Source organism: Paraburkholderia sp. BR13439 (assembly GCF_040948805.1).
Lineage (GTDB): Bacteria > Pseudomonadota > Gammaproteobacteria > Burkholderiales > Burkholderiaceae > Paraburkholderia > Paraburkholderia youngii.
Genome location: NZ_JBFPKN010000018.1, coordinates 1 through 111965, shown reverse-complemented (window position 1 = coordinate 111965; position 111965 = coordinate 1). Strand labels below are relative to the sequence as shown.

At 61.7% G+C, this 111965-nt stretch carries 111 protein-coding genes and 4 pseudogenes (1 of these 115 running past the window's edge); 57 read left to right on the top strand and 58 right to left on the bottom strand.

The window, feature by feature from the left end:
• Window positions 1-602 carry the 5' portion of a LysR substrate-binding domain-containing protein gene (locus tag AB3X96_RS30110; RefSeq protein WP_368592570.1) on the bottom strand. Its footprint begins 370 nt before the window's first position, so 602 of the gene's 972 nt are visible here — the first part of the coding sequence; its start codon is at window positions 600-602; its stop codon lies beyond the left edge, outside the window.
• A 133-nt stretch (window positions 603-735) separates the two neighbouring features.
• Between AB3X96_RS30110 and AB3X96_RS30105 the strand changes: the two genes are divergently transcribed.
• From AB3X96_RS30105 to AB3X96_RS30095, 3 genes are read left to right on the top strand one after another with little or no spacing between them, the layout of a single operon-like run.
• Complete coding sequence (locus tag AB3X96_RS30105) at window positions 736-1884, top strand: fructose-1,6-bisphosphatase (RefSeq protein WP_368592569.1); 1149 nt, start codon at window positions 736-738, stop codon at window positions 1882-1884.
• A 12-nt stretch (window positions 1885-1896) separates the two neighbouring features.
• Window positions 1897-2769: a phosphoribulokinase gene (locus AB3X96_RS30100; RefSeq protein ID WP_368592568.1), complete on the top strand. Its 873-nt coding sequence runs from the start codon at window positions 1897-1899 to the stop codon at window positions 2767-2769.
• 44 nt (window positions 2770-2813) lie between these two features.
• A complete protein-coding gene (locus tag AB3X96_RS30095; RefSeq protein WP_368592567.1) occupies window positions 2814-3581 on the top strand; it encodes an HAD-IA family hydrolase in 768 nt (255 codons plus the stop codon).
• Window positions 3582-3641: 60 nt separating this feature from the next.
• Here the strand turns inward: AB3X96_RS30095 and narL are convergent, their stop codons facing one another.
• Both narL and AB3X96_RS30085 read right to left on the bottom strand, forming a co-directional pair.
• Entirely contained in the window at window positions 3642-4295 is a 654-nt protein-coding gene (gene narL / locus AB3X96_RS30090) for a two-component system response regulator NarL (protein ID WP_368592566.1), read from the bottom strand.
• A 369-nt stretch (window positions 4296-4664) separates the two neighbouring features.
• Window positions 4665-6047: a histidine kinase gene (locus AB3X96_RS30085; protein ID WP_368592565.1), complete on the bottom strand. Its 1383-nt coding sequence runs from the start codon at window positions 6045-6047 to the stop codon at window positions 4665-4667.
• Window positions 6048-6546: 499 nt separating this feature from the next.
• Here AB3X96_RS30085 and AB3X96_RS30080 point away from each other — a divergent pair, with 499 nt between their 5' ends.
• Window positions 6547-8430, top strand: coding sequence for a PAS domain-containing protein (locus AB3X96_RS30080; protein WP_368592564.1), 1884 nt, complete (start codon window positions 6547-6549; stop codon window positions 8428-8430).
• A gap of 28 nt (window positions 8431-8458) precedes the next feature.
• Here AB3X96_RS30080 and AB3X96_RS30075 read toward each other — a convergent pair whose 3' ends face one another.
• The 5 genes from AB3X96_RS30075 to AB3X96_RS30055 form a co-directional block, all read right to left on the bottom strand.
• Entirely contained in the window at window positions 8459-8755 is a 297-nt protein-coding gene (locus tag AB3X96_RS30075) for a hypothetical protein (RefSeq protein WP_368592563.1), read from the bottom strand.
• Window positions 8742-9473, bottom strand: a complete 732-nt coding sequence (locus AB3X96_RS30070; RefSeq protein ID WP_368592562.1) for a hypothetical protein — start codon at window positions 9471-9473, stop codon at window positions 8742-8744. Before AB3X96_RS30070 ends, AB3X96_RS30075 begins: the two co-directional genes overlap by 14 nt.
• Complete coding sequence (locus AB3X96_RS30065) at window positions 9470-10864, bottom strand: APC family permease (RefSeq protein WP_176125227.1); 1395 nt, start codon at window positions 10862-10864, stop codon at window positions 9470-9472. Before AB3X96_RS30065 ends, AB3X96_RS30070 begins: the two co-directional genes overlap by 4 nt.
• Window positions 10865-11045: 181 nt before the next feature.
• Window positions 11046-11426, bottom strand: coding sequence for a hypothetical protein (locus tag AB3X96_RS30060; protein WP_368592561.1), 381 nt, complete (start codon window positions 11424-11426; stop codon window positions 11046-11048).
• Window positions 11427-11549: 123 nt separating this feature from the next.
• On the bottom strand, window positions 11550-11885 hold the full coding sequence (locus AB3X96_RS30055; RefSeq protein ID WP_368592560.1) for a hypothetical protein: 336 nt from the start codon (window positions 11883-11885) through the stop codon (window positions 11550-11552).
• A gap of 508 nt (window positions 11886-12393) precedes the next feature.
• Between AB3X96_RS30055 and AB3X96_RS30050 the strand changes: the two genes are divergently transcribed.
• Window positions 12394-13305: a bifunctional 5,10-methylenetetrahydrofolate dehydrogenase/5,10-methenyltetrahydrofolate cyclohydrolase gene (locus tag AB3X96_RS30050; protein ID WP_368592559.1), complete on the top strand. Its 912-nt coding sequence runs from the start codon at window positions 12394-12396 to the stop codon at window positions 13303-13305.
• A gap of 28 nt (window positions 13306-13333) precedes the next feature.
• On the opposite strand, the gene AB3X96_RS30045 is transcribed toward AB3X96_RS30050, so the two are convergent.
• Complete coding sequence (locus AB3X96_RS30045) at window positions 13334-15010, bottom strand: APC family permease (protein ID WP_368592558.1); 1677 nt, start codon at window positions 15008-15010, stop codon at window positions 13334-13336.
• Window positions 15011-15315: 305 nt separating this feature from the next.
• On the opposite strand from AB3X96_RS30045, the pseudogene AB3X96_RS30040 reads away from it, so the two are divergent.
• A pseudogene (locus AB3X96_RS30040) lies at window positions 15316-15644 on the top strand (IS6 family transposase); the annotation flags it as partial.
• Window positions 15645-15801: 157 nt separating this feature from the next.
• Here AB3X96_RS30040 and AB3X96_RS30035 read toward each other — a convergent pair.
• A complete protein-coding gene (locus tag AB3X96_RS30035; RefSeq protein WP_368592557.1) occupies window positions 15802-16710 on the bottom strand; it encodes a LysR family transcriptional regulator in 909 nt (302 codons plus the stop codon).
• A 123-nt stretch (window positions 16711-16833) separates the two neighbouring features.
• Between AB3X96_RS30035 and AB3X96_RS30030 the strand changes: the two genes are divergently transcribed.
• The gene (locus AB3X96_RS30030; protein ID WP_368592556.1) at window positions 16834-17853 is read left to right on the top strand and encodes an NAD(P)-dependent alcohol dehydrogenase; all 1020 of its coding nucleotides are present in this window, start codon (window positions 16834-16836) and stop codon (window positions 17851-17853) included.
• Window positions 17854-18110: 257 nt separating this feature from the next.
• Here the strand turns inward: AB3X96_RS30030 and AB3X96_RS30025 are convergent, their stop codons facing one another.
• Window positions 18111-18236, bottom strand: coding sequence for a hypothetical protein (locus AB3X96_RS30025; protein WP_368592555.1), 126 nt, complete (start codon window positions 18234-18236; stop codon window positions 18111-18113).
• 275 nt (window positions 18237-18511) lie between these two features.
• Here AB3X96_RS30025 and AB3X96_RS30020 point away from each other — a divergent pair, with 275 nt between their 5' ends.
• From AB3X96_RS30020 to hutC, 14 genes are all read left to right on the top strand, one after another.
• Window positions 18512-19618: a type II asparaginase gene (locus tag AB3X96_RS30020; RefSeq protein ID WP_368592554.1), complete on the top strand. Its 1107-nt coding sequence runs from the start codon at window positions 18512-18514 to the stop codon at window positions 19616-19618.
• A gap of 240 nt (window positions 19619-19858) precedes the next feature.
• The gene (locus tag AB3X96_RS30015; RefSeq protein ID WP_368592553.1) at window positions 19859-21214 is read left to right on the top strand and encodes an MFS transporter; all 1356 of its coding nucleotides are present in this window, start codon (window positions 19859-19861) and stop codon (window positions 21212-21214) included.
• A 117-nt stretch (window positions 21215-21331) separates the two neighbouring features.
• Window positions 21332-22315, top strand: a complete 984-nt coding sequence (locus AB3X96_RS30010) for a LysR family transcriptional regulator (RefSeq protein WP_368592552.1) — start codon at window positions 21332-21334, stop codon at window positions 22313-22315.
• Window positions 22308-23720, top strand: coding sequence for an aspartate ammonia-lyase (locus AB3X96_RS30005; RefSeq protein ID WP_368592551.1), 1413 nt, complete (start codon window positions 22308-22310; stop codon window positions 23718-23720). Before AB3X96_RS30010 ends, AB3X96_RS30005 begins: the two co-directional genes overlap by 8 nt.
• A gap of 80 nt (window positions 23721-23800) precedes the next feature.
• Window positions 23801-24304 (top strand): YbaK/EbsC family protein, encoded by a 504-nt coding sequence (locus tag AB3X96_RS30000; protein WP_368592550.1) that lies wholly within the window; start codon window positions 23801-23803, stop codon window positions 24302-24304.
• Window positions 24305-24467: 163 nt separating this feature from the next.
• Window positions 24468-24824, top strand: coding sequence for a signal peptidase II (locus AB3X96_RS29995; RefSeq protein WP_368592549.1), 357 nt, complete (start codon window positions 24468-24470; stop codon window positions 24822-24824).
• 70 nt (window positions 24825-24894) lie between these two features.
• Window positions 24895-25419 (top strand): AAA family ATPase, encoded by a 525-nt coding sequence (locus tag AB3X96_RS29990; protein WP_368592548.1) that lies wholly within the window; start codon window positions 24895-24897, stop codon window positions 25417-25419.
• Window positions 25406-26059, top strand: coding sequence for an SgcJ/EcaC family oxidoreductase (locus AB3X96_RS29985; protein WP_368592547.1), 654 nt, complete (start codon window positions 25406-25408; stop codon window positions 26057-26059). Before AB3X96_RS29990 ends, AB3X96_RS29985 begins: the two co-directional genes overlap by 14 nt.
• A gap of 901 nt (window positions 26060-26960) precedes the next feature.
• The gene (locus tag AB3X96_RS29980) at window positions 26961-27821 is read left to right on the top strand and encodes a transporter substrate-binding domain-containing protein (RefSeq protein ID WP_368592546.1); all 861 of its coding nucleotides are present in this window, start codon (window positions 26961-26963) and stop codon (window positions 27819-27821) included.
• An 86-nt stretch (window positions 27822-27907) separates the two neighbouring features.
• On the top strand, window positions 27908-28630 hold the full coding sequence (locus AB3X96_RS29975; protein WP_368592545.1) for an ABC transporter permease: 723 nt from the start codon (window positions 27908-27910) through the stop codon (window positions 28628-28630).
• Between the two features lie 17 nt (window positions 28631-28647).
• Window positions 28648-29394 carry an ABC transporter permease gene (locus tag AB3X96_RS29970; RefSeq protein WP_129959160.1) on the top strand — a complete coding sequence of 249 codons (747 nt, stop codon included), beginning with the start codon at window positions 28648-28650 and terminating at the stop codon, window positions 29392-29394.
• 25 nt (window positions 29395-29419) lie between these two features.
• The gene (locus AB3X96_RS29965) at window positions 29420-30211 is read left to right on the top strand and encodes an ABC transporter ATP-binding protein (protein ID WP_368592544.1); all 792 of its coding nucleotides are present in this window, start codon (window positions 29420-29422) and stop codon (window positions 30209-30211) included.
• Between the two features lie 19 nt (window positions 30212-30230).
• Window positions 30231-31841: a histidine ammonia-lyase gene (gene hutH / locus AB3X96_RS29960; RefSeq protein ID WP_368592543.1), complete on the top strand. Its 1611-nt coding sequence runs from the start codon at window positions 30231-30233 to the stop codon at window positions 31839-31841.
• A gap of 74 nt (window positions 31842-31915) precedes the next feature.
• Window positions 31916-32653: a histidine utilization repressor gene (gene hutC, locus AB3X96_RS29955; RefSeq protein ID WP_368592542.1), complete on the top strand. Its 738-nt coding sequence runs from the start codon at window positions 31916-31918 to the stop codon at window positions 32651-32653.
• Window positions 32654-32728: 75 nt separating this feature from the next.
• Here the strand turns inward: hutC and AB3X96_RS29950 are convergent, their stop codons facing one another.
• The 5 genes from AB3X96_RS29950 to AB3X96_RS29930 form a co-directional block, all read right to left on the bottom strand.
• Entirely contained in the window at window positions 32729-33130 is a 402-nt protein-coding gene (locus AB3X96_RS29950; RefSeq protein WP_368592541.1) for a hypothetical protein, read from the bottom strand.
• A gap of 54 nt (window positions 33131-33184) precedes the next feature.
• Entirely contained in the window at window positions 33185-34018 is an 834-nt protein-coding gene (locus AB3X96_RS29945) for a carbohydrate ABC transporter permease (RefSeq protein WP_176110901.1), read from the bottom strand.
• 10 nt (window positions 34019-34028) lie between these two features.
• The gene (locus AB3X96_RS29940; RefSeq protein WP_368592540.1) at window positions 34029-34970 is read right to left on the bottom strand and encodes a carbohydrate ABC transporter permease; all 942 of its coding nucleotides are present in this window, start codon (window positions 34968-34970) and stop codon (window positions 34029-34031) included.
• Between the two features lie 76 nt (window positions 34971-35046).
• Window positions 35047-36306 (bottom strand): ABC transporter substrate-binding protein, encoded by a 1260-nt coding sequence (locus AB3X96_RS29935; RefSeq protein ID WP_368592539.1) that lies wholly within the window; start codon window positions 36304-36306, stop codon window positions 35047-35049.
• A gap of 35 nt (window positions 36307-36341) precedes the next feature.
• On the bottom strand, window positions 36342-37490 hold the full coding sequence (locus AB3X96_RS29930) for a mandelate racemase/muconate lactonizing enzyme family protein (protein WP_368592538.1): 1149 nt from the start codon (window positions 37488-37490) through the stop codon (window positions 36342-36344).
• A gap of 125 nt (window positions 37491-37615) precedes the next feature.
• Between AB3X96_RS29930 and AB3X96_RS29925 the strand changes: the two genes are divergently transcribed.
• On the top strand, window positions 37616-38296 hold the full coding sequence (locus AB3X96_RS29925; protein ID WP_176110898.1) for a GntR family transcriptional regulator: 681 nt from the start codon (window positions 37616-37618) through the stop codon (window positions 38294-38296).
• A gap of 256 nt (window positions 38297-38552) precedes the next feature.
• Here the strand turns inward: AB3X96_RS29925 and AB3X96_RS29920 are convergent, their stop codons facing one another.
• Window positions 38553-39182, bottom strand: coding sequence for a glutathione S-transferase (locus AB3X96_RS29920; RefSeq protein WP_368592537.1), 630 nt, complete (start codon window positions 39180-39182; stop codon window positions 38553-38555).
• A 146-nt stretch (window positions 39183-39328) separates the two neighbouring features.
• Between AB3X96_RS29920 and AB3X96_RS29915 the strand changes: the two genes are divergently transcribed.
• The gene (locus AB3X96_RS29915) at window positions 39329-39904 is read left to right on the top strand and encodes a TetR/AcrR family transcriptional regulator (protein ID WP_176110896.1); all 576 of its coding nucleotides are present in this window, start codon (window positions 39329-39331) and stop codon (window positions 39902-39904) included.
• Between the two features lie 194 nt (window positions 39905-40098).
• Entirely contained in the window at window positions 40099-40614 is a 516-nt protein-coding gene (locus tag AB3X96_RS29910) for a DUF2867 domain-containing protein (RefSeq protein WP_368592536.1), read from the top strand.
• Window positions 40615-40821: 207 nt separating this feature from the next.
• Here the strand turns inward: AB3X96_RS29910 and AB3X96_RS29905 are convergent, their stop codons facing one another.
• Window positions 40822-41733 carry an SDR family oxidoreductase gene (locus tag AB3X96_RS29905; RefSeq protein WP_368592535.1) on the bottom strand — a complete coding sequence of 304 codons (912 nt, stop codon included), beginning with the start codon at window positions 41731-41733 and terminating at the stop codon, window positions 40822-40824.
• Window positions 41734-41834: 101 nt separating this feature from the next.
• Here AB3X96_RS29905 and AB3X96_RS29900 point away from each other — a divergent pair, with 101 nt between their 5' ends.
• Window positions 41835-42800 (top strand): AraC family transcriptional regulator, encoded by a 966-nt coding sequence (locus AB3X96_RS29900; protein ID WP_368592534.1) that lies wholly within the window; start codon window positions 41835-41837, stop codon window positions 42798-42800.
• Window positions 42801-42910: 110 nt separating this feature from the next.
• Here AB3X96_RS29900 and AB3X96_RS29895 read toward each other — a convergent pair whose 3' ends face one another.
• The 16 genes from AB3X96_RS29895 to AB3X96_RS29820 all read right to left on the bottom strand — a co-directional run bounded on the left by AB3X96_RS29895 (window position 42911) and on the right by AB3X96_RS29820 (window position 58271).
• Window positions 42911-43648, bottom strand: a complete 738-nt coding sequence (locus AB3X96_RS29895; protein ID WP_246392232.1) for a GntR family transcriptional regulator — start codon at window positions 43646-43648, stop codon at window positions 42911-42913.
• Between the two features lie 83 nt (window positions 43649-43731).
• Complete coding sequence (hpxZ, locus tag AB3X96_RS29890) at window positions 43732-44130, bottom strand: oxalurate catabolism protein HpxZ (protein WP_176121665.1); 399 nt, start codon at window positions 44128-44130, stop codon at window positions 43732-43734.
• A gap of 5 nt (window positions 44131-44135) precedes the next feature.
• Entirely contained in the window at window positions 44136-44798 is a 663-nt protein-coding gene (locus tag AB3X96_RS29885) for a cysteine hydrolase family protein (protein ID WP_184226948.1), read from the bottom strand.
• A gap of 43 nt (window positions 44799-44841) precedes the next feature.
• Window positions 44842-46455: an ABC transporter ATP-binding protein gene (locus AB3X96_RS29880; protein ID WP_368592533.1), complete on the bottom strand. Its 1614-nt coding sequence runs from the start codon at window positions 46453-46455 to the stop codon at window positions 44842-44844.
• Between the two features lie 2 nt (window positions 46456-46457).
• Window positions 46458-47150: a cysteine hydrolase family protein gene (locus AB3X96_RS29875; RefSeq protein WP_368592532.1), complete on the bottom strand. Its 693-nt coding sequence runs from the start codon at window positions 47148-47150 to the stop codon at window positions 46458-46460.
• Between the two features lie 70 nt (window positions 47151-47220).
• Window positions 47221-48147, bottom strand: coding sequence for an ABC transporter permease (locus AB3X96_RS29870; protein WP_368592531.1), 927 nt, complete (start codon window positions 48145-48147; stop codon window positions 47221-47223).
• Complete coding sequence (locus AB3X96_RS29865; protein ID WP_368592530.1) at window positions 48140-49294, bottom strand: ABC transporter permease; 1155 nt, start codon at window positions 49292-49294, stop codon at window positions 48140-48142. The genes AB3X96_RS29870 and AB3X96_RS29865 overlap by 8 nt, the downstream gene beginning before the upstream one ends.
• 30 nt (window positions 49295-49324) lie before the next feature.
• Window positions 49325-50422, bottom strand: coding sequence for a BMP family ABC transporter substrate-binding protein (locus tag AB3X96_RS29860; RefSeq protein ID WP_368592529.1), 1098 nt, complete (start codon window positions 50420-50422; stop codon window positions 49325-49327).
• Between the two features lie 32 nt (window positions 50423-50454).
• On the bottom strand, window positions 50455-52305 hold the full coding sequence (gene atzF, locus AB3X96_RS29855) for an allophanate hydrolase (protein ID WP_368592617.1): 1851 nt from the start codon (window positions 52303-52305) through the stop codon (window positions 50455-50457).
• 670 nt (window positions 52306-52975) lie between these two features.
• A complete protein-coding gene (locus AB3X96_RS29850; protein WP_368592528.1) occupies window positions 52976-54220 on the bottom strand; it encodes a condensation domain-containing protein in 1245 nt (414 codons plus the stop codon).
• A gap of 335 nt (window positions 54221-54555) precedes the next feature.
• Window positions 54556-54705, bottom strand: coding sequence for a hypothetical protein (locus AB3X96_RS29845; protein WP_368592527.1), 150 nt, complete (start codon window positions 54703-54705; stop codon window positions 54556-54558).
• A 55-nt stretch (window positions 54706-54760) separates the two neighbouring features.
• The gene (locus tag AB3X96_RS29840) at window positions 54761-55627 is read right to left on the bottom strand and encodes an MBL fold metallo-hydrolase (protein WP_368592526.1); all 867 of its coding nucleotides are present in this window, start codon (window positions 55625-55627) and stop codon (window positions 54761-54763) included.
• Between the two features lie 19 nt (window positions 55628-55646).
• Window positions 55647-56339, bottom strand: a complete 693-nt coding sequence (locus AB3X96_RS29835; protein ID WP_368592525.1) for a class I SAM-dependent methyltransferase — start codon at window positions 56337-56339, stop codon at window positions 55647-55649.
• Entirely contained in the window at window positions 56320-57846 is a 1527-nt protein-coding gene (mctP, locus tag AB3X96_RS29830; RefSeq protein ID WP_368592524.1) for a monocarboxylate uptake permease MctP, read from the bottom strand. The genes AB3X96_RS29835 and mctP overlap by 20 nt, the downstream gene beginning before the upstream one ends.
• Window positions 57843-58067: a DUF3311 domain-containing protein gene (locus AB3X96_RS29825; protein ID WP_368592523.1), complete on the bottom strand. Its 225-nt coding sequence runs from the start codon at window positions 58065-58067 to the stop codon at window positions 57843-57845. The genes mctP and AB3X96_RS29825 overlap by 4 nt, the downstream gene beginning before the upstream one ends.
• A 15-nt stretch (window positions 58068-58082) precedes the next feature.
• Window positions 58083-58271: a LysR family transcriptional regulator gene (locus tag AB3X96_RS29820; protein WP_368592522.1), complete on the bottom strand. Its 189-nt coding sequence runs from the start codon at window positions 58269-58271 to the stop codon at window positions 58083-58085.
• A 519-nt stretch (window positions 58272-58790) separates the two neighbouring features.
• Between AB3X96_RS29820 and AB3X96_RS29815 the strand changes: the two genes are divergently transcribed.
• The gene (locus AB3X96_RS29815; RefSeq protein WP_368592521.1) at window positions 58791-59444 is read left to right on the top strand and encodes a YeiH family protein; all 654 of its coding nucleotides are present in this window, start codon (window positions 58791-58793) and stop codon (window positions 59442-59444) included.
• Here AB3X96_RS29815 and AB3X96_RS29810 read toward each other — a convergent pair.
• Window positions 59416-59793, bottom strand: a complete 378-nt coding sequence (locus tag AB3X96_RS29810) for a hypothetical protein (RefSeq protein WP_368592520.1) — start codon at window positions 59791-59793, stop codon at window positions 59416-59418. The genes AB3X96_RS29815 and AB3X96_RS29810 overlap by 29 nt on opposite strands.
• Window positions 59794-59940: 147 nt before the next feature.
• Between AB3X96_RS29810 and AB3X96_RS29805 the strand changes: the two genes are divergently transcribed.
• Complete coding sequence (locus AB3X96_RS29805) at window positions 59941-60531, top strand: MBL fold metallo-hydrolase (protein ID WP_368592519.1); 591 nt, start codon at window positions 59941-59943, stop codon at window positions 60529-60531.
• A gap of 93 nt (window positions 60532-60624) precedes the next feature.
• Here AB3X96_RS29805 and AB3X96_RS29800 read toward each other — a convergent pair whose 3' ends face one another.
• A complete protein-coding gene (locus AB3X96_RS29800; RefSeq protein ID WP_368592518.1) occupies window positions 60625-61674 on the bottom strand; it encodes a medium chain dehydrogenase/reductase family protein in 1050 nt (349 codons plus the stop codon).
• 160 nt (window positions 61675-61834) lie between these two features.
• Between AB3X96_RS29800 and AB3X96_RS29795 the strand changes: the two genes are divergently transcribed.
• Window positions 61835-62329, top strand: a complete 495-nt coding sequence (locus tag AB3X96_RS29795) for a VOC family protein (protein ID WP_368592517.1) — start codon at window positions 61835-61837, stop codon at window positions 62327-62329.
• Window positions 62330-62653: 324 nt separating this feature from the next.
• On the opposite strand, the gene AB3X96_RS29790 is transcribed toward AB3X96_RS29795, so the two are convergent.
• From AB3X96_RS29790 to AB3X96_RS29780, 3 genes and pseudogenes are all read right to left on the bottom strand, one after another.
• Window positions 62654-62872: a hypothetical protein gene (locus tag AB3X96_RS29790; RefSeq protein ID WP_368592516.1), complete on the bottom strand. Its 219-nt coding sequence runs from the start codon at window positions 62870-62872 to the stop codon at window positions 62654-62656.
• Between the two features lie 284 nt (window positions 62873-63156).
• Window positions 63157-64026 (bottom strand): annotated as a pseudogene (locus AB3X96_RS29785) (aldehyde dehydrogenase family protein); the annotation flags it as partial.
• A gap of 346 nt (window positions 64027-64372) precedes the next feature.
• Window positions 64373-65467, bottom strand: coding sequence for a LacI family DNA-binding transcriptional regulator (locus AB3X96_RS29780; protein ID WP_368592515.1), 1095 nt, complete (start codon window positions 65465-65467; stop codon window positions 64373-64375).
• A 110-nt stretch (window positions 65468-65577) separates the two neighbouring features.
• Between AB3X96_RS29780 and AB3X96_RS29775 the strand changes: the two genes are divergently transcribed.
• The 9 genes from AB3X96_RS29775 (at window position 65578) to AB3X96_RS29735 (ending at window position 77342) form a co-directional block, all read left to right on the top strand.
• Entirely contained in the window at window positions 65578-67125 is a 1548-nt protein-coding gene (locus AB3X96_RS29775) for a UxaA family hydrolase (protein WP_368592514.1), read from the top strand.
• 57 nt (window positions 67126-67182) lie between these two features.
• A complete protein-coding gene (locus AB3X96_RS29770; protein ID WP_368592513.1) occupies window positions 67183-68517 on the top strand; it encodes an MFS transporter in 1335 nt (444 codons plus the stop codon).
• The gene (gene hpaI / locus AB3X96_RS29765) at window positions 68492-69283 is read left to right on the top strand and encodes a 4-hydroxy-2-oxoheptanedioate aldolase (RefSeq protein WP_368592512.1); all 792 of its coding nucleotides are present in this window, start codon (window positions 68492-68494) and stop codon (window positions 69281-69283) included. The genes AB3X96_RS29770 and hpaI overlap by 26 nt, the downstream gene beginning before the upstream one ends.
• A 64-nt stretch (window positions 69284-69347) precedes the next feature.
• On the top strand, window positions 69348-70640 hold the full coding sequence (locus tag AB3X96_RS29760) for an MFS transporter (protein ID WP_368592511.1): 1293 nt from the start codon (window positions 69348-69350) through the stop codon (window positions 70638-70640).
• A 21-nt stretch (window positions 70641-70661) separates the two neighbouring features.
• Window positions 70662-71714: a cyclase family protein gene (locus AB3X96_RS29755; protein ID WP_368592510.1), complete on the top strand. Its 1053-nt coding sequence runs from the start codon at window positions 70662-70664 to the stop codon at window positions 71712-71714.
• Between the two features lie 64 nt (window positions 71715-71778).
• Entirely contained in the window at window positions 71779-74757 is a 2979-nt protein-coding gene (locus AB3X96_RS29750) for an FAD-binding and (Fe-S)-binding domain-containing protein (RefSeq protein ID WP_368592509.1), read from the top strand.
• Window positions 74758-74797: 40 nt separating this feature from the next.
• The gene (locus tag AB3X96_RS29745) at window positions 74798-76270 is read left to right on the top strand and encodes an NAD-dependent succinate-semialdehyde dehydrogenase (RefSeq protein ID WP_368592508.1); all 1473 of its coding nucleotides are present in this window, start codon (window positions 74798-74800) and stop codon (window positions 76268-76270) included.
• A gap of 439 nt (window positions 76271-76709) precedes the next feature.
• Window positions 76710-77168 carry a hypothetical protein gene (locus AB3X96_RS29740; protein WP_368592507.1) on the top strand — a complete coding sequence of 153 codons (459 nt, stop codon included), beginning with the start codon at window positions 76710-76712 and terminating at the stop codon, window positions 77166-77168.
• Window positions 77169-77189: 21 nt separating this feature from the next.
• On the top strand, window positions 77190-77342 hold the full coding sequence (locus AB3X96_RS29735) for a hypothetical protein (protein WP_368592506.1): 153 nt from the start codon (window positions 77190-77192) through the stop codon (window positions 77340-77342).
• A gap of 210 nt (window positions 77343-77552) precedes the next feature.
• Here the strand turns inward: AB3X96_RS29735 and AB3X96_RS29730 are convergent, their stop codons facing one another.
• The 6 genes from AB3X96_RS29730 to AB3X96_RS29705 all read right to left on the bottom strand — a co-directional run bounded on the left by AB3X96_RS29730 (window position 77553) and on the right by AB3X96_RS29705 (window position 83410).
• Window positions 77553-77726, bottom strand: a complete 174-nt coding sequence (locus tag AB3X96_RS29730; RefSeq protein WP_368592505.1) for a hypothetical protein — start codon at window positions 77724-77726, stop codon at window positions 77553-77555.
• A 430-nt stretch (window positions 77727-78156) separates the two neighbouring features.
• Window positions 78157-79815 carry an electron transfer flavoprotein-ubiquinone oxidoreductase gene (locus tag AB3X96_RS29725; protein WP_368592616.1) on the bottom strand — a complete coding sequence of 553 codons (1659 nt, stop codon included), beginning with the start codon at window positions 79813-79815 and terminating at the stop codon, window positions 78157-78159.
• An 18-nt stretch (window positions 79816-79833) separates the two neighbouring features.
• The gene (locus tag AB3X96_RS29720; protein WP_368592504.1) at window positions 79834-80487 is read right to left on the bottom strand and encodes a HutD family protein; all 654 of its coding nucleotides are present in this window, start codon (window positions 80485-80487) and stop codon (window positions 79834-79836) included.
• Complete coding sequence (locus AB3X96_RS29715) at window positions 80484-81416, bottom strand: electron transfer flavoprotein subunit alpha/FixB family protein (protein ID WP_368592503.1); 933 nt, start codon at window positions 81414-81416, stop codon at window positions 80484-80486. Before AB3X96_RS29715 ends, AB3X96_RS29720 begins: the two co-directional genes overlap by 4 nt.
• Window positions 81413-82201, bottom strand: a complete 789-nt coding sequence (locus AB3X96_RS29710; protein WP_368592615.1) for an electron transfer flavoprotein subunit alpha — start codon at window positions 82199-82201, stop codon at window positions 81413-81415. The genes AB3X96_RS29715 and AB3X96_RS29710 overlap by 4 nt, the downstream gene beginning before the upstream one ends.
• A gap of 21 nt (window positions 82202-82222) precedes the next feature.
• On the bottom strand, window positions 82223-83410 hold the full coding sequence (locus AB3X96_RS29705; protein ID WP_368592502.1) for an NAD(P)/FAD-dependent oxidoreductase: 1188 nt from the start codon (window positions 83408-83410) through the stop codon (window positions 82223-82225).
• A gap of 191 nt (window positions 83411-83601) precedes the next feature.
• On the opposite strand from AB3X96_RS29705, the gene AB3X96_RS29700 reads away from it, so the two are divergent.
• Window positions 83602-84567 (top strand): LysR family transcriptional regulator, encoded by a 966-nt coding sequence (locus tag AB3X96_RS29700; RefSeq protein ID WP_368592501.1) that lies wholly within the window; start codon window positions 83602-83604, stop codon window positions 84565-84567.
• A 26-nt stretch (window positions 84568-84593) separates the two neighbouring features.
• Window positions 84594-85388 carry an N-formylglutamate deformylase gene (gene hutG, locus AB3X96_RS29695; RefSeq protein ID WP_368592500.1) on the top strand — a complete coding sequence of 265 codons (795 nt, stop codon included), beginning with the start codon at window positions 84594-84596 and terminating at the stop codon, window positions 85386-85388.
• Between the two features lie 248 nt (window positions 85389-85636).
• On the opposite strand, the gene AB3X96_RS29690 is transcribed toward hutG, so the two are convergent.
• Window positions 85637-86239 carry a helix-turn-helix domain-containing protein gene (locus AB3X96_RS29690; protein ID WP_368592499.1) on the bottom strand — a complete coding sequence of 201 codons (603 nt, stop codon included), beginning with the start codon at window positions 86237-86239 and terminating at the stop codon, window positions 85637-85639.
• Window positions 86240-86401: 162 nt separating this feature from the next.
• On the opposite strand from AB3X96_RS29690, the gene glnT reads away from it, so the two are divergent.
• The 13 genes from glnT (at window position 86402) to AB3X96_RS29625 (ending at window position 99220) form a co-directional block, all read left to right on the top strand.
• Window positions 86402-87796: a type III glutamate--ammonia ligase gene (gene glnT, locus AB3X96_RS29685; RefSeq protein WP_368592498.1), complete on the top strand. Its 1395-nt coding sequence runs from the start codon at window positions 86402-86404 to the stop codon at window positions 87794-87796.
• An 11-nt stretch (window positions 87797-87807) separates the two neighbouring features.
• Complete coding sequence (locus AB3X96_RS29680; protein WP_368592497.1) at window positions 87808-88716, top strand: amidophosphoribosyltransferase; 909 nt, start codon at window positions 87808-87810, stop codon at window positions 88714-88716.
• On the top strand, window positions 88704-89393 hold the full coding sequence (locus AB3X96_RS29675; protein ID WP_368592496.1) for a protein glxC: 690 nt from the start codon (window positions 88704-88706) through the stop codon (window positions 89391-89393). The genes AB3X96_RS29680 and AB3X96_RS29675 overlap by 13 nt, the downstream gene beginning before the upstream one ends.
• Window positions 89394-89420: 27 nt before the next feature.
• Window positions 89421-90782, top strand: coding sequence for an FMN-binding glutamate synthase family protein (locus tag AB3X96_RS29670; RefSeq protein ID WP_368592495.1), 1362 nt, complete (start codon window positions 89421-89423; stop codon window positions 90780-90782).
• A 26-nt stretch (window positions 90783-90808) separates the two neighbouring features.
• Window positions 90809-92242: an APC family permease gene (locus AB3X96_RS29665; protein ID WP_368592494.1), complete on the top strand. Its 1434-nt coding sequence runs from the start codon at window positions 90809-90811 to the stop codon at window positions 92240-92242.
• The gene (locus AB3X96_RS29660; RefSeq protein WP_368592493.1) at window positions 92239-93981 is read left to right on the top strand and encodes a bifunctional protein-serine/threonine kinase/phosphatase; all 1743 of its coding nucleotides are present in this window, start codon (window positions 92239-92241) and stop codon (window positions 93979-93981) included. The genes AB3X96_RS29665 and AB3X96_RS29660 overlap by 4 nt, the downstream gene beginning before the upstream one ends.
• 190 nt (window positions 93982-94171) lie before the next feature.
• Window positions 94172-95152: an ABC transporter substrate-binding protein gene (locus tag AB3X96_RS29655; RefSeq protein WP_368592614.1), complete on the top strand. Its 981-nt coding sequence runs from the start codon at window positions 94172-94174 to the stop codon at window positions 95150-95152.
• A gap of 49 nt (window positions 95153-95201) precedes the next feature.
• Window positions 95202-96083: an ABC transporter permease gene (locus AB3X96_RS29650; RefSeq protein ID WP_368592492.1), complete on the top strand. Its 882-nt coding sequence runs from the start codon at window positions 95202-95204 to the stop codon at window positions 96081-96083.
• Between the two features lie 4 nt (window positions 96084-96087).
• Window positions 96088-96882 carry an ABC transporter permease gene (locus AB3X96_RS29645; protein WP_368592491.1) on the top strand — a complete coding sequence of 265 codons (795 nt, stop codon included), beginning with the start codon at window positions 96088-96090 and terminating at the stop codon, window positions 96880-96882.
• Between the two features lie 28 nt (window positions 96883-96910).
• Window positions 96911-98011 carry an ABC transporter ATP-binding protein gene (locus tag AB3X96_RS29640; protein WP_368592490.1) on the top strand — a complete coding sequence of 367 codons (1101 nt, stop codon included), beginning with the start codon at window positions 96911-96913 and terminating at the stop codon, window positions 98009-98011.
• Complete coding sequence (locus AB3X96_RS29635) at window positions 98008-98280, top strand: hypothetical protein (RefSeq protein WP_368592489.1); 273 nt, start codon at window positions 98008-98010, stop codon at window positions 98278-98280. The genes AB3X96_RS29640 and AB3X96_RS29635 overlap by 4 nt, the downstream gene beginning before the upstream one ends.
• Window positions 98281-98407: 127 nt before the next feature.
• Window positions 98408-98806, top strand: coding sequence for a hypothetical protein (locus tag AB3X96_RS29630; RefSeq protein WP_368592488.1), 399 nt, complete (start codon window positions 98408-98410; stop codon window positions 98804-98806).
• Window positions 98807-98962: 156 nt separating this feature from the next.
• Window positions 98963-99220, top strand: coding sequence for a hypothetical protein (locus AB3X96_RS29625; protein WP_368592487.1), 258 nt, complete (start codon window positions 98963-98965; stop codon window positions 99218-99220).
• Window positions 99221-99391: 171 nt separating this feature from the next.
• On the opposite strand, the gene AB3X96_RS29620 is transcribed toward AB3X96_RS29625, so the two are convergent.
• Window positions 99392-100006: a YhcG family protein gene (locus tag AB3X96_RS29620; protein WP_368592613.1), complete on the bottom strand. Its 615-nt coding sequence runs from the start codon at window positions 100004-100006 to the stop codon at window positions 99392-99394.
• A 30-nt stretch (window positions 100007-100036) separates the two neighbouring features.
• Window positions 100037-100347, bottom strand: a pseudogene (locus AB3X96_RS29615) (DUF1016 N-terminal domain-containing protein); the annotation flags it as partial.
• Between the two features lie 778 nt (window positions 100348-101125).
• On the opposite strand from AB3X96_RS29615, the gene AB3X96_RS29610 reads away from it, so the two are divergent.
• Complete coding sequence (locus tag AB3X96_RS29610; RefSeq protein ID WP_368592486.1) at window positions 101126-101461, top strand: hypothetical protein; 336 nt, start codon at window positions 101126-101128, stop codon at window positions 101459-101461.
• A 185-nt stretch (window positions 101462-101646) separates the two neighbouring features.
• On the opposite strand, the gene AB3X96_RS29605 is transcribed toward AB3X96_RS29610, so the two are convergent.
• Entirely contained in the window at window positions 101647-102816 is a 1170-nt protein-coding gene (locus AB3X96_RS29605; protein ID WP_176369438.1) for a zinc-dependent alcohol dehydrogenase, read from the bottom strand.
• Window positions 102817-103059: 243 nt separating this feature from the next.
• A complete protein-coding gene (locus AB3X96_RS29600) occupies window positions 103060-103482 on the bottom strand; it encodes a DUF3597 family protein (RefSeq protein ID WP_368592485.1) in 423 nt (140 codons plus the stop codon).
• A 147-nt stretch (window positions 103483-103629) separates the two neighbouring features.
• Between AB3X96_RS29600 and AB3X96_RS29595 the strand changes: the two genes are divergently transcribed.
• A complete protein-coding gene (locus AB3X96_RS29595; protein WP_368592484.1) occupies window positions 103630-103866 on the top strand; it encodes a hypothetical protein in 237 nt (78 codons plus the stop codon).
• Window positions 103867-104121: 255 nt separating this feature from the next.
• Here the strand turns inward: AB3X96_RS29595 and AB3X96_RS29590 are convergent, their stop codons facing one another.
• Window positions 104122-104391, bottom strand: a complete 270-nt coding sequence (locus AB3X96_RS29590; protein ID WP_368592483.1) for a hypothetical protein — start codon at window positions 104389-104391, stop codon at window positions 104122-104124.
• 216 nt (window positions 104392-104607) lie between these two features.
• Window positions 104608-105183 carry a hypothetical protein gene (locus tag AB3X96_RS29585; protein ID WP_368592482.1) on the bottom strand — a complete coding sequence of 192 codons (576 nt, stop codon included), beginning with the start codon at window positions 105181-105183 and terminating at the stop codon, window positions 104608-104610.
• 264 nt (window positions 105184-105447) lie between these two features.
• On the opposite strand from AB3X96_RS29585, the gene AB3X96_RS29580 reads away from it, so the two are divergent.
• Window positions 105448-106155 (top strand): hypothetical protein, encoded by a 708-nt coding sequence (locus AB3X96_RS29580; RefSeq protein WP_368592481.1) that lies wholly within the window; start codon window positions 105448-105450, stop codon window positions 106153-106155.
• Window positions 106156-106740: 585 nt separating this feature from the next.
• On the opposite strand, the gene AB3X96_RS29575 is transcribed toward AB3X96_RS29580, so the two are convergent.
• Together AB3X96_RS29575 and AB3X96_RS29570 are read right to left on the bottom strand one after the other, a co-directional pair.
• Window positions 106741-107460, bottom strand: a complete 720-nt coding sequence (locus AB3X96_RS29575) for a hypothetical protein (protein WP_368592480.1) — start codon at window positions 107458-107460, stop codon at window positions 106741-106743.
• Window positions 107461-107547: 87 nt separating this feature from the next.
• On the bottom strand, window positions 107548-107775 hold the full coding sequence (locus AB3X96_RS29570) for a hypothetical protein (RefSeq protein ID WP_368592479.1): 228 nt from the start codon (window positions 107773-107775) through the stop codon (window positions 107548-107550).
• A gap of 76 nt (window positions 107776-107851) precedes the next feature.
• On the opposite strand from AB3X96_RS29570, the gene AB3X96_RS29565 reads away from it, so the two are divergent.
• The gene (locus tag AB3X96_RS29565) at window positions 107852-108346 is read left to right on the top strand and encodes a hypothetical protein (RefSeq protein ID WP_368592478.1); all 495 of its coding nucleotides are present in this window, start codon (window positions 107852-107854) and stop codon (window positions 108344-108346) included.
• Window positions 108347-108487: 141 nt separating this feature from the next.
• On the opposite strand, the gene AB3X96_RS29560 is transcribed toward AB3X96_RS29565, so the two are convergent.
• The 4 genes and pseudogenes from AB3X96_RS29560 to AB3X96_RS29545 all read right to left on the bottom strand — a co-directional run.
• Window positions 108488-108763: a type II toxin-antitoxin system RelE/ParE family toxin gene (locus AB3X96_RS29560; protein WP_368592477.1), complete on the bottom strand. Its 276-nt coding sequence runs from the start codon at window positions 108761-108763 to the stop codon at window positions 108488-108490.
• The gene (locus AB3X96_RS29555; RefSeq protein WP_368592476.1) at window positions 108750-109208 is read right to left on the bottom strand and encodes a hypothetical protein; all 459 of its coding nucleotides are present in this window, start codon (window positions 109206-109208) and stop codon (window positions 108750-108752) included. Before AB3X96_RS29555 ends, AB3X96_RS29560 begins: the two co-directional genes overlap by 14 nt.
• A gap of 273 nt (window positions 109209-109481) precedes the next feature.
• A complete protein-coding gene (locus tag AB3X96_RS29550; protein ID WP_368592475.1) occupies window positions 109482-109676 on the bottom strand; it encodes a hypothetical protein in 195 nt (64 codons plus the stop codon).
• Window positions 109677-110430: 754 nt separating this feature from the next.
• Window positions 110431-111006: pseudogene (locus AB3X96_RS29545) on the bottom strand (Tn3 family transposase); the annotation flags it as partial.
• Between the two features lie 7 nt (window positions 111007-111013).
• Between AB3X96_RS29545 and AB3X96_RS29540 the strand changes: the two are divergent.
• Window positions 111014-111301 (top strand): aminotransferase class III-fold pyridoxal phosphate-dependent enzyme, encoded by a 288-nt coding sequence (locus tag AB3X96_RS29540; RefSeq protein ID WP_368592474.1) that lies wholly within the window; start codon window positions 111014-111016, stop codon window positions 111299-111301.
• Window positions 111302-111965 lie beyond the last annotated feature (664 nt).

Sequence of the window (111965 nt, the reverse complement as noted above, 5' to 3'; positions counted from 1 at the left end):
TCACGCATCAGAAACGTTTCACTGCGCATTTCGTGCAAGTCGAAGCATGCCGCGTCGATAAAAGGATGATTCGTGCTCGCGACGACGACATGCGGGTTGTACGCGAGCGGCTCGCTGTGCGCATCGAGCTCGACGGGAGGCCGGCCCATGACGGCGAGGTCGATCTCATTGTCCTGTAACTGGCGCAGCAGTACATCACGCTTGCCGATTGAAAAGCTGATATCGACCTTGGGTTGACGTTCCACATAGCGCGCAATCTGGCGAGGAATGAAATAGCGGGCCGTGCTGACGATTCCGATGGAGATATTGCCGCCATCCGCCGATGAAAGGCAACGCATCGCATCTTCGGCATCCTTGATGTCACCGAGAATCCGCTTTGCGTGGTGAGAAAGCGTCGTACCCGCTTCGGTCAGGGCAATGCGCCTGCCGATGCGGTCGAATAGAGGCACTCCAATCGCCTCCTCGAGCTGCTTGATCTGCATTGAGACGGCGGGTTGGGTCAGGTGCAGGGTTTCCGCGGCGCGGGCGAAGCTCTCGTATTGAGAGGCGGCAGAGAAGATCTGCAACTGACGTAGCGTGAGATTGCGAAGGAGATTGAGCATGATCGGCACTCCTGGATGCGACAGATAAGCATCGCTTAAAACGCAAGTAAAAACATTTGAGTTTTCCCCGAGTACGCCCTGGCTTATCGTTCTAGTCAGCAGTCCTGGCGAGCAATGGACGATCGAGGTAGCGATGAATGCACGAATTGAATCAGCTGAGCATGCGCAGGCGGTTGGCGCAGGAAATCGACGCACCGCGGCGATCGTGACCCAACCGACGCTGCCGGTTTTTCTTGCGGCCCACCTCGGCACCGGCCGCGAGCAAGCGCTTGCCGTCGAGCAGGATCCGCATGCCGTCTCGCTGCGTAACGTTCTTCAGGGCATTGCGCAAGCGGCGAAGATCATTGCGGCGCGTATCGCACAGGGTACGATCGTCGATTCGCAGACGCTGAAGGTGGCGAGCGCCTCGCCAGATAGCGGGTCGTGCCGTGATGCCGCGAAGGAAGCCTTCATAGCGTCGAGCGAGTGCAGGACGCAGAAAGCGGGCATTGTGCTGCATTGCGCGCAGGCGCGGCATCCTGCGGTAGCAGGGCCATATGTCCTGTTTGCCAGTCCGCTCGATAGTGTGGCCAATATCGAATCGAACGTTGCGCTCGGAACCGTATTCTCGATACGGCAGACAGAGGCGCGAAGCCATGACGGTGACTGCGAGATCGTCGGCACGAAGCAGATTGCCGCTGGCTACGCTCTCTATGGTCCCTCCACGATGCTGGTGATCACCGTCGGGCGCGGCACTCATGGGTTCACGCTTTGCCGTCAACGGGGCGAATTCATGTTGACGCATCACGCAATGCGCATCCCCGAACAAGGCCCTGTGGTCGCCATCAATTGCAGCAATGAGCGCTCGTGGGAGCGGCCTGTGCAGCGTTATGTAAACGAGTGCCGTGACGGAAGCGCGGGCGTGCGCCAGCGCGATTTCGACACACGCTGGAACGATTCGTTGGCGGCCGATGCGCACCACACGCTGATGCGCGGCGGCCTGTGTCTCTTCCCGTGCGAAAGGCGCCGGGTGCCCAGTGCGACACGTCAACCGTTGTTATATCAGGCGCAGTCGCTCGCCTGGATCCTCAAACAGGCGGGCGGACTTGCCAGCTCGGGGCGTGCACGGATATTCGATGTCGACGCCGATGCGCATGCACTCACGCCGCTATTCGTCGGCAGCCAGGGTGAAGTCGAGCGTATCGAGCGATACCACTGGGAACACGATCGAGGCGAGGACACGCCATTCACGTCACCGCTTTTCAACGAGCGCTCCCTGTTTCGCCCGGAAGCACGCGTGTAGATGGGGGGGAGCATGTCGATCAAACATCCAATCGTTGCGGTAACGGGGTCGAGCGGTGCCGGTACCACGACTGTCATGAACAGTTTTCAGCACATTTTCCGGCGCGAAAAGCTGAACGTGCAGATCGTGGAGGGCGACGCATTTCATCGCTTCGACCGCGCGGGCATGCAGTCTGCAATGAAAGCCGCAGAGGAAAACCGTCACCAGTTCAGCCACTTCGGCCCTGAGGCGAATCTGCTGCAGGAACTCGCCGAGTTGTTTCGTGAGTATTCGGCGACGGGGCGGGGGAGGTTGCGTAAATACCTCCATGACGACGCCCAGGCTGCGCCGTATGGTGTGGACCCCGGTACGTTCTCGCCGTGGACAGACATCGAGCCGCCCACCGATCTGCTTTTCTACGAGGGGCTGCATGGCGGCTTTATCGGCCGTGGCATCGACGTCGCACAACATACGGACCTGCTGGTGGGGGTCGTCCCCATCATCAATCTGGAATGGATACAGAAGCTTCATCGAGACGAGGCGCTGCGCGGCTATTCGCGGGAGGCTGTCATGGATACGATCCTGCGGCGCATGCCGGACTATGCTCACCATATCTGCCCTCAGTTCAGCAGAACGCACGTGAACTTCCAGCGCGTGCCGACCGTGGACACGTCGAATCCGTTTGCAGCCCGCGACATACCAAGCGCCGACGAAAGCTTCGTTGTCATCCGCTTTGCCAATCCGAAGGGCATCGACTTTCCTTATCTACTCACCATGCTGCATGACTCGTTCATGAGCCGGCCCAATGTCATCGTCGTACCGGGCGGCAAGATGGGACTTGCGATGCAATTGATCTTCACCCCTATGATCCTGCAGATGATCGACCGCCAGAAACGGGCATCGTGACCATCCGCGGGAACACTTGTACTCTCCAGACAGGAGACACGAACATGCAGGTCATGCCGCGCAATATGCCGATCGATGCCGTGCTATTCGATCTCGATGGCACGCTGTTGCATACGTCGCCCGATATCGGCAACGCGCTCAACCGGGCACTCGCCGAGAACGGTTTTCCCCTGCTCGCGCCTGGCGTCGCGCAAACGTTGATAGGCGGCGGTTCAGAGATCCTCGTCGATCGCGCGCTGACGCTGCTCGGCATCGATGCGCGCCCCGCCACGCTGGATCTGGTCCTGCGCCGCTATGAGGCGTCCTATCATCAGATCTGCCGCGATAAGAACCAGTTGAGCGAGTTTTACCCGGGCGCGGAAGCGACGCTCGACAGCTTGCGGGAGATGGGTCTCAAGCTGGGCCTCGTCACCGACTCGGAGTCGCGCTTCGTCGATCCGCTGATATGGCGTTTCGGCTTGCATGCATGGTTCGACATGGTGGTCGATGCAAATGCCCGCTTGCCGCGTAAGCCCGATCCCGAGCCACTCCTGCAGGCGTGCGAAGCGCTGGGCGTGGACCCGACCCATACGCTATTCGTTGGCGATTGCGTGACGGATGCGCTAGCGGCACAGGCGGCCAATATGCCGATGGTGTGCGTCAGCTACGGATACAGCCACAATCACCCGGTATCGGAGTTGCCTTGCTTGCGCGTCATTCACCACATCGGCGAGCTGACGGAATTGCTCGGCGGTCTGCACAAGGGGCATAGCGCTGCTCATGCTGATCAGAGAATCCCTATGCGGGCGATGCAAGCGCAGCAGCCGAATTGAGTTCAACGAGGCGCGTGACAGCTCGATGTGCCGGCGCGGGTTTCAAGCCGCGCCGTGCCCTCATGAATAAGAGTGCGCGCGCGCGCCGTGTTCCCGCTGCCAGAGCACGGCCTCGAGCCGCGAGTGAAGATCGAGCTTCCGCAGCACGTGCTTAACATGAACTTTCACGGTGCCGACGCTGATATCGAGTTTGCGCGCGATGGCCTTGTTGCTCAGGCCGGCAACCAGAAAGTCGAAGACCTCGAGCTCGCGCGCGGTCAGCTCGTTCTGTGTGACAGGAAGGCGCTGGCCACCCGACAATGCATGAACCAGCGCGCCCGTCACCGACTCGCTGAGAACGGCAGATCCCCTGAGCGCCTTTTCGAGCGAGAGGCACAAGTCCTCGGGGTCCATGTCCTTTAGCAAATAGCCATGCGCGCCGGCGCGCAACGCGGCCACCACGTCGCGCTCGTTATCCGACACCGTCAGCATGATGAAACGCGCTTCGACGCCGGCTTCGCGCATGCGGTCCAACGTTTCGATCCCGTTCATGCGCGGCATGTTCAGGTCGATCAGGATGACGTCCGGCTTCAGGCGCACGGCCATCTCAACGCCGTCTTCTCCGGAAACCGCTTCGCCCACCACTTCGAAGGCGGGATTCATCTGAATGAGTTGCGCGACGCCCTTTCGAAACAACGCGTGATCGTCGATCAGAAGTACTGTGTTAGTGACCATCGGCTCTTCCTGGGCTCATATGCCAGATCGACCAGCTAGATCGGCCTGGCTCCGTCAACTGCGATGCGCACGGCAGTGCGATCTCGAGTACATTGAGAAGAGGCTTTTATTGTTCAGACTTGATGCCTGAATCATTCTAGCAACATGACGCGATGGGAAAAATAGATTCCTGCCCGATGCTGACGCTTTGCGGGTTTTCCTTAGACCCAACCCCAACGATACGGCGCCATTTAACGCGGTATAGAAAGCACGTCGGCAATACCCTTCGTGGCTGCGGAAGAGGATCGCCTTTTGATGGATCGGTGGAGGTCTCTACCTCCTGGTGAGTAGGCTGAGCTACTCCCGGAGTGTTAGCTTGACGAATTTACGCTAACGGACACCGGCACCACTGATGGCGCGAGCCTTGTGCGCTGCGGGGATGAAGTTCAATACCACGCGCGAGCCGCGTTCAGCGGACTTCAGTTCCAGACGTCCACCGAGGCTGCGGGCTCGCTCGCGCATGATCGCGAGGCCGTAGTGGTGTTCGTCGCCCCGTGAGCGGGTGAGACCTTTGCCATCGTCCTCGATCGTCACCGTCATCGTGAGTCCGTCCGACATGAGTTGCACCTGCGCCGTCGTGGCGCGCGCATGACGGATTACATTTGTCAGCGCTTCACGCACGATCTGCACGACATGCATTTCCTCGTTGACTGAGAGACGCATACGCGGCACACGATTGTCAATCGAGATTTGTACCTCACTGCGCGATCCGAATTCTTCGGCAAGCTCCTCGAGCGTGGACGCAAGACCGTGCGCATGCATCGGCGCGCGGAAGGTCGTGAGCAATTCGCGCAGCTGCCGGTAGGCGCTGTCGATACCCTCGCGAATCGCGCGCGCGATTTCGGCGACATCGCTCTGCGAGAGCTGAGGCGGCAGCACGGCTTGCAGCCGCGCGAGCTGGATCTTCATGTATGAGAGCGATTGCGCGAGCGAGTCATGCAACTCGCGCGCAATGGCATTGCGTTCCTCGAAAAGCGCCATACGCCGGTCGCGCACATCGCGGCTGACATTGGAGATCGCGTGTGCGAGCACGCTGGCGATCGTTTCGAGCAGATACAGATGCCGCTGCTCGAAGCGCGTGTCCGGCTCGCCCTCCGCGATCAGCACCCCATAGGTTGCGAGCGGCACGCGTACCGGGGCGGCGAGCACGGGAGGCGACATCCCGCCGTCATTGAGCAAAGAAAACGTATAGTTGCCCGCAAGCGTCATCAGTTCGTTCGTGACGCGTGCCTTGACGATCTGCGGCACGTCGCCGTTCGGCGCTACGACGGGATCGATATCGAGCAGCTGGGCCGTCGATTCGGTGACCACCAGCGCAATACGTTGGGCGCGCAACACACCGACGAGACGCTGCAACAGCGCCTCGAGTGTGCGGCCCGATGGCTCTTGCTCGGCAAGCTGCGCGCAGATGTGGTGAAGCAGCTCGAGCGATTGGTCCGCAAATGCAATGTAGTCTTCGACGATTCGCTTGAGTTGCGCCGACTCGCTTTGCTCGGTGCGCAGTCGAACGGCAAGTTGCGCCTGAAGCTTTAAAAGCCGGTCGATTTCGTCGTCCCCTTGCGGTATTGTCTGCCCGGATTCCGCGAGCGCCTGCAGCGCCGCGGCTGGTCGCGTGACGAAGGCGCGATGCGCACCCCTTGCGAGCGCAACGATGCCAAGAACCAGAAGGCAAGCGGTTGCGCCCTGCAGCAGCCCGAGCACGGCCTTTTGCACTTGCGCCTGGTAAGCGACTTGCGAACGTAGCGCACGTAGTGCCGAAATTTTTGCATCCGGCCCGCGGGCACTATCTGATGTCGACCCTGCAGTCGCGGCTACGAGTGCGCTAGCGAGTTCTTTCGTCGGAGCGCCACGTTGCCTCCAGTCGTTCAGTAGGGTATCGTTGCTGACAAGCCAATCGGCCTGCTCGGTTAGCGCTTGAGCCTTTCCTGGCGAGCCTGGCTGTGCTTTCGCGGCGGCTGTTCGCAGACGAGCGACTTCGTCGAGAGAAGAGAGGGTCTGCCGGAATCCTTCGTTTCCTTTGGCCTGCATATATCCACTCACATAGAGCAGCGCGATCAAGCCAACGATGCAGGCGAGCAGCGAACAGACCTTCGCAAAGAGCGGATAGTGGTAAGAGGCGTCAGACCGGGCAGTATTCATGGGTGAATGAAGAAATAACGTGCACCGAACCCGGTCACCGAGCTGTAATCGTATTTTTCCGAGCGAAGATGTCATGTCGGTTTATCTGTTCGCCACGATACTTCTTGGTGCGGTCGCCGCGCTAGTGTTGCCCCGACTTGGCTACGGTCCCGGTAATAGTGGTTTATTGTACGTCGCGATTGTACTGTCGGGATGCCTTGCCGCATTTCTGCTGGCAATGGCCTACAGTGCCCGCCGCACGACGCCACGCGTTGCACGCGCGGTCAAGTTGCCCGATCTGCGCGCCTTTGCTGCGAATCTTTCGATGCCCGCCGCGTTACTCGACAACGATGCGCTCGTGTTCGTCAATAGCGCTTTCCTCAAGTACGCGCGTTGGGAACCGTACGCGGATGAAATCGTCGGCATGCCGTTCAGCAACCTCGTTCATCCGCAGTCCTTATTGGATTTGACGGCGCTGCTCACGCAGTCGCGCGACGGGGGCGAGCGCACCTCTGCGTCGCTGCGGATCGCCTACGGCGACGGCAGTTTCCGTTTGCAACCCGTGACGGCACTGAGTGCGCGCGACTCGCGCATGACGCTGCTGCAATTTCCAGCGCCCTACACGAGTACGGACGCTCAGCGCAGCGAGCTGCAAATTCTTCAACATTGCCAGGATGCCGTGCTCCAGCTACCCCAGGCCCTCTTTCGTGTGGATCGGGAGTTGCGTCTGATCTTCTCGAATCCAGCGTGGCGCAGCCTGGTCCGTGCCGTCGGGAGCGACCCGGAGCCCCGACCATTTTCGGGCTTCTTTCATCCAGAGGACGCAGAAACCCTGAATGCCCGGCTCAAAGCGCTGCTCGGCGGACACATGAGCGAAATGGTCGGGGAAGCGCGACTCATTCGTGCCGACAACACAATGGCGCAGGTGGAACTGCGTTGTCATGCAGTGTCCGATCACGAAGGCGCGCTCGTCGGCGCCGTCGGACTTGCGATCGACGTCTCGAATCGCGAACGCCACGAAGAAGCTTTGCGCGCCAGCCGACGCAGCCTGCGCACCCTGTTGTCCAATTTGCGCGCGATGATTTATCGGGGGCAGAACAACCGTGACAGGTCGCTGGCTTTCGTGAGTGAAGGCTGCTTCGAGCTGACTGGCTATGAGGCTTTCGAACTGATCGATGAAAGCCGCCTGACGTTCCGTTCGCTGATCCACCCCGATGATCGCGAATTCGTCTGGAACGAGGTGCAGACGCAGATCGTGGCGCGAAAGCCTTATGAGCTGACTTACCGGATTGTAGACCGCGCTGGGCAAACCAAATGGGTTTGGGATCAGGGATGCGGTGTCTATTCTGCCCGGGACGAACTGATGGGGCTGGAGGGATTCATCGTGGAAGTAGCGCGCAGGCAGATGATCGAAGAAGACGCCCGGCGCAGCCAGACTTTTGAGAATTCCACGGGCCTCATGAGTCTGCCGCTGTTTCTCGGCCGCCTGGAGTTTTCCCTGGCTCTGTCGTCGCGAAACCCACTGCCGTGTGCGATCTTCGCGATCAATGTTGGAGAGCTGGAGCGTGTTGCGACGCGCTTTGGCCAGGATTACGCCGATCGCGTGCTGATCGCCATCGGCAGGAGGCTCGAAGCGATTCAGGGCCAACTGAACTGCGCTGCGTTGCTGGATTCTCACGTATTCGGGGTGTTGCTGGTCGACTTCAGCGCCGAAGGACTTGCCTGCTGTGGCGGCGGTGCGCAACACCTCGCCGAACGAGGGTTGGCAGACACCGACGCGACGCTGGAGGAGCTACGGAACAGCCTGCAGAAACTCCTTGATGATCCCGTTAAGGTAGAAGGCCACGAATTCAAGGTTCCAACGCAGATTGGGTGCAGTTGGATCGAGGCGGGCATGGCCGACACCAGAAAAGTCCTCGACCGCGCACTGTCCGCTTCAGGTTGGGAAGGGGCGAGTGAGCGCAGCAACGGGGAGTGAAAGGTGGTTGGGGAGGCACGGGCGCGGGTTACCCGATGGCGCGCACGCGAAACGCTTCCCACCTGTACCGTGCGATGAAGTAGGCGTCCATCACTGAAATTGCATAGACGAAAATCCCCCCGGCATTTCGCCCAATGAAAGACCGACCGGGCGCTGCAAGCTGCACTGTCACGAACCCTAGCGACAGCATGAAGAACATCATGATCAAGGCACGCGTGGGCATCCGGTTGATCACCTGACCGGCTCCTGGCAGAAGGGCTCCCGCTACCAGCACTAGATAAGGATGCACGGGACGCCGTGCGCGCGACGATTCAGGTTTGTTCATAAACACCTCCTCTGATTACATCTGCACACACCTGCACGGCCTGGTCGAGCAGCGCTTCAACGAGCGTTGTGGAAAGCCTCGCTTCGCGAAACACGGCCCGACGCATTACGAGATACTCACTGCGGTCCGCACCTTGTGCCTGATAGACGATCCGCACGCCATGTGGGGTGACGAGCATCTCCTTCGCACGCGGATCCGCGAAGAATTGCTTAACGTGAGGGTCCAGTACGGAAAGGGGTAACTCGGTGGCAGGTTTGTCGGCTTTGATCGTCGTCTGGCTGGGCCACTCCTGGGGAGGCACGAGGCGTAAAGGCAAGCTGTCGGCAGGGGAGTAGAACTCGGTGTTCTGCGCGCGGGCGAGGAGGTCTACCGCTCCCTTTATCGGCAATTTGCGCTTCACCGTGACGAGCAGCCAAAGCGAGGGCACCTTGCGGAAAGCAGCATCGTCGACGAGGGGGGCGACATGGACCTCGTATCCATCGTAGGACCCCGCCAGCACGGGCCAGGAGACACCGTCCTGGGTCAGGCGATGTTGCTCGAACAGCGCGAGGCATGCGTCGAACAGCCTGCCTCGCTCCGCTCGTAGTACCTTGCTGTTACGCAGGTACATCAGTGCGAGCACAATCAGGAACAGAAACGCAAGGGCAATACCCGTTGAGTGCATATCGGCCGCTCCACGTGGGTTCACGTCGGCTTTGGCAAGGAGAATGTCGATCAATAGTCCTTTGGACGCGGCCAGTCCATCGTGAACTGCTCGCCACGCTTGACGTATTTATAGCGATGCAGCGCAAACCAGATCGACGCCGTGATATAGAAGGCCATGATCGACAGAAGAGAAGTGCCGTACCCGAGATAGGTCGCGAAGTACGTCGCGGAGCAGAGTATGGCCAGCACGATCGACGGAATCGGATGGAACGGGTGAATGTAGCCGCGATTGATGATTCCGAGCGGCCATTTCCGACGGAACCTGACGATGTTGATGGACATGAATGTATAGCCGAGCAGGCCGGAAAGAATCGAGAATGTGATCACCTGGTCGAGCAGGCCCGTGAACGCGAAGGAGATGGCGATCGGCACGAGAAAAATGATCGCTCGGTATGGCGTGCGGTAGCGGGGGTGAACGGCGCCGAACCACATCGGCATATAGCGGTCTCTCGACATGGAAAACCATGCACGCGAGGCATCGTTGATACAGCCATTCGCCGACGCAACGGCCGAGAATAGTGTCCCGACGAACAACAGTACCTGCAACGACTTGCTGCCGGTAAGCCGCGCTGCGTCGTAGAGGGGCGTGACCGCCTGGCCGAGATACTCCCAGGGCATGAGGCCCGTGGCGACATACCATGTCATGGCAGCTGCGACGAGCAGCGTGATCATGCCCGACATCGTCCCGAGCGGAATCGAGCGGCCTGCGGAGCGAACCTCCTCGGCAGCCTGGCAAGTGCCTTCGATGCCGAGGTAATACCACATGCCAAATTGCAGGGCTGCGACGACCCCCAGCCATCCATACGGCAACTGGGTCAGTAACTCGTGATGAAGGAGTGTTTGTCCCGGATGCCAGGGGGCGACGCCAAGGAAGAGCATGACGATCGCGAGGAACGCAATGGCCGTGATGACGAAGTTGACCGTGAGCGTGACGAACACGCCCCTGTAATTGAGCAACGCGAGACAGGCGATCGTGACGAGTGTAAATGGCCGTGAATCGAAATTCGCGTAGCCCGAATCCGTGGCGACTGCTTTGACCAGATCGCCCACCACGAGCGCGTCCGCAGCCTCGAGCATCGTGTAAGCCATCACCAGATAGAGCCCGACGTTGAACGCCATCAGCGGCCCGATGATGTGCTTGGCCTGGGTATATTGCCCGCCCGCTGCCGCGACAGTCGAAGTCACTTCCGAGTCGATCATCGCGACGCATGTGTAGAGCAGACCGATGATCCAGCATGCAATCAGCGATCCGTATGCGCCGCCTTTCGCGACCGAAAAGTTCCAACCCATGAACTCGCCGACCAGCACGATGCCGACGCCAAGCGCCCACACGTGAATTGGGCCCAACACCTTCAGCAAAGCGATGCGCTCGCCTGTCTGTGCTACTCCTGCTGCGTCACTCATGAGTGGCTCCCTGTGGTTTATGCCAACACTGCGTAGCTATTCGTTCCCTTCCGTGGAACTCATCAGGAAGTCATCGTCGTATTCACGGCTAACCCTGAATGCGTCGACGAGAATCCAAGCGAAGATGAGAACGGACAGGCCCCATGCGGCATTGCTCGACCATTGCCAAAGATTCATGACATTACCTCCCAAATTTTTCCGCGATCACCTGACGGTATTGCTTGTCCGATACGCGCAGCACGAACACGAAGTACCCGACAATGACGAGTGCCGTCGCAATCAGCGAGACGGGTTCAATCTGATAGTCGAAACGTTGGGTAATGATCGGCTTCGCTTGTTGCACGTCGAAACCCAGCTTGCGCCATTGCCCTTCCATAGTGGCGTTTTGCCCCAAATCGCGCCACGTTACCTGCTTGCTCTCAGCCTGCGTTGCAGGAGCCTGGTCGGGGGCTTTCAGCAACAGGGGCGCGAGAAGGCTGCAGTACACGAGAACGAGCAGAAAGATGCTATCGATAAGCTGTCCGAATCCTTTCTGCACGGGAGGTACGTAATCGGCTGCCATGATGATTCTCCTCTTCAGGCGGTATTGCGGATTGCGCACGCAGGCAAATACCGTTCGTCACAGTTGTCGACTCGGGCAACTGTGTGACACGGCCGTGCGCAGAAAAAAGTGAAAAAGGCAGTCCTAGTCGACGGCAGGACTGAACGATCCATCGCCGCGTCCCGCCAACTCCGCCTTGGCAGCGCGATTTGCGTCCAGGTGACGGATGTCGAGGCCGTAGATGTGATCTTTGTCTTCCCTGTAGTGGCGAATCATCGCGATGATCGACGCGGAATTGAACACCAGTACGGCACCTGCGCCGATCGATAGTGCGAGCCGAACCGCCGCGTCGGCAGTCTGGGAGGTGACGGCAAAGTACACATAGCCCACGGTCGCCCACAACAGGAGGAGAGCGATTTGCGCCATACATTTGTCGCGGGAAAACATTCGATCAATACGCTTACGGATTGCGGGTTCCATGTCGTCCACTCCTTCCTGGGGTTACGCCGGAGACTCCGGCAAAGATCACTGATCGGGCTATCTTCCTGGTTCTGTGGGGTCAACAGAGTTTCGTGACAATATCTGTGTGTCCGCGTGGCCTTGTCAACAACGGGCAAGGGGTAGCCCGTTTAGTGGTGACTACGCCTACCTTTTTGGAGGTACTCGCGTTTGGTACTGCTCGACGGAGTTCGCGGCCGATGCGCGTGATGGCGAGACGAATCGTGGGGACCTAAAAAAATGTCCCTGAAGTCGTGGTGGGGCGTGACCTTCGACATGCCTGTCTGGGAGACGGCAGCGCTTGTGCGAGTGAGCGGAAATTCGAGGCGATACCCCTTAGGGTGTACTCGTGTTCCCTGACGAGAAAAAAAGGTGATTGGCGTTGACGCTTTGGGCGTGCTTCGCTACTGTTGGTCTCTGCCATTTCTCATTGATTCGCGTGACAGCGCAACGATGATGTTTCTTCATCCACGGACACGGAAAACGGCCAATGAACAGCAACCGAGCGTCTTCTATTGAACAGCCTCACATCATCGATGGCGTAGCCGCGGCCTCGAATGTCGTCGAGTCAATCAAGGCGAAAGTGCAGGCCGAAAAGCTACGGCCCGGTCTGGCCGTGGTTCTCGTGGGAAGAGACCCGGCAAGCAGCGTCTACGTGCGGAACAAAAAACGCCGTGCCGAAGAATGTGGATTTCTGTCCCGTCAGTACGATCTAGCCGAGGCCACCAGCGAGGTCGAACTGCTCGCGCTCATACGGGACCTCAATCAGGATCCCGAGATTCACGGCATCCTGGTGCAGCTGCCCCTTCCACCGCAAATCAATCCCAATGCTGTTATCGAGGCGATTGCCCCAAACAAGGACGTCGATGGATTTCATTATTCAAATGCGGGTCGCTTGGGAACGGGAGACATCGAACAAGCCATTGTTCCTTGCACGCCGCTTGGTTGCCTGCATTTGCTAAAGCAGGTGCTAGGCGATCGTCTACGCGGCAAGCATGCGGTCGTGATAGGGCGCTCCAATATCGTCGGCAAGCCGATGGCGAACCTGCTGATGCACAACGATTGCACGGTCACCATCGTCCACAGTCGTACGGTCGAGCCGCAGAACATTTGCCGTCAGGCTGACATCGTCGTTGCCGCGGTCGGTATCCCGAAGCTCGTGAAAGCGGACTGGATAAAGGAGGGAGCGGTCGCAATCGACGTAGGTATTAACCGGGTCACGAGAACCAATGGCGAATCGGGCCTCGTTGGCGACATCGACTACGACAACGTGTTGCCGCTCACCACCGCAATTACGCCGGTGCCGGGCGGGGTTGGCCCGATGACCATCGCGATGTTGATGCTGAATACGCTGAACGCTGCGGCGCGTTCGAATCAACCAGCCGCAACGTTGACAGTTTGAGTGGGACAGTCTCTGAACGTGTATATCGTCAATAGACCGCGAGACTGCGCGTGACAGCGACCACGAGGACCCCGGCGATGATCGTCCAATAGGGCAGGAGTCCCGCACGCCTGCCCGACTTGCCTTCCTCAGTCCTATGCATGTCCTCCATCATCGTTTCGGGAAAAATCCCTTTATCAGTGACGTAATGGCGATAAAGAAAAACGGGAATAATCAGTGCGGCGAAGGCGAGGCCCGAAATGAGCGTCCCCGAGCCCCAGATGTTCGACCCCATGCCGAGCAGTCCGAGATTGACGAATGAGAATAACGTTCCGAGCGCCAGCAGCCAGTTAGGAGCGCGGAACGGCCGGTGCCAGTCCGGGCGGTCGCGCCGGTGAATCCAGGCAGCGTTCAGATTCAAAAAGATGAAGATGATATAGCCAACGTTGGACATGGCCAGCACGAATACATAGTCCGACATCAAGAGGAGGATCAGGTTGAAGCACAGGTCTGTCCACATCGCCCGGGTCGGAGCTCCGTCTTGATTGACGTATGAGAGGTATTTCGGCAACCAGCCTTCCCGCGAAGCCTGATAGAGCGTCCTGGAGGACCCCGCCATCGCTGTCATGATGGCCTGCACGAGCGCCAGCACCAGCATGACCGCGAGCACGCGTTCTACAAACGGGCCACCGTGGATCATCGGTGCCATTGCCTTCGCGATACCCAAACCGCTATAGATGTCGGGGGCCAGCATGCCGCTATAGACGGCCGGTGTCACCACGTGCCCGGCTGCGTCCTTGACTTCAGGGGTGACCAGGTGGCCCAGCCCGAGCACACCCTGAAAGGACAGAGGCAACACCGTGAATACGAAGATGCACAGCAGGCCAGAATAGAGATTGGCCTTGAACGTATCGATCTTCGGATAACGGAATTCGCGCGTATAGCAGATGGCTGTCTCAAATGCATAGGTCGAATAGCCGGCGATGAAAAGTCCACCCGCCATCAGGGTAATTCCGGCGCGTCCCCATGTGCCATCTACGATCTGTCCGCTCGCGTCTCGCGCGAACGGAAGTAGCGGCAAAAGGTTGTGAAGCGGCAGATCGGCATGCAGAAGGGGCACGGTGCCAACGATGATCAGCGGTATGAGCGCAAGCACGCCGAGCGTCATCTGGATGCGCGCCGTGCGCAGGATGCCGCGATTCTGCATCGCAAAGGTGACAAGCAGAATCGCTGCACCTAGTATGAATGTTGCGTTGATCCGGAGGCTCAATCCGCTTCTCAACCAGTCGAGATTGACGAGTGTGATCTGCCAGGTATTGATTGCGGCTTCCGGCGGGAACATGATTGTCAGGACATAGCCTGCCCCAAGTCCGGATCCAATCGCAATCACCGGCGACCATCCGAACCAGCTGCACCACACAGATAGCGGCGCGAGCAGTTTTGCGTAGCGCACCCATGCGATTGCACCGTAGACCGACGCGCCACCAGACTTGTGCGGGAACAGCCCCGCAATCTCCGCATAGGAAAACGACTGGATAAAGCCCAGACCTATCGAGATCATCCAGACCGCCCACGAGAGCTTGCCGACTGTGGCCGCAATCGAGCCGATCGAGAAAAGGACCAGCGCCGATGCGCCGCTTGCCACCCAGAATGCGCCTGTCCACGTTATGCTTCTTTTTAACGAACCTTGCGGTTCGAGGGCGTGGGGTTCGGGAATCGCGCTCATTGCTGTCTTCCTTTCCGATGGGACACCTCGTGGGATGCCCCTTTCCATTGGTCAATTGAGGGGAAAAAACGGTCGCGCGAGTGCGCTACGGTTCGTGTGCGCCTTATGGCACAGCGAGCGCTTGTCGGTAACCGAATGTAGCACGCATGTGCTGATGGAAAAAATGATGCTTCTACGGCGCGAGCCCATTCCACAGCGATTCAGGCCTTCAGTCACTCTGACTGCCAGACGGACGTTGGCAGGGTCGCCGGAGTGAGTCGTTGATACGGAGGGGCGGATGAGAGGTGGTTCCCCCGCGGCTCAAGATCGTCACCGACCAGTTGCGCAGCTATCCGGCAGCGAAGGCGGATATTCCCGACCTCGCCCACGTCAGGCATGTATTGGTCAAGACGGCCGCGCGCGTGAACAACCGCGCGGAGAACAGTCATCAACCCACCCGCCGACGCGAACGCCAGATGTGCGGCTTTCGCGACCCCAAACGCACCCAGGCATTTCTGTCCAGCTCCGGTCCGATCCGCCAGCACTTCGCGTTGCCCACCGGATGAATGCCTCGCGTCATCGCACCGAACTCAAGGCGCGCTTCACGGCATGGCAACTCTGGAGCGAGGCAGAAGTCCGCACCAACGCTATTTGATTAGGATGCCAATACACTGTTGGCAAGATTCACCCTATAGCGGCTAACTTGACAATGCCCTCCACGCCGCACAAGTCTTTGCGCGTTGCGGATGGGCGAGGACGCGAATTGACACATTTATCGTCGCAACGTTGACAGATTCAATGCGGTCTACGGCTCAGACCCGGGCAAGCACTCGTGGTATCTCGTCTACGAGCGCGTCGATTGCGACGCGTACCTTCGAGGGCAGATGTCGCGATTGCGGGCGGATGACGTGAACCTCGGCGCCCTGCACGCTGTTGCTATCCATCACGAGCGACAGCCGGCCGTCGCGCAGATAGGGCGCCATGAGCCAGCATGGTAACCAGGCGAGGCCTGCGCCCGCAGCCGCTGCGTCGGCGATGGCCTGGAGGTCGTCATAACGCAGGCGCGCGGACAGTCGGCACTCCTGCACCTCGCCGTCTGCGCCGAGCACTCGCCATGGTGTGCTCTGTCCACCGCGGCCGTAAGCGATGCTGACGTGCGAGCCGAGGTCGGCGAGGCCCGACGGCCGCCCGTGTCGATCGAGCCAGGCCGGAGACGCGCAAATGCCCATCCGCTGAACGCCGAGCCGGCGCCCGACAAGGGTTGCATGGTCCGGCAGCGGTCCAATCCGCACGGCGATATCGAAGCCGTCCTCGACCAGGTCCGAAACGCGATCGCTGAACGACATCTCGACGTCGAGCAACGGATGGCGCTCGACCAGCTTCAGCATCACGGGTGCGACGCACTGCCTGCCGAACAGCACCGGCGCGGTGATGCGTAGCCGCCCGGACGGATCGCGGCGGCCCGCCTCCAGTGTCGCCTCGACCGCGCTGAGTTCGGCCATCACGCGTCGGCACTGCTCATAGTACGCATGTCCTTCGTCGGTTAGGCTCAGATGGCGGGTGGTTCGCTGCAGCAGCCTCACTCCGAGACGCTGCTCGAGCCTCGCGACAATCTTCGCGATCGCCGAGCGCGTGACACCAAGGCGTACGCCCGCTGCCGCGAAGGTGCCGGCATCCACGACATCCACAAATTCCGCAATGCCTCTTAGTCGATCGTCCATCGTGCGAGCTCCCGATACCGCGGTTTATGTTTCCTGGAAGGCGACGATAAGTCGTCAAAATCTCGTCAATGCGTCCTTTCCCGCAACACTAACATAGGTGCTTCTACCCGATGAGGAGTTGCTATGAACGCATGGAAACTGAAACCCGGCGCCGGTATCTCCGGCCTGAAGCGCAGCGACGCGACCATGCGATCGCCGGGGCCGACTGAGGTCGTTGTCAAGGTTCACGCGGCGTCGCTGAACTATCGGGACCTGATGTTCGCCCGCGGTGACTATCTCGGCATTGGCGATGCGCCGCTGATCCCGCTGTGCGATGGCGCGGGCGAAGTCGTCGAGACCGGCCGCGACGTGAGCCGCTTCAAATCGGGCGATCGCGTGGTCAACACATATTTCCCCCGTTGGATCGACGGCGCTCCGGCACCGTGGAAAGTCGACAGTTCGCCAGGCGCCAAAGTCAACGGCGTGCTGGCCGAGCGGTTCCTGGTCGACGAAACGGCTCTTGCGGTGATCCCGGCACACCTGGGTTATGAAGAAGCCTCCACGTTGTCGTGCGTCGGCGTCACCGCATGGAACGCGCTATTCGTGGACGGCGACGCGAAACCCGGTTCCACGGTGGTGCTGCTCGGCACAGGCGGGGTGTCGATCTTCGCGCTGCAGCTGGCGCGCGCGGCGGGTCTGCGCACGATCATCACGTCATCGAGCGATGAAAAACTGGAACGCGCGCGGAAACTCGGCGCCGATGAGACGATCAACTACCGCACCAAGCCGGAATGGCAGAACGAGGTTCTCCGGCTGACCGATGGGGTAGGCGCGGATATCGTGCTGGAGATCGGTGGACGGGACACACTGCCGCGCTCGGTGGCCGCGACGAAAATGGGCGGCCTCGTGTCGATCATCGGTGGTGTGAGCGGCTTTAGTGGACCGGAGCTTGGACTCCTGCCGGTGATCGGGGGCATCAAGCGGTTGCATGGAATCATGGTGGGCAGCCGCTCGATGCTCGACGAGGTTGTCAGGCTCGTGTCCGCGCATCAAATCCGGCCGGTGGTCGATCACGTCTTTGGCTTTGACGACGCGCCTGCCGCGTACAGGCATCTTGAGTCCGGACAGCACTTCGGTAAGGTGGTGGTCCGGATAGACGCTTGAACCCTGTACTGATGAGGGTTCGGCGATGTCTGGATACGCGGGCACGAGGCCTGGGGATATTGTCGAACCGCGTGGGCGGCAGTGATCGACTCTCAATGGCCGGTGTGTGGAGCGCTTCGAAAGGCCCAGTACGACCCGAAGCGGCCCGTCGAGCCAAAGACCGTCGGATGGCCGCTGACTGTGGAGCCAGTCGTTCGATACCGTCGGCGAAGACAACTCATCGGTGCATCAGTCCGACACTGCTGGGCGCGCCAACATCAATAACCATCAGATTGCGCGGCCACGACCAATAATGCTCCAGGAACGACGAAGAGCGCGAAGATCGGCCAAGTGAACTTCGCCCAGCCCTCCTGCTGGCCGGGGACTTTTGCCGCCGAGTCCATAGTTCGCGATCGTGTACCTGTCCGACAGTGCAATCAGAATTCACCCGATGTAGCGCGAAGTTTCAGGCGGACGGAATAGCAGTATCAGATTTAGTAATGGTGCTGCCCGATTATTTTGGCGTGTCGCGCGGATTACTACACTTCGCTCATCGGAACCGTACCAGTCGAAGCAAGGCATCCACGCATCCCTTCACCTACCGATTGGGTCCGATTCAATCGACCGCGTCAAGCGATGACGCGCCGGCGATCCTTTACCTTTAATCCGGGAGTACGCTGTGAAAGACGCATGCGCTCAATTGAGCCAGGTGAAACGCCTTGCTTGCACTTTCCTCATCTTTGGCTTTCTTGCGACTGGGCCGTTGAATGCCCAAGCGCAAACTCAAGTCCAGACTCAGCAGCAAAACGCTCTGCCTCATGTTGCTGTACTGGCAACCGGTGGAACAATCGCTGGAACCGCGGCTACCGAAACGCAGACGACGGGCTATAAACCGGGCGTACTCACTGCAGACGCGCTTCTCAAATCGGTTCCATCGCTGGGAAAGGTCGCCCAAGTATCAGGCGAGCAGGTCTCGAACGTTGGAAGCGAAAACATCACCAACGCTATTCTTCTTAAGCTTTCGAAGCGAGTAAACGAACTGTTGGCTCAACCCGATATCGCTGGCGTGGTTATAACTCACGGAACCGATACACTCGAAGAGACCGCCTATTTCCTGAATCTGGTCGTTAAGAGCGACAAGCCGGTCGTCGTGACCGGCTCAATGCGCCCTTCGACGGCTATTAGCGCGGACGGCCCTAGCAACCTGCTTCAGGCGGTGACTGTCGCAGCATCACCGGCGGCGCGCGGACGAGGGGTGATGATTGTTCTCAACGACCGGATCGGCTCCGCGAGATATACGACTAAAACTAACGCTGATAGCCTCGATACGTTCAAGAGCCCGGACGACGGCTACCTTGGTACGTTGGTTGACAACGTGCCGCACTTCGAAACTGCTGTAGTGAAACTTCACACAACGCAGACCCCGTTCGACGTGTCCAACCTCGATTCGCTTCCTGAAGTGGACATTATGTATGGCTATCAGAACGACGGAGGTTATCTCTATGACGGTGCAGTGGCCCACGGCGCGCGTGGCATCGTCGTGGCAGGCGTAGGCGCAGGCAGCGAGTCGCTTCTCGCGCTTCCGTCGATCAAGAAGGCAATCGATAAGGGTGTCATTGTGGTCCGTTCCTCACGAACCGGCAGCGGTTACGTCCCGGAAGATCCCGCTTACGTTGGCCTTCTCGGGGATAACCTCGATCCGCAGAAGGCTCGAATTCTCTTGATGCTCGCGCTCACGATCACAAAAGACCCGGCCCGGATTCAGGAGATGCTTCACCAATTCTGAAACATAGATGTGTGGGACGGAGAACTGCCCGGACGAAGTACCATTGAACGGCCCGGTGCTACGCGCTGGGCTTTTTTACGCCTTTAAAAAGGCGGCGCCCGCTGAGATTAACCTTGCTTCGAGTTAGTATTAGAAACTCTGATACTAGGGCTGGACCTGCTGTTTTACTGAATTTCTCGTCATAGACTGTTTTCAAGATGCCAAGACCACTTAGGCATTACACCGAGACAGGAGACGACAGTGAGCAATCAGGTGTTACTCGAAGACGTACCCCTTCGTCCTTTCCACGTGGGCGTCGCGTTCAGTGGCACGGGCGGGCAATTCAGCGACGGTTTCGTGCTTGGCATCATCGGCATCGCCGTCAGCATGGCAACGGGCCCCCTTCACCTCGACGCGTTCTGGATGGGACTACTCGGAGCGGCGTCGCTTGCGGGCCTCTTCTTCGGCAGCATGTTGGCAGGCCCGTTTGCAGACAAGTTCGGTCGCCGATCGATCTTTGCCTATGACATGCTGCTCTTCGCCGTCGTCTCGGGCGCGCAGTACTTTGTCACCTCGCCTACGCAGCTATTCGTTCTGCGTCTGCTTTTAGGGTTCATTCTCGGCGCTGACTATGTCGTGAGTAAGTCCCTGGTCACTGAGTATTCTCCGCGTCGCTACCGGGGACGCCTGCTCAACGTTCTTGCCGCGGCTTGGGCGGCCGGCTATGTTGGCGCCTACCTTGCCGGGTTCGCAATGCGCGACATTGGCCCGGACGCCTGGCGAATCATGCTCGCGGCGAGCGGCGTTCCCGCCCTGTTGATTCTTCCGTTCCGTCTCATAGTGCCGGAATCGCCGATGTGGCTGATGAAACGCGGACGCGGCGACCAAGCTCTGGCCATCATTCGCCGTAAGTTCGGTCCCGAGGTTACCCTTCCGAAGCCCGCGGCCGATGCAAATCAGCATCGCGGCGGCGCATGGTCCGAGCTGTTCTCGCCGCGTTGGCGCAAAAACACCCTTGTCGGTTGCGTCTTCTACACGTGCCAGGTCATCCCTTACTTCGCATTGGGGACGTTCGCGCCGCGAGTGCTTGAGGCGCTGCACGTCAAAGACAAATTCGTTGGCGGCCTTGTCTACAACGTTCTGTTGTTCGCCGGTGCCATCATCGGGCTCTTGCTGGTCGATCGGCTGTCTCGCCGCACCTTCCTGATCGGGACGTTCTACCTCGCATCGCTTGCTCTGGCGGTGCTTGCGTATGCCAATTTCGGCCCCGTCGGAACGATGATTGCATTCGGCGCATTCGCATGCATTCTCTCGGCAGCAGCAAACCTTGAATTCGTCTATCCGCCCGAACTCTTCCCGACTCATCTGCGTGCATCTGGCGTGGGCCTGGCAGTTGCGTCCAGTCGCTTCGGTTCGGCAATCAGCACGTTCTTGCTTCCGCTGGCGGTCCAACACGTCGGCATTCACGCGGCGTTGGGCGTATGCGTCGCAGTGCTGCTCTTTGGCGGGGCCTTCTGTCACCTGATGGCACCTGAAACGGGCAATGAGAATTTGACCGACGTAAAGGCCGATACCACCGCCCAGGAAGAATCCCTTGCTGCTAAGCGCCATGCCTGACGGCTTACGTCTTCGTGGTGAGTGGCGAGCAGTCGGTTCCTCAAAGCGGAAAAGCATGCGGTTCTCAAGTCATCAAATATGCGACAGTGGGGCCAGGCAACTATCAGGAACCGAGCAATGTCATCGAACAAGCCACTCGACATGCATGCAGTGCAAATCTTTGTGGCCGTTGCCGAAGAAGGAAGCATGTCGGCAGCGGCAGCGAGGATGGGCATCTCACAATCAGGCGTGTCGCAGATAGTCCGGCAGCTTGAGGAAGAGTTAGGCGTCGTGCTGGTCAACCGTACGACACGACCGCTCGCATTAACGCCGTTTGGAATCGCACTTCGGAATCGCGGTGCAGTCTTGAGTGAGGAAATTGCCAACCTGAAGGCGCAGGTCGTCGAGGCAGGTCAAGGAATCAAACCTGATTTGCGTATCGGATTGGTCGACTCCTTCGCATCAACTTGCGGCTCACTCTTCACGAAAAACCTGCTCAGCAGGGTTTCGCAGCTCTCGATACGCACCGGTCTAAGTCCGCAGCAGGGCGAAGCTCTGTTGCGCCGAGACCTGGACCTCATCATAACCAGCGACCCGTTGATGGATGCGAATGACGTTGTTCGCTACAGGCTGTTCTCAGAACGGTACTTCGTTATAACCCCAAAGGAGATGACAAAGCCTGTGCGAACTCTGGACGATCTGCGGTCGCTTTCGAAGAGCTTGCCTATCGTCCGGTTCAACCGAACCTCTCAGGTTGGCATGCAGATCGAACGGTATCTTCGGCGAATTGAAGTTCGCGCCCCCAACAGGCTGGAGCTGGACAACGCGGACGCCCTCACGTCCATGGTCGCCGAAGGCATCGGCTGGGCAATTACATCTCCCATGTGCCATCTCCAAGCGGTGACACATGCGGGCAACGTCGCTACTCACGTAGTTGACAAAATGGGCTTGGAGCGCTCGCTTTATCTAGTGGCGCGACGAGACGAATACAACGCATTCTTCGATGACGCTTGCGAGACCGCGCATATGGTCATCAAAACATCGTTCATGCCGAGGCTGAAAGCCGTTGGCTCAGACATCGAATCTCTTATTACCGTTGGCGAAAGGAACACTCATGAATAAGCTTACTCAAGGCGAGCAGCGCACCGAGCAGGACTACGTCGGCAATGTCACCATTCCGGCTGACAAGCTCTACGGTGTGAACACCGTTCGAGGCGTCGAAAATCTTACGGTGTCCCCGCTCAATGTGGCCCACTACGCACAATTCCGGGACGCGTTCGCACAGGTGAAGTGGGCCGCCGCACTGGCGAACTTCGACAACAACGTCGTGACCAAGGAACAGTGCGAAGCGATCGCACAGGCCTGTCAGGAAGTCATCGCCGGGAGGTGCGACGCGTCGCTTCTCGTAGATTTGATGGAAGGTTCGGGCGGGACTTCGACGAATATGAACTTCAACGAGGTCATCGCCAACCGTGCGCAGCAGTTCCTCGGACACGCACCGGGCAGTTACGAAGTGGTTCATCCGAACGATCACGTCAATGCTTCGCAGTCGACAAACGACGCTTACCCGGCAGCTTTGAAGATCGCGACATATGCGATGCTCGGACCCTTGATCGAAGAGTTGTCGCAACTTGCGGTTCTGTTCGACGGCAAGGCCACCGAGTTTGCCGATGTGCTGCATCTGGGCCGCACCTGCCTACAGGACGCGCAACCGATGCGTCTCGGCCAGCTGTTTGGAGGCTATGCTTCTTTGACGAAGCGTCTGGCCGAAGAACTCACTGTAGTTCGCGACAAGCTTCGCACGCTTCCGCTGGGTGGCACGGCGATCGGGACTGGTTTCGGCGCTCCGGCTGGCTACCGCGCTGCAGTGTATTCGCATCTTGGCAAAATCACGGGGGTGGACTATCAGGCACCAACGAACTCCTTCGATGCAATGCAGAACATGGACGTGTTCTCGCGAGTTTCGGCAGAACTCCGCACGACCGCCGTATCGCTCGCAAAGGTTGCTTCCGACCTGACGGTGCTGTCCTCGGGACCGGTGGGTGGCTTGGGCGAACTGAAGCTGCCAGAGGCACAGGCCGGTTCTTCAATCATGCCCGGGAAGGTCAACCCAGTCCTACCGATGGCAATGCTCCAACTGAGCTTCGCGGTCGTTGGAAACGACGTCACAGTTGCTCAGGCAGTGCAGTACGGTGAATTGGAAATCAACCATTTCGAGCCCGTAGTTGCGTCTCGTGTGTTTGACAGCATCGTGCTGCTCACAAACGGCATTCAACGTTTCGCACAGAAATGCGTCAAGGGCATCCAGGCCGACGTTGAACGTAACGAGAAGCATCTTTTGGAATCGATGGCAGTTGCGACGGCGTTGGTTCCCAAGGTCGGCTACGCCCGTGTAAGTAAGCTCGCTCGCCAGTCGGTGGCGGAGGGCCGCTCGCTGGTCACCATCCTGGACGAATCGGGGTTGCTGTCTCCCGATGCGACCATCGCTGCGATCCGCAAGGCATCTTATCCTGTATTCGACGTATAACCGAAATGAATGGGGTCGGCCGTGCGGACAGTTTCGCGAGCCGGCCATCACCCTGCGACTTTAAAGACTAAAAGACATCAATGTTGGGAAAAGTCGAACTACTGAAGCTCCTCGACGATAGACAAATACCGTTCTCTTGCGAGCAGCATGACTCGGTGCTCAATATGGCTGAGTCAGGCAAACTCAACCTCGTGCTTGAGGGTGCGCGGTGCAAGAATCTTCTGCTTCAAGACAAAAAGGGACGTTACTGCCTGATCGTTACGACGGCCTCCAAGTCTCTCGATTTGGTTGCTTTGGCGGACCTGCTTGGCAGCAAGCGTCTCTCCTTCGCGTCGCCAGACAAACTCATGGAACTGCTGGGCGTCCTGCCCGGATCCCTGAGTCCGCTTGCGCTGGTCAACGATGAAGGGAAGCGTGTTCGGCTCATTGTGGACTACGATCTGCACGCAGAACCGTTGTTTCTCTTTCATCCGTTAGAGAACAACGCAAGCGTTTCGCTTTCTAAACAAGCATTTGACGCGTTCCTCCGAACCATCGGTCATCGCGCCGACTGGAGACCGCTCCCTGATCGCGGCGTCGCTTAGAACGCCGTATCCGTGCGACAAGACCAGTGCTCATACGCTGGCTTCGGGCCACAATAGGACATTGGAGACATGTCTATAGATCGATGACGATCGCCGCGTTTTCGTACCCAGAATTCCGGAATGGCTACAATGTAATTCAGCCAGTCTACGGGTCGGTCCTCGAATGACAACGAAACAGAGATTTACCACTGCGCTGTTTTGCGCGCTCGCTTGGATCGTTATCGACCAGTTGACGAAAGCATTGTTTAAGCAAATATTGTCGTCCGGCGAGGTAGTGTCGCTGTTTGCCGGAAGTCTCCTGGTTCTTCCCACCTACAACCATGGCGCGTTCCTTAGCCTTGGGGCGGAAATGTCCGATGCGACGCGCAATGCAATTCTCGTATATGGTGTTTCGGCGATTCTGGTCGGTCTGGTTGGTTGGCTGTTGCGGTCGCCTAAGCTTGGCCGAGTTGACGTCATTGCGATAGCTTGCATTCTGGGCGGTGGACTTAGCATCGGCATCGACCCGGTCCGGCTATGACCGGTCACTCAAGGTCTCCTCCGGAATCCGCGACCATTAGACAGAAACCGCTATACAGGGAGCATTGGGGATGTTGATCGCCTTCGGGGGACTACCGGGAACCGGAAAGACAACGGTAGCGCAAACACTCGCACGTAGGCTCGCCGCAGTTTATCTGCGTATCGACACGTTGGAACAGGCATTCATCGCGTCCGGGGACTGGCAGGCGGATATCGGAGCTGCCGGCTACCTGGCCGCATATGCAGTTGCGGGCGATAACTTACGGCTTGGGTTGACCGTCGTCGCGGACTCGGTCAATTCGTTGCACATTACGCGTAGCGCCTGGACAAATGTGGCGTTCGACGCAGGTGTGCAAATTTTCGAAATCGAGTTGGTTTGTTCGGACGCCGCGATGCATCGTCAGAGGGTCGAGGGGCGAAAGGCTGATATCCCGGGCTTCCAGCTGCCGACATGGAAGAGCGTGCTCGAACGTCAATACGAACCATGGGAATCGGTAAACCTCGTCGTCGACACCGCAAAGGTTTCGGTCGAACAAGCCGTTGAAGCAATCATGCAGCGCCTGTTAGCGGCACCTCCGGATAATGGAACGGTTTAGCGTGCGAGACGCCGAGCATGCTGATTGCATGGGGTGGCGCTCGGCCAACTGCGGACGCTTGGCCTCAACAAATGCCCGTCAGATAGCGGACGTTCGATGGGTTGGGTATTCTGTTCCAACGAGCGCGGATTTCGCTTACGCGGACCTTTCCACGCTACACCCTTGGCTAACGCCTTCTTTCCAGGGGCAAACATTGGCAGACGAAAATAATTTTGTAGCCGTAGTCGTCGCGATTGAGGACGAGACAGCAATTCGCTCGTTGCTAGCTCGTTTGCACGATGCGTGGGCGCGTGGCGATGGGGCGGCATATGCACAGTGTTTTGCGGAACAGTCTGACTACATCACATTCAACGGGATGCATCTTCGCAGTCGGGCCGAGAATTCTGCGGTACACAGCGCGCTCTTCCGAGGCGTCCTTAAAGACACCGGACTGTCGGTCGAAATCGAAAGCATCGTCCTACTCTCGAGCAACATTGCGCTGGTTCATACTGCAGGAAGTGGGCGAAAGAGATCCTATCAAACCTATGTCCTCGTAAAAGCTGGCGGAGACTGGTTAATCCGATCGTTCCAGAATACCCGCGTACAACCGCTCAGCGTCAAAATCACGCGCTGGGCACAGAGATGCGCCGATCGTCGATAGCCTCACGACCCGTCAAACGCAGAAGCTGACGACGGCACTCTGGAAAAGCTGTCGCTCGTCGCCGACGGCTCAGGGTCGGTTTGGTGCATTCGCCGCCGGCCCGGTGGCGGCCAAGTGCCAGCGGCCCCCATCAGGCAGAACCCGGCCACTTTCTGCCGCTCGCCTGAACCGTGCAGAGGTCATTCGAACGGCCGGTCCACTTCGAAACCCGCCCGATGCGCGACGCGCGCTTGTCTTACGGTTTGTTCGACGCCTGCCCATGTCCGCGGGCTCGCGAGCACGCGTCAGCGCACGCGGGCAGGCGTTGGGCAAACCTAAAAAACTACTGTCTTTGAGACGCCGGTCAGGATGTGCGCACTGCTCCGTTAGCTGCCCCGGCGGCGGACACTATATTTTTCGATGTGGTTGGCCTTACCCCGGTTTAGGTCCTTGGAAAGAACTGACTGTCCACGTGTCAGTGTGAAGCCACCGGTGCACGTACGCGAACGCAGAGGACGGTGTCCTCGCGGTCGAAGTGGCGACCATTGAACAAACGATGTTGTCTAGGCAACGTGACCGCGAACCATTCCTTGTTCATTACCAAACCTGGCGCGTCCCACTTTCCAGGAAGCGGAGTGGTCCCGGAAGCAAAGATGTTCCGGAAGCACCAAATTCAGGGTGCACCGATGCGCGACAACACCCGTGCCATGGAGCACTGCGGTCATCAATGGCTCCGCAGATCCATCTCTCAGCACGATCGGTGTGCCTGATCGTCGACTCGGGGCATACCCCAGATAAGTCCTGGTTTTTTGGAATTCAGCTTGCATCCAGATTTTTTTTTCAGCATCCTGACTAGACAAGATGCGATGCGAAGATAGTCGCGCGCTCATTCCAGAGGTTCCGCAATCACAGGAGAGTCGAGATGCACGCGAAGTACAGCAGGTTGGCGAAGGGATTGATCGGTGCTGCAGTCGGTGCCGCCGTGCTGTGCGGCGGTGCCGCGCAGGCAAAGGAATGGAAGACGGTGACGATCGCGCTCGAAGGCGGCTACGCGCCCTGGAACCTGACGCTGCCGGGCGGCAAACTGGGCGGTTTCGAGCCTGAGCTGGTCGCGAACCTGTGCGCTCGCGCGCAGCTGCAGTGCAATCTCGTGGCGCAGGACTGGGACGGCATGATTCCGGGCCTTCAGGCCGGCAAGTTCGATGTGCTGATGGACGCGATCTCGATCACGCCCGAACGCGAGAAGATCATTGCATTCTCGAAGCCCTATGCGGCGACGCCCGCGACCTTCGCTGTGACCGACACGAAAATCGTGCCGAAGACGGCCGCCAGCGCCCCCCCGCTGAAGCTTGATAGTGACGCGCGGTCCCAAGCCCCCGCTGTGGACGCGCTGCGCACCGCGTTCAAGGGCAAGACGATCGGCATCCAGTCAGGCACGGTCTATACACGCTTCATCAACGAGAACTTCAAGGATGTCGCGTCGATCCGCGTGTACAAGACTTCGCCGGAGCGCGATCTCGATCTGGCCAACGGCCGCATCGACGCCTCGTTTGACGACGTGACCTACTACGCCGCCAATGCCGACAAGAAGGAAACGTCCTCCACGGTGACGGTCGGCCCGAAGATCGGCGGCCCGATCTGGGGGCCGGGCGAAGGGCTCGCTTTCCGCAAGCAGGACGCCGACCTCAAGGCGAAGTTCGACACGGCGATTGCTGCCGCGCTCGCCGACGGCACGGTGAAAAAGCTCTCGCAGAAGTGGTTCAAGACCGACGTGACGCCCTGAGCGGCGCCTACAGACTGGCCGCGCGCCGCGCAGCACCTGGTTGAGGGGCGCGCGGCCCCGTTCGCAAGCTTGCCTGGGGTAGGAAAATGTCTCTGTTCGAAATGCTTGGATTTGGTCCTGATGGCTGGGCCGGCGTGCTGTTGCTCGGTGCGCTTATGACTGTTGCCCTGACTCTCGCTGCGCTCGCGATCGGTGCCGTATTCGGCGCGCTCATCGCCGCCGCGAAGCTCTCGCGCTATCGCACGGCGCGCGTGATCGGTGACTGCTACACCACCGTATTTCGCGGAGTTCCTGAGTTGCTCGTCATCTATCTGTTCTACTTCGGCGGCTCGACGCTGGTTTCGTCTATCGGCCAGTGGTTCGGCGCGGACGGCTTCATCGGCGTGCCGCCTTTTGCAATCGGTGCGTTCGCGGTAGGCATGATTTCCGGCGCTTACCAGGCCGAGGTGTATCGCGCTGCGGTATTGGCCGTCTCGCGTGGCGAACTGGAAGCGGCGCGGGCGATCGGCATGCCTACGCTCACCATGGCGCGCCGCATCCTGATTCCCCAGGTACTGCGATTCGCGCTCCCTGGCATCGGAAACGTCTGGCAGCTGAGCCTCAAGGATTCCGCGCTGATTTCCGTCACCGGACTGGTCGAACTGCTGCGCGCAAGCCAGGTGGCCGCCGGTTCCACACACCAGTACTTCCTCTTCTTCGTGGTGGGCGGGGCTCTCTATCTCGTGATGACGGGCATGTCGAACCGCGTTTTCGGCCGCGCGGAAGCGATCGTCGCACGGTCCTTCAAGCGCAATTTCGCACGTAACTGACACCACGGCGCCCCATCATGCATATCGATTTCGACTTCCTTCTCGACACGATGCGCCAGTTGATCGCGGCTGTCCCGATCACGCTGGGCCTGTTCTTCGCGTCGCTGGTGCTGGGCGGCCTGCTCTCGCTCGTGATCGTGACGATGCGCGTGTCGCCGCACTGGTTGCCCAACCGTTTCGCGCGTGCCTACATTCTGGTGTTTCGCGGCTCGCCGCTGCTGATCCAGATGTTTCTCGTGTACTACGGGCTCGGCCAGTTCGGTGTGATCCGCGAGAGTTTCCTGTGGCCCGTGCTGCGCGAGCCGTACATCTGCGCCGTGCTGTCACTGGCACTGTGCACGGCGGGCTACACCGCCGAAATCATCCGCGGTGGGCTGATGGCCGTGCCGGTGGGGCAGATCGAGGCGGGCTATGCGATCGGTCTGTCGGGCTTCGCGCTGCTGCGTCGGGTGATCGGGCCGATCGCGCTGCGCCAGTGCCTGCCCGCCTATTCGACCGAGGCCGTATTGCTCGTGAAGTCGACGGCGCTGGCGAGCCTCGTCACCGTGTGGGAAGTGACCGGCGTCGCGCAGCAGATCATCCAGCAGACCTATCGCACGACCGAGGTCTTCACCTGCGCCGCGCTGATCTACCTGTTCCTCAATTTCCTCGTTGTGCGGATCCTCGGACTCCTCGAACGCCGCCTCTCGCACCATCTGCGCCCTGCGCCGTCGGTCGTTCGCCGCCCCGCAGCGAAACTCGAAACCCACCGCGCAGCCTCGTGAGCCGCCGCCCCATCCGGAGAAACTTATGAATGCAGCTGCACCGGTCGCCCTTTCCGTGAGAAACATCCACAAGTCCTTCGGCGACCATCATGTCCTCAAAGGCATTTCGCTCGACGCTCACGAAGGCGACGTGATTTCCATTCTCGGCGCGAGCGGCTCGGGCAAGAGCACCTTCCTGCGCTGCCTGAACCTGCTCGAGATTCCGGACGATGGCTCGGTTGCGCTCGGCGGCGAGGAGCTCAAAATGAAGCGCCGCCGCGACGGCAAGCTGCACCCGGACGACCGCCGCCAGGTGGACCGCGTGCGTTCGCAGCTCGGTATGGTGTTCCAGAACTTCAACCTGTGGTCTCACATGACCGTGATCGAGAACCTGATCGAAGGTCCGATGCGGGTGCAAAAGCGCAGCCGCGCGGAGGCCGTCGAGGAGGCCGAGGCGCTGCTCGCCAAGGTGGGGCTCGCGGACAAGCGCGGCCACTACCCGGCGCACCTCTCGGGCGGCCAGCAGCAGCGCGTGGCGATTGCACGGGCGCTCGCCATGCATCCGAAGGTAATGCTGTTCGACGAGCCCACCTCGGCGCTCGACCCGGAACTGGTCGGTGAAGTGCTGCGCGTGATGCGCGCGCTGGCCGACGAAGGTCGCACGATGCTCGTGGTGACACACGAAATGGGATTCGCCAGGCACGTGTCCAATCGCGTGATGTTTCTGCATCAGGGCCAGGTGGACTCGGACGGCACGCCCGGGGAGGTCTTCGGCGATCTGAAATCGCAGCGTTTCCGCCAGTTCGTGTCGAGCCATGAAGACCGCAACACCCAATAATCCACCGGCAGGCCGCGTTATGTCAGTTACCCGTTCCGAGCAGCCTCTCGACTGGCGCGACGTTTGCGCAGTCGCAGCGGGCGCCACGCTCGAGCTTTCCGCGTACGCGCGGGCACGGATCCGTGCCGCTCGCGAACTCATCGATCAGATCGTTGCGCGCGGTATTCGCGCGTATGGCGTGAATACGGGCGTGGGCGCGCTGTGCGATGTGGTGGTGTCGCCAGCCGAGCAGCACGATCTGTCGCACAACATCCTGATGAGCCACGCGGTGGGCGTTGGTGCGCCGCTCGGCGCCGAGGAGACGCGCGCGATCATGGCGGCCGCCATCAACAACTACGCGCATGGACACTCGGGTGTGCGTATTGAAGTCGTCGAGCGTCTGCTCGCGCTGCTCGAAGTGGACTGCCTGCCCGAGGTGCCCGCCTTTGGCTCCGTCGGCTACCTGAGCCACATGGCGCACATCGCGCTGGTCTGCGTGGGTGCGGGGCACGTGAAGTGGCGCGGCGAACGCATGAGCGGCGCCGAGGCGCTGCGGCGGCTCGGGCTCGAACCACTGTCGCTCGAAGCGAAAGAGGGTTTGAGCCTCGTGAACGGCACGCCCTGCGTGACCGGCCTCGCGGCACTTGCACTCCGGCGCGCGCAGCGGCTGCTAGACTGGGCCGACGTGGTGTCCGCGATGAGCTTCGAGAATCTTGGCGGACAGATGGCGGCCTTCGACGCGGGATCGCTGGCGTTTCGCGTATCGCCCGGGCTTGCCCAGGTGGGCGCGCGCATGCGGGCGGCGCTTGCCGGTAGCGGCTTGTTGGGGGCGTCGATCGGACGTCGCACGCAGGATCCGCTCAGCATGCGCACGATTCCGCACGTTCACGGCGCGGCGCGCGACGTACTGGCCGCCACGGCGGAAGTGGTGAATCGCGAGCTGGCCTCGACGACCGACAATCCGATCGTCGCGGGTACACCGCAAGAGCCTCAGGTGTATTCGCAGGCGCATGCAGTGGGCGCTTCGATCGCGCTCGCCATGGACAGTCTCGCCGCCGCGCTGGCTCAGGTCGCCGCGATGGCCGAACGCCGTCTCGACCGGCTCGTGAATCCACTGGTGAGCGGCTTGCCCGCCTTCCTGGCGCAAGCAAGCGGCACGCGCTCGGGCTTCATGATTGCGCAGTACACGGCAGCCTCGCTGGTTGCCCAGAACCGGCGCGAGGCCGCGCCCGCAAGCCTCGATGGTGGCGTGACCTCGGGGCTGCAGGAGGATCATCTCTGCCACGCGACGCCGGCTGCGCTCAAGGCGCTCGCGGTGCTCGAAAACAGCAGCCGTATCCTCGGCATCGAGCTGCTCGCGGCGGTGCAGGCGTACGACCTGCAGCCGGTCAAGGCCGAGCGCGCGCCATACACCGAGGGGCTGCACGCACAAATTCGCGCCATTGTGCCGACCTATCGCGATGACCGCCCGCTTGCCGACGATATGACGCTGGCTTTCCGCATGATCGCCGATCGCGATCCGCCGCCGGTGCCCGACCCGTTGCCGGCGAGGTCGGCGCCTGTCCTGTGGACGGCCGCGGCGATGGAGCCCGCGGCGCGCAGTACCGCGCAGCCCGCCAACGACGCCATGCCTGGCGCAGTGGGCAGTTGAGGCGCTCGAGTGGACTCGAGCGAGGTGTTGCACAGCGCCAGCAAGAAATAGATCATGTTGGGAAAATGACGCGCATGAACTCTACCGTGCAGGCAGTGGAAGAAACAGGACGGACGCAGCGCAAGCTCGCGCCCGCATATGAGCAGATCAAGCGCTACGTGATAGAGCGCATCGCGAACGGCACGTGGAAGCCGGGGGACGCGATTCCTTCGGAGACCATGCTCGTCAAGGAATTCGGGGTGGCTCGCATGACGGTCTCCCGCGCTTTGCGCGAATTGACCACCGAGCGCGTCCTGACGCGCGTGCAGGGCTTGGGCACCTTTGTGGCGCCGCGCGAGTACGAGTCCACGGTGCTTGAAATCCGCAATATCGCCGATGAGATTGCCTCGCGAGGCCATCGACACGCCGCGCGCGTGATCGGGCTCGGGACGACCAACCTGCAGACGGCGATCAGCGAACTCGATCTCGCCAGCGGTCCGGTGTTCCACTCCACCATCGTGCATCTGGAGGAGGGGGAGCCGATCCAGTATGAAGACCGCTACGTCAATCCAAAGGTGTTCCCGCACTATCTGGAGCGGGATTTCTCGTTGGAAACGCCCAATCGTTACATGGTGCGGCTGGCACCGATCCAGCGCGCGGAATTCCGCATCTATGCGCACAAGCCCGACGCGCAGATCCGCCGGCAACTGGAGATGGACATTGGTGAGCCCTGCCTCATGGTGTGGCGGCGCACATGGGTCGGTGAGGCGGTCGCGACAGCGGTTCGGCTATGGCATCCCGCCTCACGCTTTCATTTGGCTGGGCATGTATGAAGCGAGTGGGCTCCTGTCTCACATCGCGGCGAATATACCCTCGAAAAGGTGAGCCCTGCCGGTGAGAGAACAGGTTCAAGCAGTAGCTGACGCGCGGCCACGTCTTCCAGTTTCCCACGCATCGTCCGGCCAGCGCTGGAACGCGACAATTCCGGTCGCCGGATTGCTGCTGCGAACTTCAATCTCGACAAGATGCCGGTACAGGCGATCCAGCATCCTGGCGTACCGCAGACGCGTCGTCGTACCTGGCGCACAGCGGATCTCGACATCGTTGAAAAACGACTCGATGTGCTCGGTGCCGAAGGTGGACAGCGACGCGCCACGGGCGACCAGATGACGATGGAAGCGTGCAAACATGGCCGCACGCTGGACGCGCGAGCGTGCTGCCAAAGGCTTCCGGTCTGCGCCGACCGCCTCGGCTTCCTGCCAGACCCGGTGCGTGAGTCCCGGTGCATTCCCGACCGCGGCCGAAGCCATTCACCCCGACCTCGAGGGGTACACCGCGATGGTTCGGGTGGTACATGAGCTGAATCACCCCTTTACCGCACCCACGGCGATGCCGGACACGATGCGCCGCTGGAACACGACGTAAAGCACGACGATCGGCGCCGCGGCCAGCACAAGACCCGCGCACAACAGCGGAACATTCGTCGTATATTCGCCGCGCAATGCGGCGATACCGACCATTAACGTGCGCTTGTCCTGAAGCACGAGCAGCGAAATCAATACGTCGTTCCAGCAATACAGCGTGTTCAGAATGCCGAGCGTGACGAGCGCAGGCTTGCCCATCGGCAGCATCACGTACCACCATGCCTGCAGAATGCTCGCGCCATCGATCCGTGCGGCCTCGAGCAGGTCACGCGGCACGCTCGAATAAAACGCGGTCATCAGATACACGCTAAACGGAAGAAAGAAGGCGGTATAGGAAATGATCAGGCCGACGCGCGTATTCAACAGACCCAACGCAATAATCGTCTGATAGAACGGCACGAGCACCACCTGCACCGGAATCATCAGCGACGCGAGGATGACCACGAAAATCAGCTTGCGATACGGGAACCGCAGAAATGCGAACGTAAAGCCCGCGAGCGATGAAACGACCAGCAAGCACGCGACCGCGCCCACCGTCACGAGTATCGAGTTGATGTAGTACTCGCCGAGATTGGCCTGCACGCAAGCTTGAATGAAGTTCTCGAACGTCGGATGAGCCGCGATGCCGAAACGGTCAAGGATATAGTCACGCGTCGACTTGAACGCGTTGTTGAGCGCAAACGCCAGCGGATAGACGCACGACACGGCGAGCACGGCCATCGGAACGGACAGCGTCCAGAGCACTCGCCGGTCCTGCTTTACGGTGATCGCCATGCCATGAGCCTCAGAGGTTCGCGTTACGGGTCATGATCCGGATCTGCAGCCATGCAATGCCGCCCATCAGCGCAAATAGCACGACGGAGATCGACGCCGCATACGATGGGCGATTCATCTTGCCCTGCTCGATCCAGATCAGGAACTCCGGCAAGGTCGTCGATGTGCCGGGACCCCCATCGGTCAGCACGTAGATGAGTCCGAACATCGACGTCAGCACGCCGACCGTCGTGACGACGGCCACGAATTCGATGATCGGCCGCAGCGTCGGGATGATGATGTAGATCCACGTCTGCCAGAAATTGGCGCCGTCAAGCCGCGCGGCTTCGATCATCTCATCGGGCACCGTCGACAGGCCCGCCATGAAGATCAGCACGCCCATGCCGAAGGTCGACCACATCTGCACGCCGATCAGGCTCATGAGCGCAGTCGAACCGTTGCCAAGCCAGTCGACCGCATCGATGCCGAACGTACCGAGCATCGCATTGAGGTTGCCGTCGTATCGCAGGACCACATTGAAGATCGAGCCGATGATCACGCTCGACAACACGGCCGGGAAGAAATAGACCGCACGAAACACCTTGCCGCCCGGCACCCCCTGATGAATCAGGATCGCCAGCACCATCGGCAGCATGACCCAGATTGGCAGAGTGGCCAGCAGGATCAGTGTGTTCACCATCGAATCGCGGAATGACGGATCGTGCGCGAGCGCAACGTAGTTCGACGCACCGACAAAGCCGACCGCACCCGACGGCGTCACGCCGAGGAACGACAGCACTGCGCCCCATCCGAGCGGAAAGATGCGGAAGACGATGACGAGCAGCAAAGCGGGAAGCAACAGCACGAACGCCATGCGCTGCTCCGAACGGTCACCGCCCGGCCTGGCCACGGCAGGCGACGCCCTGGATGCGGGTGCCGCGCCGCTCGTCACAGATGCAGAAGATTTCGACATGTCTGGGTCGTATTTCAACGTGCTTTCGAGTGCCACCAGTCCCCACGGGCTTGCCTGGTTCGCCTCGCTATACACATCACCGCTTTGCCGACGCCTGGACTTCATCCATACGCGCAGCGGCCTTGTCGACCGTCGTATCGCCATTAAGCAGCAGCTGGCTCTGACGGTGCCACTCTTCCATCTCGACCGCCGATGCGCCGAGCAGCGTCGTCGTCACGGCGGAGTCCTTGAGCCATCCGAGAACGATCTTGACGGTCGGGCCCTTGAACGCAGCGAGGTCGACACTGCTGTTCGCCGGCAGCGCGCCCGCATCGTTGGCGAAGACCTGGAGGGCCGCCGGGCTCGCCAGCTCTTGCACGAGTTGCTTGGCCAGCGCGACATTCTTCGACGCCTTGTTCACGCCGTAGCCGATACCGCCGGACACGGGCATACGGGGATTGTCGGGCGGATTGCCGGCTGCAACGGTTGGCGACGGCATCTTGTAGACACCGAGCTTTTCGGGCGTGAGGAAACTCTCGAACTGCTTCCAGTGCGCGACATCGGAAATGAGGCCGATCGTGTTGCCCGCATCGCCGCGCATGAATTGCTCGTATTCATCCATGAACTTCGTCGTGGAGTTCGCGCCCTTCGGATACCAGCCATCCCTTTGCGTATCGACCCACGCCCGGAGAATCCCCTTGACCTGCGGGCTCGACCACTTGAGCTTGCCCGCCGCGAATTGCGCCTGTTCGTCGGGTGTCATCGACGTCGCGGCCAGCGAGGAGAAGAAGAATTCGGCACCGTAGCCTTCCTTGTTGCCGAGCGCAAGGCACGGGATCTTGCCGCCCTTGGCCTTGAAGGCCGCGCAAACGCGCTTGAGATCGTCCCAGTTCTTCGGCGGCTTGTTCGGATCGAGTCCGACCTGCGTGTAGAGGGCCTTGTTGTAATACACGACAAACCCCTGAAGCGTCAGCGGCAATGCATAGGTCTTGCCGCTTGCGTCCTGAAACTCCTTCACCCCGAGCATGCCTTTGTCGAGCCCGTTGAGATCGACGAGGTCCGACATCCGTGCACGAGCCTGCGCGCCGCCGTTCATCAGGAACACGTCGGGCCCGGCGTTAGCCGACAGCGAGGTGCCCAGGATCGTGTAGTACTGCTCGATCGGCTGGCCGACGAACTTCACCGTGACGCCCGGATGCGTGGCTTCAAAGTCTTTCCTGACCTTCTGGAAATACGTCGACGTAACGGGATCGCTCGACTTCCAGTCCCAGACCGTCAGGGTCTGTGCCGTGGCGGCGGCGAAAAATGCGAGTCCGGCAAGACACACCGCGATGCGTGAGATGAATGGGCTTCGCACAGCTATCTCCAATGGTTTTTATGTGAGATCCATGCCTAGCCGGCCGTCTGTACGACCGCCGGTTTCGAGACCGGCGGCGCGCCAAGCTCGCTGCGGTCAAGCACATCGGGCCGCCGTAGTTCGCGGCGCGCGTATTCGCTGAGTTCGAGCCCGTGTCCGGGACGATCGGGTGCCATCGCAATGCCGTCGACAATGGCGATCGGCTCTTCGACCAGCGCGTCGAAGTTCTGGAATGAGTATTCAAGCCACTCGACGTCGGGCAGCGCGCATGCGCAGTGCACGCCCACTTCGAGGAAGGTATTGCCCATGCTGACCGGCACACCGAGGTCGGCCGCGAGCCAGCCCACACGCATGACATCCGTCACCTGCCCGTGCACGTTGAGGATATCGACCGCGCCGGCCTCCATCAATGCACGCTTGCCACTCGCATCGAGATACTCACCCGTATTCAGCGCGGTCCACGTGGCGTTGTGCCGGATGTGCCGCAGGCCTTGGAAATCGTTGCGCAACGTCGGATCCTCGACCCACAGCAAGGCGTGACCGGCGTCGCGGATGCGTTCGAGTTTCACAACGGCTTCCTTGGGCGACCACGCTTCGTTTGCATCGACCATGAACTGCGCGTCGGCCCGCACGAGCTTCTTAAGCAAGTCGAGGCGATGAAGGTCGCGCTCGAAGTCCGGGTGCCCGACCTTGATCTTGAACGCGGTATAGCCGAGTGCGTCGGCACGTCCAAAAAGTTCGGCGAAGTCGGTGTCGCTCAGATGAAAGTCGAGCCCGCTTGCGTACGCCTTGATCCGGTCGCGCTGTGCACCGAGCATCTGCCAAAGCGGCATGCCCACCTGCTTCGCGGCCAGGTCCCATAGCGCGACCTGGATTGCTTCATGGAAAGGCAACGTCCACGCGCGGTGGTTTCCGCCGCGCGGACGCGCTATACGGTGCACCAGTGCGAGCGGCCGCTCTCCTTCCAGCGTGGACCAGACTTCAGAGCGGAAAATGCGCTCGATTTCCACTTCGGGCGGCAACGGCACGAACAATGACTGCGCAAAGCCCAGGCCGGTGAGCCCGTTCTCACCGATCAGCTCGAGCGCCACGACGTGAGCATCGTCGGCCCGGACCTGGCTATCGCCGATCACCCGATCTCGGGCAAACTGGAAACGCGTAATACGGAAGTCAACGATACGCATGATGGAGTGCGCTGATAGATCAGATGCCGTCGGTGATATATCATGCTAGTCGTTACGATCGGAGATCTCAAGTGGGTAGAACGAGAAAAGATGCCCCCGCCGAGACGGCATCCGGTGAAACAGCCGTGGAAAGTTCGCCGGCCACCGAGACTGCAAGCGGCGGCGCGCGGCTCAGCGACATTGCGTACGAGCGGATTCTCGAGGGGTTGTTCGAGCGCAAACTGCCTGCCGGTGCATTCGTTTCGCAGAAGGAACTCGTCCAGCTTCTGGGTATACCCGTAGCGCCGCTGCGTGACGCATTGCGTGTGCTCGAAGCGGAAGGGGTACTGACAATTCACCCGCGCTCGGGCATTCAGTTCATCAAGCCGGGGCTCGAACTGACTCGGGCGACGTATCAGTTCCGCAGCATCATCGAGCGCGCGGCGATCCGCGTGTTCGCCGAGACCGCGGATGAAGAGTCGATTCGTTCACTCGAAAAGCGACATCTCGCGCTGGTGACCGCGATCGAGAAGCAAGGTCTCAATGCGCAGCACCTCACCGAAGTCGAAGCGCTCGAAACCTCGCTGCATCATGCGGTCATCACGTCGCTCGGCAATCCGCTCGTCGAGAACAGTTACCGGCGCATGCACAATTACCTGAAACTGTTGCGCCTCGAACGCAAGCTCACTGCGCCGCTCGTACTGCGCACGCTCAGGGAACACCTCGCGATTCTCGAGGCTTGCAGGGTGCGTGATCCGGATGCCGCCGAAGCCGCCGTCACGGCGCACTTTGCGGCGGCGTTGCAGCGCAATCTCGGGATGTATTGAGCGAGAAGCGCACGCGCTCGACAACGACTCGCATCTGAGACGCATCCCAGGGCTACACGCAAATACGCGTGTGCCGATGAGCCGCCGCGATCCGGTATTTGCCATTGCGCAGGCGCTCTGGCTGGTCGCGAATACCGGGTCGCGCCAGTTTTGCAACCAAAGATCGGTCGCTCATCAATGAAGGCTGACAACATCTGCAATTTCAGGCAAATGCCGGCTGGCTCCCGACGCTCGGGCGTTCGCGCATTCTCGCGTATCAGGCGAGAAGGGCTTCGCACTCTGCGGGCACCGGCAGCTTCACGATCGACGCAAAGACCAGGCCGCCAATGACGGTGATGTCGGCCATCGAGAACGCATCCCCGGCGACAAACGGCTGCCTTCTCAGGACGTCATTGAAGTAGTGCATGCCTCTGAGTGCTTTGTCGCGCTGACGAAACCCCCATTCGGGGTTCTGATATAGCTCGACTTCGGGCCCGAGACCAGGCGTGGCGTGGTGGAAATAGACACTGATGGCGTCGAGCAATTCGAGCTCGGCGCGCTTGCTCATCATGTGGATCACGCCCTTGTCGAGCGGTGTTTTGCCGGTCAGCGTGGGTGCGCCATCGAGCGTATCGAGGTATTCGGTAATGGCGGTGCATTCGGCGATGCAGGTCCCGTCATTGAGTTCGAGGACCGGTAGCGTACCCGAGTAGTTTTTCCCTGAGATGAACTCGGGCCTTTTATGCTCTCCCTTGTAAAGATCGACCGTCACGAACTCGACGCGCGATTTCAGATTCTTTTCGGCCAAGGCGATACGCACGCGTGTCGGGTAAGGTCCCTTGGGAAAATCGTAAATCGTCATGACGGGGAGTTCGGTTACATCGCGATGAATGATGCTTGATGTCATGCTTACCTCTCCAGGTGGTGGCTGATGCTCGGGATCGGAGGATATGGCGAAGTATCCCCATTAACCTACCTAACGCTTGTTAGGTTTAACATAGAAGGTATAATTCGCTGTGTCAACAGTCATCCCAGCTTGCGGAGGCGGTCGTAGTGAAGAACGATTCGGGCTTGAGTTCCAGGGAGCGAATCCTGGTGGCTGCTACAAAGATTGCGCAGGCGCACGGCTACAGCGGCCTGAATTTTCGTGATCTTGCTGAGGCTGTCGGCATCAAGGCCGCGAGCATCTACCATCACTTCGCGAGCAAGTCCGATCTCGGAGCAGCGGTGGCAAGGCGTTATTGGGAGGACTCGGCAGCCACGCTGGACGCACTTTGGGCCGAATCCGCGAATCCGATCGACTGCCTGCGCCGCTATCCGGATACATTTCGTGAGGCACTGGAGCGTGGTAATCGCATATGCCTCTGCAGCTTCATGGCTGCCGAATCCGATGACTTGCCGGAGGCGGTGACGAAAGAGGTCCAAACCTTTGCTGACGTGAATGTTGCATGGCTGAGCAAGGTGCTATCCGCCACGGCCATGACCAGCGCCAAGGAGTGCGAGGGGCGTGCTCGCGCGATTTTCGCAGCCGTCGCTGGCGCTCAACTCATCGCCAGAAGTCGCGCGGATATCGCTGTCTATGACGGGTTAATTGAAAGCTATCGTATTGCTGGTCTTTTGCCGGCATAGCAGCAGAAAAAAGTCAGCATGACGCCTCCGGACCTTCGAGGTGCCCGGATGGGCGAAGCGAGCGATATCGCCACAGCGGCGGCTATTTCTGGCGACTGACGTTTCGCGTATGTGCTGGGCGCGGAGTCGGTGGTCGACGGCGGCATCTCGCTGCTCTAATGTTTCGGCCTAGCCGCCTCGCACTGGAGTCGCACATGTACTGCTATCCGAAGATCGAACAGTCCGATTTACCGCCGGCCTCGCAGCTGAGATCGTCGTACCGCCTCGCTGATTTCGGGGACGCGTTCTCGGTGGACCTGCCAGAAAGTGCCTGCCACGACCCGGAGACTCTCGCACGACACGTCTTTGCGAGGCAGCCCGCATGGATTGGGATGCTGCTGAGACTCCGGGACATTCTCGTGCGGCCGTTCGGCTTGAAGACAGCCGTTGACCTCAAGCAGAAAGGAGGCGACAGGATCAGCCTGTTTCACGTATTCGAACGATATGACGACGAGATCGTCATCGGCGAGGATGACACGCATCTGGATTTCCGCGTGTCGGTCCTCGTGCAGCCGGCATCTCACGGTCGACACCGCCTCGTACTGACGACGCTCGTCTTCTACAATCGTCCGCTAGGGCGAGCCTATATTGCGCTCATCGCACCTTTTCATCGGGTTGTCGTACGAGCCTCGCTTGATCGGGCGCAGCGGCTAGGATGGCCCAATGCATAACGCCGTTTCAATGAGCCGCCTGCGCGGCTCAGCCAGAGACTTCAACCCGCTCGCGATCCGGCCGCATTTCGTTGCCCGTTTGTCATCAAACGGCTGACGTTCGATTTTTCGCACAGGATAAACTCAAGACTGCGAACGATAGCGGAGCCTATGAAGCCTGTGGCGCCCGCGATGAAAACCCGCATTCCGGGCTCCTTCGATGTAAATTCAGTGAGAGGACGCGGCCGGTCCGATGCTGAAATAACCGGATTGCGCAAGGTCGGCGAGGAGGCCAGCTTGCTCAGGCGTCCAGCCCAACAGCACACGCGTGCGATCACTATTAGCAGGGGCATCAATTGCCACAAATGGTGCAAACCATCCGAAATGCTCAGCGGCCTCGTCCGCAGAGAGTGAAGCTACCGGTAAGCGCAGGCTACGGCCTATAGCCCCGGCGATGTCCTTGAGCGCAACGCCCGTTTCGCCGATTGCATGAAAAGGTCCCGCCGTAACTTTCTCCAGGGCAAGCCGGTAGACACGGGCGGCATCCAGCCGATGCACGGCAGGCCAGCGGTTGAGCCCTTCGCCCACGTACGCTGAGACACCTTTTTCGCGAGCGATGGCGGCCAGACGCGGCACGAAACCATGGTCGCCCATACCGTGAACCGACGGTGCCAGGCGTATCGTGGTCGCCCGAACACCGCGCGCAATCAGTTCTGAAACGGCCGCCTCCGAAGCACGCGGGAACGATTCGGAGACGGGAGGTGCAAGGTCCCTCTCCGTCGCGATTCGACCGGGAGCCAGTAACGCGACCCCGGATGTGACAAGAAACGGACGGCTGGAACCTTCCAGCGTCGCGCCGATCGCCTCAATGGCACGCCGTTCCACCAGACTGTTCTCGGCAAATCGCGACCAGTCATGATCAAAGGCTGTATGGATCACCGCATCCGCTTCGGAAGCCCCCTCGCGCAAGCGCTCGACATCTTCGAGTGAGCCGACGTACGATCGCGCACCGGCTGCGACAAGTTTCTCTACGCCCTGTGCGGAGCGGACCAGACCGATGACCTGATGCCCAGCTTGAACCAGTTCTCGAACGACGGCGGAGCCAACCCAGCCGGTCGCCCCAGTGACAAATACGCGCATAACCAACCTCCTGATCGTTTCAGCAAGAGATTAAGGATTTGTCGCTGGACGATCTATGTCGTAAAGTTCGCATTTGGTTTTAGATCGTTCGGAATTGTTGCGTGGATCCGCTATCAGAAGTGTTGTCGTTAGTGAAGCTGCGCAGCTATCTGTCCGGCGGCTTCGATGCGAATGGAGACTGGGCCGTGCAATTCGGCGCGCACGACGGCATCAAATTTCACTCCGTGCTTCGCGGCCAGTGCTGGGTTTTGGTCGAGGGGGTGCCCGACCCCGTGAAGGTGAGTGAAGGTGAATGCTTCCTGCTGGCGAGAGGAAAGCCTTTTCGTCTCGCCAGCGATCTGGCCGTCGAACCAGTCGACGTCCGTACGCTCTTGCCACAGGTCCATGACGGGCGGGTCGTGACGTACAACGGAGGGGGCGAGTTTCTGAGCATCGGCGGCTATTTCACGCTCGCCGATGGCCCAGCCGATCTGTTGTTGAGCATGCTGCCGCCGCTTGTCCATGTCCGCGAGGAGCCGAATCGGGCAACAGTGCGATGGTACGTCGAGCGCATGAGGCATGAATTGAGCGATGCGCAGCCGGGCGATTTCATCGTCGCACAGCAGTTGGCTACCCTGGTCCTTATCGAGGCGTTACGACTGCATTTGTCGAACGAGCGCCGTGAAAGCGTCGGTTGGCTTTTCGCATTGTCCGACAAGCGCATGCGGGCTGCGATCGATGCAATGCACGCCTCACCGGGCCGCAGATGGACCTTGCAGAGCATGGCCGAGCAGGCGGCAATGTCGCGCACGACGTTCGCCCTGCGATTCAAGGAGACGGTTGGGCTCTCGCCCATGGAGTATTTGACGCGCTGGCGCATGATGCTGGCCGCAGACCGATTGACTCATTCCCGCGATTCCGTTTCCGAAATCGGTCTCGCCCTTGGCTACGAATCCGAGAAGTCCTTTAGCACGGCGTTCAAACGAGTAATGAACTGTTCTCCACGCCGATATGCTCGACAGCGAAAAGCGGGGACGACTGATGCTGATGTTGGCGGTGCGCCCGTCTGGCAGATCGGCAATCCGTAACCAGTGGTGCGGCAAAGCGAAGGGCGTTCATCAGGTAAGCTCCGGAAAGTAATCAGGATTCGATTGGCACCGGGCGGTCATTGACTTTTGCCATCACGGGGGGGCACCCCCTAGCTGACGAAGGGGAGCTTCTCGTCGCGCGCAGTTGCGAGCATCGACAGCGTGATCTTCCGCACCTCAAGCTTGCTTTGCGTGATGTGAGCGCGCAGCAGGATGGCAGCCTCGCCAAACTTGCCGCGATCGATGAGATGGAGCATCGCCGAATGCTCGTCATACGTCGCGCTCGTGCGATGCGCCTTGAGAAAGTCGAGCCGCCGCACGATGCGGATGCGCTCGGTCACCTCGTTGTGCACGCGCAGCATCTCATTGTTGCCGGCAGCGCTCACGAGGCCGCGGTGAAAGCCCTCGTCGAGCACGAACATCGTGGCCGGGCAGCTTTCGCGTTCTCCTTCGTCAACGCACCATATGGCTCGCAACGCATCCATCGCAACGTGTGGGGCACCCGAGAGCCGCTCGAGCGCCGCCAGTTCGAGAACGATGCGCAGGTCATACAGCTGGTCCAGTTGATTGAAGTCGATATTGCATACTTTCCAGCCGCGCCGGAACCCCACCTCGAGATAGCCTTCGCGCGCGAGTCGGAACAGCGCATCGCGCATAGGCGTGCGCGACACGCCGTAGTGCTGGGCAATGTCGTTTTCGGAAAAGCGGTCGCCGGGAAACAGCCGAAAGCTGAAGATGTCCTGCTTGATCAGCTGATACACCTGCTCGGCAAGGGGGTTCGCGCTATAGGCCGCCTTCGTGCCAGAGGCTGCGGCGGCTTCGGCGGCGGCTTCGGTCAAGTCGTGCATGAGTCAGGTATCGCTAACGTCGAGAGTGGTGCGGCGCGTCGGTGCAATGGCGGGTGACGGGGCCAGCTCCCTATTATCCGCCCTTAAACGGGCTCGATGAGGCTTACGTGCGCCGCCACGATCATCCAGCCGCCGAACCTATCGTTCACCTCATGCAGCCGCGCCCAGGTCTGCATCTGGCGGCCCGTCAAAGGCGTCGTGTCGCTCGTAAACTCGGTGCTCACCGTCGCGTAGTCGCCGCCAAACGTCGTCACCACGGTGCGGTGCAACCGCCGCGAGCGAGGCACCGGCACGCAGGTTTCCCGCCAGCGGCGGATCGCGTCGCCACCATGCTGGATTTCGGCGATGCCATAGCGCACCGTCGCGGGTGCGTCCCAGAACAGGGCGTTCATCGTCTCGACGTCGTTGTCGACGAGCGCGCGCTCGTAAGCCTCGAAAGCTGCCGCCACCTGTGCGACGATCTCGGGCCGGTTCACTTCCATGATCATCAGTCTGCCCCCAGCAGTGCGTCGAGCGGAGCCGTCCAGCCGACGATGCCGCCCTGCGAATGAATCATCGCAATCGTCGCTTCGCGAAACGCCGGTAGGTAGCTCGCCGTCGCGTCCTCGACCAGCAGACATTCGTAGCCCCGATCGTTGGCCTCGCGCATCGAAGTCTGCACGCAGACCTCGGTCGTCACGCCCGCGAACACGAGATGCGTGATGCCCCGTATCGACAGTTCCTCGCCGAGCTGCGTGGCGTAGAAAGCGCCTTTGCCGGGCTTGTCGATGACGAGTTCGCCATCGATCGGCGCGAGCGGGTCGATGATCGCGTTACCGGGCTCGCCGCGCACGAGGATGCGGCCCATCGGTCCTGCGTCGCCAATGCGCGCATTTGGCATACCGCGCATGCGTTTGGCCGGCGGGCAGTCGGAGAGGTCGGGTGCGTGCGACTCGCGAGTGTGCACGACCTGCCATCCCGCCGAGCGTGCATGCGCGAGCAGCCGCGCGACGGTCGGCACGATGCCTGAAAGCAGCGATACGTCGTTGCCGAGCGCCTCGCCAAAGCCACCCGGCTCGATGAAGTCGCGCTGCATGTCGATCACGATGAGCGCCGTATGACGCGCGTCGAACGTGAACGGCGCGGGTCTTGCGCTGGCGATGGTTGTCATCGCGACATTGCTCCGTTTGTGTTGTGCTTCGTTCGCGCGCCGCTCAGGCGCTTGCGTGCAGCTCGGCCGGCTCAGCCGTCTGCGGCCTGCCTTCGTCGCCATGGCCTGCCATGTGACGCCCAAGCACCACGCGATCCGCCTCACTCGCTGCGGTCTCGTAGACGAGGCGTCCCTCGGCCATCACCACGATCCGGTCGGCAAGCTCCAGCAACTCGTCGAGATCTTCGCTGACGAGCAGCACTGCCGCACCGGCATCGCGCGCCGCGAGAATGCGGGCGTGGATGTCCGCGACGGAGGCAAAGTCGAGTCCGAACACAGGATTCGCGACGATCAGCACGTTCACTGCGTGCCCAAGCTCACGCGCCAGCACGGCGCGCTGTACGTTGCCGCCCGACAGCGCGCCGATGGCGCGCTCGGGCAGCGCAGGCCGCACGTCGAATTCGGCGATCAGCCGCTCGGCGCGCGAGCGCATCGCGCGACGATCGAGCCACCATCCGCCGCGTCGCAGCGGCGCGCGGTCGAAATCCCGCAGCGCCATGTTCTCGGCCACGCTCATGCCTGCCACGCAAGCATTGCGCAGCGGCTCCTCGGGAAGGGCGAACACGCTCATGTGGGTCATCTCTGCGCGCGTCGCGGCATAGGGCGAACCTTCCACGGCCATCGCGCCCGACTGGACCTTGCGCTGCCCAACGAGCGCTTCGATCAGTTCCTTCTGACCGTTGCCGGAGACGCCCGCAAGCCCGAGGATCTCGCCCGCGCGCACGCTCAACGACGCCTCGCGCACGGCAGCGTGCCCGCGCTCGTCGACGACCGAAAGGCTCGATAGCGAGAGCCGCACCGGAGCTTCGGGTGAGTGCGGCTGGCGCGCAAGCCTGATCTCGCCGGTGTTTTCCGCGGCGCCTTCACGCGTTTGCGAGCTTGCGTCGCTGCCCATCATCCAGGCGGCCAGCCGGTCTCGGTCGGTGTCGGCCACCGCGCAGGTGCCGACGAAGCGGCCTTTGCGCAATACCGTGACGTTGTCCGAATAGGCCATGACCTCGCGGAACTTGTGGGTGATCATCAGCACCGTGAGGTCGCCACGCGAGGCAAGCGTGCGCATGAGGCCTAGCACTTCGTCGGCTTCCTGCGGGGTGAGCACGGAGGTCGGTTCGTCGAGAATCAGGAAGCGCTGATCCAGATACAGCTGCTTGAGAATTTCCAGCTTCTGCTTTTCTCCCGCCGCGAGCGACGAAACCGGCGCATCGAGTTCGAGGTGAAACGGCATTCGGTGCATGAAGGCGTCGAGCGCTTTGCGCTCTGCCGCCCAGTCGATCTTCCATGACAGGTTGCCGCGCGCGAGGAGCAAATTCTCCTCGACACTGAGCCCCGCCGCGAGTGTGAAATGCTGATAGACCATGCCGATGCCGAGCGCTTGCGCATCGCGCGGGGAGGCGATGCGCACCTCGCTTCCATCGGCCAAAATCGTGCCGTGATCGAGCAGGCCGTAGCCCACCAGTCCCTTCACGAGCGTGCTCTTGCCTGCTCCATTTTCGCCGAGCAGCGCGTGAACCGTCCCGGGCGCGACCCTGATCGAAACGTCATCGAGTGCGCGGAACGTCCCGAACGACTTGCTCGCACCGATCACCTCGACGCCGAGCGCGCGTGTCGTGGCGCTCATGGTCACTGCTCCATGGCAGCGACGAGCGCCGCCGAACTGGACACCGTACCGAACACGCCGCCCTGCATCAGGACCATGTTCAGCGCAGCGTCGTGGTTGCCCTTGTCGGTCGCGCCGCAGCAGTCCGCGAGCAACGTGCATTCGAAGCCGCGGTCGTTTGCTTCGCGCATCGTCGTGTGGACGCACACGTCCGTCGTGATGCCCGTGAGCACGAGATTCGCAATGCCGTGCGTGCGCAGGATCAGTTCGAGGTCCGTCGCGCAGAATGAGCCTTTGCCAGGCTTGTCGATGATGATTTCGCCCGGCAGTGGCGCGAGTTCGTCGATGATTTCCCAGCCCGGCTCGCCGCGCACGAGTATGCGGCCGCACGGTCCCATGTCACCGATGCCGAGACCGTTCGTGCCCGCCTGGCGGCTGCGCCAGCGCTTGTTCGCGGGCAGATCGGACAGATCCGGCCGATGCCCTTCACGGGTGTGGATGATCGTGAAGCCGAGTTTGCGCATCAGCCCCAAAACGCGCTTGATGGGCTCGATCGGCGCTCGCGTGAGCGAGAGGTCGTAGCCCATCTTGTCGACGTAGCCGCCGTAGCCGCAGAAGTCGGTCTGCATGTCGATGATGACGAGCGCCGTGTTGTCGGGGCGCAGGTTCCCGTCGTAGGGCCAGGAATAGGGACGGGCTTCGATGGTTCGGGTCATGTCGATTCTCCGGGCGCGCGCTTTCGCGATCACACGATTCTGGATTCGGTCGGTCGGAAGCCGTCCGCGCTCAGCGCGTCAGGCTCAGCTCGCCGGGTGCGCCCGCGAGCGTGCGGTCCGGTCTGCAGTTGATGATCATGAGCGCGAGCGTCAGCACGTAAGGGGCGGCGTTGAACAGGTAATAGCCGCTGGTCACACCGATTGCCTGCAGGGCGGGGCCGAGCGCTCCGGCAGCACCAAACAGCAGCGCAGCCCAAAGACAGCGCAACGGCTGCCAACGGGCGAAGATCACGAGCGCGACGGCCATCAGGCCTTGGCCGCTCGAAAGCCCCTCGTTCCAGCTGCCGGGATAGACGAGCGAGAGATAGGCGCCGCCCACGCCCGCGAAGAGCCCGCCCACCGCCGTCGCGATGACACGCACCCGCGTGACGGGATAGCCCATTGCACGCGCGCTCTCGGCGTTCTCGCCGACGAGCCGCAGCGTCATGCCCCAGCGCATCGAGCGCAGTCCCCACTGCAAGGCGACGGCAAGCACGACCCCAATCACGAAGAGCAGATTGATATGCAGCGCGTTGTGCACTTGCTGCGAGGCGGCCCACGCGCCGAGATCGATCGACGGGAGCATCGCTGCCTGCGGCTCGATGAACGGCTTGCCGAGATAGAACGCCAAGCCGGTGCCGAACAGCATGAGCGCGATACCGAACGCGATATCGGAAACACGCGGCAGCGAGCAGACCAACCCATGCAGGCAGCCGAGCATCAGACCGGCTGTAGCCGCCGCGACCACGCCGATCCACGGCGAGCCCGAGAGATACGAGCCCGCATAGCCGCACATGGCGCCGGAGACGAGAATGCCTTCGAGACCGAGATTCACGCGGCCTCCTTTCTCGGTCAGGCACTCGCCGAGGCTCACGAACAGATACGGCGTACTCACGCGAATAGCTCCCGCGAAGAGCGAAATCAGCAGCACCGCAGCGGGCGAATGAAGGTCAGACATGGCGGGTACGCTCCAGTGAAGCAGACGAGGCGTCGAGCGCGGCGGCCTGAAGTTTCATGCGCAAGCCGGCAAGACGGGGAGCCAGTGCCTCCCAGGCCAGCAGGTTTGCGAAAAGCAGGCCTTGCAGCACGAGCGTGGCGGCGTCGGGCAGGCCGAGGCGGCGTTGCAGCAGACTGCCGCTGGCCTCGATGCCGCCGACCATCAGTGCGCACACGATCACGGCGAACGGATTCTGGCGTGCCGCGAACGCGACAAGGATGCCCGCATAGCCGTAGCCCGAGAGCAGCGATGCGTTCGCGCTGCCTTGAACGGCCGCGACTTCGAACATTCCGGCAAGGCCCGCTGATGCCCCGCCTATCGCGCAGGCGGTGAGCGCGAGCCCACCCACAGGCAAACCGACGAGGCGCGCCGTGCGTACGTTGCCACCCGTTACGCGCATGGCGAAGCCGAGCGTGCTGTGGCGCACGAGCACCCAGGCAGCGAGGCAGGCGAGCACGCCCCAGAAGAGACCCCAGTGCACGTCCAGTCCCGGCAGCGAGCCGATGGTCATGGCGTCGGGGAGGGGCAGCGTCGACGGCTTGTTGAGACTGGCGGGATCGCGCAGCGGTCCTTCGACGAGAAACTTGAAAACGGCGATGGCGATATACGACATCAGCAGGCTGCTGATGGTCTCGTTGACGCCACGCCATTGACGCATCGCGCCCACTGCGCTGATCCACAGGCCGCCCGCGAGCATGCCTGCAATCGCCATCAGCGGCGTCGCGACGATCCACGGCGTAGCATGCGGCAGGCACTGCGGCACGACGGCGGCCGCGAGCCCGCCCAGCGCGAGCGCGCCTTCGCCGCCAATCACGATCAGGCCGACCTGGGCAGGCAGCGCGACGCACAGAGCCGTGAGCATGAGCGGTGCGGCGCGCAGCAAGGTGTTCTGCCATGCGAACGACGAGCCGAACGCACCTTTGCCAATGAGACCAAGCGCCTCGATGGCCGGCTGCCCCTGCACGAGCAGGAAGATGCCGAAGATCGCCAGAGTTGCCACGATTGCACATACCGTCGGCAACGCGGGCAACAGGGCAAGCAGCAGGCGCGCGAGACTTGCAGACAGTCTTCGCGACGGCCCGTGAGCGGGAGAAAGGGAAGCGGACATCACGACTCCTGGCGAAGGCGCTTGCGGTCCTCAGATCTGGCCAACCACACCGGCAACCAGATAATTCATGCTTTCAAGCGCAATATCGGTCTGTGCGTAGCTCGTGCCGGCCGCAATGGCGCTGCCGCCCTTGTTGTCCTTCATCGGCCCCTTGAAGATGACGTAGTCGCCCGCGACCATCTTCGCCTTCGCGGCGTCGGCTTGCGTGCGCGCGTCGGGCGTCACCTTCGCGCCGTACGGCGACATCTTCACGAAGCCTTCGCGCAGGCCGCCGCGAAGAATGTTCGGCTGCGGCTTGCCCGTCTGCGCGTTTGTGACGAGCAGTTTGTAGGGCGTCGCCCAGTCCCATTCGGCGCCAGTCAGATAGCCCTTTGGCGCCAGCGCCGCCTGGCTTGCGTGGTATCCGCAGCTCATCGCGCCGCGTTTCTCGGCTGTCTCGATCACGACCTTGGGTCCGTCCACGTGACACGTGAGCACGTCGCAGCCCTTATCGACGAGGCTGTTCGCGGCCTCCGCCTCCTTCACCGGCATCGACCAGTCGCCCGTGAAGATCACGTGCGTGGTGATCGACGGATCCACCGACTGCGCGCCCAGCGTGAACGAGTTGATGTTGCGCAGCACCTGCGGAATAGGCTTGGCCGCGACGAAGCCCAGCTTCTTCGTCTTGCTCGCATGGCCTGCCACGACGCCGTTCAGATACTGGCATTCGTCGATATAGCCGAAGTAGCTCGAAATGTTGGCCGGATTGCCGCTCTTCCAGAGACCGCCGCAGTGGGCGAGGCGAACCTTCGGATATTTGGCTGCCATCTTCAGCACATGGGGATCGAAGTAGCCGAACGAGGTCGCGAAAATGAGCGTCGCACCGTCCTGCTCGATCATCGCCTCCATGGTCTTTTGGGCTGCGACGGTCTCCGGCACGTTTTCTTCCTCGACGACCTTCACGTTCGGCAGCTTCTTGATGACAGCCGCAGCCTGCGCCTGTGCCTGGTTGTAGCCGTAGTCGCCGCGCGAACCGACGTAGATGACGCCGACCGTAAGCGGCTCGGCACCGAACGCGAGGTCGAATGGGAGCGTGCTGCCTAGGGCGAGGGCGCCAGCGCCCTTGAGAAAATCGCGACGGTTTTTCATGGTTGGACTCCTCGTGAGTTCAATGCATAAAGTCAGGATGGCAGATCGGATTGGGCTTGCGTTCCAGCCGCCGTTGCAAGCCATGCACGCCAGCCGCCGAATGCGGTGATGTCGTGTGCGCCGCTGCCTGGTGCAACCGCCGCGGGCTCGCTGATAAAACCCTTGACGATGAGTCCATCGGCTGTCCGCACGCTGCCGATGCCGAGCGGCGCCGGCACGTGGGCAACGAATGCGCCGAAGCTGCGCAGCGGCACTTCCCAGAGCTCGATTTCGATGGGCCGGCCCGCCTCGTGTGGCGTACGCACCAGAGCGGGCTTGGCCGGTGTCGTGCCGGCGAGCGCGTAAAGTCGGTAGTCCGACGACGTGGTGGTGGTCTCGACGAAACGCGCGCCAGCCTCGAGCAGTTGCCAGCAGAGGGGCTGCCCGCGCAGATGAGCGCCGGCCACGGCGAGCGTCACCGTCGGCTCTTCGAAGGGCAGCGGTCGCGCGGCAATGCCGGCAGCGTCGTCCGGTGTAGCGTTCGCCATGAAAAGCGCCTGGATGCGTGCGCCGAGCACTGCGAGGCGCTGGTCTGCGCCCGCTGGGGCGATCAGCGTCACGCCCGCCGGCAGGCCGTCCGCACGGCGAATGCCCGGCACCGCCAGAGCGCACAGATCAAGCAGATTCACGAAGTTGGTATAGACGCCGAGCTGGCTGTTCGCCCCGATCGGGTCCGCACGCACTTCGTCGAAGGTTGGATGCGTGGGCGCGGTCGGCACGATGAGGACGTCGATCGCCTCGAACAGCGTTTCCACTTCGCGCCGCAGGGCGGCGAGTGCGTACTGCCCGTTGAACGCGTCGACGGCGCTGTAGCCGTCCGCTTTCGCAATCACCTCGGCGACAACCGGATCGATGTCGGTGCGATTCGTCTCGAAGAAGGAACCCAGCGCGGCACGGCGCTCCGCTACCCACGGGCCGTCGTAAAGCAGCGCCGCAGTTCGCTGCAGGGGGCCGAACGGCACGCTTACTGGCAAAAGCGCAAGGCGCGAAGCGATCGTGTCGAGCGTGGCGGCAAAGGCCTGATGTGCCTGCGCGTCATCATGGAAGGTCAACGGCTCCGGCACAGCGAGGCGCAGTGGTGCATGGGGCAGTCCGAGTGCCGGCACTCGGCGCGCATAGCTGTCGTCTCCATCGTACTTCGCCATCCGCAGCAGGACCTCCCAGGCGTCGCCCACGTCATGCGCGAAGATCGACACGCAGTCCAGGCTTCGGCACGCCGGTACCACGCCGCGTTTGCTCACGAGGCCTGGCGTTGGCTTGAGGCCCACGAGCTCGTTGAAGCCCGCGGGAACACGCCCCGAGCCAGCAGTATCGGTGCCGAGTGAGAACGCAACGAGCCCAGCCGCAACAACGACCGCCGAGCCAGAGCTCGATCCCCCGGAGATGTGCGCGTCGGATTTGAACTGTCGCACACCCCCATAGGGCGAGCGTGTGCCGACCAGGCCTGTGGCGAACTGGTCGAGATTCGTCTTACCGATGAGGATGGCGCCGGCGTCGAGCAGACGATCGACGGCGAATGCCGAGGCTGCGGGCGTGTAAGCAAAGGCGTCGCAGGCCGCGGTGGTTGGCATGCCGGCGACGTCGATGTTGTCCTTCACCGCGAACGGTACGCCGAACAGCGGCATCCGCTCAAAGATCGCCGCTCCCAGGCGCGCGCGCGCTTCTTCGAGCGCGTCAGCCCGGCTGGCGAGATCGGCGGCACTCACGCGCGATATCCAGACTTCGGGGCGACAGGAGGCTTCGATCCGGGCGATCAGCGTGTCGACGATGTCGCGAGGCGTCGTGCTTGTGGTGGCATAGGATTCAAGCAGCGCTCGAACCTTGAAGAAGGCGTCCGGAAGCATGAGTTCAATCTTGAATACAAGTTGAGCTCGTGCGTGCAGCAAGTGTGCCAGGCAGTGGAAGTTGACAGGAGGTCCTTGCCGGGCAACGATTTTCACATTGGAGTGGGTGCCGGTAGTGGTCCACCTGTGATCCAGCGTGGGTCGTGAATAGTTCGGGTTGGTGCAGGTGTCCCGCTCATCGTGCACCAGACCAGGGGAAGGGCGCGAGCGGTGGTTCCCTCGGCTATCGCCGCTTGGTGGGCACCCACCGGATCCTGACGCTTACGGGAGCGAGCCTTTGGCGCTGGACCGGAGGACGGTTACCGCGTCCACTGGTTCGTGCTCTGTTTGCGCTTGTATCGACAACTGCGCCGCTTCGGGTGGGCCCGTACTGCGCCGCATCAATAGCGCTGTGCAATGTTGCCGCATCGTTCCGTCACACGAGAGAAATTCCTGTGTGCGATTCGAGGCTAGAAAAGCCAGTCTTCATTCCTGTCATTTGACTTAATGTAATAAGCAGTAGCCGTGAGTTCGGGAAATAAAGGGCTGGAACAACGGTTTTTTAAGCGGTCACGTATCAAAGCGACAGGAATTGCTTGTCCTTATTGCCATTACGCGCTGTGGGCCTCGGATTTCGCGCCTCAAGACGGCAAGAATCGCGGCAGCGGAGGCCGCCGGGCGGAGTGCATCTTCAGCGGAGAAAGCTAGTCGCCCTGGACAGCAGTTGCTCGAATCGCCGAAACCACGGCATGTGTTTATCGCCGTCCGCCGTACTCATAGTGACCGATAAACGCCCACCCACCGTTGCGATCCCCACAACAGGTATCGGTTCCGCGTTCAGCAACAGGTAGGCTGCTCTGACACGGACACCCGACTTCGAATTGCTGAAGGGGAGCATTCCGAGGTTCGAAAGTACGGTCTGGTACCCGAGCTCGCAACGTATCGCCCCCCACAATGCCTGCATGTCCTCCTCGCTTCGGATGTTCGCTAGCATCGACCGCATTGCCTTGATGCTGTCGAGTAAGGGCGGCAATGTGCGCGCCTGATCCAGCTGACTCCGCACGGTTCGCGCCGCCTCCCAGAAACAGTCGGTCTTACCTTCGGTGATCGAGGTGATACCAGATGTAATATACAACCCGACATCGTCTTCGATGGAAGGCAAATGGTGACGTGCATTGATGGGTGACAGACTGCGCCGCGATGGCCCTTCACTGGCAAGGAGCGCGGCGGCCGTCAGGGCGCTGTGAAGCGTCGTACGTTCGTAACGGCAGCGCAAACCCAGTTCGTCGACGACATCGGGCGAGAGTGAAAACGTCGCGATGACAGGCTGTCGCGAGGGTATGTGACCAACTGTTGTCGAGACAGCGTCATACCGTGAAGCGGTCGAGCCGGGGGTGACCTGTTGTTCGCGGCTCATGCGCGCTGGCAGTGGGGCGCGAAGTTCACCCTGCACCGCTTCCAGAATATCCCTTGTGAGATAAACGGCGGAGATACCGTCGCCAATGGCGTGATGAACGGCCAGTATCAAATGCGAAGTCGATTCGCCCTGAACAAGGCGTACGCGTATCAAGGGGCCTTTCTCCGCGTCAAAACGCGTATGGAGTTCGCGGGTCGCGGCACCCATCCATGCAGCCTCGCCTGTTCCATGATCCAGTCGAAACGGGATGGGCTCGCCAGTCGCGACGAATCTCGGCCGTGCCCCAGGGTCGCAGACAATGCGGACGCGCAATGGAGGATGTCTTTGCTGAACCGCGGCCAACGCGGTCGGCCAAAAATCTCGGCCTGACGGAAGATTGTCGATCTCTGTCACCAGAAGAAAATGACGCGGCTCGATTCGATCGGTCGCCCAAAGGATCTGTTCGAAGGCGTCCAGTTCACGCGTCAGGACATGAGTCGACCCGTCCTGCATCGTGGTTTTTTGCTCGGTGTTTGACATATCGATTGAATGACACTGGTGAATTCTTCAATTACTTCGACCTCGGCTGCTGAGGCAGTTGTGCTGGAAAAAGGGCACAGCTATCCCACGATGCCAAGAACGAACGCATTCACGGCCAAAAGCAATAGAAACAGGATCGCAGGCAGATAGCGTATGGCGACTGATCCGGCATCGCGCTTGTGCGAACCGGGCGTCGCATTGAACGTTGCTCGTTTTCTCATTTCGAAGGATTCTCGAAGCGGCGCGCGCAACGATGATGCACACCCCGCAGCGAGGCGCGCGTGGTCTCACGGCACGGCGTTGAAGGTTCCCGGCAACGAACAGCGTTGCCGTGTTCAGTAGGCAGCAGCCATCGACAGCAGCAGATAGCGCATGAGTTCGATTTCTTCATCGAGCGGCGCGTTCGGCGCGGCGTTGTCGTCCGTCGACGGCGGCGGCGTATCTCCGTCGGGACATGCAGCAGTCGGCGCTTCCGGGTGGCGCAAGACGCATTGCCACCGCCCGGACCGCCGCGCCGAAGCAATCGGCTCAGCGCGTCGATCACGAGGGATCCTCGACGAGATGCGTTTCGTCGATCGGTATCCGCATATAGCGGCGGCCATTGTGGTCGGAAGCGGGCAGACGTCCGCCGCGCAGATTCACCTGCATCGCGGGGAACAGCAGTGCGGGCACCTTCAGCGTGAGATCGCGCGCAGTTCGCAGCGCAACGAATTCGCTCTCGCTGATGCCGTCGCGCACATGAATATTGTGTTGCCGCTGCTCGCGGATCGTCGTCGAGAAGCGTACGTTACGCCCCGCCGGCGGGTAGTCGTGACAGACGAATACGCGAGTCGATTCGGGTAGTACCAAAAGCCGCCGGATCGACGCGTAGAGCGTTTGCGCATCGCCACCCGGGAAATCGCAGCGTGCCGTGCCGAGGTCGGGCATGAACAGCGTATCGCCGACGAACAGCGCATCGCCAACCAGATAGGCCGTGTCGGCGGGCGTGTGTCCAGGAGTTGGAATCGCACGCGCCGTCATTGTGCCGATCGTGAATGCTTCCTCGGGGCCGAATAGATGATCAAAGCCGTGCTCATCGGCGAGATCGAATGTCATCGAGAACAGCGAGCGCACGTTGACGATGCGCTCGCTCGTTGCGATGGTGCCGCCCATGCGGCGCTTCAGTTCGACTGCACCCGACAGATGATCCGCATGCGCATGCGTTTCGAGAATCCATCCGACGACGAGTTGCTGCTCGCCGATAAACGCGAGGATGCGATCGAGCGACGCAGTCGATGCGCGCCCCGACGCCGCGTCATAGTCCAGTACGGGGTCGATCACCGCGCAAGTCGAACCGGCGCCTGCATGAACGATGTGACTGACGGTGCCCGTTGCTGCATCATGAAAAGATTGAACGTGAGGGAACATAGCACTCCTGAAACGTGATTCACTGCATGCACGAAGCGCGCACGAGAAAGAACGTGCGTAGCGCGGCGGGCGCGGGCGCCGCTGGCGCGTGATCGACATAGCGTTCGATCTGCACGTGATCGAAACCCGCTTCGAAGCAGGCTTCGCGAAAAGTAGTCGGTCCGTAGACGCGAAAACCGTGGCGGCCGAACGGCATCGACAGCGCCGCTTCGGGTGTCATCGCCGCGATCACCAGTTGCCCTTCGTCGCGCAGCACCCGGCGGATTTCCCGTAGGGCTGCCAGCAGGTCCGGCCAGAAGTAGACGCTGTTGATCGCGATGGCCTTGTCGAATGAGGCGTTCTCGTAGGGAATGCTGGCGGCATCCGCCGTCGTCAGCGCGACGCGTCCGCGCGCGAGCAACATGGCGTTGCGTTCGCGAGCCGCGGTTGTCATCGTCGGCGATATGTCAAGGCCGACGAGTGTGAGCCGTGGCGCACGCGTCAGCACGGATTCGATATGGCCGCCGTTGCCCGGCCCGATCTCGACGATGCGTTCGTCCGCTTGCGGATCGAGTCTGGTGAAGGCCGCGTCGATCAACGCCGCGTTGACGCGCTCCATCATGTCGCCAACCGCGAGGCCGGTCTCGCCCGCAGGACACGCGAGGTGCGACATCAGGATATCGATGTCGATGCCCGCGAGCGCGTCGCTGCTGCTATCGGTTCTGGAGGTCACCTTCGACTCCTTCTTCGTGCGGCTTCACGAAAAGCAACGACGACGCGAGGACGACGACAAAGTTGACAAGCAACGCGATCACAGCGGCATAGACAGGCATCGCGAGCGCGCCGACGTGAATCGTGTAAGTAGCGGTCTTGAAGCCGTTCCCGGCAATCATCCACGTGCCGGTGCCCAGCCCGGCTATCCAGCCTGCCATCAGACTGCGTGCGCGCATGGCCGGCACGAATAGACCGAACACGACAGCAGGCAAAGTCTGCGTAATCCACACCCCCCCGAGTAACTGCAACTGAATCGCGAACTGCACGGGCACGAACAGGACGAAACCCAGCGCCCCGAATTTGACGAACAGCGAGACCCGCTTCGCCACCCGAGTCTCGCGCGCCGCGCTGCAATGCGGCGCGAAATACGGCCGCCACACGTTGCGCGTGAACAGGTTGGCCGCAGCAATCGACATGATCGCGGCGGGCACCAGCGCGCCGATGCCGATCGCCGCGAACGCGACGCCGACGAACCACGAAGGGAAGTAGTGCAGGAAAAGTGCGAACACCGCGAAGTTCGGACCGTACTGCCGGAACTGATCGGCGTACTCGGGCATTGCGCCGACACCCGCTGCGAGCGCCATCACACCAAGCAGTGCTACGAAGGCGAGCAGCAGCGAATACGCGGGAAGCAAGGCCATGTTGCGCCGGATCACGCGATCCGATGAGGCGGAGAGTGTTGCCGTCATCGAATGCGGATAAAGCAGCAACGCAAGCGCCGAGCCGAGCGCGAGTGTTGCATATGACGAGTAGCCGTTGAGGCTCGTGGCGTCCGGCGCTTTCAGCAGCAGCTTCGCTGCCGGCAACGCCGCGAACATGTGGCCGAAGCCGCCAAGCTGCGTCGGGATCACGATCAGTGCCCCGATGATCGTCGCGTAGATCAGCAAGTCCTTGACGACAGCGATCATTGCGGGCGCGCGCAATCCGCTCGACCACGTATAGACCGCGAGCACGCCGAACGCGACGAAAAGCGGCAGTTCGCCGAGCCACCCATGCGTCGGAAAACCGAGCGCGCCGAGCGTGACCTGAATGCCCACCAATTGCAGCGCGATGTACGGCATGGTCGCGAGCAAGCCCGTCAACGCAATCGCGAGCGCGAGGGGGCGACTGCCAAAGCGGTGTTCGATGTAGTCGGCGACGGTCACGTGGCCATGCTGGCGCGCAACGCGCCACAGGCGCGGCAAGACGAGAAAGCCGAGCGGAAACGTGATGATGGTGTAAGGCACCGCAAAGAAGCCCGTCGCTCCCGCCGCGAATACAAGCGCCGGCACGGCGACGAAGGTATAGGCGGTGTAAAGGTCGCCGCCGATCAGGAACCAGCTCATGACAGTGCCGAAGCGCCGACCGGCGAGTCCCCATTCGTGAATGGCGCTGAGATCGCCGCGCCGCCATCGCGATGCCACCATGCCGAGCGCGCTCACGAGCGCAAAGAGTGCGACGAAGATACCTATGGACATCACGTTCATGCGGCACCTTCTTGCGATCGCGCTGCGGCCTTGCGCACGGCGCGCGCATCGAGCAGGTAGGCAGCGCCCGTCAGCAGCGCGCCCGCGAGGACGCAGCCCGTTTGCCACCAGTAAAAGAATGGCCAGCCATCGAGCGTTGGTGTCACGCGGTTGTAGAAGGGCACGCAGAGCACGGCAACGATAGGTGTGGCAAGCAACAGTAGGGTCAGCCGGGTTGTCATCGGTCGAGATCCAGGTCAAAAACGGGGGTAAACGCACGTGAGTACGCATTGATGAGCGCAGCCAGTCTTTCGATGCCGCAATCGATCCAGTTCCTTGACCTCGCGGCTAACGGCGGACTGGCTCACCCGCAGGCGCCGAGCGCCGCCGCTCAAGCTGCCGGCACGGGCAACTTCGTAGAACGCAAACAGATGAGTGAAATTCATTGCCAACAGCCCGCGAATATCGCCGTGGCCGACTCTCGGTCCGAGATCCGATGATCAATGGCTTTCGACGCGATGGCCAAAATGGTAGCGGCGATTCGTTTGCCATTGAAGGATCTTGTGCGAGCAATACTGTTTCCTCTGGGAAACGATCGACTTAAAAGGAGGCTGCCAGACTCTGAAAACGAGTCAGGTATAACTCCAGGTCAGAGTAGGGGGTGCCTATTTTGTATTTTTCAGAACGCCTAACGATGAATAGCCTAGTCGCTCCGTTTAACGCACCGGTGTCGACATGTCGTCCCTTTTCCCGAACCGCCCAGCATTGCGCAGCAAGAATCCGACGGGGCCTCGTTACCTTATTGGAGTGCTTCCCGGCATCGCGCTATGTATCGGCGTGTGCTTGATCGCGTGGCTGCTGCAAGCGCCGCAAGCGCATCTATTCGGTCAGGTGTGGCTTGAATCGCTCGTGCTCGCAATTCTCGTTGGCGCGCAGGTCCGCGTCATATGGACCCCAGGCGAGCGTTGGACGCTAAAACCTTGCTGGAAACCTCTGTCGTGCTGCTCGGTGCATCGTTTAGTGCCGCCGCGTTGCAAGCGACCGGCATCAAGTTGCTGTCGGGCATTGTCGTGATCGTCGTCGCGGCCATCCTTGTCAGCTACGGAATCGGACGCGCACTCAAGTTGCCGCGGCGCATGGCGCTGCTGATCGCGTGCGGGAATTCAATCTGCGGAAATTCGGCCATCGCGGCTGTTGCGCCCGTGATCGGCGCAAGCCGTGATGATGTTGCTGCGTCGATCGCCTTCACGGCGGTGCTTGGTGTTGCGGTAGTGCTTGGATTGCCGCTGCTGTCCCCGGTTCTTCGTCTTAACGCGGTGCAGTATGGGACATTGGCAGGTATGACCGTCTATGCGGTGCCACAGGTGTTTGCCGCGACCGTGCCGGTCTCAACCGTCAGTGTCCATATTGGCACGCTGGTCAAACTGGTGCGTGTGCTTATGCTCGGACCGGTGATGCTGCTCCTGTCGGCGCTCGCCCGTAGGCGTGATGCGAACACAGGAACGCCAGAGCAGGGCAACGACCCGAGGACCCGGCCCGGTATGGTTCGTCTGACGAAGCTGGTGCCATGGTTTATCGTCGGCTTCGTTGTCATGGCGCGGCACGCGCGACGGGGCTGATTCCGATGACGCTGTTGCAGTCGGCAAGCCAGTCAGGCAGCGCGCTCACTGTCGTTTCAATGGCTGCGCTGGGTTTAGGTACCGATCTGCGAACCATCTCAAAGGCGGGGCCGCGCGTCACATTTGCGGTGATTCTTCCGATACTCGCGTTGGCTGCGATGAGTCTGGTGTTGATCAACATATTGCGGATTGCATGACGTTGCCGTTCGGCCGATATATCGACGAGCCGACTCCTGCAAGGGCGCAAGACTGGCGGGGTTCGCGCACGGACGCGCGACAGGCGTTCGCACGCCTCGTGCTCCATTGTTTCCATGCGGAAACGGTTTTTCCCCGCGGCCTGCTTTTTCATGCGCTTGATCTTGCCTACGCTGTCGTTTGCCTGGAATCGACGGATGCCGGATGTCGTGCGAGTGTGGACAGGTCACGCTGGCGATCGCGAGGGGCGCCGCGAAGTCTTCCTTGTTCGAACGTCGCGCATGTCAGAGGAGTGTCGTTGATGTTTCCGTATGTCGAGACGTTTTACGATCCTTCGGCGGGCACGGTCAGCCACATTGTCTACGCCGGTTACGGCTCGCCGTGCGCCGTCATCGACCCTGTTCTCGATTTTGACGCCGCCCCGTCGACACATTCGATCGAGCGCCTCGTCGCTTTCGTCGAGAAAAAGCGTCTGGAGGTTGAGTGGATACTTCAGACGCACGCGCATGCCGGTCATCTTTCGGGGGCGTCGGTGTTCAATGGCCGCGTCGGCGGAAAGACCGGCATTGGCCGCAGCATCGTCGACGCACGATCGATGCTTTCTGCGACGCTCGATCTGTCGAGCGAGCCCGGTTTCGATCATCTGTTCGCCCCACATGAGGTCTTCTTTATCGGTACGCTGCAGGCCCAAGTGCTTGCCATGCCCGAACCTACCCCGTTCGATGCCGCGTTCATGATCGAGGACGCGCTGTTCGTCGTCGATACGGTGTTCATGCCGGAAGTGAGAGCGTGGCGCCGGGTTTGCGTTCGTGGACCTGCAAGTCTGGCCGGGCATGCATGCCGATTTCCATCGAACGGCACGCGTACGTGTCTTGGTCGCCAGGATCGTTAGCATGAAAATGCATGCCGGAGGCGGCGCTCCAGAGAATGGCACTTTAAACAGGCGTCACGTGGGAAGCCTGAAGCGAAGCCCACATTGCTCCTGCTACGCGCGCCTGCTCGTCGGCGGAATTTGCTTTTCGACGCTCAACACGACCTTTCCAATATTCTTGCGATCTTCTATCCAGGCATGTGCGTCGCCAGCGCGTTCGAATGGGAACGTGCGGTCGACATGAGGCCGAATCCAACCGGCTTCGACTCCGCCAAGCAGAGCCCTCATCCACGCTTGCAGTTTTGGGACCTCGTGCCACAGATGCCCCAGGTTGACGCCAAAGACTCCGCGATTGCGACTCATCAAACTGAGCGGATGAAACCACGGAGTGGCGGCGGCGAGTGCGAGCAAGCGTAGAGGGCCGGGCAACTGCGTGGTGGTGGCGCTGGAAATGCCAAAAATGCCGAGACGGCCTGTCGAGCGCAGGGCCGAATAACTCTTCTTCCAATGGGAGCCGCCGAGAGGGTCAATGATCAATTCAGCCCCAGCGCCCGAGGTAAGCCTCATGAATTCTTCCCTCCAGTCGCCACGAGTGTAGTCAATAGCGTGGTTCAGGCCGCGTTCGCGCAAGAATGCATGTTTGGTGGGACTTGCTGTCCCGTAGATCGTCGCGCCCAGGTGGCGTGCAATGTCGATCGCAGCCAATCCGACGCCACCACCTGCGTTGTGGACCAGTACTGAGTCGCCGGCTGTCACCGCGCCCATCACCACCAGCAACTGCCATGCGGTGAGGTACTGGACGGGCAGCGCGACGGAATGCTCGTAATCCAACGCGGCCGGCATGGCGAACACTTGCGATGCTGGAACCGTTACGGTGTCGGCATAGCCGCCGAAGTGGACGAGCGCGAACACATCCCGGCCAAGCCATTGCTTGTCGACCTCGCTGCCGAGTTGGTCGACGATTCCTGAAATTTCATAACCCACGACCATCGGTGGGCGCGGTGCATCTGGATACAGGCCGCGCCGGGCAAGGATATCGGCGAAGTTGATGCCGCAAGCCTTGACGCGAATGCGGACTTCGTCTGGACGCGGACTCGGGTCTGGCGCTTCACGAACCTGGAGCTTCTCCGGTCCGCCATGACCCGTGATCACGGTTTGTTTCATGGGCTGTTAATTCAAACGTACCCCGTTTAACTGATACCCACGCTCAAATTCGGCATTCCTGCGTTGGTATAAAGGATCGCGGGACGCAGGTCGGATTATGATCGGATTTGCTCCACCACGTTTTGGAATCGTTCCAGATCGATCAGGATTCGAAACCGGGATGCTTCGAGCACTGTCCACTTTATCGCAAGAGGAGGGTCAAATGGTTGACTTCAAAAAGCCTCGCGCCATCGGCTTCAACCACGTGGCGCTGGAAGTCGACGATATCGAGGAAGCGCTGGCGTTCTATGGCCGCATCTTCGACTTTCAGCTACGTGGCAAGAGCAAGACAATGGCCTTCATCGATCTTGGCGACCAATTCATCGCGTTGCAGGCAGGACGCAAACAGCCCGCCGATGACGGCCGGCATGTCGGCCTCGTTGTGGATGACAAGCAGGCGGCGCTCGCGGCTCTCAAGGCGGCGGGGGTCGAGCCGATCGACGGTCCGTTTCTGGATTTCCGCGACCCATGGGGCAATCGCATCGAGATCGTGGGCTATAACAATATCCAGTTCACGAAGGCTCCGAACGTTCTGCGGGGCATGGGCCTGACGCATCTGACGAAGAACGAAAGCGCGAAAAAGGAACTGGCGGAAAAAGGCATGGCGGAGGGCTAGAGCGAGCGTGACAACCGACGTTCAGATACGTCCGAATTCGAGTTGCGCGTTAATGCCGCTGTAGCCTCCTTTCGGCTTGTTCACGGACTGCGCCATACCCGTCGAGCGCCTTCCGGCGGCGCAGTGTTCGAGAAGGAATATGAGGCGCGTTTTCACCAGCCCATCCTGATGTACGCACCGTTTTCGTCCGACGCCGTTTATATCGTTGTCGCTCCTGGAACCGATTCAGTGAGCTTATCGGGCGCGAGCAAACGCAAGGCTGATACTAGCAATTATCAGACTTGACGAGGTTCGTAAACATCAAAACATCGGCGTCCAGGCCCGTCATGTCGCTCGTCGTCGCTGCCAGCCGGCCTGAATCCCTGCCGCAATACATGCCGCCTCGACAAAGAGAATCACCATCACGGCCGCCATGGCGTTGTCCGCCATCCACGGCGCAGCGGCGAAATAGGGGTGGCTTTGATTACCGGGCAATTTTCCGGTTAGGAACACCTGAGCCTGGCGTGGGTCTGCCTTGCGGCCCCGTATAAATTTTCTTTGCAATCAAGAACCTGCTGACTACCTCCTTTGCGTACTCCCGACGCGGTTGGGCGTGCAGACGCGCCTGCCCGTCAAGCTAGTCTGTCGCTGATCCCTCTGGTGCAGCGACGTCTCAATGTCACGCACCACCCGAACAATGAACTCTCTCAACGCGCCATCGGGCTGTTTCCCCACCCGTGCTCGTAGAAGTGGGGCGTTTTTGTGCGCATCCTGTCTGCAACTGATCGGCGCACCACCCAGTCGCGCGGCGACGAACAACCAATCGTTTGCCTTTCATTACAGCTTTTTCAGAAAATGAACCCGGTGTTGACGAATTTCGATTGATGATTAGTGACCATTGCATCGAGGAGAGCTTTATTTTCCTCGGTCTGCTTTGCCGCGACCATTGACCGAATCGAAAAAGCGCGCAATGCATCGGTGACAGAAAGCGTACCTTCCGCGGAGTCCTTACGTCCGGCGAAGGGGAAGACGTCTGGTCCCCGTTGGCACTGACAGTTGAGGTTGACACGGCACACCTGATTGACGAGCGGGTCGACCAACGCCCCTATCTGGGCGGCGTCGGTGCCGAAGATGCTGACCTGCTGCCCGTGATCCGAAGTGATGACATAGTCGAGCGGTGTTTCAATGTCATCGAACGCAACGACCGGGATGATCGGCCCGAACTGCTCCTCGCGATAGAGCATCATCCCTTCCTTGACCGGATACACCACGGCCGGATAGACGAGCGTCTTGCAGAACACGCCGCCGCCGTCGTTCACGACCTGCGCGCCTTTCGCCTTCGCATCGTCGATCGCCTCGGTCATGTAGGCCGTGCGATGAATGCCGGGGAGCGGTGTAATGGACACACCCTGTTCCCACGGCATGCCCACCTTGAGATTTTTCAGCGCTGACGTGAGGCGTTCGAGGAAGGTGTCGACGATCGAGTGGTGCACCATCAGTATCTTGAGCGCGGTGCAGCGCTGACCATTGAACGACAGCGTGCCAAGCAGACATTCCTTTACAGCAAGGTCTATGTCGGCGTCAGGCAGCACGATCGCGGCGTTTTTGGCGTCGAGACCGAGCACGGCACGCAGCCGATGCGACTTCGGGTGCTGCTTTTTCAGGTGGTCCGCGACTTTGCTCGAGCCGATGAGGGCGAGCACGTCGATCTTTCCTGCCCGGCGCGTAGGGGAGTGGGATTTGCCAGAGGGAGACAGCGACGCGCGGGCTCATCCCTGCGTCCTTCAACTACATGCCGGGCCCGATCGGCGCGATTTGTGTCGAATGACGGGAGTGAGACGCGCTTTACGGCGGCGGTCCCTGCGTGGAGCCCAACTCCCTTGGAAAGTTCGAAGTCAAGCGCATTGCCTGATCCCGGGAGGCCGCAAAACGACAATCTAATCTGGCGGCGAGAGCATGACAGTGGCAGCGTTCACCGTCATGAGTGAAAGCACTGACGCATGCGGCGATGTCGCGGGCCGAGCACTCGTGGCCGCGAGGACAAACTGGAATGCATCTTGGGGTTTACACCGATGCGCGCTCGACCAGATTGAACCCGACGTCGACTTTGGACCGCCTACAGGTGCCGGTCTCGATTTTCTTGATCAGCATGGACGCAGCCAGTTTGCCGATCTTCGTACCATCGATCCTGATGGTCGTGAGAGGGGGATCTGTGTCGGCTGCAAAGCTCTGGTCGCCGTAACCAATCACCTTGAGTTGCGACGGGACATCCAGGTTGCGGCTCCGGGCTTCCATCAGCACTCCAAGCGCCATGATGTCGGCGCCGCAGAACACTGCGTCGATTTCCGGGTGCGCGTCGAGCAGGCTCGCCAGTGCGCGTCGACCATCGCCGAGATGCGCGGGCGACGCAACCGAGGCGACCGGAACCGTCCAGTCGCCACCGAACGCAGCAATGAACGCATCGGCCCGCAACATCGCCCGACGGTCTCCCGGCGTGACGATCGCTGGCCGCCGGGCGCCGCGTTCGCGCAGATAATGGGCCGCCGCCTCACCGACCTTCGTGTGTGAGAAGCCAATCAGCATGTCCAGCGGTGTGCGGGTGATATCCCACGTTTCCACCACCGGGATGCCTGCCGCGCGCAGCTTCTGCCGCGAAGCCTCAGAGTGGATCACGCCGGTCAGAACGATGCCTGCTGGCCGTCGGCCGACGATGGCGTCGAGCAGGGCTTCCTCGCGCGACTCATCGTGGCCACTCTGTCCGAGAAGCAACTGGTAGCCGGCGCTCGCGAGCTCGGCGGTCAGCGCGGCGACGGTCTCCTGAAACACGCTGCCCGCCATCGCCGGGATCAGCGCGACGACGAGGCGGCTTCGACTCGATGCGAGAGAACCGGCGATCAGGTCCGGCGTGTAGCCGGTTTGTCTCACGGCCTCCAGAACGCGTTCCAGCGTGTCGGTCGAAACCAGCTCGGGACTGTTCAGGGCGCGCGAAACCGTCACTTTTGTGACCCCGGTCAGACGAGCCAGATCATTGAGCGTCACGCGGCCGGTGTTCTTGCGGGCGCGTCGCGAGGTGTTGGCGGCGGCCGGATGTGCGAGTTCTAGGGAGGACTTGGACACGGGCTTGAGGGTTCCTGTCGACAGAAAGTTGTTGTCAAGCATCCCGGGAGTGTACTACGATGCCATCTATGTTACCGGTTACATTAACCGGTAACATCATTCGAGAAACGAAAGGTTGCGCATTTCCCGGCGCAGCCAGCGGAGACTTCCTCATGTTGCAGCCCACCAAGACCTTCAACGGGCCGTTGATCCGGCTAAACCAGAACGATAACGTCCTGATCGCGCGCGAGTCGCTGACGATCGGGCGGCAAATAACTGTCGCAAACGTGACGGTTCGTCTGCGCGCGCAAGTCGCGGCAGGGCACAAGGTTGCGGCAACGTATATCGCCCAGGGGGAGCCCATTCGCAAATACGACACGGTCATTGGGGTGGCGGCCCGCGACATCGAGGCAGGCGAACACGTCCATACACACAACGTCGCGCTGGTCGACTTTGATCGCGATCCGGGTTTCGGTCTCGACGTGAAGCCGGTTAACTACGTGCCGCCCGGGCAGCGAGCCATGTTCGCCGGCATCGTGCGCCCTGACGGTCGGGTCGCGACACGCAATTTCATCGGCATTCTCGCGTCGGTCAATTGCTCATCGACCGTCATCCGCCACATCGCCAACTGGTTCACGCCGGAACGTCTGCAGGACTATCCCAACGTCGATGGCGTTGTCGCGTTCGCGCAAACGAGCGGCTGCGGCATGTCCTCTCCAAGCGAGCATTTCGACGTGCTGCGCCGCACGCTCGCGGGTTATGCGCGGCATGCCAACCTCGCCGGCGTCCTCATCGTGGGGCTGGGTTGCGAGCGCAATCAGGTCACGGACCTGCTGGATTCACAAGGATTGAAGACCGGCAAGGCGGTGCATGCGCTCGTGATGCAGGACACGGGCGGCACCCGCGCGACGATCGAGGCGGGCATTGCGGCCATCCAGCAGATGCTGCCAGCCGCGAACGACGTGGCCCGCACGCCGGTGCCCGCCAGTCATCTGAAGATCGGCCTCGAATGCGGCGGCTCCGACGGCTTTTCCGGGATCACAGCCAACCCGGCGCTCGGTGCGGCGATGGACCTGCTGGTCCGCCATGGAGGCACGGCAATCCTTTCGGAGACGCCGGAGATCCATGGGGTCGAGTACATGCTCACGCGCCGTGCCGTTTCTCCCGAGGTCGGCCAGAAACTGCTCGACCGGCTCGCATGGTGGGAGCGTTACACGCGTGGCCAGAACGGCCAGTTCAACGGTGTGGTCGGGCCCGGAAACCAGCAGGGTGGTCTCGCGAACATCTTCGAAAAATCACTGGGTTCTGCGATGAAAGGCGGTACGACACCGCTGCAGGCCGTGTATGAGTATGCAGAACCCATCGACCGCGCTGGCTTGGTGTTCATGGATTCGCCCGGCTATGACCCCGTCGCCGTCACCGGGCAGATCGCCAGCGGCGCAAACCTGATCTGCTTCACGACCGGGCGCGGCTCGATGTTTGGCTCCAAGCCCGCGCCAACGCTCAAGCTGGCGAGTAACACGCCGATGTTTGCGCGCCTCGAGGAAGACATGGATATCAACTGCGGACTTGTGCTCGACGGCGAGCGTTCGATCGAGGAAATGGGCAAGGACATCTTCGATCTCATCTTGCGGGCGGCATCGGGCGAACGTACGAAAAGCGAATTGCTGGGCCTGGGAGACAACGAATTCGTGCCTTGGCACATGGGCATCGTGAGCTGACGCCTTGAAGCGTCGCGCGGTGCAATCCACGTTAAAAAAGAGCAAGGGAGACATGTGATGTTGAAGGCTGCACAGCGGCAGGGTCGCTCGAAAGTGCGCTGGTGGATAGCGGGGCTGATGTGGGCCGCGATCGCCATCAATTACATCGATCGCACGGTGCTTTCGGCCGCGGCGCCACGGATCCAGTCGGAGTTTCATCTGAGCGCGATCGAGATGGGTGTCGTGATGTCGGCATTCTTCTGGTCTTACGCGCTGTTGCAGTTGCCGGCTGGCCTGCTGGCCGATCGTTTCGGACAGAAGAAAGTGCTCGGTTTCGCGGTGCTGTGGTGGTCGCTGGCAACCGCGGCGACGGGTATTGCGAGTGGCTTCCGTTCGCTCGTGGCGCTGCGGGTGGCGCTCGGCGTGGGCGAGGCCGGAGCCTATCCGAGTAACGCTGGTATCGCGACACGCTGGTTCCCTCGCACGGAGCGCGCAACCGTTGCAGGCATTTTCGACAGCGGCTCAAAGCTCGGCGGCGCTATCGCAATGCCGTTGATTGCTGGCTTGCTCACCGCCTTCGACTGGAAACTTACCTTCGTGTTGACGGCAACGCTTGGCATCGTCTGGTTCCTCGTGTGGCTCGCGAGCTTCACGGATTCCCCGGCAGACCATCCCCGTGTCAACGCGGAGGAACTCGCGCATATCGAAAGCGACAAGGTCACGCAGGACACGCGCCAGCCCACGCGCCGGCAATGGCGACGTCTCTTTGCGCATCGGAACATCTGGGCGATGTGCATTGGTTTCTTCATGATCAACTACAACTCCTACTTCTTCATCACGTGGCTGCCCACGTATCTGATGAAAGAGCGCGGCATGAGTGTGCTGGAGATGGGCTGGATCGCGTCGTTGCCGCTTATTGCTTCGATCATCGTTGAGATTTTCGCCGGCTGGGCCTCGGACCGTGTGTTCGCGAGCGGCAAGCTTTCGCTCACGGCCACCCGCAAGCTGTTTCTCGTGATCGGCCTCGTGATGGCGTCGAGTATCGGATTTGCGGCCTTCGCACAGTCGCCATTCGTCGCTGTGCTGCTGCTGTGCATCGCGAAGTCGGGCACCACGGTGGCGGCTTCGCAAGTGTGGGCATTGCCCGGTGATGTCGCACCGCCTGACTCGGTTTCGATGGTGGCGGGCCTGCAGAACACGATCTCAAACCTCGGCGGCGTGGTCGGCCCAATCGTGACGGGTGCCATTGTCGGTGCAACCGGTTCGTTCGTGCCAGCCCTGCTGTTTTCGTCGGCGCTGATCGGCATTGCAATCCTCAACTATCTGTTCCTCCTCGGAAAGGTGGAACCCATTCAATTCGGCGACCCCTCACAGGAGACACGCATTCATGAACCCGCAGATCTCAGCGCTTAATCCATTCAAGGCGGCCCTCGCCGCGCGCAGGAAGCAGGTCGGCTTCCGGCTCTCGATGGCTGACCCGTACCTCGCGGAAGTGAGCGCGACAGCGGGTTTCGACTGGCTGCTCATCGACAGCGAACACGCACCGAACGATTTGCGCAGCATGCTCGCGCAACTGCAGGCCGTCGCGCCTTACGAGGGCGAGCCGGTCGTGCGGCCGGTGAACGGCGACCCGGCGCTGCTCAAGCGTTTGCTGGATATCGGCGCGCGCAACCTTCTGGTGCCGATGGTCGATACCGCGGAACAGGCGCGCGCGCTGGTGGGCGCCGTGCGCTATCCGCCTCATGGCACTCGCGGCGTGGGCAGCGCGGTGGGCCGCGCGTCGCGCTGGAGTTCGCGCACCGATTACCTCGATGTCTCAGATGACGAAGTGTGTCTGCTAGTACAGGCTGAGACCACGACCGCATTGAGCAACCTCGACGGGATCTGCGATGTGGACGGCGTGGACGGCGTGTTCATCGGCCCGGCCGATCTTGCCGCGTCGATGGGCCATCGCGGCAAAGCCACACATCCAGAAGTGCAACAGGCGATCGATGACGCGATCCGCAGAATCGTCGCGTCAGGCAAGGCAGCCGGCACGCTCACTTCGGACCCGGCGCTTGCGCGTCACTATCTCGACCTCGGCTGCACATTCGTCGCGACTGGCGTCGACATTCTGATGTTCGCGAATGCGGCGCGAAAACTCGCACGCGACTTCGCGGACGTGCGCCCGGCGCAATGAAATCAGGCTGCGCGTTTTCGCCGGTTCGAACCGCGCGGCCAATCGACGAAGGAGGAGACACGACATGAACGATTACACAGCGAAGCGCCCAGCGAGCGCGCATATTCAGGCGCTGCGCGAGAACTGGCGCATCATCTTTGCCGCGACGGCCGGATGGGCGCTCGACGCATTCGACTTTACGATTCTGCTGTTCCTGATTCCCCATCTGGGCAAAGTGTTCAATGTCGGCTTGCCCGCCATGGCGTTCGTGGTGACGGCGACCGGCTTCGCGAAAGTCGCCGGCACCATCGGCTGGGGCTTCGCGGCCGACCGCATCGGCCGAAAGGTCGTGTTCATGGCAGCGGTGCTTTGGTTTTCATGCGCCGCGGGCTTGAGCGGGCTCGCCTGGAGCTATGCATCGTTCATGGCGATGCGGGTGCTCTTCGGTATTGGATTCGGCGGTGAATGGACCGCGTCGGTCGCGCTGCTCATGGAAACCGTGCCGGCAAAGATCCGTCCGCTCGCGTCGGGGATCATGGTCGCCGGTTATGAGTTCGGTTACCTGCTCGCAGCGCTCGCTTTCCACTTCCTGTTTCCGGTCACCGGCTGGCGCTGGATGTTTTTCCTCGGCGTACTGCCCGCGCTCCTCACGCTCTTCATGCGTCGCAACGTGGGTGAGTCGCCGGACTGGCAGCGTGAACAGCAGACGAAGGTGCGCCGTACCGCGCGCGAGGCATTCATTTTCAACCCGGCGGTGCTGCAGGCATGGCTCTTTTCCGCCGCAATCAACTTCATGCTGTGGGCCGTGCAGGTTCTTTATCCGACCTTCCTGCTCACGACGCAGCATCTTGATTCGAGCCAGATCTTTCCGTTCGTGCTGGCCTATTCGGTGGGCTCGGTGATCGGCAAGCCGTTGTCAGGCTATTCGGCGAGCCGGTTCGGCGAACGTCGCACGATCTGCATGTTCCTCGGCGTCGTCATCCCGTCTACGGTGCTCTACACGATGGTGTCGAGTCACTTCCTGCTCGGCGTGGGCGCGTTCTGCATGGGCATGTTCGCGAACGGGCTGTTCGGCATCATGCCGCTTTATCAGTCGCGCCGTTTTCCGGTGGAGGGGCGCGCAACAGGTATCGGAATCAGTTATGCCATGACGTCGGTGAGCGTCGTCGCGCCGTACGCGATTGCGCTGGTGACGCCGTCGCTCGGTCTCAAGTTTGGCATGGCGTCGTTCATCGCAGGCGGGGCGCTCCTCCTGATTGCGATCAGCCTGTTCGACGCCTCGCGCTGGATGCCACGGGGCGAAGCAGCCGAAGGCGCGAACCATTGCAGCGAAGAAGATGCGCAGCCGATGCTCGCAACCAGCAACGCAACGCGTTAAAGCGATCAACGGGATACTTCGATGAATACATCCGCACGCCGCTGGGTTACTCGCCCGCAAGACTCGACATGGGGCGACTTCGGTCCCGACGACCAGCTGGGCCGGCTGAATCTTCTCACGCCGCAAAAAGTGCTTGAAGGGCTGCGCGAAGTGCGCGAAGGCCGTACGTTCTGCCTGAGCCTGCCGCTCGATTGTCCCGGCAACCGCATTCTCAATCCGCGTCGTGCGCCGCCGCGCGTCGAACCTACGATGCGCGGCGACAAGCCCAACATGACGTACCCGCTCTCGCGCGACACCCCGTGCCTTACTGACGTGATATGCGATGACACGGTCACGCTCGCGTTGCAGTATTCAACGCAGTGGGACAGCCTCGCGCACATGGGCCAATGGTTCGACGCGGATGGCGACGGCAGGCCGGAAATGTGTTTCTACAACGGCTATCGCTCGGGCGAAGACGTCGTCGGGCCGCTCGATTACCGGGACGATGCGATGCCCGCGACCGATTGCCAACCCGGCGCGTATCGCCTCGGGATCGACAACATGGCCACAGCGTGCGTACAGGGGCGCGCGGTAATGGTCGACATCAAGCGGCAGTTCGGCGCCGGACCGTTACGAATCGGCTATCGCGAGCTCTTGGCCGCGATGGACGCGCAAAACGTCAGCGTCGAGCCCGGCGACATGTTGTGTCTGCGCACGGGCATGGACGAAGCCTTGCTCGAGTTCTACCGAACGCAGGACGCGACTGCGCTAGAACGCGGGTTCGCTGGGCTCGATGGTCGCGACGAAGCCCTGCGCCGGTGGATCATCGATTCGAAGGTCGCCGCGCTGATCGCCGACAACGTGGCCGTCGAAATGTTGCCCGCATCGCCCTGCGAAGACTCGCACTATCCATCGCATCCGTTGCATGATCTGTGTCTTTTCCGGCTGGGCGTGCATCTCGGCGAACTCTGGCATCTGAGTGAGCTCGCTGACTGGCTACACGAAAATGGCCGCAACCGGTTCCTGCTTACCGCGCCCCCGCTGCGGCTGCCGCGCGCGGTCGGCTCGCCGGTGACACCGGTGGCGACCGTCTGAGCGCCCGTAAGCTGCGCCTCCCCGGCGCCTGTTCTTCTAATACGCGCCCCATGTTATTGATGTCATGAATCCAGCAAAAGACTTGCCCCGCTACGATCTCAATGTCCTGCTCGCCCTGCGGCGGCGGCTTGCCAGCAACACGCAGGCGGAGGTCCGGTTCGACTCGGGCACGCGGGCCGCGTACGCGTCGGAAGCGTCGAACTACCGGCAGGTGCCGATCGGCATCGTCGTGCCGCGCAGCATCGACGACGTCGTCGAAACGATGCGCGCTTGCCACGAGGCCGACGTGCCGGTGCTGACGCGCGGCGCAGGCACGTCGATGTGCGGGCAGTCGGTCAACGCGGCGGTGATCATCGATGCATCGAAGTATCTGACCAGTATCGAGACCATCGATGTCGCGGGTCGCCTCGCGACGGTGCAGCCCGGCGTGATCTGCGATCAGTTGAAGGATGCGGCTGCGCTCAAGGGCCTGACTTTCGGCCCGGACCCGGCCACGCACAGCCGGTGCACACTCGGCGGCATGATCGGCAACAACTCGTGTGGCGCGCACTCGGTCATGGCCGGCAAGACCGCGGAGAACATCGAGTCGCTGGAGATCCTCACCTACGACGGGGAGCGATTCTGGGTCGGCCCGACCGATGAAGCCGCGCTGAAGGAACACCTGGCCGCCGGCGGCCGGCGCGCGGAGATCGTCTCGGGACTGCTCGGCCTTGTCGAGAAATACGGCGATGCGATCCGGGCCGGTTTTCCGAAGCTCAAGCGCCGCGTTTCAGGCTACAGCCTCGATCAGCTTTTACCCGAGAACGGTTTCAACATCGCGCGGGCGCTCGTGGGTTCGGAGGGCACCTGCGTGTCCGTGCTGCGCGCGAAAACGACGCTTGTCACGAACCCCGTGCATCGCATGCTCGTCGTGTTCGGATTTCCGACGATCTTTGATGCGGCTGATTGCGTGCCGCAACTGCTGCCGCTTTCACCAATCGCGATGGAAGGGCTGGACACGGGGATTGTTGGTGGCCTGCGTGAGCGGGGCCTGGCGCTGGCTGACATTGCCGAGCTGCCCGAGGGCAATGCCTGGCTGATGGTCGAATTCGGCGCGACCGACAGGCGGGTTGCGGCCGAGCTCGCGGAGAAGGCGGCCAGTCTGTCGGCTTCGTTCCCCGGCAGTCCTTCGTCGCGGACAGTCGACGATGCGAGTCTTATGAGGCGGCTGTGGTCCGTGCGCGAGACGGGCGCTTCGGCGACGTCTATCGGCGACGACATGTCGCAGCCAGATCCCGTCGTCGGCTGGGAAGACGCTGCCGTCGAGCCGCGCCATCTCGGAGCGTATTTGCGTGAATTCTCGGCGCTCGTCGAGTCGTACGGCTACAAGACGAACATGTACGGCCACTTCGGCGACGGTTGTATTCATTCACGCATCACGTTCGATTTGCGTAATGCGCAAGGCGTGAACACGTGGCGACAGTTTCTCTTCGATGCTGCTGCGCTCGTCGTGAAGTACGAAGGCTCGCTGTCGGGCGAGCACGGCGACGGCCAGGCCAAGGGCGAGCTTTTGCAGCTCATGTACCCGCCCGAGCTGATGGAGGCGTTTCGCGCCTTCAAGGCGATCTGGGACCCGCGCGGACGCATGAATCCCGGCAAGCTCATCGACGCGATGCCGGTCGACGAAAACCTGCGTCTTGGGCCGTCGTATCGGCGCGTCGACGTGTCGAGCCCGTTCACGTTCGGCGATCTCGGCAAACCTGACACGTTCGCGCGGGCGACGGAGCGTTGCATCGGCATGGGCAAATGCCGCTCACTGAGCGGCGGAACCATGTGCCCGAGCTATCGCGCTTCGCGCGAGGAGAAATATTCGACGCGCGGGCGCGCTCGCCTGTTGTTTGAGCTCCTCAAGGCTGAGGTCATCGAAGACGGCTGGAAGAGCGAAGCCGTGAAAGACTCGCTCGATCATTGTCTTGCCTGCAAGGGCTGCCGAAGCGACTGCCCGACGCATGTCGACATCGCAAAGTACAAGAGCCATTTTCTCTATGAATACTTCAAGCACAAGCGTCGCCCGGTGATGGACGCCATGATCGGCCGCATCGGCAACTGGTTGCCCGTGGCGACGCATGTGAGCGGCGTGGCCAACCTGCTGATGCGCAATCCGTCGTTCCGTAAGGTGAGCGCCCGGTTCGGTCTGTCGCCCGACGTGACGTTTCCGCCGATCGCCGCGAAGAGTTTTCGCAACGGTCCGGTCGCAAAACGTCTGTTCGGGCAAGGTGAAGGACGCGGGAGCGCCATGCGCGGGCCGATCCTGCTGTGGACCGACACGTTCAACAACGGCTTCACGCCCGAAGTCATGGATGCCGCCGTGCGGGTGCTCGAATCGCACGGTTTCGAAGTGCGTCTGTTGCGCAAGCATGTGTGCTGTGGCCGGCCAATGTATGACGCTGGTCTGCTCGACGAAGCGCGGCGTAACCTCGAAACGATCATGGCGGAGATGTCGCACGTAATCGAGGCGCAACTGCCGGTTGTCGTGCTCGAACCGAGTTGCCTTTCAGTGTTTCGTGACGAACTGCGCTCGCTGTTCCCGGACGACCCGCGTGCTCACGCGCTTGCCACGACGGTGAAAACGCTCGCCGAACTGCTGCAGGAGCATGGCGTCACGGTGCCAAAAATGGATGCGGACGTGCACGTCCACGGGCACTGCCATCAGAAAGCTTGTGGCGGCATGAAAGCCGAGGCCGCGCTGCTCAAGCAGGCGACAGGGAGGGGCACTGTCTTGCCAACGGGATGTTGTGGCATGGCGGGCGCGTACGGCTACCACAAGAAAACGACGCATCTGGCGAAGAAGGTCGCCGAATCCGAACTTGTGCCAGTGATCGAAGGGCTGCAAGGCGATGCCGTGATCGTCAGCGACGGCTTCAGCTGCCGTTCCCAGATCCGCAATACGACGGGGCGCACCGCAATCCATCTCGCACAGTGGCTTGATCGGTACGCAAGCGAAACGAAGACGAAAAGCGGTTGCACGAAGACAGTTGACGACGAGGTTGCGCCGAACATCTGAGATTACGACGATCGATTTCTATTGCTGGAAGGAGAACGCAGTGAGTTTGAAACTGACGCGAGGCGAACTGCTTCGACAAGCGAATTTCATCGACGGAAGGTGGGTGCACGCCGTCGAAGGCAAGCGATATGCCGTTTCCGATCCGGCGACGGGCGAGACGCTGGCGCAGGTGGCTAACAGCACGGCGGCCGATGCCCGCGCGGCGACCGACGCGGCGGCGGGTGCATTGCCGGCGTGGCGCGACATGCTGCCGCGTGAGCGCGCGGAACTGCTGCATCGCTGGCACGCGCTGATTCTTGCGAACACGGAAGATCTCGCGAGCCTGATGTCGATGGAGCAGGGCAAGCCGCTGGCCGAAGCACGGGGAGAGGTTGCCTATGGCGCTTCTTACGTCGCGTGGTTCGCGGAGGAAGCTACGAAGATCTACGGCGACATCATTCCACAGACGCAACGCGGCAAACGTATGAGTGCGATCAAGGAGCCGATTGGCGTCGTGGCCGCCATCACGCCGTGGAATTTTCCGCTGGCGATGATAGCGCGCAAGATTGCGCCTGCGCTTGCTGCCGGCTGCACGGTCGTCGCGAAGCCGGCCGAGGACACGCCGCTCACGGCACTCGCGCTTGCCGCGCTAGCCCAGGAAGCCGGTATCCCGGACGGTGTTCTCAACGTGATCGCGGCCGCGCGTGACGAAGGCATCGCAGCCGTCGCGGACTGGCTGGCCGACGAACGCGTGCGAAAGATCACGTTCACTGGCTCGACCGCGGTGGGCAAGCACCTCGCGCGGGAATCGGCGGGCACGCTCAAGAAGCTGTCGCTCGAACTGGGCGGCAACGCGCCGTTCATCGTGTTCGGAGACGCGGACATCGACGCCGCCGTCAACGGTCTGATGACGGCCAAGTTTCGCAACGGCGGCCAGACCTGCGTGTGCCCGAACCGGATCTACGTTCACGACGCGGTGTTTGACCGATTCGCGGAACTGCTTGCCGCGCGCGTCGGCGCGCTTCATGTTGGACCAGCCACGGACCCAAAGGCGCAGATCGGCCCGATGATCAACGGGCGTGCGATCGACAAGATCGCGACGCATGTCGAAGATGCGGTCGCGAATGGTGCGCGGGTTCTCGTAGGAGGCAAGCGCCTGACCGGTTTGGGGCGGAATTACTATGCACCCACGGTTCTCGCCGATGCGAACGACCAGATGGTGCTGTGCTGTGAGGAAACGTTCGGCCCCGTCGCGCCGCTGTTTCGCTTCGATGACGAGGACGAAGTCATTCGCATCGCAAACGATACGCCCTTCGGTCTGGCGGCATACTTCTACACGAACGATGTGCGTCGCATCCATCGCGTCGCCCGGCGTCTCGAAGTGGGCATCGTGGGCATCAACGAGGGCGCAGTGGCAAGCGAAGCAGCGCCGTTCGGCGGCGTCAAGGAGTCAGGATATGGTCGGGAGGGGTCGAAATACGGGCTCGACGATTATCTGAGCATCAAGTATCTATGTGAGGGCGGCCTCGCCTGACGCGGTTCAACCTAACGACCAGGGCGGCACTTCGCGTTGCGACAGGGCCGCGTCTCCCACCTCACGGCCGCGAATGGTTTTCCGAATACGCCGGATGCTCGGGCATGTCAGGACAACGTTGTCCGTTTCAAGGTTCGCTGCGCATGCAGTATGTGAAACCCGACCTCTGCAAAGGGCGCAGCCACGAAGTTCGCGCAAACCTCGGCGCGTCTGGATCACATCGGAAGTGGCGCGTGCATCGAGGGCAGCGAAGGCGCCAAGCGCCAGAAGGCACGGCCCGAACGCCACGGAGACACTTCATCCTCTCTGGCATGCCGGGAACCGGTAGAGCCTGTCTCGACAACTGGTAAACGGGGCCAGTATCATGTGCGGATCATTGGAGAGGCACATGACTTACAAGACCCGCGCGCTCGGCGACCTTCAAACTCACGGAGGTTGAATGGACACCAACGCTCCGCATTTCTGGATTCTATGGGACATCGTCAATATCTTTGCCCCGATCCTTCTCACGCCCGCAGCGATGCTTCTAGTGGTCGCCGGAAAATCCGACGACCAGCGATACAAAGAAAATGGTCACTTGATGACCGTCCTCAAGGATGGGCAGATGGGCTTCGTCGCGGTGACGATGGCGCTTGCAATGGTAATGGAGATTTTGGGCAAGCAAATCGACGCAGATATGGGGATCGCGCTCGTGACGCTTGTCACATGTGCGATCGGCGGAGCGTTTGTGGCAGCGCTCGGAGCGGTCTATACGACCGAGCGCAAGGGAGCGCCAAAACTGTTTGGCAAGACGCTATTTCAGAACCTACGGTACTATTCTTACATGTGGCTGTCGTTTGTTTTCGTCGGCCTCGCGTCGGGCGTCACCCACTACACCCGTTGGCATCTGATAAAATAGGATTGACTTACGGAGGTCTCCATGTTTGATGTCAAGCATCAAGAAAAGCTGGATCACACAGAGGGCGCACCGCGCTGGTTGGTGAGCATCCCGGCTTTCGCCGCAGTGGTGGCCGTGGTCGCCTACGTTGTGATGCTGTCGCTTCCGCTCCTGCGCTCATTCGGCCAAGGTTGAACGTCCGGAAAGAGTGCCAGAAACCCGCCGCGCGCGGGTTTTTTTGTCTCGTGCCCGATCAACATTCTTAGCAATGGGCATCGTGCCTTCCTCACTAGCCCCAGTGGATCTGGCCAGAGAGCCAACACTGCATCTGTTTCGATTCAGCTCGGCCTGCATCTTTGCCAGGATCGACCGGCCTTCCGAGAGTCAGACACAGTGCACGTTGCGCTATGCGCTGGCGAGCGGCGCGCACCAGCGCAGGTCTACGGGCAGGAAGTCGACGGCGCTCACCGTGCCGAGCGCTGCGACCAGCAACGCGGCGGCCCTTACGACCGGCGCGAACGCGTCGCGGCCGGCCGGGCTGCAGGGGGTGTCGTCGTTGCCTTCCGCCTGTTGCCCCATCGGAGTTTCCTTACGTACGAGTTACAGAGTGCGCAGGAGTCCGTGCGGAATGCTGCGAGCGGCAATGTAGCGCGACGGATGATGAAACTCAAGGTGAGCGACGCGAGTAGAGGTATCCGCGCTTACCGGAAAAAATTCGTGATGGAGAATGTTGAGCCAATCGCGGCAAACCTTTGCGGGCAGGTAGGTATTGATTGATGAGTAATTTTGAATTTCGCTATTAATTTAGATTTTTAAAAATGACCTTAAACGGCTTGATGAAAATGAGAAGTGCGATAACCTGGCCGCGTCTGAACTCGCTTTTCGCATGCACATTTCTTTCGAAAATATAATTTGCCTTCGCAAACGTTTATCAGTATTTTAAGTTTGCTGTGAACCACATTATTGTGCTTCTGCCCGCAAGACTAAAGAGTGCCTCATCTCGACCGCACTACATATTCGGATAGTTCGGACCGCCGCCGCCTTCCGGCGTGACCCACACGATATTCTGCGTCGGGTCCTTGATATCGCAGGTCTTGCAGTGCACGCAGTTCTGCGCATTGATGACGAGCCGCTCGTTGCCTTCGTCGTTCTTCACGAACTCGTAGACACCAGCCGGGCAATAACGCGACTCCGGTCCGGCGTAAGTCTGCCAGTTCACGTTGACCGGCACGGTCGGATCTTTCAGCGTCAGGTGCGCCGGCTGATTTTCCTCGTGGTTCGTGTTCGAGATGAACACCGAAGAGAGCCGGTCGAACGTCAGCTTGCCGTCCGGCTTCGGATACGTGATCGGCTTGCACTGCGAAGCCGGCTTCAGCATCTCGTGATCGGAATGCTGGTGATGCAGCGTCCAGGGCACGTTACCGCCGAGCAGCTTCTGCTCGACGCCGACCATCAGCGTGCCGAGGTAGAGACCCTTGCTCATCCACTGCTTGAAGTTACGCGCGCGATACAGCTCGGTGTAGAGCCACGACGTCTTGAAGGTTTCCGGATAAGCGGTCAGTTCGTCCGACTGACGGCCGGCCCGTACGGCGGCGAATGCGGCGTCGGCGGCGAGCATGCCGGTCTTGATCGCGGCGTGCGAACCCTTGATGCGCGACGCGTTCAGGAAGCCCGCGTCGTCGCCGACAAGTGCGCCGCCCGGGAACACCAGCTTCGGCAGCGACATCAGACCGCCCGCGGTGATCGCGCGCGCACCGTACGACACGCGCTTGCCGCCTTCCAGAATCGCGCGGATCGCCGGATGCGTCTTGTAGCGCTGGAATTCCTCGAACGGTGACAGATACGGATTCGAATAGCCGAGGCCGACCACGAAGCCGACCACGACCTGGTTGTTGTCCATGTGATAGAGGAACGAGCCGCCGTAGGTGTCGTTTTCGAGCGGCCAGCCGGCCGTGTGCATCACCAGACCCGGCTTGTGCTTCGCGGGATCGATCTCCCACAGCTCCTTGATACCGATGCCGTACACCTGCGGATCGACGCCGTCGCGCAGCTTGAACTTCTCGTTCAGCTGGCGGCCGAGGTGGCCGCGCGCGCCTTCGCAGAACAGCGTGTACTTCGCGTGCAGCTCCATGCCGAGCTGGAAGTTCTCGGTCGGCTCGCCGTCCTTGCCGATGCCGAGGTTGCCGGTCGCGACGCCCTTGACCGAGCCGTCGTCGTTGTACAGCACTTCAGCCGCCGGAAAGCCCGGGAAAATCTCGACGCCGAGCGCCTCGGCCTGCTGACCCAGCCAGCGCGTCACGTTCGCGAGGCTGATCACGTAGTTGCCGTGGTTCTTGAAATTGTCCGGCAGCGCCCAGTTCGGCACGCTCTTCGCGCCGGTCGCCGACAGGAACAGGAAGCGGTCTTCGGTCACCTCGACCGTCAGCGGCGCGCCTTTCTCCTTCCAGTCCGGGATCAGCTCGGTCAGCGCGCGCGGGTCCATCACCGCGCCCGACAGGATATGCGCCCCGATCTCAGAGCCTTTTTCGAGTACGCACACGCCAAGCTCGACGCCTTGTTCGGCGGCGCGCTGCTTCAGACGAATGGCAGCCGACAGGCCCGCAGGGCCGCCGCCGACGATGACGACGTCATATTCCATCGACTCGCGCGGCCCGTACTGCTCGATCATCATCACCTCCTGCATACCTCAATGCTCCGCCGCATCAATAGCGATAGAAACGAGCCGTGCGCGGGGCCCCATTGCATGCAGATCGATTTCCTCGCGTCGTCCGTCGATCCAGATGCCTGTCATCGGCTGCAGCGACACGCCGTTGAGCAGCGCGCTTGCCACGCCCCATTGTCCGTCGACGCACAGGACGAGCTGTGTCGAAGCCGCGGTGATCCGCAGCGACTGCGAGGCGACATTGACGCGGGCCTGGCAAGCGCCGCGCCGCGTCATCACGTTCAGTACCTCGACGGGCCGGGCAGGCACGCTGGCCCATATCAGCAGATCGCCGGAGAACTGCACGGGCTGTCCTGGGCGCGCGAACCACGCGCCGTCCTGCGAATGCAGATCGACCGCACCGTCATCGAGCAACAGCAGCGTGCGATCGAGTCCCGGAAATTGCGAGAACCTGGCGGGACCATTCAGTGTGGCGAGGCTGACGCGCCACTCGATGCCGCCATCGTCGCCGGCGCGTTTGGCGACGGTGCGCGTGATGCCGCCGCCGTTCGCCCACGTTTCGGGCGCGAGTTGCGCGCAGTCGAAGAAATGAATCGAGTGCTGCGAGGGTGGCTTCCCGAAGCTCGTCGAGGCACGGAGCGGGGCGCCGTGTTGATCCGGATGCGTGAAGTCCGTCATGAGGTGCCCCGTGCGCCGACATACGCTTCCAGTTCGCGCATCGTCTCGAACAGATCTCCGACGAGCCCGATGTCGGCGACGGAAAAGATCGGTGCATCGGGGTCCTTATTGACGGCGACGATGATCTTCGAGTCCTTCATGCCGGCCAGATGTTGAATCGCGCCGGAGATACCGAAGGCCAGGTAAGCATCGGGCGCGACCGTTTTGCCGGTCTGTCCGACCTGTGCGGCGTTGGGCGCGTAACCGGCATCGACGGCCGCGCGCGAGGCGCCGAGAGCGGCGCCGATGCGCTCGGCCAGGGTACCGAGCCGCGCTATGTTTTCTTGCGACGCCAGGCCGCGCCCCCCCGCCACGACGACGCGCGCAGTCGATAGATCGTGGCCCGTGTGCTGCGTCGCCTGTCGTTCCACGAGGCTTGTCTTTTCAAACGCAGGCACTGCATCGAGCGTCACGATCGACGCGTTTCCTCCCGCACGTTCGACCGGCGCAAACGACGACGCGCGAAACGTCGCGAACGTGAGCGCCGTTTCGCTTGCCACGGTCGCCAGCACGCTGCCCGCGTACAGCCCGCGCAGGAAGCCACCATCGTTCGCGAGTCCGAGCGCGTCAGCCACGAACGCGCTGCCGGTCAACGCAGCCGCGCGCGGAAACGCGCCGCGAGCCAGCGGCCGATGGGCGGCGGCAATCAACGAATAGCCGGCACACACGGCGCGCAATTGAGCGGCGAGCCGCTCCGGCGTCGCCACGCCGTCGCAGCGGCTGCTCAGCACGCGTGCTACACCGGGGAGCCGAGCGGCTTCGCTTGCGGTCTCGGCATCGAGCGCAAGCACATCGAGCGGCGCGCTTCGCTGCGAGACAGCGCTAATCACGCGCAGCGTTGCGTCGCTGATCGAGCCGTGATCCGATTCAGCCAGTACCAGAGTTTTCATACGATGGCTCCTGCGCGGTCGAACACGCGATGCGCCGCGAGCGCATCGAGCAAAGCCGCGGTATTCGCGACCTTCACGCCCGCCTGCCGCGCGGGCGGATCGCGCAGTTCGACGATCCGGCTTTGCGGCGTGAGCGTGACGCCGAGCGTGGCCGCGTCGAGGGTCGCGAGAGGCTTCTGCCTGGCCTTCACGATGTTCGGCAAGCTCACGCGCCGAGGCTCGGCCAGGCGCAGGTCCGCGCTGACGACCGCCGCGCCGTCGAGCTGCCATGTCGCGGTGCCCGAGTCGTCGCCGCAGGTCACGCGCCAGCCGGCGCCGTGGGCGGCGATGGCGCTCGCGTCGAGCGCCTGCGGCCAGTCGAGCAGGCCCGCGAGCATCGCGGCGACGCCGCCCGTATCGTCGTCGATGGCCTGCTTGCCGCAGATCACGAGGCCGAATGCGTCGCCGTGCGCCGACAGATACGCGCGCAGCAGGCGCGCGACAGCCAGCGAGTCCAGCGAGTCCTGCGATGTCGCAGCCGCGCCCGTATCGAGAAGGACCGCATTGTCGGCGCCCATCGCGAGCGCCGTGCGCAGCACGTCCTGGCTATTAGCCTGTCCGCAGGTGATGACGGTCACCTGCGAGGCGTGTCCCGCTTCCTTCAGTTGCAACGCTTTTTCCAGCGCGCACTCGTCGAAGGGATTCAGCGACATCTTCAGGCCGTTCGTGTCGATCGCGCCGCCGGCACCGACCCGCACGCGCACGTTCGGATCGACCACGCGTTTGACGGGGACGAGAATCTTGATGGACATGATCGCCTCCATGAATCAGGACACCGCGCCCGAGCCGTATTTGCCGACCAGCAGCGCACCCGTCTCGAAGCGCTCGAGTGCATAGGGCGCGAGCGACACATCGGTCGGCTGACCGAGCGCATGCTGCGCGAGCAGCCTGCCGATGCCCGGCGAGAGCTTGAAACCGTGTCCGGAGAAGCCGAAGCCGACCACCAGTCCCTCGACATCGCCGACCCCGCCGAGAACTGGGTTCCAGTCGGGCGTGACGTCGTAGACGCCCGTCCACGACGACGCGAGCCCCGCCGTCTCGTAGGCGGGAAACCGCCCGGCGACCTGCGCGCCGACTTCGACGACATAGTCGAGGGAGATCTCGCCCTGCTCGGTCTCCGGCGCATTGAGCGTTTCGCCGACCACGCCTTCGGACACCAGCATCTGGCTGCCGCCGTAGCTGCGGAAATAGAGCATGCCGGGCGAACCGAGGTCCTTGAACGCAGGCATGCCGAAGGTGTACGCGCCCGTCTCGCATTCGAGGGCGAGCACGGTATGGCGTTCGGGTTTCACGGGCAGCGGCACGCCGATCCAGGCGGCCAACTCGGGCGTCCAGATGTTCTGCGTGCTGACGAGGGTGCCGCAGCTGAAGCGGCCCGCGCTCGTCTCGACGCCGGTTACGCGGCGACCTTCGCGGATCACGCCCGTCACGCTCACGCCTTCCATGATCTTCACGCCGCGGCGGCGCGCCGACCTGGCGAAGCTGGTCGCGACGAGATAGGCGTCGGCGAAGCCGGCCTCGGGCTCGAATCCTATCAGCGCCGCGTCGTCAAACTGCGCGATCGGCAGGCGCTCGCGCGCTTCGGCGCGGTTCATCAATTGCACTTCGATGCCCATCTCCTGCTGCGCGGCGAGCGACGCGCGCAGTGGTGCGAGCTTGTCGCCTTCGGGCGCGCAGATCAGGTAGCCGCATTTGACGAGCCCGCACGACGCTTCGTCGTCGCCGACATACTCGGCGAAGTTGTTGAACGCCGACCACGACGAGCGCGCGAGCTCGACGTTCTGGCGAACCGAATAGTGCGTGCGTAGCAGTCCAGATGATTGCGAAGTCGTGCCGGCGCCGGTCGTGCCGCGCTCGAGGACCAGCACGCTATTCGCGCCGGCGGCGGCGAGATGGTGCGCGACCGAGGTGCCGATCACGCCAGCGCCGATCACGATGAAGTCATAGTGGCTCATGGGAGCGTTCCGATTTTCCAGTAGGGCGATGGAGCGGATTCTAGAAAGCCGAAACGCGGGGGAATTTTGTATTAGGCAAACTTATGACGCGCTTCCGAAATTGCTCATCGTGAGCACGGGCGGATTTTGAGCAAGCAGCATTCGACATCGTCGCGCGGCCTGCACTGGGCGCCGCGGACACTGGAGTCACGATGAGACGAACCCAAACGCCGATCGATCTGCGCGCGTTGCAGGCCTTCATCGCCGTGTGCGAGACCGGCTCGATGACGGGCGCGGCCAAGCAGTTGGGCGTGAGCCAGAGTGCGATCAGCCAGGCGGTCTCGGCGCTCGAACGCGATCAGGGCATGACGCTGTTCGACCGCGAGAGCCGTCCGCCGCGGCCGAATATTTCCGGGCGCGCCTTGCTCGAGCTCGCCGGGCCGCTGCTCGAACACGCGCAGATGGTCAGCACGCGGATCGGCGACGCGTCGCACGCGGGCACGCTGCCGGTGCGGCTCGGTTGCGTCGATTCGTTCGCGGCCACGGTCGGGCCGGAGCTGATTCGCGCGGTGTCGAATTCGGCGCGGCAGATCGCATTTTGGTCGGGTCTCACGCCGGGGCTGTCGAAGCAGCTGCACGAGCGGGAACTCGATCTTGCCGTCTGCACGCAGACGACGCTGAACGATGCGCGCATCGTCGAAGTGCCGCTCTTTTCGGAAGCGTTCGTCGTCGTCGTCGCGCGCAGCCATCTCGCGGGCCGCGCGCAGCTCGACTGGCGCATGCTCAGCAAGGAGCTGCCGCTGATTCGCTACACGGCGCGCTCGGTGATCGGCCAGCAGGTCGAGCGCTTCGCGCGGCATCTCGGCATTGACAGCCCGCGCCGCTACGAATTCGACGCGACCGATCCCCTGCTGAGTCTGGTGGCGGCAAGGCTCGGCTTTGCGATCTCGACGCCGTTGTGCCTGTGGCAGGCACGGCACTATCTCGACGAGATCGCGGTGCTGCCGCTGCCGTCGGGGCGGCTCGGACGGCGCGATTTCTTCCTGCTGCACCGGCAGGGCGAGTGGGACGATTTCGCGAGCGAAATCGTCACCTTGACGCGCACGGTCATCGATCGCTCGATCCAGCCGGCGCTGGCGCGTGCGTTGCCGCAGCTTCCCGCCGACGCATTGCTCTAGTCGCGTCGTTTTCATGGAGAACGTCTTTGGACGATCTATATACGTTGCAAAGCGGCGAGGCGCCGCTGCTGATTTCAATTCCACATCTGGGCTGCCGGATTCCCGCCGAGCTTCAGCCGCTCTATACGGAACAGGCGCTCACGGTTGCCGATACCGACTGGCATCTCGACCGTCTCTACGATTTCGCTGCGCAATTGGGGGCGACGGTGCTCGGCGCGAAGCTGTCGCGCTATGTGATCGACCTGAACCGGCCGCCCAACGACGAAAGCCTGTATCCGGGGCAAACCACGACCGGCCTGTGCCCGGCCGAAACGTTTCGCGGCGAGCCGGTCTATCGCGCCGGCTGCGAGCCGGACGCGCGGGAGAAAGCGCGGCGCGTGACGGACTACTGGCAGCCCTACCATGACCGGCTGCGCGCGGAACTCGCGCGTCTGCGCGGGCGTCATGCGCACGTCGTGCTGTGGGAGGCGCATTCGATCGCGAGCGTGCTGCCGCGCCTGTTCGACGGCAAGCTGCCGGACCTGAACCTGGGCACGCAGGACGGCCGCACGGCGGCGCCCGCCTTGCAGGCGGCCGCCGTTGCCGCCGCCGCAGCCAGCCCGTTCAGCTGGGTCGCGAACGGACGCTTCAAGGGCGGCTATATCACGCGTCACTTCGGCGCGCCGCACGACGGTGTGCACGCGCTCCAGCTCGAGATGTGTCAGTCGACCTACATGAGCGAGCGCGCGCCGTTTGCCTATGACGAGGTACGTGCGGCATGCGTGCAGCCGGTATTGCGCGCGATGATCGAGGGCGTGCTGCGCGCCTTGGCGACTTTATAAGTTGTGCTGATACACCGTCGTAACCTGCCTGGCCGTTTCAGTGCAGCTTTGCACCGCATTCACGATCCGGCCGCACCGCGGGCAAGCAGGAGCAGGACCAACAGGGAGAAGGAGCAAGACCGCCGCGCGCCGCCAGTGTTTATTGACAGGAACGTTTGATTCTCATTGATAAACATGGCACGGTCGTTGCATGACAAGGACAGTTGCCAGGAATGCGGCCGCGAGGTGGAGGCCGAGGTTGGAGTTGTTCACTCGGTGGCGGACTGAGCGTAGACGAAGATCGAAAGAAACTGGATCGGCGTCTTGATCAGGCGTTCTGGGCCATGGGGGATATCGCCCCGGAACGTGAGCGTGTCGCCGGGATGCAGGATGTAGGTTTGCTGGCCGTGGCGGTACTCGATCACGCCCTTGAGCATGTGGATGAACTCGGTGCCCGGGTGCTCGAAGACGGGGAAGCGCTCCGACTCGTCGTCCATCGTGATGAGGAACGGTTCGAAGAGCTTGCGCGGGCCCTGATCGTAGGCGAGCAGATGGTAGGTGTGGCCACGCTGCGTGCCCTTGCGGACGACCTCCATGCCAGCGCCTTTCTTGACCAGTTGGGCGCCGCCTTGCGGGACGTCGAAGTTGCGAAACAGCGCCGACATCGACACGCCGAGCGCCATGGCAATGCGGTGCAGCACGTCGAGCCCGGCCGAGGTTTGCGCGTTCTCGATCTTCGAGAGCATGCCGCGGCTGATGCCGGCCTGCTCGGCGACCTGCGCGATGGTCAGTTCGTGAGACTGGCGCAGCTCGCGGATCGTCGTGCCGAGATAGCGTTCGAGCGGTGATTTGTTGTCGTCCGCGGTTTGCATAGATGGCCTCGGAAAAGGAAGCAAGGTTAGCGGATCGCACTGGTTTGCCGGCCTTTGAAGCGGGCGTTTGAAGCGGGCCTTGAACGCGGGAATGCGTGCGCGCAGAGAGTTTCCTGCTGGGAAATATTTTTGCATGTTAATAAATTGTTGCAAGGAGTGGCAATGAACCTGAACGATGCGAGCAAGCTGCCGGTCACCGTCAACGAGCTCGGGAGCGTGCCGCGCTTCGACACGGCACAAGACGCGCAGGCCTGGCTCACGCAACAGGGCGTGAAATACGTGCTGGCGCAGTTCGTCGATATTCACGGCGTGGCGAAGGCAAAGTCGGTGCCGGTCGCGCATCTGAAAAGCGTGCTCACCGCCGGGGCGGGTTTCGCCGGCTTTGCGATCTGGGGTGTGGGGATCGAGCCGAACGGTCCGGACTTCATGGCTGTCGGCGATCTGTCGACGCTCACGCCGGTGCCCTGGCAACCCGGCATCGCGCGCATCGCGTGCGATGGCCATGTCGACGGCAAGCCCTGGGAGTTCGATTCGCGCGTGATGCTGAAGAAACAGGTCGCGCGCATGACCGGGCGCGGCTGGACGCTCTACACGGGGCTCGAACCCGAGTTTTCGCTGCTGCGCCGTTCGGCGTCGGGCTTGCTCGAGCCGTGCGATCCGAGCGATACGCTCGCGAAGCCATGCTACGACTACAAGGGCCTTTCGCGCACCCGCGTGTTCCTGGAGAAGCTCACCGAATCGATGCGCGCGGTCGGCATCGACGTCTATCAGATCGACCACGAAGATGCGAACGGCCAGTTCGAGATCAACTACGCCTACACGGATTGCCTGACTTCGTGCGACCACTACGTGTTCTTCAAGATGGCCGCATCCGAGATCGCCAACGAGCTCGGCATGATCTGTTCGTTCATGGCCAAGCCGTTCGCGAATCGTCCCGGCAACGGCATGCACATGCACATGTCGATCGGCGACGGCGAGCGCAATCTGTTTGCCGACAAGAGCGATCCGCTCGGCATGGGCCTCTCGAAGCTCGGCTACCAGTTCACGGCCGGCTTGCTCGCCCATGCGCCGGCGCTCGCGGCGCTGTGCAATCCCACCGTCAACTCGTACAAGCGGCTGGTGGTAGGCCGTTCGCTGACGGGCGCGACCTGGGCGCCCGCGTATATCAGCTACGGCGACAACAATCGTTCGACGATGGTGCGCATGCCGGGCGAGCGCATCGAACTCCGCCTGCCGGACGGCTCGTGCAATCCGTACCTGGCGACTGCCGCCGTGATAGCGGCCGGGCTCGACGGCGTCGAGCGCGAATTGTCGCCGGGTGCCCCCGCCAACGAAAACCTCTACGACTGGACGCCGCGGCAATTGCGCGAGCACGGCATTGGCGTGCTGCCGCAGAACCTGGAACAGGCACTCGAGGCGCTCGAAGCGGACCGCCTGGTCTGCGACGCTCTCGGCCCGGTCGCCGATGAATTCCTCAAGTTGAAGCGCATGGAATGGCTCGAATACATGCGCCACGTATCGGATTGGGAGCTGAAGAGCTACCTCGAATTTTTCTAAGGAGACGCACTATGTGTGGAATCGTAGGAATGCTGGTCAAGACGCCGGCACTACGTGAACGGCTCGGCGAACTGATGGTGCCGATGCTGATCGGCATGACCGAGCGCGGCCCGGATTCGGCCGGACTGGCCGTGTTCGGCAAGGCGGTCGATGCGCACCAGCGCAAGCTCAGCCTCTACTCGGGCTTTACCGACGAAGGCGAGCGTTTCGCCTGGCAACCGCTCGTCGACGCGTTGAACGCCGCGATGGACGTCACGGCGCGCATCGAAGCGAAGGGCAATCATGCGGTGCTGACGCTGCAAGGCAGCGTCGAGAACGTGAAGCGCTGGCTCGGCGAGCATTATCCGACGCTCTATCTGCTGTCCGCGGGCCGCTCGATCGACCTCTACAAGGACATCGGCCTGCCCGCGCAGATCGCGCAACGCTACGGCTTCGCGAACCTGAAGGGCTCGCATCTGGTCGGGCATACGCGCATGGCGACCGAATCGGCGGTCACGCCGGATCGCGCCCATCCGTTCACGGCCGGCGAGGACTTCTGCCTCGTGCACAACGGCTCGCTGTCGAATGCGCACGGCGTGCGGCGCAAGCTCGAACCCGAGGGCATTCACTTCGATACCGACAACGATACGGAAGCGGCCTGCCGCTTTCTCGAATGGCGCCTGCGCGAAGGCGACACCTTGCCGGACGCGCTGCAAAAAGGCTTCGAAGAGCTCGACGGCTTCTACACCTTCCTGATGGGCACCACGACCGAGCTCGCGCTGATCCGCGATCCCTTCGCGTGCAAGCCTGCCGTGGTCGCGGAGAACGACGAATACGTGGCGATCGCCTCGGAGTTCCGGTCGCTGGCACATCTGCCCGATATCAAGAACGCGAAGGTCTTCGAACCCGCACCCGAGGAGATGTATCTATGGAAAGCGTGACATTCGACCTCGCGCGCTCGCCCGTCAGGGCGCTGAACCGGTACCTGCACGGCGATGCCGCCGAGCTTGCCGGTCAGCGCATCACGGTGAGTTCGCCCAACGGCGCGCACAACATCGCGGTCGGTGTCGATGCCGACGTCAGCATCACGATCGAGGGCCATGCCGGCTACTACGCGGGCGGCATGAACCAGCACGCGAAGATCGTTATCGAGGGCAGCGCGGGCACCGGGGTCGCCGAAAACATGATGAGCGGCAAGGTGCACGTGAAGGGCTTTGCATCGAACGGCGCGGGTGCTTCGGCGCATGGCGGGCTGCTCGTCATCGACGGCGACGCGGGCCTGCGTTGCGGGATTTCGCTGAAGGGGGGCGACATCGTCGTCGGCGGATCGGTGGGCAGCTTCTCGGCGTTCATGGCGCAAGCGGGCCGCATGGTGATCTGCGGCGACGCGGGCGACGCGCTCGGCGATTCGCTCTACGAAGCAGTCCTGTATGTGAAGGGTGAAGTGAAATCGCTCGGCGCGGATGCGCAGTTCGAGCCGATGACCGATGCGGACGTCATGGCCGTCGCCGCGCTGCTCGATGCGGCCGGGCTGCAGCAAGATCCGCGCGCGTTCAGGCGCATCGCCTCGGCTCGCACGCTCTATCACTGGAACGCCGACGCGGACCAGGAATATTGAACACCCAAGATCATCGAGAAGGTCCCCATGGAAAAGCCCGTTCATTTCGCCCGCTTGCAGCAGGAAGAGTCGCAAGGCTACGACCGCAAGACGATCGACTACATCCACATGGCCGCGCAGCGCGGTCTCTATGAAATCCGCGGCCTTGGCGCCAAGCGGCGCGTGCCGCACTTCGACGATCTGCTGTTCCTGGGCGCGTCGCTGTCGCGCTATCCGCTCGAAGGGTATCGCGAGAAGTGCGTCACCAGAACGGTGCTTGGCACACGATTTGCAAGCAGACCCGTCGTGCTCGACATCCCGATCACGATTGCGGGCATGAGCTTCGGCGCGCTCTCGGCGAACGTAAAGGAAGCGCTGGGGCGTGCGGCGACGGCGGCCGGCACCTCGACGACGACGGGCGACGGCGGCATGACGCAGGAAGAGCGTCGCTCGTCGAAGACGCTCGTCTACCAGTGCCTGCCGTCGCGCTATGGCTTCAACCCGGACGACGTGCGCCGCGCCGATGCGATCGAAATCGTGATCGGCCAGGGCGCGAAGCCGGGGGGCGGGGGGATGCTACTGGGGCAGAAAGTGAACCCGCGGGTCGCCGCGATGCGCACGCTGCCCGCGGGCGTGGACCAGCGCTCGGCGAGCCGTCATCCGGACTGGACCGGCCCGGATGACCTCGCTATCAAGATTCAGGAGCTGCGCGAAATCACCGATTGGGAAAAGCCGATCTACGTGAAGGTCGGCGCGACCCGCACGTTCAACGACGTGAAGCTGGCGGTGCATGCCGGCGCGGATGTGGTGGTGATCGATGGGATGCAGGGCGGCACCGCGGCGACGCAAACGTGCTTCATCGAGAACGTCGGCATTCCGACGCTGGCCGCGGTGCGGCAGGCTGTCGACGCGCTCGAGGACCTGAACATGAAAGGGCAGGTGCAGCTGATCGTGTCGGGCGGCATTCGCACCGGGGCCGACGTGGCGAAGGCGCTGGCGCTCGGCGCCGACGCCGTGGCGATCGGGCAGGGCGTGCTGATGGCGCTCGGCTGCAACAGCGACACCTATTTCAAGGATGGCGCGCTGCATTCTGCCACGGCCGATTACGCGGCGCTCAACACGTCGCCGGGGTTTTGCCACCACTGCCACACGGGCAAGTGCCCGGTCGGCGTGACGACCCAGGACGCCGTGCTCGAGCAGCGCGTGCAGCCGGAGGAAGGCTCGCGCCGGGTACGCAACTACCTGAAGACGCTGAACATGGAACTGACGACGATCGCACGCGCCTGCGGCAAGCAGAACGTGCATCACCTGGAGCCGGAGGACCTCGTGGCGCTGACGGTGGAGGCGGCCGCGATGGCGCGCGTGCCGCTCGCCGGCACCTCGTGGATACCAGGACTAGCGAAATACTGAACCACTTACCTTGAGGAGAGCCCAGCATGAGCGCAACGCCACAACCTACCGCTGTTCCTTCGCAGTCCGCCGATCTTCGATCGTCGAGCCTGGGCTTCATGGAGACGATCGGCCAGTCTCTCGCCAACATCTCTCCGACTCTGACGCCGTCGATCAACGTCGTGGCCGTCGCGGCACTCGCGGGTGCGGGCAGCTGGCTGGTCTACGGGCTGTCGACGCTCGGGCTCATGTTCGTCAGTCTCAACATCGCCGTGCTGGCCAGCCGCTTCGCCGCGGCCGGATCGTTCTTCATCTTTATCTCGCGCTCGCTCGGGCCAATGGCGGGCGGCATCGCCGGATGGGGGCTGATTGCCGCATACACCGGTACCGCGATGGGCGTGCTGGCCGGCGAGGCCATCTTCGTGCAGAACGCGTTCACGCCGTTCGGCATCGCCGTGCCGACCTGGCTGATCTATGCGGTGAGCGCGGGGTTGGCCTGGTTCCTCTCGTCGCGCGACATCAAGCTGTCGTCGCGCCTGAGCCTTGCGATCGAGGCCGCCTCGATCACGATCGTCGGCGGCGTGCTGCTGGTGGTCTTCTATCAGCATCCCGAGCGCATCGTCGATCATGCGCAACTGTCGCTACAGGGCACGACGCCCAAAGGGATGGCGGAGGCGATGGTGCTCGGCATCTTCTCGTTCGTCGGCTTCGAGAGCGCGGCGTCGCTCGGCAAGGAAACCAGGGACCCGCTGAAGGCGATTCCTCGCGCCATCATCTGGAGCATGGTGCTGGCCGGCGCCTTCTTCATGTTCGTCGCCTACTCGATGGTCGTCGCCTACGGCGGCAACGTGAGCAAGCTCGGCGCCGATACCGCGCCGTTGCAGACGCTGCTGAGCGGACTCGGTGCGCCGGCGCTGGCGCCGCTGTTCTATCTGATCGCGTCGGTGAGCGCGTTCGCCTGCGTGCTGGCCTCGATCAATGCAGCGAGCCGGCTGCTGTTCTCGATGGGCCGCTATCAGTTCGTACACCGCTCGATGGGCATGGTGCACACGAAGCATCAGACGCCGCACTATGCGGTGGCCTTTGCCGCGCTCCTCTCGCTGGCCGTGAATCTCGCGTTGCTGGGCACGGGCGCGTTGAATACGTTCGGCTATACGAGCACGTTCGCGACCTTCGGCTTCATCGTGGCCTACTTCCTGATCTCGGTGTCCGCGCCGCTCTACCTGAAGAAGCAAGGGCAGCTCAAGCTTGCCAATCTGGTGGTGGGCATCCTTGGCGCCGTGGCGATGATCGGCGGGTTCTTCGGCAGCGTCTATCCGGTTCCGGACTGGCCGTACAACATCCTGCCCTATCTGTTCGCGGCCTACATGCTGTTCGGCCTCGGCTGGCTCGCGATGCTGAAGAAGCGTGCGCCGCAGGTTCTCGATAAGATCGAGCACGATCTCGAATCGAGCGAAGCTGCGATCTTCGACAGGAAATGACCGACACCCCCCTCGCGAATGCCGCTGAGCAGGCGTGCATGACACTGCGGCCCGAGCGCGGCGAGTCTCCCGAGCTCGACATCGCCTTTGTTTCGGAGCCGGGCAGCAGTGGGCGCAACGAGGACTACGTCGGCGTCATGCTGGGCGATCTCATGCAACGCTCGGCGCGGGGGAGCGTGGTCGCGCTGGCCGACGGCATGAGCGGCGGCCGGGGAGGGCGCGTGGCGGCCGAGCTCGCGGTGCGCAGCTTCATCGACGGCTACTATGCGCCGCCTCACACGCTGGCGCCCGAAGCCGCGGCGTCGCGCGCACTCGATGCGATTCACCGCTGGCTGCACCAGATCGGCCGCAGCGATGCGGCGCTCAGTCAGATGGCGGCGTGCTTTGCGGCGCTCGTGGTCAGGGGCGCCACGGCCTGGCTTGTCGGCGCGGGGGATGTGCGGCTTTATCAGCTGCGCGATGGCGAAGTGTCGCAACTCGGCGGCGACGACGTCATCGACGTGCCGTTCGGCGCCTTCGTCGCGCATGCGGTCGGCTTGCAGAGTGCGCTGGTGACACGCATCGAGAGCTGGGCGTTAAAGGAGGCTGACCGCCTGCTGCTGTGCTCCGACGGGCTCTATCGACGCATACCGTGGCGCGAATTGCGGGCCGTGCTGTCGACGCAGGCGCCCGCTGCCGCGGTGGCTGAACGGCTCGTCCAGATGGCGCGCTCGCGCGGTTCGACCGACGACGTCTCGGCGGTCGTGGTCGACGTGCGCAAGGTGCCGGACCTCGACTATCGCTACCTCGAAGGCGTGCTCGGCGACCTGCCGATTCTCGCGGTTCCCGCGTGTGGCGAGGTGATCGACGGCTATGCGCTGAGCACGGTGCTGAGCGACGGGCATTACTCGCGGATCTTCATCGGCCACGATCTTGCCGACCCGCAAAAGCGGCTCGCGCTCAAGTTCCCGAAGCCGAGCGTCGACGAAGACGCCAACGTGCGCCAGTCGATCGTCCGGGAGCGGTGGCTCGCGGGGAAGATCGACAGCGAGAACGTGCTTGCGCCGAGCGCGATCGATCCCGCGCGCCAGACCCGCCTCTATGTCGTGATGCCGTTCCTCGACGGCTTGCCGCTCGAAACCTTGATGACGCCGGCACTGATGTCGCTGACGCGCGGCCTCGCGATCGCGCGCCAGCTCGGCCGCGCGATCCACGCGCTGAATCGCCAGGGCATCTTTCATCGCGACATCAAACCCGAGAACGTGCTGGTGTTGCCCGACGACAGCGTGAGGCTGCTTGATCTCGGCTTCGCCTACATGCCCGGCCTGCTCGCGCCGGGGCCGTCTACCGCGCCGGGCACGCCCGCCTACATGGCGCCCGAACTCATCAAAGGTGCAGAGGGCGATGCGCGCTCTGAGGTCTTTGCGTTCGGCGTCACCCTGTATCGCATGTTCAGCGGCGGACGCTCGCCGTACGGCTTCAATAGCCGGGTGCCGTTGCAGCATCACCGGCCCGACCTGCCAGTCTGGCTCGACCTCGTGCTCGAGAAGGCGATGCAGGCCGATCCGGAGCGTCGCTATCAGGATGCGCTCGAGGTCTGTGCGGAGCTGGATCGATTCGCCGCGGGCGGCGGCGAAACGGCAACGGCAGCGAGGCTGCCGTTGATCGAGCGCAGTCCGGTGACCTTCTGGAAAAGCGTGGCGTTGATCCTTCTGATCCTGCTGCTGATTGCGTTGGCGCACGGTTCGGGAGGGACCTGAAAGGTCCCGGCGGTTTTTATTTTTCTAATTTTTTGGAATACCACCATCTCAGAAGACGGGATTCATGATCTGGTGATCGTCGTCTGCTAACCCCGTTACCACGACCCTGTATGTCCCTTAAACGATTCCGGAGATCGACATGAGCAGTAAATGGATTGTGTTTGCAGCGCCGCTGACTGCTGCGTGCTTGATGACGCTTGCGACGGAACCCACCTACGCCGCCGACCCGATCGTCTTCACGAGCTGGGGCGGCACCACGCAGTCGTCGCAACAGAAGAACTGGGCGCAGCCGTTCACGCAGGCGAGCGGCATCACCGTGTTGATGGATGGCCCGACCGACTACGGCAAGCTGAAGGCGATGGTCGACAGTGGCAACGTAAGCTGGGACGTCGTCGATGTGGAAGGCGACTTCGCGTACGCCGCGCAAAAGGCCGGCCTGATCGAGCCGATCGACTACTCGGTCGTGAAGAAGGACGAGCTGGACCCGCGCTTTGCGACGCAGGACGCGGTGGGCAGCTTCTACTACTCGTTCGTGCTCGGCTACAGCAAGTCGAAGTACACGGGCGCGCAGCCGCAGACGTGGGCCGATCTGTTCGACACGAAGAAATTCCCGGGCAAGCGCACCTTCTATAAGTGGTCGGCACCGGGCGTGCTGGAAATCGCGCTGCTCGCCGATGGCGTGCCGCCGAACGAGCTCTATCCGCTCGACCTCGACCGCGCGTTCAAGAAGCTCGACACGATCAAGAGCGGCATCGTCTGGTGGAGCGGCGGCGCGCAGTCGCAGCAGCTGCTCGCGTCGGGCGAAGCGCCGATCGGGATGTTCTGGAATGGGCGCTTGCACGCGCTCGCGCAGACCGGTGTGCCGGTCGGCATTTCGTGGAACCAGAACCTGACCGCCGCGGACATGCTCGTGATTCCGAAGGGCGCCAGGCATCGCTCGGAAGCGATGAAGTATCTGGCGGCCGCGACGAGCCCGCAGGCGCAGGCGAAATTCGCAGCCGAGACCGGTTACGCGCCGATCAACGTGAAGTCGGTGGCGCTGATGTCGCCGGATGTCGCGAAGACGCTGCCCGACCAGTACAAGGACTCGCAGATCAATCTCGACATGAAGTACTGGGCCGACAACCGCGATGCGATTGCGAAGCGCTGGTACACGTGGCAGTCGAAGTGACGTGGAAAGCGAATCGCTCGCACGAAATACGCGCCGACCAGGAGTGAGCATGCGCCATGTAATGAGTACCCTCACGCAGCCGCGCGCGGCGGAGGTGCGCCGCCGCCGCGACTGGCGAAGCGCCCGGCTCGTCGCGCCGGCGCTTCTCCTGCTCGCGATCTTCTTCCTGCTGCCCGTGCTGTCGCTGCTGTTGCGCAGCATCCTCGAGCCCACGCCCGGGCTGCAGAACTACGCACAGCTCGTCGGCTCGACGACATATCTGCGCGTGTTCGGCAATACGTTCCTCGTTGCGACGGTGGTGACCGCGGTGACGCTCGCGATCGGCTTTCCGACCGCGTGGCTGCTCGCCATTGCCCCACGCAGATTGAGCAGCGTGCTGTTCGCGATCCTGCTGCTGTCGATGTGGACCAACCTGCTCGCGCGCACCTTCGCATGGATGGTGCTGCTGCAGCAGACCGGTCCGATCAACCGGATGCTGATGGCGCTCGGCCTCATCCACGAGCCGCTCACGCTCGTGAACAATCTGATCGGCGTGACGGTCGGGATGACGTACATCATGCTGCCGTTCCTCGTGATGCCGCTGCACGCGACGCTGCGCAGCATCGACCCGTCGACGCTGCGCGCCGCCGCCGTGTGCGGCGCGAGCCGTTGGCAGGCGTTCTGGCGCATCCTCGTGCCGCTCGCGATGCCGGGCGTGGCCTCCGGCGCGCTGATGGTGTTCGTGATGGCGCTCGGCTACTTCGTCACGCCGGCGCTGCTTGGCGGGCCGTCGTACATGATGCTCGCGGAGCTGATCGCGCAACTCGTGCAGGAACTGCTGAACTGGGGGCTCGCGGGTGCGGCGGCGTTCGTGCTGCTGGCGGTGACGCTCGCGCTTTACGCGCTGCAATTGCGCTTCACAGGCGGCGCGCGCCCGGCCTACGGAGACTGATGAGATGCTGCTCGATTTCGATCGTCTCGGCGCGCTGCGCTGGATGTTGCTGGCGGTTGGCGGCCTGGTCGCGCTGTTCCTGCTGCTGCCGATTTTCTTTATCGTCGCGCTGTCGTTCGGGGACTCGCAGTGGCTGATCTTTCCGCCGCCGGGCTGGACGCTGGAGTGGTATCGGCAGCTTTTCACCGATTCCGGGTGGATCGACTCGCTCCTGACGAGTGCGAAGATCGCCGTGATCGTGATGGCGCTGTCGGTGACGCTGGGTTTCCTCGCGGCGCAGGCGCTCGCGCGCGGCAAGTTTCGCGGCCGCAAGACGCTGCAGGCGTTCTTCCTGACGCCGATGGTGCTGCCCGTGGTCGTGCTCGCCGTCGCGCTCTACGCGTTTTTCCTGAAGCTCGGCCTGAACGGCACGGTCGTCGGCTTCGTGATCGGCCATCTGATCATCGCGCTGCCGTTCTCGATCATCGCGATCGGCAACTCGCTCGAAAGCTTCGACACCTCGCTCGAAGACGCCGCGCTGATCTGCGGCGCGGGGCCGCTCGAAGTGAAATGGCGCGTGACGCTGCCCGCGATTCGTCTCGGGCTCATCGCGGCCGCGATCTTCTCGTTCCTCGCGTCGTGGGACGAAGTGGTCGTCTCGACCTTCATGGCGAGCCCGACGCTGCAGACGCTGCCCGTGCGGATCTGGTCGACGCTGCGCCAAGACCTGACGCCGGTGATCGCCGCCGCGTCGTCGCTGCTGGTCGGCTTGACCGTTGTATTGATGGTGGCTGGCGCGCTCGTGCGCCGCGCCCGATGAAATGGATGATCGAGGAGCTCAGCGAGCCATGACTGCCTCATTCCTGCAAATCCAGCGTTTGCGCAAGACCTATGACGATGTCGTCGCCATCGACCACGTTTCTCTCGACGTGCGCAAGGGCGAATTCATGACTTTCCTCGGACCGTCCGGTTCGGGCAAGAGCACGACGCTCTATATCGTCGCGGGCTTCCAGGAACCCACCGACGGGCGCGTTCTGCTCGACGGCAAGCCGCTCACCGCGGTGGCGCCGAACAAGCGCAACATCGGCATGGTGTTTCAGCGTTACACGCTATTTCCGCATCTGAGCGTCGGCGAGAACGTCGCGTTTCCGCTGCGCGTGCGGCGCCGCCCCGAAGCCGAAATCAAGGCGAAAGTGGAGAAGATGCTCAGGCTCGTGCATCTGTCCGAGTGCCGGGAGCGGATGCCCGCGCAGCTCTCGGGCGGCCAACAGCAACGCGTGGCGATTGCGCGCGCGCTGGCCTACGATCCGCCCGTGCTGCTGATGGACGAGCCGCTCTCCGCGCTCGACAAGAAGCTGCGCGAGGAAATCCAGCTCGAATTGCGCCGCATCCACCAGGAGACCGGCGTGACGATTCTTTATGTCACGCACGACCAGGAAGAGGCGCTGCGCCTGTCCGATCGCATCGCCGTGTTCAACAAAGGCCGCATCGAGCAGGTCGGCACCGGCGAGGAGCTGTACGCGAATCCGGCGTCGCGCTTCGTCGCGAGCTTCATCGGCAATTCGAATTTCTTGCCGGTAAAGGTGACGAAGAATTGCGATGGCCGGCTGAACGGCGTGTTTCCGAACGGCCATCAGATCGCCGCGAATGACTTCAATCCGGTGCTCAGCGCCGGCGACGACGGCACCTTGATGATCCGCCCGGAACAGATGCGCATCAGCTCGCTGCAGCACGCGAGCGGCGTCAACGGCACGAGCGGCCTGCCGGTGATCGTGCGCGATATCACCTATCTCGGCGACGCGATGCACTACGCGGTGGCGACGCCGTGGCAGCAGGAGATCTCGATCCGCATGCCGGCCGCGCATCGCCACGACAGCGGCATCGCGATCGGCTCCGAGGCGCTGGTCGACTGGGACGCCCGCGACGTGCGCCTGCTCGCGCAGGCATGACGACACCCGCGAGCCATGCACTTCCATCGCGCCTCGTCGAAAAGATGCGTCGTGCGCTGTCGGTCAGGTATATCGATTTTCATGAACGCCAGATCATTGACAGCACGGTGCGTGGGCGTATCGAATGGGACGAATCGCAGGCAGGATATTTGCCGCTCGTGGTGGTCGACGGCAAGGAGGTCTCGTGGAACGAGCTTGGGCGAATGCTCATGAGCGTGGAAGGATGGCAGTTCCGGCTCGATATTGCTGATCCGAGCGAAGAGCTTTGACTGGCGGTGCCGTGGCGGTGAAACGGGCGGCCATCCCTGGCCCGAGCCGGTCTGCGAACCGGAGCCTTGAACGTTACAACCCTGGCGGAGGAAAGCCGTGGTCGCAGTCGGGTACGACGAACTTTGCATGGCCTTTGACTTCGTCAGCTCCGCGGGGCCAATGGAGCATAACGCGTATGTCTCGCTCGATACGGGCAAGATCTGGTGGACCTCCGATTCCAATGACGCATTCGACGAGGAGTTCCCTGACGACCTTGAAACTTCAGATCGTTATCTTGCGATACCGCATAAGAACGAGCTTGATCTCGGAAGACGCCTCGCCTTGCGTTTTGTCGCACAGGAGTTGCCTGCGCGTTACGAGCAGGTCGAGGGATATTTCCGGCGGCAAGGGGCCTATGCGCGTTTCAAGGGTTTGCTCGAGCGTAAAGGCGTTCTCGAGCGTTGGTATTCGTTTGAGGCCGATGCCGACGAAAGCGCGCTGAGGCAATGGTGTGCCGAAAACGGGCTTGAGCTGGTTGAGACGTGACGGGCGGCTCTGTTTCAACGCCCAATCTTTTACGCGGGATGCGCGGCTGTGTGGTCAGGCGACGCGATGGGCCCGGGTAAACGTCAGCAACTGCGGCTTCACGCGGCGTATACCACAGACGGGGCTGGATACCCATGAATCCAGGAGGCTGATGCGATGGCCGCACCGAGTTTCGTCTATACGATCCCCTGCGTCGCAAAGATGCTTCGAGAGCCGGAGGACTGGCTGGACGAACTGGCGAGTATGAATCTGGAGCCAGAGGACGGATGTCTCGGGATCATCCACGATCTGGACGTCCCCGCTGAGCAGTTGGTCACGGTAACCGCGTTCACGGATGCCGGGATGGAGGCGCTCAAGGAACTGGTTGCTGAAGCGAAGCGGCAGTCTGGCGGGACGGTCAGCGCTCGTAGATAGGCGGCGTCGGTCAGGAGAGGGCGGCTCCTGCGTCCTAAGGCACCCAAGGCCCCCGGACGGACGGGTGTGCAGCAGGGGCTCGAAACAGCGCGAGATGCGTACACGACCCGGCAGACAGGGGCGTCATCGCAGGCGCCGCGTATCGGGCGACCGTCCAGTCGCCCGAGTGGCTCACTGGCCGTGTCCGTCGGGCAAATCGGGTCGGAGTTCCGCCTCGATCTGGTCGATGGATGGCAGCCCGCTTTCCAGCGATTCAGGCACATGGCGCAAAAGCTGATATTCGGCGACACCCATCGGTTTGGCCACGCCACGTAGCGCATATTCCGCCACGAGCCGGTTTTTCTCCTTGCACAGCAGCAGGCCAATGGTCGGCTGGTCTTCCGGCGCCTTGACCCGTGCGTCGATCGCGGAAAGGTAGAAGTTCAGCTGGCCTGCGTACTCGGGCCTGAACGGCGTCGTTTTCAGTTCGACGACGCCATAGCAGCGCAGCTTCAGATGATAGAAAAGCAGGTCGATGAAAAACTCGTCGCCGCCGACCTCCAGCCGGTACTGGCGGCCTACGAACGCGAAGCCGGCGCCCAGTTCGACGAGAAACCGCGTGATGTGCTGCGTGAGTGCACGCTCGATGTCGCGCTCCTGGGCGTCCTCGCTCAAGCCGAGGAAGTCAAAGATATAGGGATCCTTGAGGGCGTCGCGCGCGAGATCGGACTGCGGCGGCGGCAGCCGGTCGGCGAAATTCGTGACGGCGCTGCCGGCACGCGCATGGGCCGCCGTCTCGATCTGCATGGTCAGCACGCTGCGCGACCAGCCGTGCTCGAGCGATTTTTCTGCGTACCAGAGCCGCTGGGCGCCATCGTCGAGCTTGTCGAGCAGCGTTACGACATGCGACCACGGTAATTGTGCAACGGGCTGTTGCACAAATTCCAGCTGCGGAAAGGCTTGCGCCAGCGCGCGCATGGATTTGAGGTTGCGCGCCGAGAATCCGCGCATGTCGGGAAAGGCTGCCTTGAAGTCCCGCGCGAGCCGGTCTACAACGCCGGACCCCAGCCTTGCTGCTCCTGCCGCTCGAGAATGTCGCGGCCGATCTGCCAGTACAGGGTGACCAGCTCGCGATTTGCGCTGGCCACGGCGCGCTGCCGCGCGCTACACGCGCTGCTTGAGCTGGGCAGACCAGTGACGATAATCCTCAGTCCACGCGGGAGCACTCAGGTCTTTGGTCATGCGTTCAGTCGTTGGGCGCCGGTGAGCACGCCCGGATTGGAAATTATCGTAGGGGAACCGGATACGGACAAGCGCAGCCGGCCCGGAACCGTTCCGATTATAGCATCGCGCCCCATCAAAAATGTTGATAAATTATATTATGTCAAATGTCAAGTTGCATGCTTTGGAAGCAGACGTTTCGTTCGCGGTCTGTGCCTTTATTGTGGATGGGCGTCGCAATGAATCTGTGGCATCCGAGCGAGCGCGGCAGCTTCAACCAGTTTATGGCATCGCTTCTTCGCGATCCGGATATCCCCCGCGCCGATTGTGTCCGCGCACTATTTTGGCGAAGCTTGCACATTTCAGGTGCCATCGGCCGTTGTTCTGGTACGAACCGTTGCCTGTGTTTGACTAGGAGACCGGCGAGCAGCTAGTCCCGGATGGCCGGACTATCGATCTGCTGCATTATGTTTTCGTCTTTTGAGGCAGGCGCGGCCGGATGATCCTCAAAGGCTAGTCCAGGGGTCACGGCGCGCTGGACGCACGTGCCGAAGTGGGCAGTCGCCTCCATCCTTTCCGACCCATCCGACGGCTACAAGGCTCTCGGTGTGACCTTGATCATTGCCCATCGGCGGAAAGCCGTCTGGCGGCTGCACTCGATGGCTGCCTGCATACGATGGCCGTCAGCACCAGGGGAATGACCGGATGAACGACTGCAGTGCTCCCAGCGTCGCCGAGAAGACGTTTAACGGAATCCGCCGAACCCAGCACAACCGCACCGTAAACCGCACCTGGCGAAGCGTTGCTTCCGCCAGCTTTGAAAAGTGGATCGCCCGGCTGGTATCCAAAAACGGCATGAACGCGGAGGCCGAATGCAGTCAACCCGGCGTCGCTCCTGGGGCGAAACGCGTTCACCGAATTCGGGTCAACCCGCATGGCTGGGATTTGGATCGAATGCGCGTCGACGAGATGCGCAACGAAGTCATGCGCTGTCTGAGTGCACGCCAACTGATCGTCCAGGGCGAAGCTGAACGCGGATGAGGGAAACACGGCGATGACTGCAAGCAGTCCGGAGATGAATCGCATACCAATTGCCTTGACGTCGGTCGAGGAGATGACTTCCAGGTCACCACCAGCGTGGCGGCCGCATACGAATGGTGCCAGCGAGCTGAAGCATTTGCCGTGCCGTCTGCTCAAGCTGGCGCCGCTGCCGATGTAGTCCGGCCTTACGGCTTCATCACGACCTTCACGCAGCCGTCTTCCTTATCGCGGAAGACCTTATACATGTCCGGACCTTTTTCGAGCGGTACCGTGTGCGTGATCACAAACGACGGATCGATCTGTCCGTCCTGGATCCGCTGCAACAGGTCGTCGGTCCAGCGGTTCACATGGGTCTGCCCCATGCGGAACGTGAGACCCTTGTTCATGGCGGCGCCGAACGGGATCTTGTCGATCAGCCCGCCGTAGACGCCGGGGATCGACAGAATGCCAACCGGCCGGCATACGTACATCATCTCGCGCAGAACGTGCGGGCGGTCAGTCTCCAGCATTACCGCCTGCTTCGCGCGGTCGTACAGTGAGTCGAACGAACGCGTCGCATGTGATTCCATGCCGACCGCGTCGATGCACTTCTCAGGTCCTTTCCCGTTGGTCAGTTCCTTCAAACGTTCGAGCACGCTTTCTTCGTCGAAATTGATCGTGACCGCCCCGACCGCGCGCGCCATCGCGAGACGCTCGGGCACGCGATCGATAACGACAACCTGCTTCGCGCCGAGCAGTATCGCGCTGCGAATCGCGAATTGCCCGACCGGGCCGGCGCCCCAGATCGCTACCGTGTCGGTCGGCTCGATCTCGCATTGGACCGCCGCCTGCCAGCCGGTCGGCAGGATGTCGCCGAGAAACAGCACCTGCTCGTCGGTCAGTCCGTCGGGTATCTTGACCGGCGTGACGTCCGCGAACGGGACGCGCACATACTCCGCCTGGCCGCCAGGATAGCCGCCCGTGAGGTGCGAATAGCCGAACAGTCCCGCGGTCGTGTGGCCGAACACCTTGTCGGCCATCTCCTTGTTACGGTTGGAACGCTCGCAAACTGAAAAGAACCCGCGCCGGCATTGATCACATTCGCCGCATGCGATGGTGAACGGCACGACCACGCGCTCACCCACTTTCAGCCGCGAATTGCCGGACCCGACCTCGACTACCTCGCCCATGAATTCATGGCCGAGAATGTCGCCCGATTTCATCGATGGCATGAAGCCATCGAACAGATGCAGGTCGGAGCCGCAGATCGCGCAACTCGACACCTTCACGATCGCATCGCGGGGATGCTCGATGATCGGATCCGGGACGTTATCGACGCGCACATCTTTCTTGCCGTGCCAGCAAAGGGCTCTCATGTGAAGCTCCACAGTAGATGGCCCATTGCACAGGCCACAGGGGACGATGTTTGGCTATGCGCGTACCGCCCGAATCAAGCTGACGACCGTGAGCGGCAAACAACCCGCGCAGCCGCCATCGCACGAGCAACGCACGTGCCGCATCGACCGCCCGTCCGTGCTCGCCGTCGTGGCGGCAGGCGGAGCCGATTGCAGCCGTTGTCCGCCCTTTGCAGCAGAACGGCCGTGAATGTCGCCGATGGGCTAGCGCGCCGTGGAACGCGCCTGGCAGCGAGGCCGTCGTAGCCGGTCGCAATCCGCATTGACCGACCCGTGGCGATTTCCGTCGAGTCCGAGACGACGTGACCGCTCTTGCCTCAAGACTGCTGTCGAACCGAGCAATTTCAGCAGGTCGACGATCGATGATCGCCAGTTCAATTGGTGCCCGCCAGCTTCCTGCATCTTCGTCAAAACAGCTTCAACGTCGACCGGGGGCATCGGGGTGACGGAGGGTCGGAAAGCCTGCGCCGCAGCCGTTGATGGAGTTGACGGAGCAGCGGGCGGCTCCGTTGCGCTGCCCGGTGCCGAAGCAGTCGCAGCTGCGGGAGGCATCGTGGACGCGGAAGCTGTATCGGCCGGATGGTCGTGCGGAGAGATCTTGTCAAGAACGGTCGAAAAGATGCTCATTTGGCGCTCCTCCGTATGAGGGTGGGTTGCTCGCCCGGACTCCGCCTGTCGCAACGCGACCTGGTTTCATCGAATGACAAAGCGCCGGCGATCGCGGGAATGGACGTTGCGTCGGCGTGTGCACCAAACCAACTGATGGATGCCGTCGTGAAAAATCCGTGGACCAAAAAAGAACCCTTTTCCGAGCATGTGGCTCAGCGGTGCAAACACGCTCGCCAACTCCGCGCGAGTGCGCACGACCGCTGCCGTGAAGAGCGGAGTCTCGGCTTTTTGGAGTGCCGCGCTCGCGCCTCCGAAGCCTCGAAGAAAGAGAAAGAATCGCCGCTGATGTGGGCTCGGGAAGAGTCGGCCGCATTGCGCAAGCCGTTCAGCAACGTGCAATGACTGCCCGTCGGCGGAGCGATCCGCCCCATTCGAGTGGAATTCGCCTTTGCAAAAGCGCTGACACCCCCTTCCGGCAAGGCTGGAAAAACAGCGCGGCCGTCGTACGACGTGATGACCACCTTTCGAATGTCTGTAACGCAGTAATGGCCGCCGTTTTCGGCGCCACAGCGTGTTGCCTGATTGTTTTATCTTCCGACCTCGGTCATCAGATCGCATGCCGAGGTGCGTGGCCGCCACGATTGCATCGAGGCAGGTTCAGCCTTGCGGATCGCGTTTGGGACGCGGACGTGCCGGGTCTTTCGCGGGCTCCAGGTCGGATCGACGTGGTCGTGTTTGGGGCGCATAAGGGCCCTGTTCGGGATGATCCTTGCCCTTCGCGAGCAGCGTTTCGTCCATGTTGCCGTGCGGGTTCTGATGCACGCTGCCGTCGGATTCCACGGCTACGTCGGCGTCCTTCACGGCGTGCTTGCGTTGCTCGGCCATTTCAACGGGATCGTTCGCGGGATCGTTCGGAAGCACTGGCATGGTCAGCTCCTCTGGCTTGGATGCAGTGGACCCGCATCGTGGGTTCCCGCCATTCGCGCGACGAGCCGCGTGAGCCGACCCGGGCCGCTTCGACGCTTCCTCTCGCTTGTGCGCGCGCACGCGGAGCACACCGGATGCGCGCACCGCGCGTGAACCTCTCTCGGATGGTCGAGCATAACTTCGTTCAACGCCAGGTCCGACTCCCGGCCTGGCGCATCAGCCGACGCTCCCCGCCCGAACGCGTTCGGGCTTCGGCGTATCGTCTTCGGCGCGCGTGTAGGGCTGCAACGCTTTCGGCGCGCGCAGGTCGCGCGGTATCTGGAAGTCGGCGAGCGCAGCCCCGCGCATCTGCGCAGCACTGCTCGGAAAACCGGTGCGCCCGCTGTAATCGTGACATGCCGCGCGACGAGTGCGTTCTCGCGTCCGAGCGTCGCGATACACGCGTGTCGCGAACAGATCGAGCGCCGCAATGCCCACGATGTTGACGGCCGCGCCGAGCGCACTGCGCTTGGCGCGCGGGCTAAGTGTGAACGATGCAGCGGCTAGGCTGCCCATATCGGCGATATCGCCGGCAACGCGCGCCGCGAGGAAAGGCCGCGGGTCACGCGCAGCAAGGAGGCCGACGCCGCAAGCAATCTCCCGCAGCCCGTAAGCACAAACGAGTGCAGTGTGTGGCGAGACGCCTGCCGTTCTCGACATTGCACGCGGCGCGACGAGTTGGGCCACTCCGAGCGCGATGCTGAACCACCCGAGGCCGCGTGCGAGCGTAGCTCCGCCCGATGGCTTCTGCATATCCCTGTCCATTGCGTTACCTTTTTCGTGTGAGCCGATGATCAATTGCCCGGGGACCGTGCGTCGAACGCAGCAAGACAGATGCCGCGCGGATGCGATGCGACGCACGCCCGGATAGCGGCAGCCTGGAGCAGATCGATGCTGGGTCCATGGGTAACGAAGGAGGCAGTCTCGCCGTTTCGGTGGCCGTTCGACCAGCAAGGGCACAACAGTTGCTCGTCAGCAGCGCCGGCACCGACGCGGTGTCATTAATGGGAGAGCATCATGAGACTTTTGACGACGAGCGACGGTCTGCCACGGCTGTCGTGGGGGGCCATCATCGCGGGGGTCATCCTTTCGATGATTGTTTATGTGGTGATGACCGTACTCGGCACCGCCATCGGCGCGACCCTGATCTCGCCGATGGCGAAGCCCGACACGCTGCACGGCTTCGGATTTGGCTCCGGTGTGTGGGTAATCGTCACGACGGTGCTCGGCGTGTTCGTCGGTTCCTACTACGCTGGGCGTTGTGCTTCCGTGCTCGGATGGCTGCACGGCCTGCTCGCTTGGGCCGTCATGACCCTCCTGGTCGTCTACGGGATGACCTCGCTGCTCACCGGCGCAGTGAGCACCGCGGGAAGCATTGCGGCGACAGGCGCACAAGTGGGCGCGGTCACCACCAACCAGACCGCGGGAGGCAATCAGGCAATCGACAATGCCAGGCAGCAGCTTCAGGCCGCGGTGGCATCCGCGGCTTCGGCTGCATCGGGTCCCGACGCGGACCAGCACGTCCGCCAGGCAGCGGACACCGCCGCGCGCGGTGTAGCGCGCGCCAGCTGGTTCTCGTTTGCCGCACTGATCGTTGGCGCAATCATCTCGATCGTTTCGGGCGCTGCGGGCTTCCGTCATCAGCCGCCGTACGAGGAAGGCAGCGGATCAGCGTCGGAGCGCGCCGCGCGTCGCGCGGCGGCAGCGCATTCCCGGGGCGCTTGAACGACACGGCTCTCGCGACGGTTGATCGTTGTGATCGGTTGGATGTCCGCGCGGTCGCGCCACGCGCACCCGAGCGTTTGCGGAGCCCCGGGAACCGGAAATCGGCGTGTGGCAGTTGATCCGCGAGTAGCCCGATTAGCACGGCGTCGGCGACAGGACACGCAGTACCGTCACGACGCCGGCACGCCGGAACCCGACCTGATGCGTGCGAATCATCCAGATCCGACATGCCGCATCGGGTCCACGGCGCACTGCGATTCATGCCTCGCGCCGTGCGAGGCGGAAAAGGCAGCAGTCCCCGTTGCGACCTTTAATCGGGGTGATCGTCCTATTCGTGCTCGGAATGGCGGTTAACTCTGGAAATGGGCGCAGGATCAAGGGCTTCCGATTGCGTGCGACACGCAAAATTCCCGATAGCGTGAAAGCCTTACTGTAGGCGTCTCATTACGCTCAAAGCGCCATTCTTCGCACAGAAGGTACGTATATCCCTGCTCTGACACCCCAAGGTTTTTTAACGCCCCCACTCAAAGGCTTACGCCCTACCCTCGTCAGCATGGTGCGGTGACGACATTGCTTCGCTTTACGTCATCGATCGTACCAAGGCAACTGGTCTCGCGCGAGTTTCGCTGGCAAGGCCTCAAAGAATCCTCGCACCGCGTTCACAGCGGCCTCGAAATGTTCAGGAGCAAGCATCAGGTCGACTGAGCCGGGGTCCTGAACGGGACAGTTTTCATTTGAATCGAAAAGCTCTGGTGCAAGTACCTTCAGTTCCGTCGCGGCCGGTCCACGACCGTGCTTCACGACATTGGCGATCAGACGCAACAGCTTCAGCCCTGGGTAAAACGGCTGACTTTCGAACGGCGTGCCGTCTCTATTCCAGGTGAAACGGTTCAGCCACTTGTCCAGTGTCTTGAAATCGGCCCTGGATAACTTGCATGAGAGAGATTCGTGATCGGTTTGCGGCGCCCTCAAGGCCCAATACAAGATTTGTTTGGCCAGTTGTTCCCAGAGGTGATATAGCCCGGCCATCGCCAACCCTACCATCTGCCGAGGTATTGCATCGAAATAAAGGAACTGCCGCGTGTTGTGATAATCCTCTGCTTCATTGAGGCAGCGGAAGGTCATATCATCGTTGATATCGAATTCGGCCCACTCCCCTTGCAGCCATTCCCGAAAGCTTTTGTCTTCTTCTTCCCCTTGCGTCTTAAGGTCGTCGAACAAGGGAAGGACATTTTTGGTTACCGCCTCTGCATAGGCATCGACTGCGTCCAAACAGGATCGCCGATCAGGAATATCGGACCACATTGCGTGACCTCCTTGCAGAAAGGTTCGGCGACGTTGCGATGATGACGCCGGGTGGAAGCGTCATCGCCATGAGCGGCGCAGACGAACTCAGTGGCGGTAAACAAAAAACGCTTCCTCACCAGGTGCCCCGTGATAGGCCGGCTCAATTGGCATCAGAACCATCACCGTCCGGTAATGGAATCTTCGTCGTTTCAGCTTCCACATCTGTCGACGTTCGCAGAGAGCGTCGCGCAGCCAACGCTGAAGAAGTCGGCCAGCAATTGCCGCTGGGACCGATACGCCCGCAGAGACAGTTTCGACAATGTATGTCGACATGATGGCTTCCAGACGACGTGCTTCACCGCCTGATCACCGTTGCCGGAACATGCTGAGAGTTGGGTACGCGTGGACCATGCGCTCCGCACGTATCGAACTTGACCTTCGTTCGAAGATAAAAGGCAAAGTAGAGTTCCTTCCCCATCCCAACGTCAGCGGAATGCGCCGCTCCGTTTCGTTGGGCGGGTTCTTTCTGGCTATCCCCAGCAATTTGCCGCCCGAGCGCGCAGCGCTCGCCCAGCAGGCGATCGGGTGGATGACCTCATCAGCGGTAATGAAGTCGAGTGCGAGCAACAATCTACCAGTGGCGCCACGCTTCAGTGTGAATTCCGACCCCGATTTGACCGTGATTTCGCCCATCGTAAATTTCGTCAACAACCTTGCGCGCAACGGCATGATCAGCAATACGATGCGACCTCTGACTCCAGTCTACACGCGCATTGAGGAGGTCTTGGGCGTCGAAATCCACAACGCCCTGTGCGGGCTAATATCACACGACGAAGCGCTGCAGAAGTTGCAAGCACGCGTGCAAGAACTCCTGGAGTCAATCCCTATTAAGGAAGTCAGCTAGGGTTGCCCGGGTGCCCAAAAGGAAGAACGTTTGTTTTGCGCAGGTCGGAGGCGCTGGGTTCCTCCCCAGGCGCGATGCTGGAGACGCCCGGTATAGTCTTTTAAGACACCCCGCCTAGCACCACAGCTCTGCCCCCGTCCTTCACGGCCATTGCTGCCGCGCGTGCTTTACCCGCAGGCTGGTGACAGCTTCATCGGTGGCGGTATAGAACACGATGTAATTGCGATGCACGATCATTTCGCGTGTTCCGCGCACGCGGCCCGCACGGTAGAGTGTGGGACGCGTGCGCAGTCCCTCTGCCTTTTCGTGGATCTTCTGCACCAGTTCCAGTGCTGCGTCGGGCTTGTCCTGCCCAATGTAATCGAGAATATCCAGCAGGTCCGCTTCTGCGAGCGGTCGCCATTCAAGCCTTCGCACGCTTGCCCTTTCGCATCGTCTCGATGCGCGCCTGGGCCTTCTTCATCACGTCGGCATGATCGACGCTCGGGCGTGGATCGTCGGTCGCTTCCTGGACCTGTTCGCGCACCCACTGGCTATAGGCGGCGGCGCTCGCGTGCGTCTGCTTCATCGCCTGGGCGCGATCAGGTCGTGCGGCACGATCAAACCCGGCTTCGTCCGGTCGCCACGCTTCGAGCGAAAAGCGGCCCGTCTGCAAGCCCAGCTCGCGGATCACTTCAAGCGCCTTGACAGGATTGCGGAATGCACGCGGGCGGCGGTTGTTCGACGTGACGAGCACGGCAGTACCCGCCGAGCGGGTCTCCAGCTCGACGTAAAAAGCGCCGCCTTCGGCTTTCAGGATGGCCGACAGGACGCCGCCCGCATGAGCGGCGGCAGTGGCCTGGGAGACGTCCAGCGTTTTCATGGCATGGCCTATAGATAAATTCCCCACGAGTAATTATAAACCGTTGCGCCCAACGGTGAATACCGTGACGCTCATTTGACGTAACACCCCGTCGCGAACGGCAAAAATCGAGCGCGAACTGATGGTGGCCGCGCGCGTGCTAACAACCCTGCTGACGTTGTGACGATCGATCTAGGCGATACCATCGCTTTCTCGATACGACGCGAGCCGCCTGAGCCATCCCAGCTGAATTTCCACAAACGGCCGGAGTAGCGTCGAAGGCTGCCGGCGAGTTCAGAAGCCGAGGCCGACACCTACGCCCACACCCCCACCAAAACTGCCGCCGCCGACGCCGATACCAATACTAGTGCTCGGCGGGTAATAGCCGGGGCCATATCCGTACCCCGGATCACCGTAACCATACGGCGGCGCGACGACGCAGCCGGCGAGACCAGCCCCTAGAGCCAATACGCCGAATAGTCTGATCATACTCTCCCTCCTCCTCCTCCATAAACTCTCGCGCAATATCCAGTCCAAGGGGCTGCCTCAGCACGCTGCATGGGTAGAGACTAGGGTTTATACTTAGCACGTCTCCTCCAGCTTCCCCCAGAACTGGATTAAGCCCGCCCACCGAGGCGGGCTTTTTTTGGGGTGACAACAGAGTCTGTCAACGCTCTCGCTCACGCAACTAACGTTGTAGCCACGAATGTGCAGGCGCAACGTGCCCGCGCACCGTTGTCACACAAGGCGCGGAGGCCCCTCCCCTTTCGACTAAAGTCGAACCTACCGGGGCCCGCGCCGACAACTAAGGTCGTAATGCGATGCGCGATTTCAATCAAAGTTGTCACTCAATGGGCCGGCGGTCGGTCAGAAACGATGATGGCGTGCAAGCCGGACCTGCGGATCCGCCTCGTGCGCAGCGGAACCGTGCACGCGGTGACAGGACGGGCGGGTCGTGACGACTTTAGTTGAAATTTAGACACAAATTTAGTTGTGTGACCGAGGGCACAACCTTTACTTGGGGTATTCGTCCTTTTCGTGCTAAATCTGGCGGTTTGGCTTGATTTGGCTTGTCAAAACAAAGACTTGCAAATCATCGCTTCTGCGGGAGCGCATCCTTTTGATGCAAAATCTGGCGCTTTCATCCGCCCGCGCGCCTGGCCGGCGAGCGCATGATTGAAAGCGGCCGACACAACCGCACCACGCGCTGCAGTCCGGCGGTCTGTGCGCATGCAGAACTGGTTCACGATCCAGCGATGCGCCGCCATGGCGCCGCATCGAGAAGCATCTCTCGATAGCGATCGATGGGAAAGCTCAGCGTTCAACGAAAATTCACATGCGTAAAATGCCCTGGACCCATCCGCCGTAACCAATCGTCGTCCACCCCTTGGCCCTTGCTTCGCCAACGATCAAGGGTAGCCTGGATGCGCTGTGTATTCCACGCAATGACCAGGTTGGTCAGCAGCGTCAAGGAGCCAGAAATCGCGATCATTTCGTCGCGGCGCCGCCCGCGCTCCGGCGCGATCTTGCCGGTATCGATTGCGCGCTGCAACTGATGGACCGATTCGCCGCGGTTGAGCAGCGTATGCATTTCTCGCCGGAACTCAAAGTTGCTGAAGTAGTCGCACAGAAAAAGCGTGCGCAGTAACCTACCGAGGTGGTCTGCTGCCCGGTACACCGGGTCGCCCTGCGCCGCGCTACCGAACCGTTGCAACGCGACCATTGCGCTCACGCGTCCCGCATGAATTGATGCAACGAGGCGCAGCAGTTCCTTCCAGCCGTCAAGAATCGCCTTGATGGAGATCTCATAGGCGACGACCGCTGCCATGGGCATAGTCCAGTACGCAATGCAATGCGCTCAAGCACTCGAAGAAACCATCCTCCGACTTGGCCCCGAGAATACCCTGTGCTTCATCTTTGAGCCGATTGGAGGCCTCTCGACGGGAGCGAATGTTCCTCCGCCGGAGTACTTCACTGAAATCCGGCGTATCTGTACCAAGTATGGCGTCTTTCTCATTTTCGACGAAGTCATGTGCGGCGCCGGCAGAACAGGAAAATTCCTCGCTAACAGTCATTGGCCAGACGCAAAACCTGACCTGGTCGTGCTCGCCTAAGGATTAGCGTCGGGATATACCCCGCTTGGCGCAGTTCTGGCACCCGCAACGCAGAACTCACCGGGTTCCATCTGGCGCATACATACAATGCCAACCCGATTACCTGTGCGGGCGCTTGTGCCGTCCTCGACGAAACCGTTGAGAACGACATCATGGGTAATGCTGCCCGCGTCGGCGAATATCTGCTACAGCGCCTGCTCGCGCTGCGGGAAAGTTCGCCGAGACGTCGCGCTAGTTTCGGACTGAACACATCGTATCGGCGCGCACCTTGAGGACGAGGCAGCGCGAGCGGATCAAAACGACGCGAGAGATCGACCATAAGAACCACCTTGCGAGCGGACTTCATGGTCTACAACGAAAGGGAAATGACAGATTGAATGCGGACTGATGCGAAGTGACGCCTTTACTTCGCAGAGTAGCGAAGTAAAGGCGTCAACTGCGACGCTCACGCCCAGCCGCTGTGGGTGTGATGCGGTGACAACATTGCTTCGCTTTACGCAAACAGAAATAGGCAGAATTTCGACCATGCGCCTGCTCTATATGAACGCGTCCCGTTTGCAACAGTTTTCTTGTGTTCAGACAGACAGGATGGGCTGCGGCTCTATATCCGGCCTTGTTGCAGTCGGTATTGCTGCCTGCGGGCCTCTATGAAATACGCTGACTC

Excerpts from the sequence above, each read along its gene's own strand:
- hutH (WP_368592543.1), top strand. The coding sequence starts at position 30,231 with ATGTCAGTTACCCGTTCCGAGCAGCCTCTCGACTGGCGCGACGTTTGC.
- AB3X96_RS30095 (WP_368592567.1), top strand. The coding sequence starts at position 2,814 with ATGCAGGTCATGCCGCGCAATATGCCGATCGATGCCGTGCTATTCGAT.
- AB3X96_RS29680 (WP_368592497.1), top strand. The coding sequence starts at position 87,808 with ATGTGTGGAATCGTAGGAATGCTGGTCAAGACGCCGGCACTACGTGAA.
- AB3X96_RS29565 (WP_368592478.1), top strand. The coding sequence starts at position 107,852 with ATGCGCTCCGCACGTATCGAACTTGACCTTCGTTCGAAGATAAAAGGC.
- AB3X96_RS29740 (WP_368592507.1), top strand. The coding sequence starts at position 76,710 with ATGGACACCAACGCTCCGCATTTCTGGATTCTATGGGACATCGTCAAT.
- AB3X96_RS30010 (WP_368592552.1), top strand. The coding sequence starts at position 21,332 with ATGTCATCGAACAAGCCACTCGACATGCATGCAGTGCAAATCTTTGTG.
- AB3X96_RS29660 (WP_368592493.1), top strand. The coding sequence starts at position 92,239 with ATGACCGACACCCCCCTCGCGAATGCCGCTGAGCAGGCGTGCATGACA.
- AB3X96_RS29605 (WP_176369438.1), bottom strand. The coding sequence starts at position 102,816 with ATGAGAGCCCTTTGCTGGCACGGCAAGAAAGATGTGCGCGTCGATAAC.
- AB3X96_RS29725 (WP_368592616.1), bottom strand. The coding sequence starts at position 79,815 with ATGATCGAGCAGTACGGGCCGCGCGAGTCGATGGAATATGACGTCGTC.
- AB3X96_RS29570 (WP_368592479.1), bottom strand. The coding sequence starts at position 107,775 with ATGTCGACATACATTGTCGAAACTGTCTCTGCGGGCGTATCGGTCCCA.
- AB3X96_RS29750 (WP_368592509.1), top strand. The coding sequence starts at position 71,779 with ATGAATCCAGCAAAAGACTTGCCCCGCTACGATCTCAATGTCCTGCTC.
- AB3X96_RS29600 (WP_368592485.1), bottom strand. The coding sequence starts at position 103,482 with ATGAGCATCTTTTCGACCGTTCTTGACAAGATCTCTCCGCACGACCAT.
- AB3X96_RS30065 (WP_176125227.1), bottom strand. The coding sequence starts at position 10,864 with ATGAGTGACGCAGCAGGAGTAGCACAGACAGGCGAGCGCATCGCTTTG.
- AB3X96_RS30105 (WP_368592569.1), top strand. The coding sequence starts at position 736 with ATGAATGCACGAATTGAATCAGCTGAGCATGCGCAGGCGGTTGGCGCA.
- AB3X96_RS29580 (WP_368592481.1), top strand. The coding sequence starts at position 105,448 with ATGAGACTTTTGACGACGAGCGACGGTCTGCCACGGCTGTCGTGGGGG.
- AB3X96_RS29945 (WP_176110901.1), bottom strand. The coding sequence starts at position 34,018 with ATGGCGATCACCGTAAAGCAGGACCGGCGAGTGCTCTGGACGCTGTCC.
- AB3X96_RS29875 (WP_368592532.1), bottom strand. The coding sequence starts at position 47,150 with ATGACCCGAACCATCGAAGCCCGTCCCTATTCCTGGCCCTACGACGGG.
- AB3X96_RS29985 (WP_368592547.1), top strand. The coding sequence starts at position 25,406 with ATGGAACGGTTTAGCGTGCGAGACGCCGAGCATGCTGATTGCATGGGG.
- AB3X96_RS29670 (WP_368592495.1), top strand. The coding sequence starts at position 89,421 with ATGGAAAAGCCCGTTCATTTCGCCCGCTTGCAGCAGGAAGAGTCGCAA.
- AB3X96_RS29550 (WP_368592475.1), bottom strand. The coding sequence starts at position 109,676 with ATGATCAGACTATTCGGCGTATTGGCTCTAGGGGCTGGTCTCGCCGGC.
- AB3X96_RS30075 (WP_368592563.1), bottom strand. The coding sequence starts at position 8,755 with ATGAACAAACCTGAATCGTCGCGCGCACGGCGTCCCGTGCATCCTTAT.
- AB3X96_RS29800 (WP_368592518.1), bottom strand. The coding sequence starts at position 61,674 with ATGAAACAAACCGTGATCACGGGTCATGGCGGACCGGAGAAGCTCCAG.
- AB3X96_RS29930 (WP_368592538.1), bottom strand. The coding sequence starts at position 37,490 with ATGCGTATCGTTGACTTCCGTATTACGCGTTTCCAGTTTGCCCGAGAT.
- AB3X96_RS29885 (WP_184226948.1), bottom strand. The coding sequence starts at position 44,798 with ATGACAACCATCGCCAGCGCAAGACCCGCGCCGTTCACGTTCGACGCG.
- AB3X96_RS29730 (WP_368592505.1), bottom strand. The coding sequence starts at position 77,726 with ATGGGGCAACAGGCGGAAGGCAACGACGACACCCCCTGCAGCCCGGCC.
- AB3X96_RS29870 (WP_368592531.1), bottom strand. The coding sequence starts at position 48,147 with ATGTCTGACCTTCATTCGCCCGCTGCGGTGCTGCTGATTTCGCTCTTC.
- AB3X96_RS29630 (WP_368592488.1), top strand. The coding sequence starts at position 98,408 with ATGGCCTTTGACTTCGTCAGCTCCGCGGGGCCAATGGAGCATAACGCG.
- AB3X96_RS29950 (WP_368592541.1), bottom strand. The coding sequence starts at position 33,130 with ATGGCTTCGGCCGCGGTCGGGAATGCACCGGGACTCACGCACCGGGTC.
- AB3X96_RS29910 (WP_368592536.1), top strand. The coding sequence starts at position 40,099 with ATGTACTGCTATCCGAAGATCGAACAGTCCGATTTACCGCCGGCCTCG.
- AB3X96_RS29975 (WP_368592545.1), top strand. The coding sequence starts at position 27,908 with ATGTCTCTGTTCGAAATGCTTGGATTTGGTCCTGATGGCTGGGCCGGC.
- AB3X96_RS29880 (WP_368592533.1), bottom strand. The coding sequence starts at position 46,455 with ATGAGCGCCACGACACGCGCGCTCGGCGTCGAGGTGATCGGTGCGAGC.
- AB3X96_RS29770 (WP_368592513.1), top strand. The coding sequence starts at position 67,183 with ATGTTGAAGGCTGCACAGCGGCAGGGTCGCTCGAAAGTGCGCTGGTGG.
- AB3X96_RS29540 (WP_368592474.1), top strand. The coding sequence starts at position 111,014 with ATGGGCATAGTCCAGTACGCAATGCAATGCGCTCAAGCACTCGAAGAA.
- AB3X96_RS29990 (WP_368592548.1), top strand. The coding sequence starts at position 24,895 with ATGTTGATCGCCTTCGGGGGACTACCGGGAACCGGAAAGACAACGGTA.
- atzF (WP_368592617.1), bottom strand. The coding sequence starts at position 52,305 with ATGCTTCCGGACGCCTTCTTCAAGGTTCGAGCGCTGCTTGAATCCTAT.
- AB3X96_RS30005 (WP_368592551.1), top strand. The coding sequence starts at position 22,308 with ATGAATAAGCTTACTCAAGGCGAGCAGCGCACCGAGCAGGACTACGTC.
- AB3X96_RS30100 (WP_368592568.1), top strand. The coding sequence starts at position 1,897 with ATGTCGATCAAACATCCAATCGTTGCGGTAACGGGGTCGAGCGGTGCC.
- AB3X96_RS29940 (WP_368592540.1), bottom strand. The coding sequence starts at position 34,970 with ATGTCGAAATCTTCTGCATCTGTGACGAGCGGCGCGGCACCCGCATCC.
- AB3X96_RS29905 (WP_368592535.1), bottom strand. The coding sequence starts at position 41,733 with ATGCGCGTATTTGTCACTGGGGCGACCGGCTGGGTTGGCTCCGCCGTC.
- AB3X96_RS29645 (WP_368592491.1), top strand. The coding sequence starts at position 96,088 with ATGCTGCTCGATTTCGATCGTCTCGGCGCGCTGCGCTGGATGTTGCTG.
- AB3X96_RS29555 (WP_368592476.1), bottom strand. The coding sequence starts at position 109,208 with ATGAAAACGCTGGACGTCTCCCAGGCCACTGCCGCCGCTCATGCGGGC.
- AB3X96_RS29715 (WP_368592503.1), bottom strand. The coding sequence starts at position 81,416 with ATGAAAACTCTGGTACTGGCTGAATCGGATCACGGCTCGATCAGCGAC.
- AB3X96_RS29825 (WP_368592523.1), bottom strand. The coding sequence starts at position 58,067 with ATGACAACCCGGCTGACCCTACTGTTGCTTGCCACACCTATCGTTGCC.
- hpxZ (WP_176121665.1), bottom strand. The coding sequence starts at position 44,130 with ATGGAAGTGAACCGGCCCGAGATCGTCGCACAGGTGGCGGCAGCTTTC.
- AB3X96_RS29635 (WP_368592489.1), top strand. The coding sequence starts at position 98,008 with ATGACGACACCCGCGAGCCATGCACTTCCATCGCGCCTCGTCGAAAAG.
- mctP (WP_368592524.1), bottom strand. The coding sequence starts at position 57,846 with ATGAACGTGATGTCCATAGGTATCTTCGTCGCACTCTTTGCGCTCGTG.
- AB3X96_RS29865 (WP_368592530.1), bottom strand. The coding sequence starts at position 49,294 with ATGTCCGCTTCCCTTTCTCCCGCTCACGGGCCGTCGCGAAGACTGTCT.
- AB3X96_RS30030 (WP_368592556.1), top strand. The coding sequence starts at position 16,834 with ATGAACGCATGGAAACTGAAACCCGGCGCCGGTATCTCCGGCCTGAAG.
- AB3X96_RS29810 (WP_368592520.1), bottom strand. The coding sequence starts at position 59,793 with ATGAAAAAGCAGGCCGCGGGGAAAAACCGTTTCCGCATGGAAACAATG.
- AB3X96_RS29995 (WP_368592549.1), top strand. The coding sequence starts at position 24,468 with ATGACAACGAAACAGAGATTTACCACTGCGCTGTTTTGCGCGCTCGCT.
- AB3X96_RS29895 (WP_246392232.1), bottom strand. The coding sequence starts at position 43,648 with ATGCACGACTTGACCGAAGCCGCCGCCGAAGCCGCCGCAGCCTCTGGC.
- glnT (WP_368592498.1), top strand. The coding sequence starts at position 86,402 with ATGAACCTGAACGATGCGAGCAAGCTGCCGGTCACCGTCAACGAGCTC.
- AB3X96_RS29650 (WP_368592492.1), top strand. The coding sequence starts at position 95,202 with ATGCGCCATGTAATGAGTACCCTCACGCAGCCGCGCGCGGCGGAGGTG.
- narL (WP_368592566.1), bottom strand. The coding sequence starts at position 4,295 with ATGGTCACTAACACAGTACTTCTGATCGACGATCACGCGTTGTTTCGA.
- AB3X96_RS29665 (WP_368592494.1), top strand. The coding sequence starts at position 90,809 with ATGAGCGCAACGCCACAACCTACCGCTGTTCCTTCGCAGTCCGCCGAT.
- AB3X96_RS29655 (WP_368592614.1), top strand. The coding sequence starts at position 94,172 with ATGACGCTTGCGACGGAACCCACCTACGCCGCCGACCCGATCGTCTTC.
- AB3X96_RS30055 (WP_368592560.1), bottom strand. The coding sequence starts at position 11,885 with ATGGAACCCGCAATCCGTAAGCGTATTGATCGAATGTTTTCCCGCGAC.
- AB3X96_RS29700 (WP_368592501.1), top strand. The coding sequence starts at position 83,602 with ATGAGACGAACCCAAACGCCGATCGATCTGCGCGCGTTGCAGGCCTTC.
- AB3X96_RS30035 (WP_368592557.1), bottom strand. The coding sequence starts at position 16,710 with ATGGACGATCGACTAAGAGGCATTGCGGAATTTGTGGATGTCGTGGAT.
- AB3X96_RS29575 (WP_368592480.1), bottom strand. The coding sequence starts at position 107,460 with ATGTGGTCCGATATTCCTGATCGGCGATCCTGTTTGGACGCAGTCGAT.
- AB3X96_RS29585 (WP_368592482.1), bottom strand. The coding sequence starts at position 105,183 with ATGCAGAAGCCATCGGGCGGAGCTACGCTCGCACGCGGCCTCGGGTGG.
- AB3X96_RS30050 (WP_368592559.1), top strand. The coding sequence starts at position 12,394 with ATGAACAGCAACCGAGCGTCTTCTATTGAACAGCCTCACATCATCGAT.
- AB3X96_RS29705 (WP_368592502.1), bottom strand. The coding sequence starts at position 83,410 with ATGAGCCACTATGACTTCATCGTGATCGGCGCTGGCGTGATCGGCACC.
- AB3X96_RS29805 (WP_368592519.1), top strand. The coding sequence starts at position 59,941 with ATGTTTCCGTATGTCGAGACGTTTTACGATCCTTCGGCGGGCACGGTC.
- AB3X96_RS30025 (WP_368592555.1), bottom strand. The coding sequence starts at position 18,236 with ATGGACTCGGCGGCAAAAGTCCCCGGCCAGCAGGAGGGCTGGGCGAAG.
- AB3X96_RS29690 (WP_368592499.1), bottom strand. The coding sequence starts at position 86,239 with ATGCAAACCGCGGACGACAACAAATCACCGCTCGAACGCTATCTCGGC.
- AB3X96_RS29590 (WP_368592483.1), bottom strand. The coding sequence starts at position 104,391 with ATGCCAGTGCTTCCGAACGATCCCGCGAACGATCCCGTTGAAATGGCC.
- AB3X96_RS29965 (WP_368592544.1), top strand. The coding sequence starts at position 29,420 with ATGAATGCAGCTGCACCGGTCGCCCTTTCCGTGAGAAACATCCACAAG.
- AB3X96_RS29850 (WP_368592528.1), bottom strand. The coding sequence starts at position 54,220 with ATGTCAAACACCGAGCAAAAAACCACGATGCAGGACGGGTCGACTCAT.
- AB3X96_RS29735 (WP_368592506.1), top strand. The coding sequence starts at position 77,190 with ATGTTTGATGTCAAGCATCAAGAAAAGCTGGATCACACAGAGGGCGCA.
- AB3X96_RS29970 (WP_129959160.1), top strand. The coding sequence starts at position 28,648 with ATGCATATCGATTTCGACTTCCTTCTCGACACGATGCGCCAGTTGATC.
- hutC (WP_368592542.1), top strand. The coding sequence starts at position 31,916 with ATGAACTCTACCGTGCAGGCAGTGGAAGAAACAGGACGGACGCAGCGC.
- AB3X96_RS29620 (WP_368592613.1), bottom strand. The coding sequence starts at position 100,006 with ATGCAGATCGAGACGGCGGCCCATGCGCGTGCCGGCAGCGCCGTCACG.
- AB3X96_RS29640 (WP_368592490.1), top strand. The coding sequence starts at position 96,911 with ATGACTGCCTCATTCCTGCAAATCCAGCGTTTGCGCAAGACCTATGAC.
- AB3X96_RS29720 (WP_368592504.1), bottom strand. The coding sequence starts at position 80,487 with ATGACGGACTTCACGCATCCGGATCAACACGGCGCCCCGCTCCGTGCC.
- hpaI (WP_368592512.1), top strand. The coding sequence starts at position 68,492 with ATGAACCCGCAGATCTCAGCGCTTAATCCATTCAAGGCGGCCCTCGCC.
- AB3X96_RS30080 (WP_368592564.1), top strand. The coding sequence starts at position 6,547 with ATGTCGGTTTATCTGTTCGCCACGATACTTCTTGGTGCGGTCGCCGCG.
- AB3X96_RS30000 (WP_368592550.1), top strand. The coding sequence starts at position 23,801 with ATGTTGGGAAAAGTCGAACTACTGAAGCTCCTCGACGATAGACAAATA.
- AB3X96_RS29755 (WP_368592510.1), top strand. The coding sequence starts at position 70,662 with ATGAATACATCCGCACGCCGCTGGGTTACTCGCCCGCAAGACTCGACA.
- AB3X96_RS29980 (WP_368592546.1), top strand. The coding sequence starts at position 26,961 with ATGCACGCGAAGTACAGCAGGTTGGCGAAGGGATTGATCGGTGCTGCA.
- AB3X96_RS29675 (WP_368592496.1), top strand. The coding sequence starts at position 88,704 with ATGGAAAGCGTGACATTCGACCTCGCGCGCTCGCCCGTCAGGGCGCTG.
- AB3X96_RS30045 (WP_368592558.1), bottom strand. The coding sequence starts at position 15,010 with ATGAGCGCGATTCCCGAACCCCACGCCCTCGAACCGCAAGGTTCGTTA.
- AB3X96_RS29625 (WP_368592487.1), top strand. The coding sequence starts at position 98,963 with ATGGCCGCACCGAGTTTCGTCTATACGATCCCCTGCGTCGCAAAGATG.
- AB3X96_RS29775 (WP_368592514.1), top strand. The coding sequence starts at position 65,578 with ATGTTGCAGCCCACCAAGACCTTCAACGGGCCGTTGATCCGGCTAAAC.
- AB3X96_RS29820 (WP_368592522.1), bottom strand. The coding sequence starts at position 58,271 with ATGAATTTCACTCATCTGTTTGCGTTCTACGAAGTTGCCCGTGCCGGC.
- AB3X96_RS29860 (WP_368592529.1), bottom strand. The coding sequence starts at position 50,422 with ATGAAAAACCGTCGCGATTTTCTCAAGGGCGCTGGCGCCCTCGCCCTA.
- AB3X96_RS29795 (WP_368592517.1), top strand. The coding sequence starts at position 61,835 with ATGCTTCGAGCACTGTCCACTTTATCGCAAGAGGAGGGTCAAATGGTT.
- AB3X96_RS29840 (WP_368592526.1), bottom strand. The coding sequence starts at position 55,627 with ATGTTCCCTCACGTTCAATCTTTTCATGATGCAGCAACGGGCACCGTC.
- AB3X96_RS29780 (WP_368592515.1), bottom strand. The coding sequence starts at position 65,467 with ATGCTTGACAACAACTTTCTGTCGACAGGAACCCTCAAGCCCGTGTCC.
- AB3X96_RS30060 (WP_368592561.1), bottom strand. The coding sequence starts at position 11,426 with ATGGCAGCCGATTACGTACCTCCCGTGCAGAAAGGATTCGGACAGCTT.
- AB3X96_RS29760 (WP_368592511.1), top strand. The coding sequence starts at position 69,348 with ATGAACGATTACACAGCGAAGCGCCCAGCGAGCGCGCATATTCAGGCG.
- AB3X96_RS29920 (WP_368592537.1), bottom strand. The coding sequence starts at position 39,182 with ATGACATCAAGCATCATTCATCGCGATGTAACCGAACTCCCCGTCATG.
- AB3X96_RS29610 (WP_368592486.1), top strand. The coding sequence starts at position 101,126 with ATGAACGACTGCAGTGCTCCCAGCGTCGCCGAGAAGACGTTTAACGGA.